The 114,806-nt window shown below is 64.3% G+C and carries 98 protein-coding genes (1 of these 98 running past the window's edge); 39 read left to right on the top strand and 59 right to left on the bottom strand.

All coding sequences use genetic code 11. From position 1 onward, the window contains the following. From AB4Z51_RS02475 to AB4Z51_RS02465, 3 genes are all read left to right on the top strand, one after another. On the top strand, nt 1-434 hold the 3' portion of the coding sequence (locus tag AB4Z51_RS02475) for a response regulator transcription factor (protein WP_441496984.1). Its footprint begins 247 nt before the window's first position; the window shows 434 of its 681 coding nt (coding positions 248-681); the start codon falls outside the window, past its left edge; its stop codon occupies nt 432-434. Further along, on the top strand, nt 431-1,795 hold the full coding sequence (locus tag AB4Z51_RS02470) for a sensor histidine kinase (RefSeq protein ID WP_135214560.1): 1,365 nt from the start codon (nt 431-433) through the stop codon (nt 1,793-1,795). Before AB4Z51_RS02475 ends, AB4Z51_RS02470 begins: the two co-directional genes overlap by 4 nt. A 192-nt stretch (nt 1,796-1,987) precedes the next feature. Further along, nucleotides 1,988-2,257, top strand: coding sequence for a hypothetical protein (locus AB4Z51_RS02465; protein ID WP_244623136.1), 270 nt, complete (start codon nt 1,988-1,990; stop codon nt 2,255-2,257). A gap of 48 nt (nt 2,258-2,305) precedes the next feature. Here the strand turns inward: AB4Z51_RS02465 and AB4Z51_RS02460 are convergent, their stop codons facing one another. Then, the gene (locus AB4Z51_RS02460) at nt 2,306-3,427 is read right to left on the bottom strand and encodes an L-dopachrome tautomerase-related protein (protein WP_441496983.1); all 1,122 of its coding nucleotides are present in this window, start codon (nt 3,425-3,427) and stop codon (nt 2,306-2,308) included. A 230-nt stretch (nt 3,428-3,657) separates the two neighbouring features. Here AB4Z51_RS02460 and AB4Z51_RS02455 point away from each other — a divergent pair, with 230 nt between their 5' ends. Both AB4Z51_RS02455 and AB4Z51_RS02450 read left to right on the top strand, forming a co-directional pair. Then, complete coding sequence (locus tag AB4Z51_RS02455) at nt 3,658-4,074, top strand: winged helix-turn-helix transcriptional regulator (protein WP_135214558.1); 417 nt, start codon at nt 3,658-3,660, stop codon at nt 4,072-4,074. 267 nt (nt 4,075-4,341) lie between these two features. Then, nucleotides 4,342-6,606, top strand: coding sequence for a TonB-dependent siderophore receptor (locus AB4Z51_RS02450; protein WP_441496982.1), 2,265 nt, complete (start codon nt 4,342-4,344; stop codon nt 6,604-6,606). 9 nt (nt 6,607-6,615) lie between these two features. Here the strand turns inward: AB4Z51_RS02450 and AB4Z51_RS02445 are convergent, their stop codons facing one another. Beyond that, a complete protein-coding gene (locus AB4Z51_RS02445) occupies nt 6,616-6,972 on the bottom strand; it encodes a hypothetical protein (protein WP_028158285.1) in 357 nt (118 codons plus the stop codon). Nucleotides 6,973-7,371: 399 nt separating this feature from the next. Here AB4Z51_RS02445 and AB4Z51_RS02440 point away from each other — a divergent pair, with 399 nt between their 5' ends. After that, nucleotides 7,372-8,472, top strand: a complete 1,101-nt coding sequence (locus tag AB4Z51_RS02440; RefSeq protein ID WP_441496981.1) for a hypothetical protein — start codon at nt 7,372-7,374, stop codon at nt 8,470-8,472. 115 nt (nt 8,473-8,587) lie between these two features. On the opposite strand, the gene AB4Z51_RS02435 is transcribed toward AB4Z51_RS02440, so the two are convergent. Together AB4Z51_RS02435 and AB4Z51_RS02430 are read right to left on the bottom strand one after the other, a co-directional pair. Further along, nucleotides 8,588-9,199, bottom strand: coding sequence for a DUF2147 domain-containing protein (locus AB4Z51_RS02435; protein ID WP_063982234.1), 612 nt, complete (start codon nt 9,197-9,199; stop codon nt 8,588-8,590). A gap of 107 nt (nt 9,200-9,306) precedes the next feature. Then, nucleotides 9,307-10,335, bottom strand: coding sequence for an NAD(P)/FAD-dependent oxidoreductase (locus AB4Z51_RS02430; RefSeq protein ID WP_085405872.1), 1,029 nt, complete (start codon nt 10,333-10,335; stop codon nt 9,307-9,309). A gap of 181 nt (nt 10,336-10,516) precedes the next feature. Here AB4Z51_RS02430 and AB4Z51_RS02425 point away from each other — a divergent pair, with 181 nt between their 5' ends. Next, nucleotides 10,517-10,984, top strand: coding sequence for an acyl-CoA thioesterase (locus AB4Z51_RS02425; protein ID WP_071912132.1), 468 nt, complete (start codon nt 10,517-10,519; stop codon nt 10,982-10,984). Nucleotides 10,985-11,006: 22 nt separating this feature from the next. Here AB4Z51_RS02425 and AB4Z51_RS02420 read toward each other — a convergent pair whose 3' ends face one another. Then, nucleotides 11,007-11,327, bottom strand: coding sequence for a 2Fe-2S iron-sulfur cluster-binding protein (locus tag AB4Z51_RS02420; protein ID WP_014493954.1), 321 nt, complete (start codon nt 11,325-11,327; stop codon nt 11,007-11,009). A 166-nt stretch (nt 11,328-11,493) separates the two neighbouring features. After that, nucleotides 11,494-11,868, bottom strand: a complete 375-nt coding sequence (locus AB4Z51_RS02415; RefSeq protein WP_135214554.1) for an Hpt domain-containing protein — start codon at nt 11,866-11,868, stop codon at nt 11,494-11,496. A 395-nt stretch (nt 11,869-12,263) separates the two neighbouring features. Between AB4Z51_RS02415 and AB4Z51_RS02410 the strand changes: the two genes are divergently transcribed. After that, nucleotides 12,264-17,972, top strand: coding sequence for a negative regulator of septation ring formation (locus AB4Z51_RS02410; protein ID WP_441496980.1), 5,709 nt, complete (start codon nt 12,264-12,266; stop codon nt 17,970-17,972). 171 nt (nt 17,973-18,143) lie between these two features. On the opposite strand, the gene AB4Z51_RS02405 is transcribed toward AB4Z51_RS02410, so the two are convergent. Genes AB4Z51_RS02405 through AB4Z51_RS02395 form a run of 3 tightly spaced genes read right to left on the bottom strand, consistent with a single transcriptional unit; the run spans nt 18,144 to nt 20,954 of the window. Beyond that, nucleotides 18,144-19,019: an MlaD family protein gene (locus AB4Z51_RS02405; RefSeq protein WP_135214552.1), complete on the bottom strand. Its 876-nt coding sequence runs from the start codon at nt 19,017-19,019 to the stop codon at nt 18,144-18,146. Between the two features lie 16 nt (nt 19,020-19,035). Continuing rightward, nucleotides 19,036-19,818 (bottom strand): ABC transporter ATP-binding protein, encoded by a 783-nt coding sequence (locus tag AB4Z51_RS02400; RefSeq protein ID WP_441496979.1) that lies wholly within the window; start codon nt 19,816-19,818, stop codon nt 19,036-19,038. 2 nt (nt 19,819-19,820) lie between these two features. Continuing rightward, on the bottom strand, nt 19,821-20,954 hold the full coding sequence (locus AB4Z51_RS02395; protein WP_063982228.1) for an MlaE family ABC transporter permease: 1,134 nt from the start codon (nt 20,952-20,954) through the stop codon (nt 19,821-19,823). Between the two features lie 143 nt (nt 20,955-21,097). Between AB4Z51_RS02395 and dgcA the strand changes: the two genes are divergently transcribed. Next, nucleotides 21,098-22,093, top strand: coding sequence for an N-acetyl-D-Glu racemase DgcA (dgcA, locus tag AB4Z51_RS02390; protein ID WP_441496978.1), 996 nt, complete (start codon nt 21,098-21,100; stop codon nt 22,091-22,093). Here the strand turns inward: dgcA and AB4Z51_RS02385 are convergent. Then, on the bottom strand, nt 22,063-23,259 hold the full coding sequence (locus AB4Z51_RS02385; protein ID WP_441496977.1) for an MFS transporter: 1,197 nt from the start codon (nt 23,257-23,259) through the stop codon (nt 22,063-22,065). The two genes, dgcA and AB4Z51_RS02385, sit on opposite strands and share 31 nt — an antisense overlap. Before the next feature lie 75 nt (nt 23,260-23,334). Here AB4Z51_RS02385 and AB4Z51_RS02380 point away from each other — a divergent pair, with 75 nt between their 5' ends. Next, on the top strand, nt 23,335-24,699 hold the full coding sequence (locus AB4Z51_RS02380) for a hypothetical protein (protein ID WP_441496976.1): 1,365 nt from the start codon (nt 23,335-23,337) through the stop codon (nt 24,697-24,699). Between the two features lie 219 nt (nt 24,700-24,918). Here the strand turns inward: AB4Z51_RS02380 and AB4Z51_RS02375 are convergent, their stop codons facing one another. Together AB4Z51_RS02375 and AB4Z51_RS02370 are read right to left on the bottom strand one after the other, a co-directional pair. Next, entirely contained in the window at nt 24,919-25,671 is a 753-nt protein-coding gene (locus AB4Z51_RS02375; RefSeq protein ID WP_244623134.1) for an SDR family NAD(P)-dependent oxidoreductase, read from the bottom strand. 139 nt (nt 25,672-25,810) lie between these two features. Further along, entirely contained in the window at nt 25,811-26,170 is a 360-nt protein-coding gene (locus AB4Z51_RS02370; RefSeq protein WP_441496975.1) for a hypothetical protein, read from the bottom strand. 147 nt (nt 26,171-26,317) lie between these two features. On the opposite strand from AB4Z51_RS02370, the gene AB4Z51_RS02365 reads away from it, so the two are divergent. Together AB4Z51_RS02365 and AB4Z51_RS02360 are read left to right on the top strand one after the other, a co-directional pair. After that, the gene (locus AB4Z51_RS02365) at nt 26,318-26,701 is read left to right on the top strand and encodes a VOC family protein (protein WP_135214546.1); all 384 of its coding nucleotides are present in this window, start codon (nt 26,318-26,320) and stop codon (nt 26,699-26,701) included. A gap of 121 nt (nt 26,702-26,822) precedes the next feature. Next, entirely contained in the window at nt 26,823-28,505 is a 1,683-nt protein-coding gene (locus AB4Z51_RS02360) for a Na/Pi cotransporter family protein (RefSeq protein ID WP_441496974.1), read from the top strand. 49 nt (nt 28,506-28,554) lie between these two features. Here AB4Z51_RS02360 and AB4Z51_RS02355 read toward each other — a convergent pair whose 3' ends face one another. After that, nucleotides 28,555-28,818, bottom strand: a complete 264-nt coding sequence (locus AB4Z51_RS02355; protein WP_441496973.1) for an RbsD/FucU domain-containing protein — start codon at nt 28,816-28,818, stop codon at nt 28,555-28,557. A gap of 205 nt (nt 28,819-29,023) precedes the next feature. Here AB4Z51_RS02355 and AB4Z51_RS02350 point away from each other — a divergent pair, with 205 nt between their 5' ends. Further along, entirely contained in the window at nt 29,024-30,856 is a 1,833-nt protein-coding gene (locus tag AB4Z51_RS02350; RefSeq protein ID WP_441496972.1) for a caspase family protein, read from the top strand. A 73-nt stretch (nt 30,857-30,929) separates the two neighbouring features. On the opposite strand, the gene AB4Z51_RS02345 is transcribed toward AB4Z51_RS02350, so the two are convergent. The 4 genes from AB4Z51_RS02345 to thiD all read right to left on the bottom strand — a co-directional run bounded on the left by AB4Z51_RS02345 (nt 30,930) and on the right by thiD (nt 34,862). Then, a complete protein-coding gene (locus tag AB4Z51_RS02345; protein WP_441496971.1) occupies nt 30,930-31,913 on the bottom strand; it encodes a threonine/serine dehydratase in 984 nt (327 codons plus the stop codon). 64 nt (nt 31,914-31,977) lie between these two features. Further along, nucleotides 31,978-33,021: a glycosyltransferase family 4 protein gene (locus AB4Z51_RS02340; RefSeq protein ID WP_441496970.1), complete on the bottom strand. Its 1,044-nt coding sequence runs from the start codon at nt 33,019-33,021 to the stop codon at nt 31,978-31,980. After that, the gene (locus AB4Z51_RS02335; RefSeq protein ID WP_135214541.1) at nt 33,021-33,833 is read right to left on the bottom strand and encodes a UDP-2,3-diacylglucosamine diphosphatase; all 813 of its coding nucleotides are present in this window, start codon (nt 33,831-33,833) and stop codon (nt 33,021-33,023) included. The genes AB4Z51_RS02340 and AB4Z51_RS02335 overlap by 1 nt, the downstream gene beginning before the upstream one ends. Nucleotides 33,834-34,061: 228 nt before the next feature. After that, entirely contained in the window at nt 34,062-34,862 is an 801-nt protein-coding gene (gene thiD, locus AB4Z51_RS02330) for a bifunctional hydroxymethylpyrimidine kinase/phosphomethylpyrimidine kinase (RefSeq protein ID WP_441496969.1), read from the bottom strand. A 129-nt stretch (nt 34,863-34,991) separates the two neighbouring features. Between thiD and AB4Z51_RS02325 the strand changes: the two genes are divergently transcribed. The 3 genes from AB4Z51_RS02325 (at nt 34,992) to AB4Z51_RS02315 (ending at nt 38,363) form a co-directional block, all read left to right on the top strand. Next, nucleotides 34,992-35,237 (top strand): Lrp/AsnC ligand binding domain-containing protein, encoded by a 246-nt coding sequence (locus tag AB4Z51_RS02325; RefSeq protein ID WP_014493934.1) that lies wholly within the window; start codon nt 34,992-34,994, stop codon nt 35,235-35,237. Nucleotides 35,238-35,613: 376 nt separating this feature from the next. Beyond that, entirely contained in the window at nt 35,614-36,648 is a 1,035-nt protein-coding gene (gene ypfJ, locus AB4Z51_RS02320) for a KPN_02809 family neutral zinc metallopeptidase (RefSeq protein WP_441496968.1), read from the top strand. Further along, nucleotides 36,645-38,363 carry an alpha/beta hydrolase gene (locus AB4Z51_RS02315; RefSeq protein WP_441496967.1) on the top strand — a complete coding sequence of 573 codons (1,719 nt, stop codon included), beginning with the start codon at nt 36,645-36,647 and terminating at the stop codon, nt 38,361-38,363. The genes ypfJ and AB4Z51_RS02315 overlap by 4 nt, the downstream gene beginning before the upstream one ends. A 1-nt stretch (nt 38,364) precedes the next feature. Here AB4Z51_RS02315 and AB4Z51_RS02310 read toward each other — a convergent pair whose 3' ends face one another. Next, nucleotides 38,365-39,294 carry a c-type cytochrome gene (locus AB4Z51_RS02310; RefSeq protein WP_441496966.1) on the bottom strand — a complete coding sequence of 310 codons (930 nt, stop codon included), beginning with the start codon at nt 39,292-39,294 and terminating at the stop codon, nt 38,365-38,367. 153 nt (nt 39,295-39,447) lie between these two features. On the opposite strand from AB4Z51_RS02310, the gene AB4Z51_RS02305 reads away from it, so the two are divergent. Beyond that, entirely contained in the window at nt 39,448-39,864 is a 417-nt protein-coding gene (locus AB4Z51_RS02305; RefSeq protein WP_014493929.1) for a CHRD domain-containing protein, read from the top strand. Between the two features lie 89 nt (nt 39,865-39,953). Here the strand turns inward: AB4Z51_RS02305 and AB4Z51_RS02300 are convergent, their stop codons facing one another. Then, the gene (locus AB4Z51_RS02300) at nt 39,954-41,345 is read right to left on the bottom strand and encodes a winged helix-turn-helix domain-containing tetratricopeptide repeat protein (protein WP_441496965.1); all 1,392 of its coding nucleotides are present in this window, start codon (nt 41,343-41,345) and stop codon (nt 39,954-39,956) included. After that, the gene (locus AB4Z51_RS02295; protein WP_441496964.1) at nt 41,327-41,524 is read right to left on the bottom strand and encodes a winged helix-turn-helix domain-containing protein; all 198 of its coding nucleotides are present in this window, start codon (nt 41,522-41,524) and stop codon (nt 41,327-41,329) included. The genes AB4Z51_RS02300 and AB4Z51_RS02295 overlap by 19 nt, the downstream gene beginning before the upstream one ends. A 171-nt stretch (nt 41,525-41,695) precedes the next feature. On the opposite strand from AB4Z51_RS02295, the gene AB4Z51_RS02290 reads away from it, so the two are divergent. Beyond that, the gene (locus AB4Z51_RS02290; protein WP_085405857.1) at nt 41,696-41,947 is read left to right on the top strand and encodes a DUF1127 domain-containing protein; all 252 of its coding nucleotides are present in this window, start codon (nt 41,696-41,698) and stop codon (nt 41,945-41,947) included. Between the two features lie 127 nt (nt 41,948-42,074). Here the strand turns inward: AB4Z51_RS02290 and AB4Z51_RS02285 are convergent, their stop codons facing one another. Then, the gene (locus tag AB4Z51_RS02285; protein ID WP_441496963.1) at nt 42,075-43,358 is read right to left on the bottom strand and encodes a cystathionine gamma-synthase family protein; all 1,284 of its coding nucleotides are present in this window, start codon (nt 43,356-43,358) and stop codon (nt 42,075-42,077) included. 369 nt (nt 43,359-43,727) lie between these two features. On the opposite strand from AB4Z51_RS02285, the gene AB4Z51_RS02280 reads away from it, so the two are divergent. Beyond that, complete coding sequence (locus AB4Z51_RS02280; protein WP_441496962.1) at nt 43,728-44,006, top strand: hypothetical protein; 279 nt, start codon at nt 43,728-43,730, stop codon at nt 44,004-44,006. Between the two features lie 135 nt (nt 44,007-44,141). Here AB4Z51_RS02280 and AB4Z51_RS02275 read toward each other — a convergent pair whose 3' ends face one another. From AB4Z51_RS02275 to AB4Z51_RS02225, 11 genes are all read right to left on the bottom strand, one after another. Then, nucleotides 44,142-44,588: a c-type cytochrome gene (locus AB4Z51_RS02275; protein ID WP_028153044.1), complete on the bottom strand. Its 447-nt coding sequence runs from the start codon at nt 44,586-44,588 to the stop codon at nt 44,142-44,144. A 131-nt stretch (nt 44,589-44,719) separates the two neighbouring features. Beyond that, nucleotides 44,720-47,029 carry a xanthine dehydrogenase family protein molybdopterin-binding subunit gene (locus AB4Z51_RS02270; RefSeq protein ID WP_441496961.1) on the bottom strand — a complete coding sequence of 770 codons (2,310 nt, stop codon included), beginning with the start codon at nt 47,027-47,029 and terminating at the stop codon, nt 44,720-44,722. A 283-nt stretch (nt 47,030-47,312) separates the two neighbouring features. Beyond that, nucleotides 47,313-47,588, bottom strand: coding sequence for a DUF1127 domain-containing protein (locus tag AB4Z51_RS02265; protein ID WP_441496960.1), 276 nt, complete (start codon nt 47,586-47,588; stop codon nt 47,313-47,315). Between the two features lie 430 nt (nt 47,589-48,018). Next, nucleotides 48,019-48,936 carry an NADP-dependent oxidoreductase gene (locus AB4Z51_RS02260; protein ID WP_441496959.1) on the bottom strand — a complete coding sequence of 306 codons (918 nt, stop codon included), beginning with the start codon at nt 48,934-48,936 and terminating at the stop codon, nt 48,019-48,021. Nucleotides 48,937-49,380: 444 nt separating this feature from the next. Beyond that, nucleotides 49,381-50,367 (bottom strand): alpha/beta hydrolase, encoded by a 987-nt coding sequence (locus tag AB4Z51_RS02255; protein ID WP_259256765.1) that lies wholly within the window; start codon nt 50,365-50,367, stop codon nt 49,381-49,383. Nucleotides 50,368-50,513: 146 nt separating this feature from the next. Beyond that, entirely contained in the window at nt 50,514-53,252 is a 2,739-nt protein-coding gene (locus AB4Z51_RS02250) for a helix-turn-helix transcriptional regulator (protein ID WP_441496958.1), read from the bottom strand. A 238-nt stretch (nt 53,253-53,490) separates the two neighbouring features. Beyond that, complete coding sequence (gene murJ, locus AB4Z51_RS02245) at nt 53,491-55,017, bottom strand: murein biosynthesis integral membrane protein MurJ (protein ID WP_441496957.1); 1,527 nt, start codon at nt 55,015-55,017, stop codon at nt 53,491-53,493. A 321-nt stretch (nt 55,018-55,338) separates the two neighbouring features. After that, nucleotides 55,339-56,490: a DegT/DnrJ/EryC1/StrS family aminotransferase gene (locus AB4Z51_RS02240; RefSeq protein WP_441497016.1), complete on the bottom strand. Its 1,152-nt coding sequence runs from the start codon at nt 56,488-56,490 to the stop codon at nt 55,339-55,341. A gap of 40 nt (nt 56,491-56,530) precedes the next feature. Beyond that, entirely contained in the window at nt 56,531-57,535 is a 1,005-nt protein-coding gene (locus tag AB4Z51_RS02235) for a Gfo/Idh/MocA family protein (RefSeq protein ID WP_028153038.1), read from the bottom strand. A 181-nt stretch (nt 57,536-57,716) separates the two neighbouring features. Next, nucleotides 57,717-59,129 (bottom strand): mannose-1-phosphate guanylyltransferase/mannose-6-phosphate isomerase, encoded by a 1,413-nt coding sequence (locus tag AB4Z51_RS02230; RefSeq protein WP_071917338.1) that lies wholly within the window; start codon nt 59,127-59,129, stop codon nt 57,717-57,719. 7 nt (nt 59,130-59,136) lie between these two features. Further along, complete coding sequence (locus AB4Z51_RS02225) at nt 59,137-60,126, bottom strand: SDR family NAD(P)-dependent oxidoreductase (protein ID WP_441496956.1); 990 nt, start codon at nt 60,124-60,126, stop codon at nt 59,137-59,139. Nucleotides 60,127-60,347: 221 nt separating this feature from the next. On the opposite strand from AB4Z51_RS02225, the gene AB4Z51_RS02220 reads away from it, so the two are divergent. Then, entirely contained in the window at nt 60,348-61,307 is a 960-nt protein-coding gene (locus AB4Z51_RS02220) for a lysylphosphatidylglycerol synthase transmembrane domain-containing protein (RefSeq protein ID WP_441496955.1), read from the top strand. Further along, nucleotides 61,304-62,323, top strand: coding sequence for an MraY family glycosyltransferase (locus AB4Z51_RS02215; protein WP_441496954.1), 1,020 nt, complete (start codon nt 61,304-61,306; stop codon nt 62,321-62,323). Before AB4Z51_RS02220 ends, AB4Z51_RS02215 begins: the two co-directional genes overlap by 4 nt. Here the strand turns inward: AB4Z51_RS02215 and AB4Z51_RS02210 are convergent. The 6 genes from AB4Z51_RS02210 to rfaD all read right to left on the bottom strand — a co-directional run bounded on the left by AB4Z51_RS02210 (nt 62,311) and on the right by rfaD (nt 70,264). Continuing rightward, a complete protein-coding gene (locus AB4Z51_RS02210; RefSeq protein WP_441496953.1) occupies nt 62,311-63,258 on the bottom strand; it encodes an NAD-dependent epimerase/dehydratase family protein in 948 nt (315 codons plus the stop codon). The two genes, AB4Z51_RS02215 and AB4Z51_RS02210, sit on opposite strands and share 13 nt — an antisense overlap. Beyond that, nucleotides 63,255-64,475, bottom strand: coding sequence for a glycosyltransferase family 4 protein (locus AB4Z51_RS02205; protein WP_441497015.1), 1,221 nt, complete (start codon nt 64,473-64,475; stop codon nt 63,255-63,257). The genes AB4Z51_RS02210 and AB4Z51_RS02205 overlap by 4 nt, the downstream gene beginning before the upstream one ends. 2 nt (nt 64,476-64,477) lie before the next feature. Further along, the gene (locus AB4Z51_RS02200) at nt 64,478-66,391 is read right to left on the bottom strand and encodes an SDR family NAD(P)-dependent oxidoreductase (protein WP_441496952.1); all 1,914 of its coding nucleotides are present in this window, start codon (nt 66,389-66,391) and stop codon (nt 64,478-64,480) included. A gap of 99 nt (nt 66,392-66,490) precedes the next feature. After that, on the bottom strand, nt 66,491-67,744 hold the full coding sequence (locus AB4Z51_RS02195) for an O-antigen ligase family protein (protein WP_441497014.1): 1,254 nt from the start codon (nt 67,742-67,744) through the stop codon (nt 66,491-66,493). A gap of 41 nt (nt 67,745-67,785) precedes the next feature. Next, a complete protein-coding gene (gene rfaE1, locus AB4Z51_RS02190) occupies nt 67,786-69,270 on the bottom strand; it encodes a D-glycero-beta-D-manno-heptose-7-phosphate kinase (RefSeq protein WP_441496951.1) in 1,485 nt (494 codons plus the stop codon). Between the two features lie 13 nt (nt 69,271-69,283). Further along, nucleotides 69,284-70,264 carry an ADP-glyceromanno-heptose 6-epimerase gene (gene rfaD / locus AB4Z51_RS02185; protein WP_441496950.1) on the bottom strand — a complete coding sequence of 327 codons (981 nt, stop codon included), beginning with the start codon at nt 70,262-70,264 and terminating at the stop codon, nt 69,284-69,286. A gap of 174 nt (nt 70,265-70,438) precedes the next feature. On the opposite strand from rfaD, the gene waaF reads away from it, so the two are divergent. Both waaF and AB4Z51_RS02175 read left to right on the top strand, forming a co-directional pair. Continuing rightward, nucleotides 70,439-71,488 (top strand): lipopolysaccharide heptosyltransferase II, encoded by a 1,050-nt coding sequence (gene waaF / locus AB4Z51_RS02180; protein ID WP_135214516.1) that lies wholly within the window; start codon nt 70,439-70,441, stop codon nt 71,486-71,488. Between the two features lie 204 nt (nt 71,489-71,692). Next, a complete protein-coding gene (locus AB4Z51_RS02175) occupies nt 71,693-72,091 on the top strand; it encodes a hypothetical protein (protein WP_135214515.1) in 399 nt (132 codons plus the stop codon). A gap of 218 nt (nt 72,092-72,309) precedes the next feature. Here the strand turns inward: AB4Z51_RS02175 and AB4Z51_RS02170 are convergent, their stop codons facing one another. Further along, on the bottom strand, nt 72,310-73,347 hold the full coding sequence (locus AB4Z51_RS02170; RefSeq protein ID WP_441496949.1) for a glycosyltransferase family 4 protein: 1,038 nt from the start codon (nt 73,345-73,347) through the stop codon (nt 72,310-72,312). A 126-nt stretch (nt 73,348-73,473) separates the two neighbouring features. On the opposite strand from AB4Z51_RS02170, the gene galE reads away from it, so the two are divergent. The 3 genes from galE to AB4Z51_RS02155 all read left to right on the top strand — a co-directional run bounded on the left by galE (nt 73,474) and on the right by AB4Z51_RS02155 (nt 77,148). Beyond that, nucleotides 73,474-74,487, top strand: coding sequence for a UDP-glucose 4-epimerase GalE (gene galE, locus AB4Z51_RS02165; protein WP_028153516.1), 1,014 nt, complete (start codon nt 73,474-73,476; stop codon nt 74,485-74,487). A gap of 118 nt (nt 74,488-74,605) precedes the next feature. Further along, nucleotides 74,606-76,408 carry an ABC transporter ATP-binding protein gene (locus AB4Z51_RS02160; RefSeq protein WP_441496948.1) on the top strand — a complete coding sequence of 601 codons (1,803 nt, stop codon included), beginning with the start codon at nt 74,606-74,608 and terminating at the stop codon, nt 76,406-76,408. A 38-nt stretch (nt 76,409-76,446) separates the two neighbouring features. Further along, on the top strand, nt 76,447-77,148 hold the full coding sequence (locus tag AB4Z51_RS02155) for a fumarylacetoacetate hydrolase family protein (protein ID WP_441496947.1): 702 nt from the start codon (nt 76,447-76,449) through the stop codon (nt 77,146-77,148). A 58-nt stretch (nt 77,149-77,206) separates the two neighbouring features. On the opposite strand, the gene AB4Z51_RS02150 is transcribed toward AB4Z51_RS02155, so the two are convergent. Further along, entirely contained in the window at nt 77,207-77,665 is a 459-nt protein-coding gene (locus tag AB4Z51_RS02150; protein ID WP_135214512.1) for a YybH family protein, read from the bottom strand. A 131-nt stretch (nt 77,666-77,796) separates the two neighbouring features. On the opposite strand from AB4Z51_RS02150, the gene AB4Z51_RS02145 reads away from it, so the two are divergent. The 6 genes from AB4Z51_RS02145 to AB4Z51_RS02120 all read left to right on the top strand — a co-directional run bounded on the left by AB4Z51_RS02145 (nt 77,797) and on the right by AB4Z51_RS02120 (nt 84,255). After that, on the top strand, nt 77,797-78,609 hold the full coding sequence (locus tag AB4Z51_RS02145; protein ID WP_441496946.1) for an amino acid kinase family protein: 813 nt from the start codon (nt 77,797-77,799) through the stop codon (nt 78,607-78,609). A 13-nt stretch (nt 78,610-78,622) separates the two neighbouring features. Beyond that, complete coding sequence (locus tag AB4Z51_RS02140) at nt 78,623-79,450, top strand: amino acid kinase family protein (protein WP_441496945.1); 828 nt, start codon at nt 78,623-78,625, stop codon at nt 79,448-79,450. A gap of 427 nt (nt 79,451-79,877) precedes the next feature. After that, nucleotides 79,878-81,905 carry a hypothetical protein gene (locus AB4Z51_RS02135; protein ID WP_441496944.1) on the top strand — a complete coding sequence of 676 codons (2,028 nt, stop codon included), beginning with the start codon at nt 79,878-79,880 and terminating at the stop codon, nt 81,903-81,905. A 66-nt stretch (nt 81,906-81,971) separates the two neighbouring features. Then, nucleotides 81,972-83,021 (top strand): TAXI family TRAP transporter solute-binding subunit, encoded by a 1,050-nt coding sequence (locus AB4Z51_RS02130; RefSeq protein ID WP_441496943.1) that lies wholly within the window; start codon nt 81,972-81,974, stop codon nt 83,019-83,021. Next, nucleotides 83,018-83,647 carry a hypothetical protein gene (locus tag AB4Z51_RS02125; protein ID WP_135214508.1) on the top strand — a complete coding sequence of 210 codons (630 nt, stop codon included), beginning with the start codon at nt 83,018-83,020 and terminating at the stop codon, nt 83,645-83,647. The genes AB4Z51_RS02130 and AB4Z51_RS02125 overlap by 4 nt, the downstream gene beginning before the upstream one ends. A 26-nt stretch (nt 83,648-83,673) precedes the next feature. Then, nucleotides 83,674-84,255 carry a DsrE family protein gene (locus AB4Z51_RS02120; protein ID WP_441496942.1) on the top strand — a complete coding sequence of 194 codons (582 nt, stop codon included), beginning with the start codon at nt 83,674-83,676 and terminating at the stop codon, nt 84,253-84,255. A 156-nt stretch (nt 84,256-84,411) separates the two neighbouring features. Here the strand turns inward: AB4Z51_RS02120 and AB4Z51_RS02115 are convergent, their stop codons facing one another. The 3 genes from AB4Z51_RS02115 to AB4Z51_RS02105 all read right to left on the bottom strand — a co-directional run bounded on the left by AB4Z51_RS02115 (nt 84,412) and on the right by AB4Z51_RS02105 (nt 87,096). Next, nucleotides 84,412-85,341, bottom strand: coding sequence for an aspartyl/asparaginyl beta-hydroxylase domain-containing protein (locus tag AB4Z51_RS02115; protein WP_441496941.1), 930 nt, complete (start codon nt 85,339-85,341; stop codon nt 84,412-84,414). A 522-nt stretch (nt 85,342-85,863) separates the two neighbouring features. Then, nucleotides 85,864-86,019 carry a hypothetical protein gene (locus AB4Z51_RS02110; protein WP_167768006.1) on the bottom strand — a complete coding sequence of 52 codons (156 nt, stop codon included), beginning with the start codon at nt 86,017-86,019 and terminating at the stop codon, nt 85,864-85,866. 153 nt (nt 86,020-86,172) lie between these two features. After that, nucleotides 86,173-87,096: a LysR family transcriptional regulator gene (locus AB4Z51_RS02105; RefSeq protein ID WP_441496940.1), complete on the bottom strand. Its 924-nt coding sequence runs from the start codon at nt 87,094-87,096 to the stop codon at nt 86,173-86,175. A 213-nt stretch (nt 87,097-87,309) separates the two neighbouring features. Between AB4Z51_RS02105 and AB4Z51_RS02100 the strand changes: the two genes are divergently transcribed. Genes AB4Z51_RS02100 through AB4Z51_RS02090 form a run of 3 tightly spaced genes read left to right on the top strand, consistent with a single transcriptional unit; the run spans nt 87,310 to nt 89,546 of the window. Beyond that, nucleotides 87,310-88,020, top strand: a complete 711-nt coding sequence (locus tag AB4Z51_RS02100; RefSeq protein ID WP_441496939.1) for an SDR family NAD(P)-dependent oxidoreductase — start codon at nt 87,310-87,312, stop codon at nt 88,018-88,020. A 15-nt stretch (nt 88,021-88,035) separates the two neighbouring features. Continuing rightward, nucleotides 88,036-88,272 carry a tautomerase family protein gene (locus AB4Z51_RS02095; RefSeq protein WP_441496938.1) on the top strand — a complete coding sequence of 79 codons (237 nt, stop codon included), beginning with the start codon at nt 88,036-88,038 and terminating at the stop codon, nt 88,270-88,272. A 32-nt stretch (nt 88,273-88,304) separates the two neighbouring features. Next, nucleotides 88,305-89,546, top strand: a complete 1,242-nt coding sequence (locus AB4Z51_RS02090; RefSeq protein WP_441496937.1) for a YbfB/YjiJ family MFS transporter — start codon at nt 88,305-88,307, stop codon at nt 89,544-89,546. A 17-nt stretch (nt 89,547-89,563) separates the two neighbouring features. Here AB4Z51_RS02090 and AB4Z51_RS02085 read toward each other — a convergent pair whose 3' ends face one another. The 5 genes from AB4Z51_RS02085 to AB4Z51_RS02065 form a co-directional block, all read right to left on the bottom strand. Next, the gene (locus AB4Z51_RS02085; protein ID WP_441496936.1) at nt 89,564-91,030 is read right to left on the bottom strand and encodes a flavin-containing monooxygenase; all 1,467 of its coding nucleotides are present in this window, start codon (nt 91,028-91,030) and stop codon (nt 89,564-89,566) included. Between the two features lie 49 nt (nt 91,031-91,079). Further along, on the bottom strand, nt 91,080-91,499 hold the full coding sequence (locus AB4Z51_RS02080) for a nuclear transport factor 2 family protein (RefSeq protein WP_441496935.1): 420 nt from the start codon (nt 91,497-91,499) through the stop codon (nt 91,080-91,082). Between the two features lie 163 nt (nt 91,500-91,662). Continuing rightward, complete coding sequence (gene ahcY / locus AB4Z51_RS02075) at nt 91,663-93,084, bottom strand: adenosylhomocysteinase (protein ID WP_441496934.1); 1,422 nt, start codon at nt 93,082-93,084, stop codon at nt 91,663-91,665. 125 nt (nt 93,085-93,209) lie between these two features. Further along, nucleotides 93,210-94,406 carry a methionine adenosyltransferase gene (gene metK, locus AB4Z51_RS02070; RefSeq protein WP_441496933.1) on the bottom strand — a complete coding sequence of 399 codons (1,197 nt, stop codon included), beginning with the start codon at nt 94,404-94,406 and terminating at the stop codon, nt 93,210-93,212. A 62-nt stretch (nt 94,407-94,468) separates the two neighbouring features. Beyond that, nucleotides 94,469-95,824: a hypothetical protein gene (locus AB4Z51_RS02065; RefSeq protein ID WP_441496932.1), complete on the bottom strand. Its 1,356-nt coding sequence runs from the start codon at nt 95,822-95,824 to the stop codon at nt 94,469-94,471. A gap of 166 nt (nt 95,825-95,990) precedes the next feature. Here AB4Z51_RS02065 and AB4Z51_RS02060 point away from each other — a divergent pair, with 166 nt between their 5' ends. Continuing rightward, entirely contained in the window at nt 95,991-97,697 is a 1,707-nt protein-coding gene (locus AB4Z51_RS02060; RefSeq protein ID WP_441496931.1) for a caspase family protein, read from the top strand. 209 nt (nt 97,698-97,906) lie between these two features. On the opposite strand, the gene AB4Z51_RS02055 is transcribed toward AB4Z51_RS02060, so the two are convergent. The 6 genes from AB4Z51_RS02055 to AB4Z51_RS02030 form a co-directional block, all read right to left on the bottom strand. Beyond that, the gene (locus AB4Z51_RS02055; protein WP_441496930.1) at nt 97,907-99,025 is read right to left on the bottom strand and encodes a cobalamin-independent methionine synthase II family protein; all 1,119 of its coding nucleotides are present in this window, start codon (nt 99,023-99,025) and stop codon (nt 97,907-97,909) included. Nucleotides 99,026-99,044: 19 nt separating this feature from the next. After that, nucleotides 99,045-99,761 (bottom strand): ABC transporter ATP-binding protein, encoded by a 717-nt coding sequence (locus AB4Z51_RS02050; RefSeq protein WP_071912048.1) that lies wholly within the window; start codon nt 99,759-99,761, stop codon nt 99,045-99,047. Further along, nucleotides 99,754-100,509, bottom strand: a complete 756-nt coding sequence (locus AB4Z51_RS02045) for an ABC transporter ATP-binding protein (RefSeq protein WP_135214497.1) — start codon at nt 100,507-100,509, stop codon at nt 99,754-99,756. Before AB4Z51_RS02045 ends, AB4Z51_RS02050 begins: the two co-directional genes overlap by 8 nt. Then, on the bottom strand, nt 100,506-101,534 hold the full coding sequence (locus tag AB4Z51_RS02040) for a branched-chain amino acid ABC transporter permease (RefSeq protein WP_135214496.1): 1,029 nt from the start codon (nt 101,532-101,534) through the stop codon (nt 100,506-100,508). The genes AB4Z51_RS02045 and AB4Z51_RS02040 overlap by 4 nt, the downstream gene beginning before the upstream one ends. 8 nt (nt 101,535-101,542) lie before the next feature. Next, the gene (locus AB4Z51_RS02035; RefSeq protein WP_283017111.1) at nt 101,543-102,412 is read right to left on the bottom strand and encodes a branched-chain amino acid ABC transporter permease; all 870 of its coding nucleotides are present in this window, start codon (nt 102,410-102,412) and stop codon (nt 101,543-101,545) included. 167 nt (nt 102,413-102,579) lie between these two features. Continuing rightward, nucleotides 102,580-103,770, bottom strand: a complete 1,191-nt coding sequence (locus AB4Z51_RS02030; RefSeq protein ID WP_441496929.1) for an ABC transporter substrate-binding protein — start codon at nt 103,768-103,770, stop codon at nt 102,580-102,582. 522 nt (nt 103,771-104,292) lie between these two features. Here AB4Z51_RS02030 and AB4Z51_RS02025 point away from each other — a divergent pair. Then, nucleotides 104,293-104,577, top strand: a complete 285-nt coding sequence (locus AB4Z51_RS02025; protein ID WP_441496928.1) for a hypothetical protein — start codon at nt 104,293-104,295, stop codon at nt 104,575-104,577. A gap of 125 nt (nt 104,578-104,702) precedes the next feature. Here the strand turns inward: AB4Z51_RS02025 and purU are convergent, their stop codons facing one another. Beyond that, complete coding sequence (gene purU, locus AB4Z51_RS02020; protein WP_441496927.1) at nt 104,703-105,566, bottom strand: formyltetrahydrofolate deformylase; 864 nt, start codon at nt 105,564-105,566, stop codon at nt 104,703-104,705. 173 nt (nt 105,567-105,739) lie between these two features. Between purU and AB4Z51_RS02015 the strand changes: the two genes are divergently transcribed. Beyond that, on the top strand, nt 105,740-106,582 hold the full coding sequence (locus AB4Z51_RS02015; RefSeq protein ID WP_441496926.1) for a uroporphyrinogen-III synthase: 843 nt from the start codon (nt 105,740-105,742) through the stop codon (nt 106,580-106,582). 33 nt (nt 106,583-106,615) lie between these two features. Here the strand turns inward: AB4Z51_RS02015 and AB4Z51_RS02010 are convergent, their stop codons facing one another. The 3 genes from AB4Z51_RS02010 to AB4Z51_RS02000 form a co-directional block, all read right to left on the bottom strand. Next, on the bottom strand, nt 106,616-108,061 hold the full coding sequence (locus tag AB4Z51_RS02010; protein ID WP_441496925.1) for a DUF5939 domain-containing protein: 1,446 nt from the start codon (nt 108,059-108,061) through the stop codon (nt 106,616-106,618). Between the two features lie 169 nt (nt 108,062-108,230). Then, nucleotides 108,231-108,911: a redoxin family protein gene (locus AB4Z51_RS02005; protein WP_441496924.1), complete on the bottom strand. Its 681-nt coding sequence runs from the start codon at nt 108,909-108,911 to the stop codon at nt 108,231-108,233. A gap of 21 nt (nt 108,912-108,932) precedes the next feature. Beyond that, nucleotides 108,933-112,253, bottom strand: a complete 3,321-nt coding sequence (locus tag AB4Z51_RS02000; protein ID WP_441496923.1) for an adenylate/guanylate cyclase domain-containing protein — start codon at nt 112,251-112,253, stop codon at nt 108,933-108,935. Between the two features lie 290 nt (nt 112,254-112,543). Here AB4Z51_RS02000 and AB4Z51_RS01995 point away from each other — a divergent pair, with 290 nt between their 5' ends. Then, on the top strand, nt 112,544-113,794 hold the full coding sequence (locus AB4Z51_RS01995; RefSeq protein WP_441496922.1) for an MFS transporter: 1,251 nt from the start codon (nt 112,544-112,546) through the stop codon (nt 113,792-113,794). Here AB4Z51_RS01995 and AB4Z51_RS01990 read toward each other — a convergent pair. Further along, entirely contained in the window at nt 113,791-114,465 is a 675-nt protein-coding gene (locus AB4Z51_RS01990; RefSeq protein ID WP_028160237.1) for a Crp/Fnr family transcriptional regulator, read from the bottom strand. The two genes, AB4Z51_RS01995 and AB4Z51_RS01990, sit on opposite strands and share 4 nt — an antisense overlap. Between the last annotated feature and the right edge of the window lie 341 nt (nt 114,466-114,806).

Raw genomic sequence — 114,806 nt, 5'->3', positions numbered from 1 at the left:
CCAAGGAGGATGTCGTCGAAGGTCTCAATGGCGGCGCCGACGACTATCTCGGCAAGCCGTTCGAGCCGCAGGAGCTCATTGCGCGGGTGCGCGCCGTGTTGCGGCGGCCCCGGCAGCTCGCGCCCTCGGTGCTGTCGCTCGGCAATGTCGAGCTGCATCTCGGCAGCAACGAAGCGGTGGTCGCCGACACGAAAATCCTGCTGCGCCGGCGCGAGGCGCTGATCCTCGGAGCGCTCCTGATGCGCCGCGACCGCGTCATCACCCGCGCCGCCCTGATCGAGGAGATCTACGGCTTCGACGACGAGATCGAATCCAACACGCTCGAAGCGCAGGTCTCGCGCTTGCGGAAGAAACTGACCGAGCTCGGCGGCGATGTCGAGATCCGCAGCATGCGGGGCATCGGCTACATCCTGCGGCTGGCAACACCGCGATGACGTCGATTGCCCGAACGTTTGCGCTGTCGCTTGGCATCGCCGCGACGACGATCTTCCTGATCATGCTCGGTGTCTTCATCTGGCGCTACCCGATGGAGGAACGCGAGTTCAGGGCTTGCCGCGTTGTGGTCGCCGTTCTCGATCGCGCCACAGTGATCGAAGGGCAGAACCTGACGGTACGTCCGACTCCCGCCCTCGAGGAGCTCAGGACGGACAGCCCGAACCTCTGGTACGTCGTGTCCGCTGGCGATCTGGTCAGCGAATACGGAAGCGAACGCCGGCCCGCCCTCCCCTTCGCGTTTCCCTATCACGGGCCGATCGGCTCGTCCGTCTTCAGCACGCTCGACCAGAAGAGCACCTTCTGTCTCGCCGTCGCGCAACGGGGCCCGTTGCAGCTTACGATGATGGTCGGCGCCCCCCAGGTCCGCTTCGGCCGGATTGCCAGGAACTTCCTTGCCCGCAGCATTTTCGGGATCATCACGCTGGCGCTGGCCTTTGCGGCGACGGTTGCCATCGGCTCGATGCTGGCCGCACGTTTCGTCTCGCGCGGCATCGAACGGGTGGCGCATCGCGCGCTCGCGATCGACCCATCGGCCCCGCAGGGCCTGATATCCCTGTCCGAAGTCCCCACCGAGCTGAAGCCGCTGGTCGCAGCACTGAACCGCGCCTTCGGCGAGATCGACGCCTACATCAGGATGCAACGCCGCTTTCTCGGCAACGCCGCCCATCAGCTACGCACGCCGCTCACGCTGCTGCGCGCGAAAATCGAGGACGTGCCCGAGCCGGCGCTGAGGGCGGAATTGGTGCGCGACGTCCGCCGCCTGACGTCGCTGGTCTCCGCCATGCTCGACCTGGCGCGATTGCAAAATCATGCGATCGAGAAGCGACCGATTGATCTTGCCGAGATCACGCTGGACGTGCTCGCCGATTTCAGCCCCTCGGCGCTAGACGCCGGCATAGAGCTTGCGCTGGAACACGCCGAAGAAGGTCCGTTCCTGGTGCAAGGCGTCGACGCCGCGGTACGCAGTGCGCTTGCCAATCTCGTCGGCAACGCGCTCATCCACGCCCATGGTGCGCGGCGCATCGTTGCGACGGTTAGCCGCGGCGACATCTCGATCGACGATGACGGCGCGGGCCTGCCCGACGGTGCGGAGCACAGGCTGCTCGAGCCATTTCAGACCGGCAACAGCGCGCGCGACGGCGCCGGCCTCGGCCTGTCGATCGTCCGCGAGATCATGGCCGCGCACGGCGGAGAGCTGGTCATCTCCTCCGCGCCGGGCCGCGGCACGACGATGAGCTTGCGCTTTCCCGAGGCCACCGCGACGACCAGATCGCCGCACCTCGATCTGCAAACGGGCTGACGAGCCGCTTCTAGCCCTTTGGCGAAACCGTCCGGAAACATTGGCGCGGAAAACTTCTTCCGCGTTTCGTCCTGTCGCATCACGATATCAAATAGATCCGCCGGCGGCGGTCGAATGTTCGCACACAAGCGAACCTGGCGCGGTATCGCCGCGACCAAACCTCCGATTGCCATCTTCCACGGAGATTTTCCAATGCGCGTTCTTTCGATGATTGCCGTTGCCGGCGCCATGATTGTGAGCTCGGCCGGTGCATTTGCCAGCGAGCTTCCCTCTTACGAAGTGAAGTCGTTTCCGATTTCGACGACGCAAGTGCAGGTTCTCGGCGGCGCCGGAGTCGAGGAGCAGTCGGCTGCGCCCGCGATGATCGTCGCCGGCATGCCCGCCTCGCCCGCGCAGATGTCGGTGCTGTCGCCGCGCGTCAAGCGGCTGGCGAGCGCCAACGCCACGAGCGAAGAGCGCTGAGACAGTTTTCGACCCCGGCTGCCCTTGCCGGGGTCGTCGCTCCCGCCGTCAGCGTGAGATATAGCCTGCCGCGATCGGCTTGAACCGATAGATCAGATACGGCGTCTTGTTTTCGGCCTTGCCGCCATGGAACATGGCGGCTGCGGAGACCTGAGACGCGGACACGTACATGTACCCGTCGGGAGAGGCAGTAATCCCGTCCGGCCACACCATGTCCGGATCGTTCAAATAAGTGCGAAACTTCCGGTCGGCTCCTATGACTCCAATCGATTTGGTCTCGACCGCAGTCAGGTAGATGTTGCCCGCATAGTCGATCGACAGGCCRCCATTGTTCGGTTTGTCCGAGTAGCGTTCCACCCGCGCGCTCAGCTCTTCGGCGGGCAGCTTCTCGTTGCCGAGGTCGGTGGCCTTGATGCGGTACAGCGACCGGCCGCTGAGTGGCGCGAAATAGACCCATTCGGACCTGGCATCCATCGTGATGCCGTCGCAGCCGACCTTAATGAGCGAAGGCTTGCCGTCCTTGCCAGGCACGGTCAGATCATTGCCATCCACGGTGATCGGCACATTTTCAGGGACGGTGGATCGATCGCCGTCCAGCACGCGCCGGGCGGCACCCGTATCCATGTCGATGACGATGATCGCAGCGTGAGAGCCATCGCCGCCGGGCCCGATGTTTTCGTCGGCGATGTAGAATTTCCGGTTCTTCTGGTCGATCACGATGTCCTGCGGCTGCGAGCCTTTCACGGTCACGGGCTCGGGCATGTAGTGGATGCGCTCCAGCCTGTTCGTGCGCGTGTTCCAGCCGACCAGCTTCGGCGTGATCTGCGTACGGAATCCCATGTCGATGATCCACACGACACCGCTTTCGTCGGAACGAAGACCCAGGACGTTATCGAGGTACTGATCGGTGCCTTTTCGTGGCGTATTCCATTCCGCATTTGGAAACGGCTCGAACGTCGTCGGCGATGTCAGCCGCGCCACACGAACGTCGGGACTGAAGAATGGATGGTGACTGAAGATCAGCTGATTGTCCGGCGTAAACGCAATGTTGCCGACCGACTGAGGGAGCTTCGCAAAGACTTCCGCGTTGCCGCCTCCGTTCTCCGCACAGGCCGCGCCCGTGACGATTGCCGCCGACAGAAAAATGACAAGTCGAATTCCTCTCCTCACGCTTCGCACCGCTCCCTCCCTTTGTTTTCCACGGTTATTCCGGCGCGCGTGCGCCCGGTCCGCGCCGGCAACCGCCGCAGGATTTCAATGCAGAGACCCAATGCGAGCCGAAGCGGTCGCTCGTTCACCGCCGCCGCGCCGATATCGATCTTTGCGAGAGCCACGATGCGCGCTAATTTGGGGACTGACAATTACGCACAGGCCAGTCCTCTAGTATCACGGAGTGAACCATGCAGAAGCTCGGCGGCAAGACGTATGATTGTGCCGTGGGATGCCCCGTGGAGGCCACCCTCGATCTGATCGACGGCAAGTGGAAGGGCGTGATTCTCTATCACCTGCTCGACGATACGATTCGCTTCAACGAGCTCAAGCGGCGCCTGTCCCGGATCACGCAACGCATGCTGACGCGCCAGCTCCGCGAGCTCGAGGCGGACGGCCTCATTCATCGCGAGATCTATGCGGAGGTCCCGCCGCGGGTCGAGTATTCCCTGACGGCGCTTGGGCGCTCGCTCGAACCGGTCGTTCGCATGCTCTGGACATGGGGCAATCAGTATCTCGCGACGGAAGCGGCCCGTGCCGGTGCGGTCAACGGCGCCGTTTCGCTCTCGCCGCGGGTCAGACGGAGCCTGCCGGTAGGCCGCGCGTAGGCGGGCCCCTGCGTATCCACGATGCCTTGCGGCGACTGCAAGTAAATCGCACACGTCGATCAAGACGGCGTGGGCCTACGCCGCGACGAGACACGATTCTCCATCCTCACATGAGGCCATCCGCGCGCCGCCATCAAGCGGCGCGCGCTCTACTTATATAAATACTAATTCCAAATCTGATGATTGAGGGACCATTGCGCCCCTCCCGCACTTCAAGCCATCGACTGCGCTTGTTAGTCGTCCGCCCCGCAAATGATGGGGTCGCGAATGACTACATATCTCAGAACGACGGCAGGATTGATCGGYGGCGCGCTGCCGCTGTTGGCAGGCCTGATGGATGCGGCGCCGGCCGAGGCGCAATCATCGTCGCAGGAATTGCCCGCCGTCGTGGTCGAGCAATCGTCGCGGCCGGCAGCGCGCACACGTCCGTCTCCCTCCCGTCAGGCCGCACAGGCGGCAAGCCGCCGTCGCCAGGCCGAGCGCGCACCATCGAACGCCGATACACAGGCGGCCGGCGCGAGCACGGGCGCGGAGACCGCGACAGGCCCCGTCCGCGGCTACGTCGCGACCCGCAGCGGCACCGGCACGAAGACCGATACGCCGCTGCGTGAGACACCGCAGTCGATCACCGTGGTCACCGCCGACCGCATCATCGACCAGGGCGCGACCACCGTTCAGGAGGCGCTGCGCTATGTCCCCGGCGTGTTCGCCGACGCCTACGGCGCGGACTCGCGCGGCGACTATCCGCGCATCCGCGGCCAGGACCCAAATATCTATCTCGACGGCACCCGCATGGTGAACACCAACAACTTCAACGAATGGCGGCCGGAGCCGTACACCCTGGAGCGCATCGAGGTCTTGCGCGGCCCCTCTTCCGTGCTCTACGGCGACACCTCGACCGCCGGCCTGTTGAACCTGATCTCGAAGCGCCCGCAGGCCGAATCCGCCAACGAGATCGGCGTGCAATATGGCAGCTTCAACCGTAAGCAGGTGCAGCTCGACTCCACGGGAAAGCTGACCAAGGACGGCGAGTGGCTCTATCGCTTCATCGGCGTATACCGCGACAGCAACACGCAGACCGATTACGTCAAGGACGGCCGCATCGTGCTCGCGCCATCACTGACCTGGCGGCCGACCAACAACACCAGCTGGACGGTGCTCGGCACCTATCAGAAGGACACCACGGGGTCCTCCACGGCCTTCCTGCCGCATGAGGGCACATTGTTTGCCGGCCCCAACGGCTACATTCCGATGCGGCGCTTCGCCGGCGAGCCCGGCTTCGACCAGTACCAGACCGAGACCGGCGCGATCAGCAGCCTGTTCGAGCACAGCTTCAGCGACAGTCTGAAGATCCGGCAAAACCTGCGTTACGCCCATGTCGAGGGCATTTACCGGTCGACGTGGCCGGACCTGAACTTCGTCGATCCAAGCGATCCGAACTATCCATTTCTCGACGCCAGCCGACGCTCCGTGGCGCGCAGCGTATGGAGCCGCGAGACGGTCAAGGACAACCTGACCTCGGACAGCAATGCCGAGCTGAAATTGCACACCGGACCGGTCGCACACAAAGTGTTGTTCGGCACCGACTACCGCGAGTTCAGGGAGCACGCGCAATCAGGCTTCACCACAGACCCGACGCCGTTCGATCTCTACGCGCCGGTCTACCGCGGCGTACCCGCGCCGACGATGTCTCCCGAACCGGATCTGCGCCAGACCCAGCTCGGTATTTACGCTCAGGACCAGTTGCGCCTCGGACCGTGGCTCGCCGTGCTTGGGCTGCGCCACGACTACGTCACCAGTAACACGCAGGCCTCGCCGGTCGAAAACTACCAGGCGACCACCGGCCGCGCCGCGCTGATGTACGAGCTGCCATTCGGCGTCACGCCTTACGTGACCTATGCGCAGTCGTTCAACCCGGTGTTCGGCAGCGGCGTCTGCGCCACGGTGTGCGCGCCGCAGCGCGGCGAGATGGTGGAGCTCGGCTTCAAGTACAATCCGACACCGGGCAATGCGATCAACGGCGCGATCTTCGACACCACCGAACGGAATCGGCTGGCCAGCGACCCCGATGATGACCGCTTCTCGATCCAGACCGGGAAGGTGCGCATCCGCGGCGCCGAGCTCGAGGTGCTGGCGCGCGTCACGCCGGAGCTCGACCTGATCGGCGCCTATACCTATCTCGATGCCCGCGTGGAAAGCGGCGACAATTCCGGCAAGCATGTCGAGACCGTGCCGGATCACCAGGCCTCGCTCTGGGCGAAGTACCGTCTGTCCCTGCTCGGCCTGCCCGGCGTCACGCTCGGCGGCGGCGTGCGCTACATCGGCACCTCCTGGGACGGCACCGACACCCTCCGCACACCCGACTATACGCTGTTCGACGCCATGGTTCGTTACGAGACCGGTTCCTGGCGGCTTCAGGTCAATGCCAGCAATCTCTTCGACAAGCGTCACCTCACCACGTGCCTGGCGCGCGGCGACTGCTTTCTCGGTATCGGCCGCACGGTGCTCGGCAGCGTGACGTACAAATTCTAGCCACGACCGCTACGTCATGCTGCCGGGCATGAAGCAGCGCACGCGCGGATGGCCGTCGACATAGTGCTTCCACACCATGGTTCGACCGATCTTGTTCGGCTCGGTGATCACGGCACCGTCGGGCACGACGACCCATTCGTCGTCGATGCGCACGCGGTAGTGGCCGCGATCGGATTCCCAGTCGACGTCGGCTATGACGTAGCCGTCGGCATCCGAGCAGCATTGCCCGTATTGGCTGTGCAGGCTCTCGAACCAGGGTTTTAGCGGCGAGTTGGCATAGCGGCCGTCGTCGCGCGCCAGCGCTGAGGTCGCAAGCAGCGCCATCGGCCCCAGCAGCGCCGCCGCACATAGTCTGGCAAGTCGCATATCGTCTCCGCGGATCGCAATCAGCGCCGCGAGGGACAGACACCGCCGTCCGCCTTCCGCACGGTCGCGGCAGGCGTGGAGACGGCGACTCGCTCCCCAGCGGCTTTGCGACAGCTATGCAAATCCGGCGCCAGCGCGCATTCCGGGGAACTACGGCCGCACGGCGTTGCCCCGGCCGGCGCGCACGTCCTGCATGTCCAACGCGTCGGCAATTTGCCGCAGCTGTTTTGGAGGCTTTCCTTGTTCCGCGAGGACGTGTACGAAACGGCCGCGGACGCGGGCCGCATCTTTTAATCAACTGTTTCAATTAGAGAAATCAGGTGTTGGCGTGACTGGCATTGGACCGTCAGCGCTATGAGTTCGAGAGAGTTGCTTCCTGGCCAGCAGGATTCGACCGACTTGCCCGCAAGCGAAGTGCAGTTTGCGCTCGTGATTTCGCGGATGCTCGAGACGGTGAAGGACGACGCGGAAGCCAGGCGGCAGATGGTCTACGACCTTGCCCGCTACAAGCTCCAGGAGCAGTTCACCTACGCCGACGCCCGGAACATCGACCAGATGAAGCGGGCGCTCGAGGTCGCGATCGAGGAGGTCGAAAAATTCTCGCGCGACCAGGCGCCGCTGGAGCGCTTGCCGTCACAACAGCTCACGTCGTCAAAGGCGACCGAGACAGGCGGTCTTCTGGTGTCCGGCCACGCGACCGTTTTGCGATCGAGGATCGAGATATCCCGCAGCAAGCTGCCTGCGATCTCGGGCCCGCTTCTACCGGTGATCAAGCGTACGGTGGCCATCCTGCTTGCCGTTGGCGCAGTCATCCTGATCGTCTCGCAGCGAGACAACATCGCCGCGCTGCGCCGGCAGATTTCGTCCCAGGCCCAGGAGATCGCGCAGGTATCGCCCAAGCCGGAGACGACAATCACGGTCGCCAAGCCGGAAATGATCACCCCTGGCCCGCCTCCCCCGACGCGCGTATTGCCAACCGACTACGGCATCTACGCATTGATCGACGACAAATCGCTGGCGGAGTTGAATGCGACCGGCGTGATGGCGCCGGACATGCGCATCGCGATTTCACCGGAGTTCAAGAAGCCCGATCGCCCGCATCTGCCGAACGGCCGCGTCAAATTCATCGTGTTTCGGCGGGACGCCGCGAACGTGATCCCCGAGCGCGTCGAGGTTCGGGTCGTCGCGAAGATCGCCAGGGAGTTTTCGACCGACGCTGCAGGCAAAAATCTAGGCGGCGGAGAAGATGTCGGGGTGATCCGAAACTTCTCCTATCCGTTCCGGGTGTCGCCGATCCCGGGGAAGCCCGAGATGTACGAGCTTCACACTGGCGATTCAGGGCTCGAGCTTGCGCCGGGACATTACGTCCTGAGCCTGGGACCGCAGGCCTATTATTTCCAGGTCGACGGCGAGATCACCGATCCCCGGCAATGCCTCGAGCGGGTCGTCGCCGGCAACGGCACGTTCTACGCGCCTTGCAAGAAGGCACGGACGTATTGACGGTCGTCAAGACCGTCGCTGCTGAGGCAGGCCCGAGCCACACACTCAACTGTCATCGCCCGACTTGATCGGGCGATCCAGTATTCCAGAGACAGTGCGAGGATACGGAGGGGCCCTACTGCTTCGGCGCCGGCGCCATCATCGCGCCGCCCTTCTTCGCCGCGGGCGCGGGCGCCGGCTTCGTCGTCGCGGCGGTCGCCTGTGCCGGAAGATATTTGGCGACGATGGCAGGATCGACCTGGGCGATGTAGGCGTCGGGAAGACGCGTCCAGGTCTCGTCCTTGCCGAACAGGGAAATGCCGAGGAAGCCGCGCATGGTCAGCGTCTGCCCGTCCGGGCTGACCGACATCTTGGCCTTCCAGATGTTGCCGTCGCGCGGATTGACCACGTTGCCGCCGTCATACTTCAAGCCGTCGCGCTTCATGTCGCGGATGAAGGAGAGCCCGAGCACCGGGGCGTTTTTGCGATCATCCGTGCATTTCGCACAGACCTCATTCGGGTCGTCGCCGGGGCGCGGAAAGGTTTTTGCGATCACGCCTTCGAAGATGCCGTTGTGGTCGACGAAGAGAAACCATCCCACCGTCTTGCCGTCCTCGGTCTTCTGCCAAAGACCCGCGGCGGTTGGCTGCTGCGCCTGTGCGGCTACCGGCCCAACCGCGCCAAGCGTCAGCGCAACAGCGAGCGCGAGGGGCGAGAGCAGTCGAAAGCTGGAAAAGAGAGTCCGCATTATGATCACCTTGCTAAGCCGCCACTGCAATGGCCGCAGACTACGGCGATTTCGCGAACGGTTCCAGCACCAGAAACATGGGGCATTGCCTGCCGAACCCGGTGCCGTCAGTTGACACCGAGCTTCTTTTGCAGACTGGAGGACGAGGTCGTGTACTGGAACACGAGCCGCTTCTCCGGATAGACGTAGCGATGGGCTTTTTGCGCCATCAGTGCGCCCTCGTGGAAGCCGCACAGGATCAGCTTGAGCTTGCCCGGATAGGTGTTGATGTCGCCGATGGCGAAGATGCCGGATACGTTGGTCTCGAACGCGGACGTCTCGACCGGCACCAGATTGTTCTCCAGCGCGATGCCCCAGTTCGCGACCGGACCGAGCTTCATGGTCAGCCCGAAGAACGGCAGCATGGTGTCGCAGGAAATTTCGCTCACGCTGTTGTCGTTGCCCTTGACGGTGGCGCCGGTCAGCTTGCCCTCGGTGCCGGACAGCGCGGTGACCTGCCCGAGCCGCAGATCCATCTTTCCGTCGGCCACCAGCGCGCGCATCTGCTCGACGCTGTGGGGCGCGGCGCGAAAATCGTCGCGCCGGTGCAGCAGCGTGACGCGCTTGGCGAGCGGATGCAGATTGAGCGTCCAGTCGAGCGCGGAATCGCCGCCGCCGACGATCAGAACGCTCTTGTCGCGGAACGTCTCCATCTTGCGCACGGCGTAGTGCACCGAGGTGCCCTCATAGGCCTCGATGCCCGGCACCGGCGGGCGCTTGGGCTGGAACGAGCCGCCGCCGGCCGCGATCACCACCACCTTGCATTCGAACACCTTGCCCGCGTCGGTGGTGCAGCGAAACAAGGGATCGCCGATCTTCTCCACCGTCTCCACCATCTCGCCGAGATGGAAGGTCGGATGGAACGGCTTGATCTGCTCCATCAGCGCGTCGGTGAGGCCCTGCCCCGAAACGTGCGGAATGCCGGGAATGTCGTAGATCGGCTTTTCCGGATAGAGCTCGGCGCACTGGCCGCCGACCTTGTCGAGGATGTCGATGAAATGCGCCTTCATGTCGAGAAGGCCAAGCTCGAAGGCGGCGAACAGACCACAGGGGCCGGCGCCAATAATCAGCACATCGGTTTTGATCACGTCGCTCATGTCGTCTCTTTATCGATCGTTATCGGTTGGACGCCGCCCGGGGGCAGAAGTGACCCTGCCTGTCTAGCCAACGGGGATGGATCAGGGAAGGCATAAAAGCGGGATCGCCCCGCAGCCGCGCCCACTTGCCGGGTCAGTATAACTGGGCTGTAACGGGATGCGATATGACGGAGATCAATCGGTGAACGCACCAAGCCGCCTCGATACGACGCCGCGCCTGGAGGACTATCCCTATCGTCTCGGCGACAATGTCCGCTTCGGCGATCTCGATCCGAACCAGCACGTCAACAACGCGGTCTACGCCACTTATTTCGAGACCGGCCGCGTCACGCTGATGAAGAGCCCGGAATACGGGCTGACGCCGCCGGGCCTCGCCTGGATCATGGTGCGGCTCGACATCCATTTCCGCGCCGAGCTGCACTGGCCGAACAAGATCGAGCTCGGCCTCGGCGTGGTCAAGCTGGGACGGACGTCGGTGACCTTCGAACAGGTGGTGTTTTCGGAAGGAAAGTGCATCGCATCGGCGATGTCGGTCGGCGTCATGCTCGACGAGGCGACGCGGCGGCCCGCACCGCTCACCGCTGAGATCATCGAGAAGCTCAGACCCTGGCACAAGCGCGGTATTGAGGTCGCGCCGCCGAGCGCCTAGTTTCTAGTATAGTGAGGGACGATCAGGCCTGCCGTTCCGGCGTCGCCACGACGAGCCCGTCGAGCTCGTCGGAGACCTTGATCTGGCAGGACAGCCGCGAGTTCGGGCGCACGTCGAAACCGAAATCGAGCATGTCCTCTTCCATCGGCGTCGGGCTGCCGACCTTCTCGCGCCAGGCTTCGTCGACATAGACATGACAGGTTGCGCAGGCACAGGCGCCGCCGCATTCGGCCTCGATGCCGGGAATGCTGTTGCGGATGGCGGCTTCCATCACGGTCGCGCCGTTCTCGACTTCCACCGTACGGGTTTCGCCCTTGTGGTCGACAAAGTTAATCTTGGCCATGTGTGCTCGTGCTGCCGCGATGTTGCGAATGAAGGAGGGTCCGGGCTGTCCTATAACGGGTCGATCCGCCCGGCGCCATAGGGTTTTGAAGCGACGCGAATCCCGCTTCGCGGGAAGAAAACGCGTCAAAACAAAAGACTAGAGCGCGGTTTCTCGCCCTGTCGCCCTAGGGCTTCAGGATCGCCTCGATGGCGGCGCGAGCCTCGGTCACCGCCTCTTTCAACGCGGCGAAGGCGTGGGGCTGGCCATGGCCGGTCCGGACCGCGGTCTCCAGGCTGGCCGCGGCATCGGCCACCGCAAAGGCGCCGATTCCGCGCGCGGAGCCCTCGAGCTTGTGGGCGAGTGCGCCGGCCTCGGCCGGCAGTGCTGCCATCGCCGCGATCAGGCGGACCGCCTGCTCGGCGAACATCGCGAGCACTTCCTGTTCCAGTTCGGTGTCCCCGAGCGTCATGCGCGCGAGGTGATCGAGGTCGAGCGGGCCGTCGATGGGTGCAAGCGGGGGCGAAGGCATCCAGTCCATCCGTTGCAGTTCAGGCGTCATGGCGCAGGCCCCGGCATCGCGCGATGTCCGCCGATCCGGCGGTCAAGTTCCCCCCACCGAAGCATGGAAATGGTTAACGAAGTGTTTGGGCCGTTTTACGCAAATCCGCCCGTTTATTGACGAAAAGTTGCCGCAATCCGGCGAGTCCGGTGGAGAATTCCATTTATTGCTAAGGCGTTACGGCGCTATCCTGTTAACGATGATTAAGATTGTCTTAATCCCGGGCATTTCATTCGCGACGCTCTGCCAATAGGATGTTGCGGAAATTGGCGGACAAGCCGTCCGGGTGGGGACGGCTGGGAATCCGCGTAAGCGGCATGATCCGGTCTGTGGGCTTGCGTAGCGCGCTGGGCTCGCGGGGGGACGCGTACAAGTAACGAGGGCTCGGACTGAACATGGCGAACACTCCGAAAAAGGTCAAAGACCCCACAGAAGTTGCGCTTTCTGCGATCCAGGAAGCCCTGAACATCAGCGACACGGCCGCGGACACCAGCCGCAACGCCTCGATGCGCAACGAAACGTCGGCTCCGGTGGGGCCGCCGGCTCCCCCGATCTTCGACGAGCCGACCTTCGAGCCGCGTCCTGCCGCCAACGAGCGCACCACCGTGTTCGATACGATCGAGGAGCCGCGCACCTCGCGCCGCGCCGCCAACGATGACCGCGAGACCATCGGTCAGTTGCTCCAGGCGCTTCAGAAAGGCCGCCCTGCCCGCAGCGTCTACACCTTCGCCACCATCTTCGCCGGCGTCTGGCTCGCAGCCTGCGCCGCGCTCACCGTCGGCTTCCTGCCCTCGATCCAGGCCGCCATGGGCCAGAGCGGCGGCGTGCTCGTCATCGCCGGCCTGATCGCGATGTTCTTCGCGCCGATCATGCTGTTCTACTTCCTGGCGAGCCTGGTCTGGCGCGGCCAGGAAATGCGCATGATCGCGCAGGCGATGGCGCAGGTCGCGATCCGCTTCTCCGAGCCCGAGGGCTCGGCGTCCGATTCCATGGTCACCGTCGGCCAGGCCATCCGCCGCGAGGTCGCGGCGATGGGCGACGGCATCGAACGCGCCATCGCGCGAGCCGGCGAGCTCGAGACGCTGGTCGCCAACGAGGTTGCGGCGCTCGAACGCGCCTATTCCGACAACGAAGTGCGCATCCGCTCCCTGCTCCAGGACATCGCGCACCAGCGCGACAATCTGGTCGGCCAGGCCGAGCAGGTCCGCAGCGCCATCTCCGGCGTGCAGATCGATCTGCGCCACGACATCGCGCTGATCTCGGACGCGATCGCCTCGCGCGTCGACGAGGTCGCCAAGAGCATCACCGGCGCGCTGGAAGAGCGCGGCGCCCACATCACCGGCGCACTGAGCAACGCCGGCGACAACATGATCCTCGCGCTCGGCGAGCGCGGCGGCGACCTGCTCGACCGCCTCGAGGAGGCCAGCAACGAGACCACGCGCGCCGTGCTCGACGCCAGCGAGCGGCTGACCACCAGCCTCAACTTCAAGACCGGCCACGTCCACGACGAGTTCGTCGACCTCGCCGACCGCGTCCACGAGATGCTGAACGAGCGTATCGACCGCATCACCGGCGAGTTCGAGCAGCGCTCCGCCGCCATCGTCGACGGCATCTCCGAGCGCACCGAGCAGGTGCACGACAGCCTGAAGAATTCGTCGGACTCGCTGCTGCTCGAGCTCGAGCTGCGCTCCAACGACCTCTCCGCCAAGATCGACGATGCCGGCAACCGGCTCGCCGGCCACATCATGACCTCCGGCGACAAGGCAAGCGAGGCGCTCGACGCCACCGTCAACACCCTCGTCGCCAAGGTCGTCAGCCAGACCGAGACCGCGCACGACTCGCTGTCGCTGCAGATGAGCGCGTTCGACGAGCTGGTGAAGAACCAGGGCACCGAGCTGGTCGAGAGGTTCGCCCGCGACTCCGGCACGCTCGGCGCGCTGATCACCCGCCACATCTCCGAGTTCGACCGCACCGTGAAGACGTTCGGCGGTGATATCGTCGATCGCATGGGCCAGCGCACCCAGGACATCGCCGAGAGCCTGAAGACCTATGTCGACAATTTCGATACCCGCTTCACCTCGAACGGCGGGGCGATCACGGCCGTGCTCGACCAGCGCCTGGTGCAGTTCGAGACCACGGTCGGCGAACGTGTCACCAACCTCGACGCCTCGCTGAACGACAAGATCGTCAGCCTTGACGGCACGATCGAAGGCCACATCAAGACTTTCGACGACCAGCTCGTCGGCCGCGTCGCCGCGCTCGAGCAGTCGTTCGACACCCGCGCCAAGTCGGTGACCGAAACCATCGACGGACGCCTCAACACCCTCGCCTCGTCGCTGACCGACGGTGCCGCGCAGGCGATCCAGTCGATCGACTCCCGCCTCACCCACCTCACGACGTCGCTCACTGACGGCGCATCGCAGGCCATCGAGACGATCGATACGCGCCTCAACTATCTCGCGACCTCGCTCACCGATGGCGCATCGCAGACCATCCAGTCGATCGATACGCGGCTGACGCACCTCACGACGACGCTCTCGGGCGGCGCCTCGCAGGCGCTCGAATCCATCGACACGCGCCTCACCTACCTGACGACTGCGGTGACGAACGGCGCCTCGCAGGCCGTGCAGTCGATCGACACGCGCCTCACCCTCCTGACCTCGACGCTCACCGACGGCACCGCGCAGGCGATCGAGGCGGTCGACCGCCGCATCACCGGCGTCGCCGAGATGATCGACGGCCGCAGCACGCACCTGACCGACACGGTCACGGCGCGCTTCCAGGACATCCACCAGGCCATCGAGACCAAGGTCGGCTCGGTCGCCAACGACATCGACGTGCGCGTGGCGCAGTTCGAGGACCTGCTCGGCTCGCGTGTCGAAGCCGTCGCCGGCCGCATCGAAAGCAGTGGCCGTCAGGCCAGCGAGGACATGATGTCCCGCGCCGAGATGATCTCGACCGCGATCCGCTCGCATGTCGAGGACGCCGAGCGCTCGCTCACCAACCTGGTCGTCAACACCAGCGAAACGATCCAGACCGGTGCGCGCACCGCCCAGCAGTCGCTGATGACGGTCTCCTCCGACGTCAACGCCCAGCTCAAGATGACCTCCACCGAGGTTGAGCGCGCGCTGACCGCGGTCGGCACCGGTGCTGCGAACTCGATCCTGAGCAGCGCCCGCGAGGCTCAGTCGACCCTGGTCGCGGCCTCGGGCGATGCCTCCAACCAGATCAAGGGGCTCGCGGTCGACGTCGAACGCACGCTGTCGGCGGCCGGTTCTGCCACCGCGGCCTCGATCCTGGCCGGCGCCCGCGAGGTGCAGACCACGCTCGTCACGGCGTCTTCGGACGCCGCCAACCACGTCAAGACCCTCACCGCCGACGTGCAGCGTTCGCTGTCGCTGGCCGGCGCCACCACGGCGGAATCGATCACCGCCGGCGCCCGCGATGCGCAGAGCGCGCTGATTGCGGCCTCGACCGAGACCGCCAACCAGATCAAGGCGCTGTCCTCGGACGTGCAGCGCTCGCTCTCGATGGCCGGCACCTCGACGGCCGAGACCATCATGACCGGCGCCCGCGAAGCCCAGACCACGCTCGTCAACGCGTCCTCGGATGCGGCGACCCAGGTCAAGTCGCTCGCGGTCGAAGTGCATCGGTCGCTCTCGCAGGTCGGCCAGTCGACCGCCGAGACGATCACGACCAGCGCCCGCGACGCCCAGAGCACCCTGCTCTCCGTCTCGGCCGAACAGACCAGCCAGGTCCGTTCGCTGGCGGCCGAGATGCAGCGCGCGCTGGCGACCGCCGGCGGCGCCACCATCGAGGCGCTCACCAGCGGCGTGCGCGAGGCCCAGGGCACGCTGATCACCGCCTCGACGGATGCGGCAAGCCAGATCAAGTCGCTGACCACGGACATCGAGCGCACGCTGACCTCGGTTGGCGCCGACACCGCCTCGACCATCCTCAACAGCGCGCGTGAGGCGCAGACCTCGCTGACTTCGACGTCGGCGGATGCTGCAAGCCAGATCCGCACGATCTCGACCGAGATCGAGCGCGCATTGAGCACGGCCACGACCAACGCCACCAACGACATCCAGACCAGCGCGCTCAACGCCCAGAACGCGCTGATCAGCGCCTCCAACGAGGCAAGCTCGCGCGTCAAGTCGAGCTCGGCCGACGTCGAGCGTTCGGTGCTCGCCGCCAGCAGCAGCTTCGGCCAGGCCATGACCGGCAAGACCGACGAGATCGTCACCTACGTGCAGCAGCAGGCCGACCGTCTGTCGAACATGATCGACGCCAAGCGCGGCGCGCTCGTCGATGCGATCGGCTCGAAGACCAGCCAGCTCACGCTCGACATCGACCGCGTCACCTCGGATGCGCTGAAGTCGATCGAGACGCGCGGCCATGCGTTCTCGCAGACGATGATGGGCAACGGCTCCGAAGTCGCCCGCACCATCAACGCGGCGAGCGAGATGGCCACCGGCGCGGTCGGCAAGTCGCTCAAGGACCTCGAGCAGGCCTCCCGCTCGGCGATCGACCAGTCGCGCCAGGTCTCGATCGCGGCCGTCACCGAGATGCAGGAGACCAGCAAGATCCTGCGTACCGACACGGTGGCCCTGTTCGAGCGTCTGCGCGAAGGCAACATCCTGCTCCAGGAGGTGCTGACCGGTGCGCACGACAACCTCAACTCGCTCGAGCGGGCACTGGTGACGCGCGTCGCCGACTTCGTCTCGGCGATGAACGACGTCACCTCGCGCAACGGCGCTGCGACGCAGAACCTGGAAGACCAGCTCAACGTCTTCAACACGAAGACCACGCGGGCCCTGCAGGACCTCGGCGAGCTGTCGACCCAGTTCGACGCGCACGGCAAGGCGCTGGTCGAAGCCGCGCAGGTCGTCGAGGTGAGCAACAAGAACACCACCGCCTCCCTCGCCGAACGCAAGCAGGCGCTGGAATCGCTCGTCACGACCATCGACCTGCGCACGGCCGATCTCGACCAGCGTCTGTCGCGCTTCACCGGCCTGCTCGATGAATCGCTGGCCGCCGCCGAAGAGCGTGCCCGCGACATCGCCCGCGTCGTCGCGGAGACCGCCGGCGCAGGCTCCGCCGCGATCACCCGCCAGTTCGAGGCGGTGCGCGTGGCGTCCGAGGAGGAGCACCGCCAGACCATCGAGGCCATGCACGACATTTACCGCCAGACCACGGACGAGGCGGATACGATGTTCAAGCAGTCGACCGAGAAGTTCACCAACCTCGTCTCCAGCATGAAGCAGATGGCGTTCGAGATGCACAACGAGCTCGAAGCCACCCGCAACGAGCTGCGCCGCGGCGTGCTCGAGATGCCGCAGGAGGCCGCCGAGAGCACTGCGCAGATGCGCAAGGTGATCGTCGACCAGATCGAGGCCCTCGCCGAGCTCAACCGCATCGTGGCCCAGCATGGCCGTGGCCTCGACGTCTCCACGACGGGCCGCGCCAGCGCGCAGCGCCAGGAAGAGCCGTTGCTGGCAGCCGTCGCAACGCGCAACACCGAGACCCGCGGCCGCGACACCGGCAGCGCCTCGACGCTGCCGCCGCCGGACCTCGGCATGCCCGCCGCCTCGCGCCGCACCGAAGCGCCGCCGGTCGCGCCCGCGAACAACGACCAGGGCCGCGACGGCTGGCTGTCGGACCTCCTGAACCGCACGGACGCCAACCAGGGTGCTCCGAACGGACGTGAGGCCCCGCGTGGCCGTGCGGCACCCGCGCCGCAGCCGCAGGCGCCGCAGGGTGGCAGCAATCCGCTGGAGTCGCTGTCGCTCGACATCGGCCGCCTGATGGACCGCAACCTCGCCGCCGAGATGTGGGACCGCTACCAGCGCGGCGAGAACAAGGCCTTCACCAAGCGCCTCTACACGCCTGCAGGCCAGAAGGCCTTTGACGAGGTCGCCCGCAAGTACCGCGCCGACCGCAACTTCAAGGGCACGGTCGACCGCTACGTCGCCGAGTTCGAGCGCCTGCTCGACGAAGTCGCCCGCGACGGCCGTGGTCCGCAGGAGCTGCGCAGCCACCTGACCTCGGAGACGGGTCTGGTCTACACCCTGCTCGCGCATGCGGCGGGCCGGCTGGGGTGAGACGCAATCGCGGTGAATCGAAAACGGAGGCCTCACGGCCTCCGTTTTTGTTTGGGCCTGTCATTGCGAGGAGCTCTTGCGACGAAGCAGTCCAGACTGCTTCCGCGGAAACAGTCTGGATTGCTTCGCTACGCTCGCAATGACGAGGTGAGCTCCGTGTACTATAAACGCCTACTGCCGCCTGCCGCTCGCGGCGGGCGCCTGCCTCGGCGGCTCGGGCGCCGGAGCCGGTTGCGCGCTGTTGCTGGCGCCGAACAGCACGCGGGTCGGATTGCGGTCGAAATTGTTCACGGCGCGGCTGATGTCGCCGAGGGTGCGGCGGCCGTCGGTCATCAATGCGCCGGAGCGCTTGTCGAAATCCTCGGCCAGTTCGCGGATCGACTTCACCGCCTGGAACAGTTCGCCGCCGTCCTTGCCGCCGGCGAGCGTGTTGAGGCCGAGCATGAGGCTGTCGGCCTTGTGCATGACGCCGTCGACCTTGGCCATCACGCCGTCGATCTTCTCGGAGTTGCGCGCGAGCGAGTTGGTGAAGGTCTCGAGGTTCTTCAGCGAGTTCTTCACCGACTCCTGATTGTCGGCGACGATCTTGTTGATGTTCTGGAGCGTGCCGCGGATCGCTTCGGTGACGTCCTGGAGCTTGTTGGGATCGGCCGTCAGCGACGGGATGCCGTCCTCGTCGAGCGGCGGCGGAGGGGCCGCCTCCTCGCCGCCCTTGAGCGAGATCGCGGCGACGCCGGTCAGGCCCTGGAATTCGAGGCCGACCAGGGTGTCCTTGCGCAGTGGGGTGTTGTTCTCGACCATGGCGAGTGCGACAACCCGCCGCGGGTTGTCGAGCTTCACGGAGACTACCTCACCTACCCGGATACCGTTGAAATTGACGCTACCGCCGTTGCGCAGGCCCGCCGCCGGGCCCTCGAACACGACGCGCAGGGGGCTGCGCTGCTTGGTGGTGTGCAGCGACTGGAACCACAGCACGAAGCCGATCGCCGCGGCGATCACCGCCAGCGTGAACGATCCGATCAGTACGTAATTGGCCCGCGTTTCCATCAGCTACTCCGGCACCTCAGCCCATCACCGCACGGGCGCGCTTGCCGTGGAAATATTGTCTCAGCCAGGGATGCTGCGAGGCCTGCATGTCGGCGATCGACCCTGCCGCAATGATCTTACCGTTCCCTAAAACGGCGATGCGGTCGCAGGCTGTGTAAAGGCTGTCGAGGTCGTGCGTTACCATGAAAACGGTCAGGCCCAAAGTACGCTGGAGCGTCCTCACCAGCTCGTCGAAATCGCCGGCGCCGATCGGATCGAGGCCCGAGGTCGGCTCGTCGAGGAACACGAGATCGGGATCGAGCGACAACGCGCGCGCCAGCGCCACGCGCTTGATCATGCCGCCCGACAGTTCCGAGGGAAAGCGATCCGCGACTTCCGGCTTGAGCCCGACCATGGTGAGCTTGGCCAGGGTGATCTCGTCCATCAACCGCTGCGAGACCCGGAGATACTCGCGCATCGGAAACTGGATGTTCTGCCGCACGGTCAACGAGGAGAACAGCGCGCCCTGCTGAAACAGCACGCCCCAGCGACGCTCGACGCTGCGGCGCTGCGCGATGCTGGAGGAATCGAGGTCGACGCCGAACACCTCGATGGAGCCCGCGACCTTCGGCACGAGACCGATGATGGTGCGCGTCAGCACCGACTTGCCGGCACCGGATGGGCCGACGAAGCCGAGGATTTCGCCGCGCTTGACGTCGAGGTTGAGGCCATCGAGCACGCGCGTCGCGCCGAACTGCACGGTGATATCGCGAACGCGGATGATCGGATCTTGAATCGCGTTTTGAGTTTCTTGCGCCATCGTCACATCCCGATCGAGGCGAAGAAGATGGCGAACACGCCGTCCATGACGATGACGAAGAAGATGCCCTTCACCACGGAGGCCGTGGTGTGCTGTCCGAGCGATTCCGCGCTGCCCTGCACGGCGAGACCCTCGACGCAGGCGACGATGCCGATCACGGCGGCCATCACCGGTGCTTTGACGATGCCGACGATGAAATGGTCGATCGAGATGGCATCGCGCAGACGCAGCAGGAAGGCTTCGGGATCGACGCCGCCATAGAGCCAGGCGACGAGGCCGCCGCCATAAAGCGCGGCCATGGCGCCGAGGAAGGCGAGGATCGGCAGCGCCAGCACCAGCGCCAGCATGCGCGGCAGCACCAGGACCTCGATCGGGTCGAAACCCATCGTGCGCAGCGCGTCGATCTCCTCGCGCATCTTCATCGAGCCGAGCTCGGCCGTGTAGGCGCTGCCCGAGCGACCCGCGACCATGATCGCGACCAGGAGGACGCCGATCTCGCGCAGCACCAGCACGCCGAGCATGTCGACGACGAAGATATCGGCGCCGAACCTGCGGAAATGAAAAATGCCCTGCTGGGCGATGATGCAGCCGATCAGGAACGTGATCAGCACGATGATCGGCACCGCGCGCCAGCAGACCTGCTCCATGTGGTGCACGGTCGAGGTCAGGCGGAACGAGCGCGGATGGATCAGGACGCGAAAACCCGCCGCGAGCACCGCGCCGAGCATGTCGACGAGGCCCGCAACCGTGCCGGCGACCCCGGCCACGGCCCGGCCGATCTGCTCCAGCATACCGGTGATGGTGACCGCGCTGCTGTCGACGACCGGCGTCGCCCCGACCCGCCGCACCTCGTCCACGAGGCTCGAATAATTGGCGGAAAGCCCCGCGATCTGCGCCTCGACGGCGCCCTGGGTCAGGCTGCGGCGCAGCCGTTCGATCAGCCAGGCGCCGAAGGTGTCGAGCTTGGCGACCTCGGAGACGTCGATGAAGATGCTTTGCGAGCCGCCGGCGAGCTTTTCGGCGTCAGCCACCATCCGCTCCAGGACCGGCGCGAAGCTCGCGGTCCAGGTTCCGGTGGCGCAGAGTGCCAGCGCGTTGCCCTTGGCAATCCGTTCCAGCTTCGGATCGCCGCTCAATGTGTCCGCTCCCGTGCCGGGGCGCGAGAAACGGGTAGAATCAGATGGTTGCGCACACGCCCTTACCCGGAGAAGGTATCCCCAACTGGTTAATGTTAGTTGCTAGAGGTAACTAGCAGGTTCAGATTTCGCCAGAGTTCAAAATGACTTCCAGCAAAGTTCCGATCCTCGCGGCGCGAATCGAGCGATTTCCCATCGCCGGCAGTTTCACCATCAGCCGGGGCGCCAAGACCGAGGCCGTGACCGTCGTGGCCGAAGTGAGCCGCAACGGCCTCACCGGCCGCGGCGAATGCGTCCCCTATCCCCGCTATGGCGAGACCCCCGAGGCAACCCTTGCCGCCATCGAGGCCATGCAGGCGGCCCTCGCGGGCGGCCTCTCGCGGGAGGCCCTGCAAGCCGCCATGCCGCCCGGAGCGGCCCGCAACGCGCTGGATTGCGCCCTGATCGACCTCGAGGCCAAGGCGACCGGCCTGCGGGCCTGGAACCTGCTGGACCGCCCGGTGCCGGGCGAGCGCACCACCGCCTTCACGATTTCGTTGGGCACCCCCGAGGCGATGGCGGCGGCGACCGCCAAGGCGGCGCACCGGCCCCTGCTCAAGATCAAGCTCGGCGGCGACGGCGATCCGGAGCGGATCGCGGCGGTTCGCAAGGCCGCCCCCGAATCCGAGCTGATCGTGGATGCCAACGAGGCCTGGACCGAGGCCAATCTGGAGCAGAATCTCGCCGCCTGCGACGCCGTCGGCGTCACCCTGGTCGAGCAGCCGCTGCCGGCCGGGAGGGATGGCGCGCTGGCGCGGATCAAGCGGCCGCTCGCGGTTTGCGCCGACGAGAGCGTGCATGACCGCAAATCGCTGGCGCCGCTCCGCGAGCGCTACGACGCCGTGAACATCAAGCTCGACAAGACCGGCGGGCTCACCGAGGCGCTCGCGATGGCTGATGCGGCGCAGGCGCTCGGCTTCGAGATCATGATCGGCTGCATGGTCGCGACCTCGCTGTCGATCGCCCCCGCAATGCTGGTAACGCCGCAGGCGCGCTTCGTCGATCTCGACGGCCCGCTACTGCTCGCGCGCGACCGCGAGCACGGGCTGCGCTACGACGACAGTCTGGTTTATCCGCCCGCCTCCTCGCTCTGGGGATGAGCCTTGAGGCGATGCCGCGCCGACCAGATCACCAGCGCGCCGGCTGCGGCCATCGCGGCCATCACGTAATACAGGCTGTCGCCGATGCGGGCGTAGATCGCACCTGACGCCATCGAAGTCGTCGCACCCAGCAGGCCGTTGCACGCGGCGTAATAGCCCTGCCCCCGCGCGATCTGATGCGATGGCACGCGCTGCACCAGCAGATTCATGGTGCCGACGATGGTCATGCCGAAGGTGAGGCCGTGGCCGAGCTGCACGATCACGAGCAGCGCCAGCGGCGGCTCCTGCGCGGTGACGATCCAGCGCACCACGGCGCTCACGCCGCCGATCGTGATCAGCGTGGACGGATACAGCGAGAACCGCGGCGACAGCGCGAAGACGACGATCTCGGCGATCACACCCAGCGTCCAGAGGCCCGCGATCGTCAGTCCGCCGAAGCCGTGGAGCTGCCAGTTGATGGCCGAGAACGTGTAGTAGGCGACGTGGCTGCCCTGGATCAGGGCGGCCGACGCGATGACGGCCCAGAAGCCGCCATCGCGCAGCAAGGCCTTGCCGGCATGCGTCTCCGTCGTCCTCCGCCTGACATCGTCGAGYGGCTGCAGCAGCAGGCTGGCGGCGACCGCAACGACGGCCCACGCGACGATGATCCAGATCAGATCGCGCGCCGCGATGTGGTCGACGAGAAAGCCGCAGGCGAGCGAGCCCGCGGCGAAGGCCGCCGAACCCCACAGTCGCAACGGTCCGTAATCGAGCCCGTAGCGGGCGACGCCGCGCAGCGCATAGGCATCGGTCAGCGGGGTCGTCGGCGTCCACATCATGCAGGTCAGCGCATAGATCAGGAACAGCGCCAGCGGCTGCTGCTGCAGGCCGACCGCCGTGAACCCGATCGCGGTTGCCAGCACCGACACCATCATGCCGGCGCGAATGGCATGTCGCCTTTCGGCAAGGGCGGTGATCTGCGGCAGCGTGGTGAAGCGCGTGATCGCCGGCAGCGCGTTGATGAGGCCGATCCAGCTTGCGTCGATGCCGATCGCCTTCAGCCAGAGCGGAAAGAACGGCAGATGCGTGCCCGACACCGCGAAGACCGCCGAATAGAACAGCGCGAGACTCACGGCGAATCGCCGCTTCACGGCAGCTTGCGCGGGGATTTGTGATTCGCCTGCCATCAAACCAATTGCGATTCGGTCGATATCGTGGTGATCGTTACAGTAACGCGTAGTGATTTGCGCGACGAGATTGTCATGGCCAACGAAGCATTCGCCCTCTCGCCTATGTCTGCCCGTGCGGCCGAGCCGAACGAGCAGGATTACGACGCGATCCGCGAAGCCTTTATGGAGACCGCGCGCGGCCGCTGGTTCCTCGGCGAATACGCCAAGCGCAACCGCAATGCGGATACCCGCATGGTGCTCGATGCGGTCGCGAAAATCGAAGAAACCCTTGCGGCACAGCGACAACCGGTCGTCGAGGATCGCCTGCCCGATGCGCTGGTCGAGATCCGCCGCGCCATCCGCGAAGCCGAGACCATCGCGATCGCCGCCTTCGATCCCGCGGCGATCGATGCCAGCCTCGCGCCGATTCCGCGCGGCGTGCGCATCATCAAGGAGATCTCCTGGCGCTGGCGCGAGATCGGCGCCGACGGGCGAATCTGCGATCTCATTGATTCGCAGCTCGCCTCCATCGAGGCCGCTTGCGGGCAGCTATCGACCGTCGACCCCCGCGTCGAGCTCAAGGCCGCATTCGATCTGCTCAGGGATCGGGTCGAGCAGCTCGATGGTGACGGCGACACAGCGCCGCAAGCGGCGGCGCATTCCGCACCTGCGCCGGTGCAGGAAGCGCCCGTCGCAGAGGCTGCGCCTGCCGCGATGGCCACCGAAGCACCCGTGGCTCTTACGGAGGCGCCGCAGGACATCGCTGCGACTCCCGCGCCCGAGGCAGCGGTCGAAGCGGCCGGCGCCGCCGAAGCACGCGCCGTTGGCGAGGACGCGATCGACGTCGCCATCGAGCCGGAGTTCATCGCCGGCAATCACGTCGGCCCCGAAGCGGAGGTCGCAGAGGCCGCCGCTTTCACTGAGGTGACTGACGGGGTCTCGCTCGACGCCGCCGCGGAAGCCGAGGACGAAGCCATACTCGATGCCATCGCGCTGGAAATGGCCGCACCCGATCCGGAGTTCGACGAGATCACCGAACCGGTCGAGCTGGAAGCGGCCATTCCGGAGCCGATGGCTGCGGAGGTCGCAGCGCCCATTGCCGCAGAGCTTCCCGAGCCGGTCGCAGCCGAGCCGGCAGCCACCGCCGCGGAGGAGCCCGCCGAAGACGCGCCGATCGCGATGGACTCGCTTGCGCGCCTCACCGACGCCATTGCGGAGGCCGCCGCCGAAGTGATGGAGCAGCCGGCCCCGGCCATGGCGGCCGCGGCGACATTCGGTGCGGCGCCGACCGCGACGCTTCCGATGCCCTCGCCCTTGTCTGCCTCCTTGCCCGAGCCCTCGCTCGGGGCCACCATCCTCGCCAGCGGCATCCTGCAAAAGCCCCGCGCGGCGGCCAACGACCCCATGGCGCCAATCCGCCGCATGACCCAGGCCGAGAAGATCGCGTTCTTCTCGTAAGGGGCGCGCGCTCTCCAAATCGTCATTGCGAGCGCAGCGAAGCAATCCAGAGTCTTTCCGCGGAGAGATTCTGGATTGCTTCGCTGCGCTCGCAATGACGGAGCAAGGTGAATCACCGCACCCTCTCTCGTGTTCCGGACAAGCTGCAACGCGTGGGCAGTTGCGGCGCAGAGCCGGGACCCAGGCTGCTGCACGGGTGCTCTCGCAAACCTAGCCGCGCTACGCGAAGGGGGCCTGCCCGGTTGATGCGTCGACGCCGCCGTCGACTGGAAGGTTCACCCCATTCACGAAGCTGGCGTCGTCGCTTGCGAGAAATGCGATGACGCTCGCGACTTCCTCGGACCGGGCTCCGCGCCCCAGGGGGATACGTTCCACCAGCTTCACGAACAATTCCGGATATTGCTCCATGATCGGCCTCGTCAGGTCGGTGAGGGTCAATGATGGGCACACCGCATTGATGCGCACGCCTCTCGGGCCAAATTCGAGCGCCAGGCTGCGTGTAAGATTGCTGACGGCACCCTTCGTGGCGTTGTAGAAGCTCACGCCCCGGTCACCGCCAAGCCCGCTGAGAGACGACACGTTGACGATCGAGCCGCCGCTTTCGATCAGGTGCGGAAGCGCCGCACGCGTCATGTAGAGGACACCGTCGACATTGACCGCGAAGACGTCTCGCCACAGCTGGATCGGCGAGCCCAGGAAACCGATCAGTTGACGAGGATGTCGATCCTCCCGAAGCGCTGCACCACGTTGGCGACCCAGACTCTCGACGTCTTCGGCGATCGAGACGTCGCCGGATCGGATCATGCAGCGATCGGTGCCTAGCTCTGCACCGACTTCGGCCAATTTGAACTCGCGCCGTCCGTTGAGCACGACAATGGCGCCTTCGCCGTGAAGGCGCCTTGCGGCTGCGGCGCCGATGCCGCTGCCGGCGCCCGTAACGATGACGACTTTGTCCTTGAACCGATCATTCATGCCAATAACTCCATCCGAACCCGCAAGGTCCGGACAAGAGCTAGGACACCGGAAAGACGGCTTGGTTTCAGCCGAACCGGATTCGGTTACGATTTGAAATCTGTCGCGCGAAGCGTTCCGCGAATCGATGTGAGGCCGCTCACCCGCAGTTCCAGACCGCGCCGATCGGGGTCCGCGTCCAGCACGGCCCGAAGCTGCCGCCATTGTAGCGGCCGCCGCCGAAGCCGGGCCGGCCGAAATAGCGCCATTCGCCGTCCCAGCCGTAATATTGGGGAACCGGGTCGATATACCAATGGCGGCGATCGCTCCGCGACATGCGGCGCATCGCCTCCTTCTGCTTGTAGAGCGGAATGCTGTTGCTCAGCGGCTGGCGATAGCCCGGCAGGAAGCCGTAGCCATGCCAAGCCTGCTTAGGACGCTTTTGAACGGGCTCAGCGGGCGCGGCGGCCGGCAGCAGAGACAGGATGACAGCAACGAATAGACACATAAGGCGAGACATGAACCGACCATAGACAGTCGGGAGCTGACAGGCCACTCAAATTCGAGTGCGGGACTTTTCGCCGCTTCGATTCACCGTGCTCTCCCGATAAGCTGGAAAAAGCAGCATGAGAGCTGCGCGGACAACCGCTTATTCCGGAGCGAGCGAGTGCCTCAAACCCCGCCCGTCGGCGCCTTCGCCATCATTCCGAGCAACGATGTTGCCGCTGCTATACCGTTCTGGGAGCGTCTTGGCTTCACGCGCGCGGGCGGTGACGCCGGCTACGTGATCATGAGGGGGTGGGGCTGCGAGGTGCATCTCACGCAAGCCGGCGATGGCCCGTGGCGCGTGCCCGAGCACAATCCCTTCGGCGTCTTCATTCACACGCCCGACGTCGAGGCCATTGCCGCACGCGTGGACGATCTGATCATCCGGCCGGGCGGCGTGCTGCGCCACCGCGAATGGGGGATGTATGAGGTCGGCATCAACGGACCTGACGGCCTTCTCGTCCGGATCGGCTGGCCTTCCGATCTGATGACCTCCCGCGGCTGACGATGCCCCTCCCGAGTGGGGTGATGGCAGACGATCGCGTAACGATTGATCCGACCCATCGGGGCTTTGTTGCTGTACTGTCTGCTTCGCTATTCGTGGTGCATTGTCGCGAGGAGCATGCATGTCCACGGCGATCTCGACGCTCGGCGGGGTAGGTCTCTTCCTGCTCGGCATGACCGTGATGACGGAGGGCCTGAAGACGCTGGCCGGCTCCGCGCTGCGCGGGGTGCTCGGCAAGGCGGCATCGACGCCGCTGCTTGGCTCATTTTGGGGAGCCATCGTCACGCTGCTGGTGCAGTCCTCCAGCGCAACGACGATGACGACGATCGGTCTTGTCAGCGCCGGCCAGCTGACGTTCCAGCAAGGGTTGAGCCTGGTCTTCGGCGCGAATATCGGCACCACGGGGACCGGCTGGCTGGTCGCGCTGATCGGCGTCCGTGTCTCGCTAACGGCCGCGGCGTTGCCGATGATCTTCGTCGGCGCGTTGACCAAGCTTCTCGGCCGAGGGCGAGTTTCCGGCGCCGGTGCCGCGCTCGCGGGATTTGGACTCGTGCTGTTCGGGCTGACGACCCTGCAGCAGGGCATGGGCGGGCTGGCGGAACGTTTGCACCCGGCGGACCTGCCCGCGGTCCTCGGCAGTCCCGGGACGTCATGGTGGTCGGGCCTGCTCGGCGTGCTGGCGCTGGTGGTGATCGGATTGGTCATGACCGCGCTGATGCAATCGTCGACGGCCGCCATCGCAGTGACCTTGTCCGGCTATTTCGCAGGCGCAATCGGGTTGGACCAGGCCTGCGCGTTGATCATCGGCCAGAACATCGGAACGGCGACGAGTTCCGCGCTCGCCGCGATCGGCGCGAGCGCCACCGCGAAGCGGTTGGCCATCGCCTACGTTCTTTTCAAGCTGATCGCCGCGCTCATCGCGCTGGTAGCTTTTCCCGTCGTAACGCCCTTGCTGCTGCGCGCCTCGGACACGATCGACGGCGTCACGCTGCTGGCCGGGTACCACACAGCCTTCAACGTCGTCGGCGTCGCGGTCCTGCTCCCGCTGATCAACCCGTTTACGCGGCTGGTCGAACGGATCCTGCCCGAGCGCGGCTCGCCGCTGACGCGATGTCTCGATCCTTCGGCGCTTGAGACCCCGATCGTGGCCGTCGAGGCGGTACGGCGCACGATCGCGCGCGTGCTCTTGACGGTGTGCAGTTCGGTCGAGGCGAAACTGGCGGCCCGCGCTGCACCGATACGGCTGGGAAAGGACACCGTCTCCGTGCAGGAAGCGGCCGATGCCGTGAGCCAGGCGCAAATATTCCTGTCGGATGTGGCCGGGCCACCCGACACCGACGACGAGCAACGGCGTCTCACGAGCACGCTGCACGCACTCGACCACGCATCTCGACTGACGGACCTCGCAAGTGGAGGAAACAATTTCGGCTCGGTGGCAGGCGGGCCGGAGGACATCCGCGCCGGAGAGCTATGTGCCGAGGTCATGCGGAGCGCCGCCGCGATTGCGCGCGGCGTCGCGGCGCCGCCCCGCGGATCGACGCACTTCGCGCCCGCCTCGCATGCCGGCGACATCTTGGCTGGTCCCCGCGCCGACCCGCCCGACGAGGCCATCGCCGAGTTCGAGCGTTGTACGACACAACTCCGTGAAATGCTGCGCATCCACCGCAGCGCGACGCTTGGTGCGGTGGCCAATGGAACACTGACCGCAGACTCTGCCCTCCTTCGCGTCGAGGCGGTTCGCAACCTCGAGGCGTTGTCGCAGCACGCCTGGCGTTCGGCGATCCATCTCATCGGTCGCGGCTAGCGCGTTTTCAAGCGAAGAAGTGGATACCGGTTCGCGTCAAGAAAACGCGTCAAACAAGAATCTGGAGCCCCGTTCCGATCCCATCGGAAGGGGCTCTATAGATCACGCCCTTGCGGATCAGGAAGCAGCCATAGCCCCTGCTGTCGCCGACCTGCACGACACCGAACCCCGCCGACGCCGCGCGATAGAATTCCGAGCGCGAGAGCTTGCCGGGGCTGACGGCGCCGCCGGCCGCGCGTTCGATCTCCGCCAGCACCGCGCGCTGCACGTCGGGGACGCAATCGGGATCGTCGACCGGCGCCATCACGCGCACCGGATCGGGATCGAAATCGTAGAGCGGGTCTTTCGCGGGCCGAACCGGCGCGGCCGGTCATCGGCCGTTCACCATAGCAGGTTCCAAGCGTGATTCAGATCACGCAGCTCATCATGGTGATTGCGATCACGGACCACGGGCTCGAACGCGGCCAAGCTTCCTCGCAACCAATCTCGCATCGAGATGAGTGCCAAAGGAGCACGCCATGTTCCGCCTAAAGCCTTTCCTGATGACGGCTAGCCTCGTGGGAAGCCTGTTCGGCTTTGCCTGCGGCCCTGGTTCCGCGCAGGTCGCCCCGGTCCAGCCTGCCCCGACCGCGCTGCAAGGCCCGGAACAGCGCGTGGCGCTGGTGATCGGCAATTCCAACTACAAGAACGCGCCGCAGCTCCAAAACCCCGACAATGACGCAGAGTCGATGGCGCAGTTCCTGAACTCCGCCGGCTTCGAGGTGGTTGCCGCGACCGACCTGACCCAGAACGACATGCTCCGCGTCGTCCAGGACTTTTCCGCCAAGGTTTCCGCGCGGGGTCCGAACACTGTCGCCATGGTCTACTACGCCGGTCACGGCGTGCAGCTCGCCGGCGAGAACTATCTCGTCCCCGTCGATGCGAAAGTTTCGAACCCCACCGAGCTCGTGAGCAACTCGGTGCGCCTCGTCGACGTGATGTCGACGCTGGAGACGATCCCGAGCCGCATGCGCATCGTCATCCTCGATGCCTGCCGCAACAATCCGTTCCCTGATGTCAACGACGCCGGCCGCGGCCTCGCCATCGTCGATGCGCCGAACGGCTCGATCGTGGGCTACTCGACCGCGCCGGGTGCGGAAGCACAGGACGGCACCAACGGCCACAGCCCCTACACTCAGGCCTTCCTCAACGTCGCGCGCGAACCCAACGTGCCGATCGAGCAGCTGTTCAAGCGCGTGCGTCTGGAAGTGAACCAGACCACCAGCGGCGCGCAGATCCCGTGGGAAAGCTCGTCGCTGACCTCGGACTTCACCTTCTTCGGCGACACCGCTGTTGCCGCCACCCGCGCCCCGGTGAATGCGCCTGTCGTGGAGATGGCCTCCAACCTGCCGGGCCGTTCGACGCGCCAGGCCTATGACTACGTCGTGTCCGAGGGACGGCCGGAGTACTATCAGGAGTTCATCCAGATGTACCCGCATGACCCGCTGTGCGACCACATCCGCTGGCTGCTCTCGAACCTGCTGATCACGCAGGCCTGGCACAAGGCGGTGCTCGCGAACTCCCCGCTCGGCTACAAGAGCTTCTATGACAGCTACGGCAACAGCCCCTATGCGCAATCCGCGCTGAAGCTCCAGACCCAGCCGAAGCTGATCCCCCTGATGCAGGCGACCAAGTTCCTGGCGCCGCAGAACATTGCTCCGACGTTCAAGGTCGGCAATCTCGGCCAGCCCAAATACATGCCGCTGATGCAGCAGGGCAATGGCGGTGGGCAGATGAATGGCAATCTGCCGGTCGTGCAGAAGCCGATCGACAGCAACGTCATCGGCAAGCTCGGCAATGGCGGCCAGATCGTCAACCTGCCGGCCGGCAACAATCAGCCGAACCAGCCGAACGGCACGCCGTCGCAGACCCCGGGCAAGATCGTCACCCTGCCTGCGCCGACCAACGCGACCAACAATGGCGGCATTGGCAAGATCGTCACCCTGCCCGCGACCAACAATACGCAGAACGGCCGCAGCAACAATACCGGCACTGCCAACGGCACGACCAACGGCACGCCTGGCAAGATCGTGAGTATGCCGGTGAATGTCGGCAAGGGTGGCTCGACTGTCGATACGAAGCCCGTCGTTCAGACGCAGAACAACCCGATCCGCGTCAACAACGGCGTGAAGCTCAACAACAACCCGGTGAACAAAGTGCAGGTCCAGAACAACCAGCAGAACAACCGCCCGCAATTAAATACGACCAACCGTATGGTCAACAACGGCGGCAACAACTTCCGCCAGTCGATGAACCAGGCGCCGAGCACGAATAATGGCGGCAACAATCGCCGCGGCGGCTTCATGCACTGATCGCCACAAGCGAAACGAAGAAGGGGCAGAGCGGCAACGCCCTGCTCCTTCGTCGTGTCAAAATCTCAGAAGATCAGGCCACCAGCTCGGCAAACAGATCCGCATCGACATTGCCGCCGGAGAGCACGATGACGACGATCTTCCCGGCGACGTCGAGACGTCCCGCCAGCAACGCGGCAAGGCCCACCGCACCTCCCGGCTCGACCACGAGCTTCAGCTCGCGATAGGCAAACGCCACCGCCGCGCCGACTTCCTTGTCAGATGCAGTCACGCCGCGCGCCAAGAGCTTGCTGTTGATCGCAAAGGTCATCTCGCCGGGGATCAGGGCCATCAGCGCATCGCAGATGGTGCGGCCCGCAGGCCCATGCGGCTCGCGGTGGCCGGCGGTCAGCGAAATGCCGTGATCGTCGAACKCCTCGGGCTCGGCCACCACGATCTCGGCGAGCGGATAGCGCGCCTTGACGGCCGTGGCGACGCCCGCGATCAGGCCGCCGCCGGAGGCCGGTGCCACCACGATGTCGGGACTGAGGGCGAGCGCAGCCATGTCCTCGGCGATCTCACGACCTGCGGTGCCCTGCCCCGCGATCACGAACGGATCGTCATAGGGCCTGACCAATGTCGCGCCGCGCTTCTCGGCGATGCCGCGCGAGATCGCCTCGCGGTCGTCGCGGTCGCGATCATACAGCACGACCTCGGCGCCATAGGATTTGGTGCGCTCGCGCTTCGACAGCGGCGCATCCGCGGGCATCACGATGGTCGCATGCATGTCGAGGATCTTTGCAGCCGCCGCGACGCCCTGGGCGTGGTTGCCGGACGAGAACGCGACGACGCCGCCGGCGCGCTTGTCCTGCGGGATCGAGGCGACCTTGTTGAAGGCGCCGCGGAACTTGAAGGAGCCGGTGCGCTGGAGCATCTCCGGCTTCAGGAAGACCTTTGCGCCGACGCGCTCGTTGAGCACGGGAAAGGACAACAGCGGGGTGCGGATGGCGAAGGGCGCGATCACGCGTGCTGCTGCTTCGATATCGGCAGGGCCGATTGGGAGGAGATGTTCGGTCATGCCTGATGTTATCGCGCCGGACGAGGCGCGGGGCAAGACACCTGCGCGCGATGAACCTTGGTTTTCAGGCTACGAAACTAACCGGCTCCGCCCCATTCCTGCCAGGAAGCACCGCGCCAACCGCCTTGATGCTGTCCACAAACGCCCTCGCCGAGGCCTCCCAGGTGTAATTGGCGGCGAATTCGACGCAGTCCTGCCGGGACACGTCGAGCGCCGCGAAGCAGGCGTTGCGCAGATCATGATCGAGGGCGCCGACCGGTGCATCGCCGATCACGTCGCGAGGGCCCTTCACCGGGAAGGCCGCGACCGGCAGGCCGCTGGCGAGCGCTTCCAGCAGGACCAGGCCGAACGTGTCGGTCTTGCTGGGGAACACGAACACGTCGGCCGCAGCATAGATTGCCGGCGGCGCCTCGCCGTGCTTCTCGCCCAGGAAGATCGCATCCGGATAGGCTTCTTCCAGCGCGACCCGCGCCGGGCCGTCGCCGACGATCACCTTGGTGCCGGGCAGATCGAGATCGAGAAACGCCTCGAGATTCTTCTCCACCGCGATYCGGCCGACCGAGAGAAACACCGGCGCCGGCAGGCAGAGGTCGATCCCACGGGGGTGGAACAGGCTGGTGTCGACGCCGCGCGGCCACAGCACGACGTTGTCGAAGTCACGTTCACCAAGCTCGCGGGCGAGCGCAGGCGTCGCCGCCATCACGGCGCGGCTGGGCGCGTGAAATCGGCGCAGCGCCCGCCAGATCAGGGATTCCGGAACCGGCACGCGGGCGCGGACATATTCGGGAAAGCGGGTGTGGAAGCTGGACGTGAACGGCAGCTTGCGCTGGCGGCAGTAGCGGCGGACCATCAGGCCGATCGGCCCCTCCGTCGCGATGTGGATGCTGTCGGGGCGCGCCTCCTCGATCAGCTTCGCGATTCGCGCCGGCCGCGGCATGGCGAGCCGCACGTCGCGGTAGCTCGGCATTGCGAAGGTGCGGAACGATTGCGGCGTCAGGAACGTGAACTCGACGCCGAACCCCTTGGCTGCGTCTGCGAGCTTGGTCAGCGTCCGAACCACACCGTTGACTTGCGGGTGCCAGGCGTCGGTCGCGACCAGGATGCGCATCAAGCGGCCCTTGCTGCGACCTGCGGGACCGGTGCCGGCTTCCGCGCCTGATCCGCCCAGGTGATGATCTCGAAATGACCGTCGTCATGCTCGACCAGCGCCGTGCAGCTCTCAACCCAGTCGCCGCAGTTCATGTAGCGGATGCCGGCCTCGTCGCGGATCACGGCATAGTGGATGTGGCCGCAGATCACGCCGTCGGCGTCGTGACGCCGCGCTTCGGCGGCGAGCGCCTGCTCGAACGCGCCGATATAGTTGACGGCGTTCTTGACCTTCTGCTTGGCCCATTGCGACAGCGACCAATAGGGCACCTTGAACATGCGCCGGAAGAAGTTGACGAAGCGATTCATCTGGATCGCGAAGTCGTAGGCCTTGTCGCCGAGATGGGCGAGCCAGCGCGCGTTCTGCACCACGAGATCGAAGATGTCGCCGTGGATGACGAGGTAGCGCTTGCCGTCCACGCCGGTGTGGACGGTGTTCTCGACGACGTCGATGCCGCCGAAATGCGTGCCGTAATAGTTGCGCAGGAATTCGTCGTGATTGCCGGGAATGTAGATGACCTTGGCGCCCTTGCGCGCCTTGCGCAGCAGCTTCTGGACCAGGTCGTTATGCGACTGCGGCCAGTGCCAGCTCGATTTCAGCGCCCAGCCGTCGACGATGTCTCCGACGAGATAGATCGTGTCGGCATCGTGGTAGCGCAGGAAGTCGAGCAACAGGTCGGCTTGAGAACCGCGGGCTCCGAGATGAACGTCGGAGATGAACAACGTGCGAAAGCGCCTTTCAGGGCTCTCGTCACTCACATCGTAACTTCCCATGCGCCAGCCTGTAACCAATGTCCCGTGACAGGGGGATGACAGATTGAACCCTTGAGGCACCCTCAGATACGAATCAGACCTTGCCTCGCCCTCCCCGCGAATATCAGTCGCATGCGACAATCAGGCGACATGACGCCGTAGCCGCCTCCGCAAGACCCCGGAACCGATGGCCGAACAGGTTAACGGCAGCGGTCGCGCGCGCCGCGGGCGGTGCGCTCGCGGCCCGGATCAGTAAAATTTGTGGAAATGATGGATCGGCCCGTGGCCGTGGCCGACGCTGAAGCGGTCGGCGGCCGCGATCGCTGCGCTGATCCAGGCCTTGGCGTTCCGCACGGCGCGCTCCAGATCCTCACCCCTGGCAAGCCCGGACGCGACGGCCGAGGACAGCGAGCACCCCGTACCGTGGGTGTTGCGGGTGGCGACCCGCGGCGCCGCAAGCGCGATCGTGCTCTCGGCATCGACGAGATAGTCGATGCTTTCGGCGCCCTCGCCGTGCCCGCCCTTGATCAGGACCGCGCGGCAGCCCAGCGCCAGCAGCCGGCGCCCCTGGCTCTCGATCTCGGCCTCGCTTGCAGCGACGGGCTCGTCGAGCAGAGCCGCAGCCTCAGGCAGGTTCGGCGTGATCACCGACGCCAGCGGCATCAGTTTCTTGCGCAGTGCTTCCACCGCCTCCGCGGCGAGCAGGCGATCGCCCGAGGTTGCGACCATCACGGGATCGAGCACGATATGCCCCGGCATCCAGCGCGACAGCGCCGCTGCGATCGCATCGATGCTGGCGGCCTGCGCCACCATGCCGATCTTCACCGCGCCGACCTCGAGATCGGAAAACACGGCATCGATCTGCGCGGTGACGAAGTCGGCGGGCACCGCGTGGATGCCGGTGACGCCTTTTGTGTTCTGCGCCGTCAGCGCCGTGATGGCGGAGGCGCCATAGACGCCGAACGCGGTAAAGGTCTTCAGGTCGGCCTGGATGCCGGCGCCGCCGCTCGAATCGGAGCCGGCGATGGTGAGCGCCACAGGCGTCGTCATGGGGCGATTTTCCGCGTTTTTGAGGCCATCGCCCCGTCCTAGCGCGCACCCCGGTCGCCCGCAAGTTCGCTTGCTAAATCCGGCCGGTTTTGGCCTATTAGCCGCCAGATATGCTTCGGAGTGACTGCAATGGTTCCTTTTTTCGTCCAGATCAAATGCAAGCTCGGCCAGTCCTACACGGTCGCCAACGCGCTTGCCGAAGCCGAGATCGCCTCCGAGATCTACTCCACGGCCGGCCATTACGATTTGCTGGTGAAGTTCTACGTCGACAAGGACACCGACATCGGCCACTTCATCAACGAGAAGGTGCAGGTGCTGCCGGGCATCCAGGACACCCTCACCATCATCACCTTCAAGGCGTTTGGCGCAAGCTAGGGTTTGCACTCACAGAGGGCCGGATGGAAAGTCCGCTTCCGAGACAGCGCAGCGGACCAATTGTGCTCAAAGTGAGTTCTTCGGATTTTAACCATCGCGCACATCATCCAGCGCTGACACCCTCTTGCGCTGGCAAGGCTCAACGCGCTTCATCGATGACGGCCGCGTCGACATCGCGCCAATGTCCGGTCAAAAAACGGATAGTCTCCAAGCGGTTGGGGCCTTTGCATCGTAGCCCACGCGCTTAGGTCCGCGGAGGAACAATTCGGCGCCCGACCGCGTGCACTTATGCCGCGCGCAAAGTGTGAAACATTTCATTGAACATACAACCCTGGAATGCTCTTTTCGCACGGATCGTGAGCGCCGGGGGCCGGCAATGCCCAAAGGACCGCTTGTTTCGATAGCTGTTGCTGTCTGGGCGCTTTGCACAGGCGGCTTAGCCTGGGCAGTTCGCCCAGCACCGATAGACCCCGCTGCCATCCTCCGTAACCAAGTCGACAAGATTGGTCCGGGTTCAGTTGTATTTACTCCTCCGACGGAAATGACGGTCGGCTATCACGAGCCAATAACCGTCCAGCCGCTCCAACGTCATGGCGTGGCTCAAACTGAAGAGATCGAGGTTGGCAGCTTCATGCGGGCTCGCCTATTCGGTGAAGGATTCACGGCAACAACGAGTAGCGATGACGCGCAAGCCGAGTGGCTTTATGCTGAGCTTCCAGCGAAGTCGGGCGACCAGACCGGTGCACCGCGCGACAAGATGTATCTCTTCGTTTCGCGAGTTCTGGGCAGCACGGAGGAGGTCTGGCAGGCAATCTTCGCATCCGATCGCCTAACTTATCGGCCACCCCGTCTCGTTCTGTACACAAGCGCCACCTACGCAGCCTGCGGATTAGCCGAGAAAATCATGGGACCATTCTATTGTCCTGATGATCAGAAGGTCTACCTCGACCTATCGTTCTTCCAAGAGATGCAGACTGAACTTCATGCCTGCGATTCGAGCGGCGCCGACTGTCAACTTCCTCAGGCCTATGTGATAGCCCACGAAATCGGACATCACGTTCAGAACTTGCTGGGAATTATGCCAAAAGTGCGCCAGCTCCAAGAGAGCATGGAAACGGAGGCGGAGAGAAACCGGTTACAAGTTCTTCTCGAGTTGCAGGCCGATTGTCTCGCCGGCATTTGGGCGCGTAAAATTAAAGAGAAAGCGAAGATCAACGCGAGCGACATAGCAGCGGCAATTCGAACGACAGAAGCACTGGGCAATGACACCCTGCAGAAGAGTGCCTTGGGGTACGTAGTGCCTGACTCGTTCACTCATGGCAGCGCCGCGCAGCGCCATCATTGGTTCGATGTCGGTTACACAACTGGATTGGTGAAGAGCTGCAACACCTTTGCTGGAGCGCGGCAATGAGGCCCGACCTTCCCAACTCTCAACAGCCGAAGTCCGACAACGACTGCATACTACCGAGCGGGGCCGCTCGGGAGCCCCCACTGGACGAAGAGAAACTCCGCGACGAACGCCTGCTCGGTCTCTTGCATTTTCATTTTGAGGGGTGTGCCGTGCCCCAGCATTGGTTAAAATACTTGGCTGTTTGGTCAATTGCTTTCGCAACGAGCTTCGGGAGCAGCTACGCGCAACCGATCGTCGCCGAGCGAGACGTCCTTCAAATTTGCGAAGCGTTTTCGCGGAAGGCCCCAGAGCGAATGCCGGCAATTGTTCAGCCGGAAGCTGCCAAAAATTTCGTTGGGAGATACGCTCGCTTTTCGGACCGGCTACGAGGCTGCCTATCGGCATCGGAGCGCGAGCGCGAGCCAAATAGCGTGACTTTTTTGATTCAGAATACACAGTATGAGAGTTACTGGAAGTTCCTCACTGATTCCAACTCAGTTCAATGGATTTCTATCGAGAGGTTTAGGCCCGTCACGCTGGCAGATGATGAGCCATGGCGCGCGCCTTTTGATGTGATAGCAGCCCCGATCAGGCCAACGATTAAACCCGGCGGCACAAAAATAGACCCGGATACCCAAGGCGGCGCAATTCAAGACTCCAGAATCGACACACGTATCGTTGAGTTTTTCTATGCAACGAACCGCAAACAGTCGGACGCTCCCCCCGATGTCGAAGGCCATCCCCAGCCCGCATTCACAAGCGATGGACCTCCTGTCTACAGCTTAAACGGCTGGACTGCTGTCAGCGGCTACACAGGCGAGCGCAACCCTGATCTGAGTGTCGGGATCGTTCGCGTCCGGGTGCCTGAAGGACACCACATCGGAAACATAGAATTGCCCCCGAGCCTTAAGCTCTTCGGATTTGAATTGAGAAGAGACACACTTGACCCAACGAAGCATTTTACTATTCGCAGCATCGAGAAAACAGACGAAGCGAAATGGATAAGAACGCTAGCGTCAACGAAAAAGAAGAAGGCTCTCGTGTTTGTCCATGGCTTCAATACCAAATTCCGCGACGCCGTCTTCCGGGCAGCGCAGATAACTTGGGATCTTCAGTTCAGAGGCACCACAGTCTTATTCTCATGGCCGTCTCGCGGGGATATCGCGGACTATCTCTATGACAAAGAAAGCGCGTTGGCTTCGCGCACGGCCTTTCTTCGCGTGATCGACGATCTTTACAAAGCCGGATATGACAACATCGATGTGATAGCTCACAGTATGGGGAACTTGATCGCAGTTGAGGCCCTATCAAATAGCGCAGCGACACGATCACCCACGGCTATCGCGCAGTTGATTATGGTCGCCCCCGATGTGGACCGAGACATGTTTGTTCAAGACATTTCCGGCGTTGCAAAGGTCACTAAGGGGCTTACACTTTACGCATCCAAGAACGACAAGGCCTTGCAGCTATCGAAGCGTATTGCCGGAGGTATCCCGCGCGCAGGAGATGTACCTGATGCCGGGCCAGTTGTTTTGCCCGGACTTTGGACGATTGATGTCAGTCTAATTGGAGATGAACTGTTCGGACTAAATCATAACACGTTCGCCACAACACGAAATGTGCTTAACGATCTTGCGATACTACTTATGGAAGGCAAGCCTCCACCACGGCTAGTTGAAATCCGGGGCTTCCCTGAGCCTCCCCAAAAAGCCGCATACTTCCGCTACATACCCTAGACTAGCTGCCTTCCTTGCGTTTCGGCCGCGGAGGCCCGTCGACCGGCGGCAGCGATTTGATGTACTCCGCCATCGCCGCGAGATCCTCGTCCGGCAATTGCGAGGTGTTCTTGATCACGCGCGTCATCGCGCCGCCGACGCTGTCGCCGTCGGGCAATTCGCCGGTCTTGAGGAAATAGGCAATATCCTTCGCGCTCCACTCGCCGAGACGCTTCTGTGTGATGTTGGGCACCCACCCCTCGCCTTCCGGATTGGGGCCGCCGGCAAAGCGTTCTCCGGAAATGATGCCGCCGAGCGCATTGCGCGGGCTGTGGCATTCGGCGCAATGGCCGAAACTGTTGACGAGATAGGCGCCGCGATTCCATTGCGGCGACTTCGTGCCGTCGGCGACGAAGGGCTTTCCGTCCATAAACAGGAATTTCCAGATGCCGATGTTGCGCCGGATGTCGAACGGAAAGCGCACGTCGTGGTCACGCACCTTGCCTGCGACGGGCGACAGCGTTTTCAGATAGGCGAAGAGGTCGAGCACGTCCTCGCGCCTGGCGTGCTGATAGGACGTGTAGGGAAACGCCGGGAAATAATGCTGTCCGTCCGGCGAGACCCCGTGCATGACCGCGTTGACGAAATCGGCGTCGGTCCATTTGCCGATGCCGTAGGTCGGATCGGAGGAGATGTTCGGCGCATAGAACGTTCCGAACGGCGACTTGATCGCGACGCCGCCGCCGAGCCTGGTGCGATCGGGCTGGTCGGGGACGGCATGGCAGGACGCGCATCCGCCGGCGTTGAACATCACCTCGCCATTGGCGAGATTGGGGACATGGGCAGGCGTGGCAGCGGCACCGGCCGCCACCACCGGCGCGCTGAGCCACCAATAGACGCCCGCAGCAGCGACCGCGGCAAGCAGCGCCACGACAATTGTTCGTTGCAACATGCAGATCCATTCATTGCTTGCCGCGAACTTATGACCGATGTCCACGCGGCTCCAGCCACGAAGAATTTAGCCCGCCCCGGCCGGAAACGGGAATAAACTGAAACGGCCAATGTTGGAAGGTTGGCAGGCCAACGAGGTCTCAGGGAGAATGTTATGAACAAGACCGTCATCGCCATGGTCGCGCTGGGCGCCGCAGCTTTTGCAGCCCCCGCCGGCGCCGAAAAGTTGAAAGCAACGCTCGACGGCAAGTCCGAGGTGCCCGCGACCACCACCAGCGGCACCGGAACCGCCGATCTGGACTATGATGCCGCCAGCAAGAAGCTGTCCTGGAAGGTCACCTATTCCGGTCTGTCCGGCCCGGCAACAGCCGCCCACTTCCACGGGCCGGCCGAGGCCGGCAAGAACGCTGGCGTCGCGGTCGCGATCCCGAACGCGACCTCCAGCCCGGTCGAGGGCTCGGCAACGCTGACCGATGCGCAGGCCGCCGATCTGCTCGCCGGCAAGCTCTACGTCAACATCCACACCGCGGCCAATCCGGGCGGCGAGATCCGCGGCCAGGTGACGAAGTAACCTCAAGGCTGCTTCGTACGCGAAGGCCGGGCGCCGGAGGGAGCGTCCGGCCTTTTCGATTCCGCACGCCGCGAGGTGGCCGCGCACGCTCATTCCGGCATGCCGGCAACCCGGAGCGCTTGCGTCAGCTTTTCGACATCTTCCCGTCGGCGGTATCGCCGTGTGTACGCATCGATACGCTTATTGGGACATAGTTGCATCGCACGGTCGCAAATCCGCCGGGCTTCCCCAATCCGGTCTGACGCCGCATGGCATGCCGCCAGAATGAATTGCGCAGGCGGAAAGATCGGTATCAGCCTGATGGCGGCTGCCGCGCAAGCCAAGGCGTCATCATGACGGTCAGCAAGAAAATGAGCGTAAGCCAAGCCCGTCTGGGCATTGGCGCCCCCATGCGGATGAAGCGGGTTCAAACGCAATGCGGTGTTGAATTGCTCGATTGCGGCGTCACCGCGACCAAGCCAGAGTTGGCTCCAACCGTTCCAATGTCGTGCGATGACGAGGTTTGGGTCCAGCTTGATCGCGCGCACGAGAAGAGCATCGCCTTCCTCGACCTCGCCTGCCACCTGGGAGAGCGCGTGTCCGGCCATCGCAAGCACCGACGGATCGTTCGGGTCAAGCTCGACCGCCCGCCTCGCCAGCCGCGCGGCTTCACTGTGTTCATGGGCTTCATCAGTGATCCAGTCGAAAACATTCCTCAGGACATAGCAACGGGCGCCGAGCGCGTATGCACGCGCGAATTCGGGATCGATCTCGCGGGCAGTTCTTGCGAGCTCGATAGCCTCGATGCTTGCTTCCTCGGTAAATTTGAAGAACGAGGCAAATGCCCGAAGATAATAGTCATAAGCCTGAAGGTTGTCGGTCGGCTTGCGTTGGGCGCGCTCGATTTCGGCGCGCTCCAGTCGCGGGGAGATTGCGCCGATGACACTGCTCGTCAGCCGATCCTGCAGGTCGAAAAGATCTTCGATCTCACTGTCAAACCGGTCCGTCCAGAGATTCAGGCCGGTCGCCGCGTCGATCAACTGACCGGCGATTCGGACTCGATTGCCGGCCTTGCGCACACTGCCTTCGAGCACGTAGCGAACGCCCAGCTCCTGACCGATCTGCTTGACGTCGATCGCCCTGCCCTTGTAGGCCAGAGTCGAATGTCGCGCGATGACGAAAAGAGACTTCGAACGCGACAGTCCCGAAATGATGTCCTCGACCATACCGTCGGCAAAATAGTCCTGCTCCGGATCCGGGCACAGGTTGGCGAATGGAAGGACCGCGATCGAGGGTTTGTCGGGGAGCGAGAGCGCAGGTTTCGGCGTCTCGGCTCCGCCGTCGGCGGCCGCTGCGCCCTCGGCGGCAAGCGCTTCCCGGACCTGACCCACGAAGCGGAAGCCTCTGCGTGGCAGTGTTCTTATCAGCCGCTGCTCTTCGCCAGAATCCCCGATCGCGCATCGCGCACTGTTGAGGCGGGTCGTCAGCGCAGCATCGGACACGCACAGCGCCCCTGCCAAATGGCATCGATGAGTTCATCCTTGCCTACGACGCGCTCCCGGTTGCGGATCAGGTAATCGAGGAGATCGAACACCAGTGGCGTAACTGAGATCCGATCCGCTCCGCGATGCAGCTCTCGCCGACCGGCGTCGAATGCATACTCCTCAAAGAGATAGCGCACGGTGCGAATCCCTTGGGTGAGCCCTCCGGGTCGACCGGGTTGGGCTTTTTTGGCCCGCTGGACGTCGCAAGAATAAGCTGCCGGTAGGAAAAATGTAAGCTGCCGGTCAAGCACGCGCGTCGGTCTTCGGGCACCTTCTCAGGGTGAAAAACACCCTCCGAAGGCACCGCAATGACCCTGATCCAAGGTACAATGTGGCCGGAACGGGCGTCCATATCGTCCCGGCATGTCCGCAGCCTGATCCGGAAGTACTGGGATGTCTTTCAGGCACGTCGCGATCGCCAAAGATTGCGCGGCACGTTGTCCGGCTTGAGTGACCGGGAGTTGATGGACATCGGCACGACGCGCGGCGAGATAGACTACGTTGCCTCCAGCCGCGATATCGACCCGCGAGACATCGTGAGCCATTCGCGCGGGGCGTAAGTCGGGAGCCATTCGACCTGCCGGGAGATACCAGCCTGACCAACGGCTTGGCACCTTGGCTCGCGCGAGCGGCGGCATGGCCGACCTCATTGCGTTGCTTGGGTTCGGCAATGTCGGGGCTACGCCCTCAAGCCGCGTTCAGCGCCTGCGCGAGATCGGCGATCAGGTCCGACGGGTTTTCGATTCCGATCGACAGCCGGATCGTGGAATCGAGCACGCCGATTTTGATGCGGATGTCGGCGGGAACGCCGGAATGGGTCATGGTTGCAGGCAGGCTCGCAAGCGACTCCGTTCCACCAAGACTCACTGCCAGCTTGAGGATTTGCAGCGCGTTGAGAAATCTCACCGCCGCGTCCTTGCCGCCGACGATGTCGAACGAGAAGGTGGAGCCCGCCCCCAGGCATTGCCGCGCGAACACCATTCCGGCCGGCGAAGCCTGTTCGAGATGGCCGAGATAGTGGACCTTGGCCACCTTGGGGTGATCGCGCAAATAATCCGCCACGAGGCGCGCGTTGCTGTCGGCCTTTTCCATGCGCAGGCTCAGCGTCTCGAGCGAGCGGTTGATCATCCAGCAGGAATGCGGATCGAGCTGGGTGCCGATCGCGCCCCGGAGCGCTTTGATGCCTTTCACGATCGCCTTCGCGCCGAGCGCGGCACCCGCGATCAGGTCCGAATGACCGCCGACATATTTCGTAAGCGAGTACAGGGAAATGTCCGCACCATGCTCGATCGGCCGCTGAAACACCGGACCGAGCAGCGTATTGTCGCAGGCGATGATCGGAATGTGTCCCTGGGTCTTTCCGATGGCTTCGGCGACGCGGCGCATCATCGCGACGTCGACCAGCCCGTTGGTCGGGTTGGCCGGAGTCTCGATCAGAATCATCGAGACCCGGCCCTTGCGCATGGCCTCCTCCGCGGCCTGGCTGACCGCCGCTTCATCAACTCCATCGGCGAAGCTGACGGCGCCGATCGACAGACGCGCAAGCGTGTTCGTCAGCAGGGTTTCCGTCCCGCCGTAGAGCGGCTGGGAATGCAGAATGACGTCACCGGGACGGACGAATGCCAGGATCGTGGTTGCGATGGCCGCCATGCCGGATGAGAACAGCGCACAGCTCTCGGTGCGCTCGTAGATCGCGAGCCTGTCCTCGACGATTTCGCTGTTGGGATGGTTGAAGCGCGAATAGACCAGCCCCGCGCCCATCCCTTCCGGCGGCTCGCGCCGGCCGGCGACGAAATCGAAGAAGTCCTGCCCGTCGTCGGCCGTCTTGAACACGAAGGTGGAGGTCAGGAACACCGGCGGCTTGATGGCGCCTTCCGACAATTGCGGATCATAGCCATAGGTCAGCATCAGCGTTTCAGGATGCAGCATATGGTTGCCGATGTGCGTCTTCGACGGGAACGGTTTGACCATGGCCTGCCTCGCTGTTTTGATTCAGTTCTCGCCGCGTATTGGAACTCTGCGATCGAAGCGCAGGACTCGGATACGCCTGCATCCAACAGCCCTCGTCAACGTCGCAGCGGCTGCGGTTGAAGATAAGCTCATACGTGGCGCCCCGACAGCGATCAGCCAGGCCTCGCCAACAAATTTTGCCTTTGGTGTGGTTCGACGAATCGATGCCTCGGCAACCGAGGCACCTCAACGCAATGGTCCGAGCCTCCCCCGCCGCGGCCCTACCTTTGACGGGCCGCCCGCAAACATCCCCGATTCCGTCCATCCATTTTCGTGTTGCCGCCACAAACAGCACTCACGAAGGCGTGACCCGCGTATGGGGAGAAGAAAGTGCGCGCAAGAAGACCATGGAAAGTCGTGGGGGCCAAACATCACCACTCCAATGTCGAGCAACTTCAGCTCGATCTGGCGGCGATCAACCGGTGCATACACGTGCTGGAAAAGGCTGACGTCGATCCTCAGGACATTGAGGTACTGACCGTTCACGCGCTGACGCTCGCCGAAAAGATCGATGAGGTGCGCTGGTTGAACCCAGCCAAGGCTTTGGGGTGGTTACTCAAAAAAGAGACTCGCAAGCCTGCCGCTCGAAAAGCTTCGGGAGCCGGCTGAGCAATTGCACTCGCCTTCGATCCGCCCAGATGCGCGTCCGACCTAAAACGCGTACGAGTCAACCGAGGCGCCCGCACACAACGCAAAAAGGGCGGATGCCGTGCGCATCCGCCCTCACTTTTTGCCGGCTCCGCGTCAGCTGTTCTTCACACGAAAGGTCTCGTGGCAGCCGCCGCATTCCTTGCCGACCGCGGGAAAAGTCGCCTTGAGCGAATCCAGGTCCTTGATCTTGCCCTTGGCCTCGCCGACGACCTTGGCGAAGCTTGCGATCTTGGCGTCGAAGCCGGCCTTGTCCTCCCAGATCTTCGGCGAGGCGCTGTAGTCGCCCTCGGGCTTCTGGCCCTTTGCGCTCGCCGGGAACAGGTTCGGCAGCTTCTTGGCAGTATCCGCGAACTGCGCCAGCGCGCTGTCTACCGTGGCCTGGTCGTAAGGCTTCTCGCCCTTGACGATCGCCGCGACCGCGCCGGCGTTCTTGCCGTTGCCCTTCATGAGGGTCTGGACCTCCTTGACGGAGTCCTGCTGGGCCCAAACCGCGCCCATGCCGAGCAGCAGCGCGCCGCCAACAACCAACACTCGCTTCATTCGCAAAATCCCTTTCCCTGAGACAGGATCGTGCTGACCCCACATTGGGCCAACACCGTTTGGCAGAGTTCATTCCATCCAACGCGCGGCGATAGATCGTCGCACTTTGGATTATTTGGTCGAGTTCGAGATTAAAGGCTGTGGCGGCGGTGGTGCTCGTTGATGGCGATCCACACCCGCTCCGGGGTGGCCGGCATGTCGATGTGGTCGATCTTGTATTCGCGCCAGAGCCCGTCGACGATGGCGTTGACGACGGCCGGACAGGAGCCGATCGCTCCGGCCTCGCCCGCGCCCTTCACGCCCAGCGGATTGGTCGTGCAGGGAACGTTGCTGGTCTCGAACACGAAGTCCGGACCATCAGCCGCGCGCGGCAGCGCATAGTCCATGAAGGTCGCGGTGATGAGCTGCCCATCAGTGGCGCCGTAGACCACCTGCTCCATCAGCGCCTGGCCGATGCCCTGCATGGCGCCGCCATGCACCTGGCCCGCCAAAAGCAGCGGATTGAGCGTCTTGCCGAAATCGTCGACGATCACGTAGTTGACGATCTTGATGATGCCGGTGGCCGGATCGATCTCGACTTCCGCCAGATGCGTGCCGTTCGGATAGGTGCCGTCGGCGCTGGCAAAGGTCGCGCTGCCGTTAAGCTTCGATGGATCGGCGCTCCCGCGCTTGGCGAGATCGGCGAACGACATCGAACGGTCGGTGCCGGCAATCCGCACCACGCCTTCGGAGAGCTCGAGGTCGCCGGCACTGGCTTCCAGCGCCTGCGCCGCGATCTCCTTCAGCTTTTGCCCGAGCTCACGCGTGGCGCGCTCGACGCTGACGCCGCCTGACGGGATCGAGGCCGAGCCACCGGTGCCGAGCCCCGTGGCGATCTCGTCGGTGTCGCCCTGGCGCACGTGCACGCGCTCCGGCGGCAGGCCGAACTGCTCGGCGACGATCTGCGCATAAGCCGTCTGGTGGCCCTGCCCGCTCGACTGTGTGCCGATCAGGACGGTGACGTCGCCGCTGGGATCGAGCCGCACATTGGCGGTCTCCTCGCCCATCACGCCGCAGATCTCGACATAGCTCGCAAGGCCAATGCCGCGGATCAGGCCATTCTTCTTGGCCGCCTTGGCGCGCTTGGGAAACTCCTTCCACTCGCCGATCTCCATCGCGCGCTTGAGATGCGCGGCGAAGTCGCCGGAATCGTAGACCTTGCCCGTTGCGGTCTTGTACGGCAGCGCCTTCGGCTGAATGAAATTCTTGCGGCGGATGGCGTCGGGCGTCATGTCGAGTTTTCGCGCGCACGCGTCCACCAGACGCTCGATCACATAGGCCGCCTCGGGACGGCCCGCGCCGCGATAGGCATCGACCGGCACGCTGTTGGTGAAGATGGTGCGCACCCGGCAGTGGAAGGCCTGGATGTCATAGAGGCCCGGCAGCATGCCGGCGCCGCCATGCGGAATGTAGGGGCCGAAGGTCGACAGATACGCGCCCATGTCGCCCATCAGGTCGCAATCCATCGCGAGGAATTTGCCGTCCTCGGCCAGCGCCATCTTAGCGGTGGTGACATTGTCGCGGCCCTGCGCGTCGCCCATGAAATGCTCGGTGCGGTCGGCCGCCCATTTCACCGCCTTCTTGAGCTGCCGCGCGGCAACCGCCATCAAGGCGTATTCTCGGTACGGAAACAGCTTGGTGCCGAACCCGCCGCCGACGTCGGGGCAGATCACCCGCATCTTTTCGCTGGGGATGTTGAGCACGTTCTGGCAGAGGATGTCGCGCAGGCGATGGCTGCCCTGGCTGCCGACCGTCAGCGTCAGATGATCGCGCTTGGCGTCGTATTCGCAAACGGCCGCGCGCGCCTCCATGAAGCTCGCGACCACGCGCGGATTGACGATGGAGATCTCGGCCACCGCATGCGCTTTGGCAAAGGCAGCCTCGGTCGCGGCCTTGTCGCCGATCGAGACGTCGAACAGCACGTTGCCGGCCTTGTCCGGCCAGACCTGCGGCGCGCCCTTCTTGACGGCGTTGACGACGCCGGTCACCGCCGGCAGCGGGCTCCATTTGACCTCGATCGCCTCGATCGCGTCGCGCGCCTGGTCGATGGTCTCGGCGACCACGAAGGCGATGGAATCGCCGACATGGCGCACCTCGTCCTTGGCGAGGATCGGGTAAGGCGGGCCGGTGAAGGGATCGGTCTCAAGATTGAACAGGCAGGGCAGATTGCCGAGGTCTTTGACGTCATCGGCGGTGAGGATCAGCGCAACGCCCGGCAGCGTACGGGCCCGGCTCGCATCGATGGTGTACTTGGCATGCGCGTGCGGCGAGCGCAGCATCAGGCAGCGAAGCGCGGCCTGCGGCGCATAATCGTCGGTATAGCGCCCCTTGCCGCGGATGAGCGCGTCATCCTCCTTGCGCAGCACGCTTTGGCCAACGCCGAACTTGATGGGAGCCGCCATTTTCTTATCCCGTCCTCATGGTTGTTTTGCGGGCATATTGCCGTGGAAAAAGTGGCAAGGCAAACGGCTTTAGGCGTGCACAGGCCGCGGAGACTCGCCCGGCGCCTCGCCTGTCAGAGCGGGATGCGACGAAAACGCCGCAGCCCGGTCATTTCCCTGTGAGGAACGGTCCGGTTGATGGCACGATAGTTGCCGAACTCGTCCCGCGGTGCACTCCTAAGAAGTAGTCGTGCTGACTGCCGCTTGTTCGCAAAGCGTATCTCCGCTTCCGACGGTCGATCACCTATATCACGCCCCGCCTCCATAGATCCGTGGCGCGATCTCTCAGCGTATCGATAGCGCGTTCAGGCGTGATGTAGTCGATCTCGGCACGCGTCAAGCCGATATCCATCAGCTCCCTGTCACTCAGGTCCTGCAGTGCGACCTGCGGGCGCGGCCGCCGCTCCTGAAACGCATACCAATATCGCCTGAGCAGGCTCAAGACGATGGAGAGGTCGAGGCGAAGCCTCGCGGCATCGCGCTCAATCTCGGATGAGATGTTCGTCTGTTGAGGTGGCATCGGATGCTCCTGCTGTTGTGCCGGCAGGGAGCGTGGCCAAACAAAAGGCCCCGTCCGATGCCGGCGGGGCCTGGTGGAAAAGATGTCGTCGTCGAATTCCTAGCGCGCGACTCCTTCCACGGCCCAGCCGAAGCGGGTCATGTGGTTGCGGTTGAAGTGGCGCGACGATTTGATCATGCGGCGCCAATACCACGGCAATCGTGCAAAATCAAGGGATGCGCGGAGGTCACTTGCACCTTGAGGGCGAGTCCCTCGCTCCGACGAATTCGCTCATTCGACGCGACGGTTCATGCCCCCTACGCGAGGGGCATTCCGAAGCGGACGTTTGCGCGCCGCTCCGAGAGGGCGGCTGGTGACCGCGGGGACATTCTCAACAGCCGGCCGACCTGGACGAGCCGGCCGGCTGCGCGCATCAACGGACGTGCGTCGCTCAGGGACGAACGCGGATAACCGTATTCCCCTTGCGTCGCTCGGTCGAATTTAAGGCGGCGACGGCATCGTCGAGGGTCGAGACGTTGCCGATGTTAGTCCGCAGTCGTCCGTCCCGCACCCRCTGGACGATCTCACTCAGTTGGGCACGATCAGCCTCGACGACGAAGTCGATCGCCAGCCCGTTGGAAGGCTGCGCCTCCGCCGGCCCGACGATGGACACCAGTGTTCCCCCGGCTCGAATGAGTCCTGTGGACCGCTTCTGGATCTCACCACCGATGACATCGAACACCAGATCGACTTCGCCGATGTCCTCCAGTGCGTCGTTGTCGAGGTCGACGAACTCCTTCGCGCCGAGGTCGAGCACTGTCTGACGATCGGCGGCACGTCCGGAGCCGATGACATAAGCTCCGGCCGCTCGTGCGAGTTGCGTCACCATGGACCCGACTGCGCCTGCCGCCCCGTGTGCCAGCACGCTCTGCCCCGCCTGAAGGCGACCGTGCTGGAACAGCCCTTGCCACGCGGTGAGGCCCGAGATCGGCAGGCTCGCGCCCACGGTAAAGTCGACGTCGCCCGGCAGCGGCGCAAGGTTGCGCGCCTCGATTGCCACGTACTCGGCCAGCGTGCCGTCGCGATACCAGTCCGCGAGGCCGAACACCCGTTGTCCCACCGACAGCCCCGTCGTTCCATATCCAAGGGCAGAGACCACTCCGGCCAGCTCGTGCCCAGGGATCGATGGCGTTCGGTCGCGATCAAGGCGATCGGCCCAGCTCGAGGGCCACGCAAGCTCAGTCGGGATGAATCTCGACGCATGAACCTGGACGACGACATCGTTTATCGCTGCCTGCGGCTCGGGCCGGTGCACCAGCTTCATACCGGCCGTTCCCGMGGCTTGCTCCGTTACAACGATCGCCTTCATGAGATTTTCTCCTGGTCATTGTCTCTTCGGTGGAAATGTGAGGGAGCGCGCACGCGCCGGCTTTCCACAAAATGCCAGGCAGTGTGGAACTCCTGTCTCTGTGTCGGCGATTGAGTTGTCTGCACCGATCGGAACTCCCGCCAAGCCCGATGGATCGGGCTCGCTCCGATCCACGGTCGTAGCGAGTAGATGCGTTGCGCCTGGCTATAAAAAAGTACCAAGATTGACGATTCTGGCTGTACCAACCGATGCCATGATGTCGGCCTTGAGACTGTGAGCCGACTAGAATCGCAAAACTGGGCTTGGCAAGTCGCTGCAGACGCCACCCGACTGGACTTATTCAGTCACCGGGGCATTGCGCGAGAACGTCGCAATCATAAGTTCGGGATCAATCAAAACGTAGCAAGCGGCGACGGTGTCGCCGCCTGCTCTTCAAAGGCTAGATCAAGGCGCGAGATGTGCCTTGATCTCCGCCGACATCTGCCGAATCGCGGCCTTGGGCTCGGGGTCGCTCTGGATGCCGTTCAGCAGGACGAAGTCGTGGATCATCCCGTTGTAGCGGGTCGCGATCACGGACACTCCGGCCTCCTTGAGCTTGCGCGCGTAAGCCTCGCCTTCGTCGCGCAGCGGATCGTTCTCTGCGGTGATGACAAGAGCCGGGGGAAGCCCCTTCAATTGCTGCAGGCTGGCGCGCAGCGGCGAGACGTAGGGGTTGTTGCGCGTCGCTGCGTCCGGCGCGTACAGATCCCAGCCGTATTTCATGAAGGCGCGGGCGAGAAATCGTCCCGTGCCATATTCGTGGTAGGATGCGGTGTCGACGCTGGCGTCGGTCGCCGGGATCATCATGACCTGATAGCTGATCTTGGGTCCGCTGCGGTCTTTGGCCATCAGCGACAATGCCGCGGTCATGTTGCCGCCAACCGAATTGCCGGCCACTGCGATCCGGCTACCGTCCGCGCCGAACTCTTCGGCGTGGCTCGCCACCCATTTCAGCACCGCATAGGACTGGTCGAGCTGCGTGGGGAAGCGCGCCTTCGGCAGGGACGTGTACTCAACGAAAACACCGATCTGGCCGGAGCCGACCACCAGGTCGCGCAACAGACGCTGATGGTTCTGGAAATTGCCGACGATCCAGACACCGCCGTGAATGAACAGCAGTACGCCGGGCTTTCCGGTCACGTGCTCGGGCTTCATGATGTAGATTTTCACGGACTGACCATCCTGGGTGATGGTCTGCTCGGTCGTGTTCACCCCCGACATGTCGACTGGCGTCTTGTTCTGAAGCTCCGTCAGGATGTCCTGCGGCTTGGGCTGGGGCAGCTCCCAGAACGGGCTCGGATCCTTGTTGATCTCGCGCAGGAAGGCGCGAACCTGGGGATCGATCCGGGGGTCGGTCCCGGCGTCTGGGGCCGCATCGGCGGCTTGGGTCATGAGGATTGCTCCGAGGCTGAGGATTGCGAGTGAGGAGAACAGTTTCATGGTCAACTTTTGCTTGGGGGTAGACGCACTCGCACAGCTAGCCCGCGCGGAGGGGCTGCCGCTTCTGTCAAATGACCAGTCCGATGACGGGACGACGATCAGTCCGCGGGGCGGCTGATGCTTGCGAGAACGGGGCGTAGCCCGGACCGCGAGGTGATTCCGGCCTTCGAAAAGATCCGGTGCAGGTGGTACCCGACAGTTCTGTGGGACAGATACAGTCTGGCGCCGATCTCCTTGTTCGAGAGACCTTCGGCGGCGAGTTGCGCGATGTGAAGCTCCTGCGGGGTCAGCGTGTCCCACACCTGTTCGGTTCGCCGGCGGCTGGTTTCGCCCGACGCGCGCAGTTCCTCGCGGGCCCGATCGCTCCAGGGCGAAGCGCCGAGCGCATCGAACATGTCGCGTGCCTCGCGCAACGGAGCCCTCGCATTGGCGGATCTGCGCTGGCGGCGCAGCCATCCGCCATAGGCCAGGAGAAAACGGGCTCGCAGGAACGGCCATTTCTTCGCGGCCGGCCCAGGAGCTTGCAGTCCAGGACCTTGCAGTCCAAGACCTTGCAGGAAGAACGGCTCGGCGTCTTCCGGCGCAGCGAGGAACGCCTTGCCATATTGCAGCATCGTCCCGACCCACGGCACCGGCGTCGGAGCCGAGGCGCGCTCGATCTCATCAAGCACGCGGCTCGCCTCGTCCGCATTGCCGGACGACACGGCGGCCTCCACGAAATCCGCAAGGCCAAAGAACTGAAGGCCGAAATTGAAAGCGGGATCGGCCGGCGTGAACAGGCGTCGCAGATGCTCAAAGGCCTCCCAATGACGGCCCGCGCCGATTGCGGATACGCCTCGTGCGATCTGCAACATGGCCAGCAGGAAACTCGCGCCGATGGACAGGGCCAGGGCTTCCGCCTGCGCCGCATACGCTTCGGATTGCTCCAGATTGCCTTGCATTCCTGCGAGCCTGGCTTTCAGGATCGTGGCTGCGGCAATCCACGGAAGCCCGCCGGTCTCTTCGGCAAGCCGGGCGGATTCCTCGGCCTCCCTCATAGCGCCCCGCCAGTCACCCACTTCCATTTCCGCCCACCCTTGGGCGAAAAGCACCCGGGCGAGATCGCTGAGCCGTCCCTGCATGCGCAGCACGGCACTGGACTCGGCGAGAAAGTTCACGCCGATGTCGAAGGTCCCGATGACATTGGCGGTGCTACCGAGGATGCTCGCAACGGTGGGGTCGCTGTGCGCCGTTCCCGCAAGCCCCTGAAGCTTGAGGTACAAGTCCGCCCCCCGCCGCAGCGGCTCGACGTAAGCGGATATCGCGATCAGGCGGGGGTCCCCGTCAGGCAATTCCAGCCGCGCAGCCGCATCGTGAACCCTTGCGCAGAGTTCATCGCTTGCGCTGCTCCACCAGCAACGTTGCGCGGCTCGCCAAAGAAGATTGGCGGCCAGATCGATCGCGCCGGCGGCGTGGGCTTTCGCGGCGAACCCAGTCAATGCGAGAATCTTCGCGGGATCGTTGACCGCCGGGGGCTGGCTGATCTCACGGCACCAGGCGATCCGGACCAGCGCCAACTGGTTCGTCTCGTCGATGTCGGCCTGCCGCAGCAGGCGCTCCATGAGCTCCGGCTGCCCCAGATCGGCGGCGAGTTCGGCCGCTCGCAACAGCCGGTCGCCTCTCGCCTTCGCCGTGCTGCTCAGCCGTGCCGCGCTTTCCAGAACCTCGATCGCCATCGCCACGGCGCCGCGCCGCAACGCGCGCGCCGCCATCAGGTCGTATTCGCCAGCGAGCTCGTCGTCAGGTCCGATCGTTGCTGCGGCACGATGCCACAATTGGCGGTCGAGCTGATCGTGAATCACGGCAGCAAGCGCGGCGTGGATCCTTTGGCGGGTCGCCGGGTCGGCGGCCTGGTGCATGGCGGAGCGAACGAGCGGATGCCGAAACCTCACCTCCGTCCCGTTGATCTCGATGAGCTTCGCGGCGACCGCGGGCGCGATGGCATCGATACCCACGCGCTCGCCCAACACGGCTTCGGCGGCGGAAAGGATTTCGTGGAGCGATGTCCCGTCGTTCTCCGCCGTCACGAACAACAGCAATTGCGCGATGTGCGGGAGGTCGGACAAGCGACTGGAGAAGGCGCGCTCGAGCCGGTCGGTCAGCGGAAGCCACGGCGCATCTCCAGCGGCTCGTTCTCCGCGGGGCAGCTCCACAAGGGCCAGCGGATTGCCCGAAGCCTCCCGAAGGAAGCGGCTGCGCAGCTCCGCCAGAAGGCCCGGCGCGTTGGCGTCCAGCAAGCGCTCGGCGTCGGCTTGATCGAGCCCTGAAAGGCGCAGCCTCAGGGTGGAGGCGTCGCCAAGCGAACTCTTGAAGTCGTCGCGCATGGCGACCACGAGAACGATCGGGTCCGAGCTCAGTCTGCGCGAGACGAAGGCCAGCACCTCAAAGGTCGCCTGATCCAGCCATTGGGCATCGTCGGCAACAAGCAGCAGAGGCTCGCGCGTCGCCCTTTCGCTCAGAAGAGACAGCGTCGCGAGCGCAACCAGGAAGATATCGGGCGGCCCCGCGTCGTCATGCATGCCAAAAGCGGCCAGCAAGGCCGATCGCTGGCGAGGGACAAGGCCCTCGGCCCCTTTCATCAGCGGACGCAAGGCCTGTTCAAGTGCTGCAAACGGCAAATGGACTTCGGCGAGGACGCCGGTCATGCTCAAGACGGAGAAGCCGCGTTCACTGGCTCTGTGCCTGGCAACATCGAGGAGCGCAGATTTTCCGATGCCGGGCTCACCGCTGATAACAAGCGTGGATCCACCTTGGTCGATCCGTTCGATCAGGTGATCGATCAGCGCAATGTCCTGCACGCGACCCCGCAAACTGGGGGACGCAAGGGTAGCACCAACCCGCCCTTTCCGCGGCGAGGTCGCCTTTTTCGCCCGTCTGGTCATCGCATAACCGTTGGTGAGACCGCACCCTTTCGAACTCGACCGAGGTTAAACGTTACCATGTACCGGGAACCAGAGGAGAGCCATATACGCGATGGCTGCTTCCGGCGTGTCTCGCCTGCTGCAGCAGGCTTTGGCCCGTCGGATTGATACAGGCCTAGCCACGCACCAGCGAGACCAACCAGCTGCGGCCGAACAGGATGAGGATCGCGAGCGCGTAGACGATGGTGCCTCCGACGGCCAGCAGCACCAGCATCAGCTCATCGCGGAAGTGCATCGAGCCCAGCATAGAACCGCTGAAGCGCGCGATCAGCCAGAACGTGGCGGCGAGGATCAGTCCGGTCAGCAGGAATTTGGCGAGCGACAACAGCCAGGCGCGGTCCAGCACGAGAAAGCCGCGCCGCACGGCGAAGAACAGCACCAGCAGCAGATTGGTCCAGACACCGACGGCGGTTGCGAGCGCCAGGCCGATCTGGGCGAGCGATCCCATCAAGGCCACCTTCAGGGCGACGTTGACCGCGATGCCGGTCAGCGAGGCGCGCACTGGCGTGACGGTGTCCTTGCGGGCATAGAAAGTCGCGACCGCGCTGCGGATCAGCACGAAGGGGATCAGGCCGATGGCATAGGCCGCGAGCGTGGCGCCGGCGGCGGCGGCATCGGCCTTCGAGAACGCGCCACGGGCGAACAGCGCACGCATGATCGCGTCGGGCACGGTGATGAAGGCCGCCACGAACGGGATCGAGAACAGCAGCGTGAAATCGAAGGCGCGGCGCTGCGCCTTCATCGCACCGTCATGATCGTTGGCGGTGATCCGCCGCGACATCTCCGGCAGCAGAACCGTGCCGATCGCGATGCCGATCACGCCGATCGGTAGCTGGTTGAGGCGGTCGGCATAATAGAGCGCCGACAGCGCGCCTGCGGGCAGGAAGGTCGCGATGATGGTGTCGGCGAACAGCGCGACCTGTGTGCCCATCGAGCCCAGCGTCGCAGGTCCCAGTGCCTTGAAGAAGCTGCGGACGTCTTCGTCGAGCTTGAGCGGCGCAAAGCGCGGCAGGCCGCCATGGCGCGCGAGATCGCCCGCGAGCAGGAAATATTGCAGGAAGCCGGAAATCAAGACGCCCCAGGCGGCGGCGTGGCCTGCGCTGGGAAACCATGCGGCGAGCGCCAGCGTCATCATCATGGAGATGTTGAGGAAGATCGATGCCGCCGCGGCGCTGGCAAAGCGCTGCATCACGTTGAGCATGCCGCCGTAGAGTGTCACCAGCGTGATCAGCAGCAGATAGGGAAAGGTGATCCGGGTCAGCTCGATCGCGAGCTTGCGCTGCTCGGCATCCTCGGAAAAGCCCGGCGCCAGAATGCTCATGGCCTGCGGCATGAACAGCCAGGCGGCGATCAGCAGCACCACCTGCGAGGCCAGCAGCAGCGTGAAGATGCGGTCGGCGAACAGTCTTGCCGCCCCCTCCCCGCGCTCGCCATGGACGTGCGCATAGGCCGGCACCCAGGCGGCGTTGAAGGCGCCCTCGGCAAAGATCGCGCGGAAATGATTGGGCAGCCGCAGCGCCACGAAAAAGGCGTCGGCCACGGGGCCGGCGCCCAGGATCGCCGCAAGCATGATGTCGCGGGCGAATCCCGTCAGCCGCGAGAGCAGCGTGTAACCACCAACCGTGAAGATGCGTCCGAGCATGCGTCTGTTTTAGAGACTTATCAGCCCAACGATAAGGCTTTGAAGTTTGACGTGATCAAAAAAGACGGGCGTTCGGCTTGCGATGTGCATTGCTGTGCCCTCTCCCCTTGTGGGAGAGGGCAGCGCCGCAGGTAGATACAAACTCAATCGGGTGAGGGGTCTCTCTCCCAGCTTTCCGTGCGGAGAGAGACCCCTCACCCGTCTCGCCGCTATCGCCATAGCCGATGCAAAGCATCGGCGTTCTTAAGGGACGGCGGCCGAAGGCCGCCTATGCCACCCTCTCCCACAGGGGGAGAGGGAAAGAAGGGCAAAACAGCGAAATCAGCCCGCGATCGCGCCGCGCACTGCGGCGATGATTCGCTCCTGGTCGGCTTCGGTCAGGTAGGCGTGCATCGGCAGGCTGATGACGTCCTGCGACAGGCTCTCGCAGCCCGGCAGGCCGCCGTCGGCGACCGGATACTGCTTGTAGGCGGTCTGCTGGTGCATCGACTTGCCGTAATAGATCGCGGTCGGCACGCCCTGGGCCTTCAGCGCGGCGGCGAAGCCGTCGCGGTCGGTGCCCTCAGGGAGACGGATCGTGTACTGCGCCCAGACCGAGGTGTTGCCCGGCGCAAACCGCGGCACGGTGACGACGTTGGACAGGCCACGCGCGTAACGCTCCGCAACCTTGTTGCGGGCGGCGATCTCGTCGTCAAAAATCTTCAGCTTCTCGATCAGGATCGCGGCCTGCATCGTGTCGAGCCGGCCGGTCAGGCCGAGGCGGACGTTGTCGTATTTGTCCACGCCCTGCCCGTGCACGCGGATGCTGCGCAGCGTCGCGGCGAGTTCGTCGTCATCGGTGAAGATCGCGCCGCCGTCGCCGAAGCAGCCGAGCGGTTTGGCCGGGAAGAAGCTGGTCGCGGTGGCGAGCCCGAAGGTGCCGAGCTTGCGGCCCTTGTAGCTCGCACCAAACCCTTGGGCGGCGTCGTCGAGCACGAACAGGCCTTCGGCCCTGGCGATCTCGGCGATGGCATCGTGATCGGCGGGCTGGCCGAACAAATCGACCGGAATCACCGCGACCGGCTTCAGGCCGGCCCTGCGCGCGGTCGCGATGCCGCGCTTCAGCGACTCCGGGCTCATGTTGAAGGTGGCTTCATCGACATCGACGTAAACAGGCGTCGCGCCGGTCCGCGCCACCGGCGACGCGGTTGCGATGAAGGTGAAGGACGGGCAGAGCACGGCATCGCCGGGGCCGACATTCTTCGCCATCATGACCATCAGGATCGCATCGGTGCCGCTGGCGCAGCCGATCACGTGCTTGGCGCCGCTATAGGCCGCAAGCTGCTTCTCGAGCTCGGCGACTTCAGGACCATTGACGAACTGGCAATGGTCGAGGACGCGCTTGACGGCGGCATCGAGCGAGGCGCCGAGCCGGCGGCGCTGCGAGGCGACGTCGACGAAGGGAATGGGTTCGGAACGCAGATGCTGGTTCATGGCGCCTTGCGGGTTTTGAGCGGTCGACATGGAGAAGAGATCAGCCCGCGACGCGGCGCGGACCCTTGCGGGCGGACGACGTGGCTGCGGGCCGGGACGGTGTTTCCAGGCACTGCGTGGCGATCTCGAGACTGGCGACGCCCTCGTCGCCGGTGACCGCCGGCGTCTCGCCGTTGCGGACGGCCTTCAGGAACGCGATCAACTCGGCGCGGAGCGGCTCGTCGTGGCCGACCGGCAGATGCCGCATCGAATAGCTGCCGTCCGGCTTGAAGCCGAAGCACTCGGTGACCTGGCGCGTCAACAGATCGCCCATCACGTATTTGCCGCGGGTCGCGACCGTGACGCTGCGCGCCTTGAACGGCGTCAGCCAGTTGGTGTTGATGTGCGCGAGCACGCCGTTGGCGGTGCGGAACTGCAAGAGCGCGATGTCCTCGCGCTCGGCGACCGCGCTCGACAATTGCGGCTGCACCTCGACGATGTCGGATTCGGTGAACCAGCGGATCAGATCGATGTCGTGCACTGCAAGGTCGATGACGACGCCGACATTGGACATGCGCGGCGGGAACGGGCCGACGCGGGTGATCGCGATGGAGAGAATGTCCTCGCCCGCGATCGCCTGCTTGACGGCGGCGACCGCCGGATTGAAGCGCTCGACATGGCCGATCATCAGCGTGACGCCGGCCTTTTGCGCGGCGGCGACGATCTCGCGGCCTTCCGCGACCGTGGAGGCGATCGGCTTCTCGACCAGCACGTGGACGTTCCTGGCGATGCAGGCGAGCGCGACCTCGTGATGCAGATGGGTCGGCGCGGCGATGGTGACGGCGTCGACGCCTTCGGCGAGGAGCTGGTCGAGCGTCTCGAAACCTTGGCAGCTGGCAAGCTCGGTGGTGCGCGTCAGATGCGCTGGCGACGGATCGACCACACCGACGAGGCTGACGCCTGGAAGGCCCGCGAGCACGCGCGCATGGTTGCTGCCCATCACGCCCGCGCCAACGACGCCAACGCGCAAGCCGGCCTTTGCCGGTGCAAACCCTTTGGAACTCATCTGAGCAAACCCCGATTCAACGCAAATCCCCGGGCCGCTTCTAGCACGGGCGCCACATTTGTGGCGAACGTCAGCCGAATTGACCGGACACGATTTGATTCAAAAAGTTACACGTTCCCCGGGCCTTAGCGCCAAAAGCTTGCGCCTTCCGGCCCGGGTCGCGTGATTCGGAGCTTGCTGGTTACGACCTTTGATAGTCGTCTTCAATCCGGATGATGTCGTCTTCCCCGAGATAGCTGCCGGTCTGGACCTCGATGAGTTCCAGCATAATCTTGCCCGGGTTCTCCATCCGGTGCACCGCGCCCATCGGGATGTAGATGGACTCGTTCTCGTGCACCGTCTTGACGGTCTCGTTGACGGTCACCCGGGCGGCGCCGCGGACGACGATCCAGTGCTCGGCGCGATGATGATGCTTCTGCAGCGACAGCCGCCCGCCCGGCTTGACCACGATGCGCTTGACCTGGTGGCGCTCGCCATTGTCGACGGACTGGTAGCTGCCCCAGGGCCGGTGCACCTTGAGATGCTCCTCGGTGACCTTCGGCGCGACCGCCTTCAGCTTCGTCACGAGGCGTTTCAGGCCGTTGGCATCCTTCTGGCGCGAGACCAGCACCGCATCCGCGGTGGCGACCACAACGAGATCGTCGACGCCTTCGAGCGCGACCAGCGCTGCATCTGTGGTGACGTTGCAGTTGCGGGAGTCTTCGAACACCGCACTGCCATGCGAAGCATTGCCTTGCGCGTCCTTCTCCGACAACTCCCACACCGCGTGCCAGGAGCCGACGTCGGACCAGCCGCAGGACACGGGCACGACCGCTGCGCGCGAGGTCTTCTCCATCACCGCATAGTCGATCGAGATCGCCTTCGCCGCGCCGAACGCCTCGGGCTCCAGCGTCACGAAGCCGAGATCGCGGCCGGCATTGCTCACCGCGTTGGAGATCGCCTCGACGCTCGCCGCGTCGACCCTGCGGTATTCGTCGAGCAGGACAGTGGCCGGGAACATGAAGTTGCCGCTGTTCCAGAGATAGCCCGAACTGACGTAGTCGGCCGCCTTCACGGCATCAGGCTTTTCGACGAAGCGCGCGACGGCGTGCACCTCACCGGAGATCACCTCGCCCGGACTGATATAGCCGTACTCGGTCGCCGGCCGCTCCGGCTTGACGCCAAAGGTGACGATGCGCCCGGCGCTCGCGGCGGTGAGGCCTTCACGGCACGCCGCGACGAACGCTGCGTTGTCCTGCACCACGTGGTCGGCGGCGAGCGCGAGCACGATCGCGTCACTGGCGCGGTTCTGCGCGAACACCGCGCCCGCGGCGATCGCGGGGCCGGAATCGCGCCGCATCGGCTCGAGGATCACGTCGGCCTCGATGCCGATCTCGGCGAGCTGCTCCAGCACCATGAAGCGATAGGACGCATTGGTGATGACGATCGGACGATCGAACAGCGAGGCATCCGACACGCGCAGCAGCGTGTCCTGGAAGGTCGAGCGCGTGCCGAACAGCGGCAGGAACTGTTTTGGGCGCACCTCGCGCGAAGCCGGCCACAGCCGCGTGCCGGCGCCGCCGCACATGATCAGGGGGATAATGCGTTTGTCCATCGTCATTTCAAACCTTGAAGTAGTCCCGATACCAGGTGACAAAATTACGGACCCCGAGCGCGATCGGCGTTGACGGTGCAAAGCCGGTGTCGCGCGTCAGATCCTCGACATCTGCGAACGTTTCCAAGACGTCTCCCGGCTGCATCGGCAGCAATTCTTTGATTGCCGTCCGACCCAGCTCCTGCTCCAGAAGCCCGACGACATGCATCAGCTCTTCCGGATGGTGGTTGCCGACATTGTAGACCTTAGACGGCGCATTTGCGGCAGCCGGGTCATCCGCGGGCACCCGATCGATGAGCTTGGATACTACACGGGTGACGTCGTCAATATAGGTGAAGTCGCGACGCATTTTGCCATGGTTAAAGAGCCGGATCGGACGATCCGTCATGATGGCGTTCACGAACAGAAACAGGGCCATATCGGGCCGGCCCCACGGGCCGTAGATGGTGAAGAAGCGCAGGCCCGTGACCGGCAGCCGGTAGAGATGGCTGTAGGACTGCGCCATCAATTCGTTCGCCTTCTTGGTCGCGGCATAGAAGCTCACGGGATGGTCGGTCCGGTCGTGCACGGCAAATGGCAGTTTAGTGTTGGCGCCATAAACGGAGGATGACGAGGCGTAGACGAGATGACGACAAGAGTTGTTGCGGCAGCCCTCCAGCACGTTGAGAAAGCCTTGGAGGTTGGAATCGGCGTAAGTGTGCGGATGGTCGATCGAGTAGCGCACGCCGGCCTGGGCCGCGAGATGCACGACTTTGTCAAATCGATGTCGCGCAAACAGCGCCGCGATGGTCTCGCGGTCGGCGAGATCGGCCTCGACGAAGGCGAAGCGGGAATCGCTCCGAAGCAGCGCCAGGCGCGCCTGTTTCAGCGCCGGATCGTAATAGCTGTTGAGATTGTCGAGCCCGACCACGGGCCGCCCCTCGGCCAGAAGCTGCCGGGCGACGTGAAAGCCGATGAACCCGGCGGCTCCCGTGACCAAAATCGCCTGATCCGTCATCCTGTTCCCAAGCGATCTGTTGCCACGCGATCCCCAAGCCGGCCCCGCGGCGCCTCTTTAGCCGCGGTATCGAGGCCGTCGCAATAGCCTCGCCGCTATTCGTCACCGCTCCAGATAAGCGCTATTGCAAGATCGGCGCCAAAACCATACCAAAGCGGCCGAATTCGACGCCTCGCGTCGGGTTGCCTCAAATCTTCGCAAACCCTGATCAAGCGGGCGAGATGCGCCGAATCCTGCTGTCGACGGCCAAAATCCTGATTTCCGGAGCGCTGCTCTACCTGGCGCTGCGCAAGGTCGATCTGTCCGAACTGTTTTCGCGCCTGACCGCGACCAGCCTGCTCTGGATCGCCATGGCGATCGCGGTCACGTTCCTGCAAATCTTCATCGGCGTGGTCCGCTGGCGCGAGATCAGCGCCGAATGCGGCGCGCCGCTCGAGCTCGGCCGCGCGATGCGCTACAACGTGATCGGCGCGTTCTTCAACCAGACGCTACCCTCCGCGATCGGCGGCGATGCGGTCCGGCTGTGGCTGGTCGCGCGCGCCGGCGCCGGATGGCGCGCGGCCACCTACTCGATCTTCGTCGACCGCGCGATCGGCCTCGTCGCGCTGGCGATCGTCGTCGTCGCGAGCCTGCCCTGGAGCTACGAGCTCATCACCGATCCGCACGGACGCTCGGCGCTGCTGCTCGTCGATTTCGCCGCGCTCGCGGGCGGCGTCGGTTTCCTGATCTTCGGCGCGCTGAAATGGTCGTGGCTGAAGACCTGGTGGGCCACCCATCACATCCACGCCTGCGCCGTGATTGCCAACCGCGTGATCTTCAACGCCAAGCGTGGACCGATCGTCGCAATTCTGTCGCTTCTCGTTCACGTGCTCGCCGTCGTCATTGCGTGGTGCGTGGTGCAGTCGATCGCCGCACCCGTCAGCTTCGGCCAGACATTTCTCCTCATTCCACCGATCATGCTGATCACCCTGATGCCGATCTCGATCGCCGGCTGGGGCGTGCGCGAGGCGACGATGGGCCTGGCCTTCGGTTTCGCCGGGCTTTCCGCCAACGAAGGCGTCAACGTCTCGCTGCTGTTCGGCGCCGTGCTCTTCATCGTCGGCGCGATCGGCGGTCTGGTCTGGATCCTCAGCGCGGAGAAGGCCGCGAAGGGGTCGGCGCCGCTCGGAGTGCCGGAGTGAGCCCAGCCATCGACGCTGTTGCCGCCATGTCCTCGCTGCTTGCCGTCGCGGTCGCCGCGCTGATGTCGGCGATCATCACCTGGACCAGCCGTCCCCTGCTCCAGCGCTATGCCCTGGCGCGACCGAATGCCCGTTCCTCGCATCGCATTCCGACCCCGCAGGGCGCCGGCATCGCGGTGATCACCGCCACGCTGCTGGTCGCATCGGCCTGGGCCGCCTGGGCGAACGTTGCGATCCCGCCGGCGCTGGTCATTGCAACGATTGTGATCGCCCTGGTCGGATTCGCCGACGACATCGTGTCGCTGCCGGTGTTGGCACGGCTCGCGCTGCAAGCAGCCTGCGTCGGCGCGGTCGTGTTCACCGCGCCCGAGACCGCGCGCATCGTGCCGGCACTGCCGCTTCCGCTCGAGCGCGGCCTCATCCTGCTCGCTGGCGTCTGGTTCGTGAACCTCGTCAATTTCATGGACGGGCTGGACCTGATGACGGTCGCGGAAGTTGTGCCCGTCACCGCAGCGCTGCTGCTGCTGGGACTACTCGGTGATCTCTCGTGGCCCGCCGCGCTGATCGCCACGGCGCTCTGCGGCGCCATGATCGGCTTTGCGCCGTTCAACCGTCCGGTCGCAAAAGTGTTCCTGGGCGATGTCGGCAGCCTGCCGATCGGCCTTTTGCTCGGCTGGTGCCTGCTGGAGCTCTCCTGGCACGGGCAGCCCGCCGCGGCGCTGCTGCTGCCGGCCTATTACCTCGTGGATTCCACCATCACGCTGTTTCGGCGCATCGCGCGGCGCGAGCAATTCTGGTCGGCGCACCGCTCGCACTTCTACCAGCGCGCGACCGACAACGGCTTCACGGTCCGCCGCGTGATCGGCGACGTGTTCGCGCTCAATCTATTGCTGGCGGTGCTTGCCGTCGTCACGGTTCGCGCGAACTCGACCTCGGTCACATGGCTCGCGTTGGTCGCGGGCGCGATCGCGATCGGATTCGTGCTGCGCCRTTTCTCCCGACCTCAGGCGTCCTGAGCCGACAGCGCGAGCCGCAGGCCCTCGTCGAGGGAGACCTGCGGCTGCCAGCCGGTCGCGATTGCCTTGGCGAGGTTGAGCTCGAGCGAGCCGATCAGGCTGTCATGGGTATCCTGCCGGCCCATCACGCTGAGCAGCGTTGAGAGCAGGTCCGGCGGCATGCCGAACAGCCGCGAGGTCTTGCCGGCTGCCTTCGCCAGCCGCTCGATGAATTCGGGCGTCGAGACCTGTTCCGTGTCGGCGACCAGGAAGATCTCGAAATTGCTCGTGGGATCGGGGTGAGCCAGCCGGCGCAGGATGAACGACGACAGATTCTGCACGGCCAGGAACGCGCGCTGATTGCGGACCGCGCCAAAGGGCAGCGGCAGTCCAAGATTCACCGCGCGCTTCAGCAGCGCGAAATTGCCCTTGGCGCCCGCGCCATAGACCAGCGGCGGCCTGATCACCGAGATCTTCATGTCGCTGTCGCGCGCCAGCGTCCTCAAGCCCGCCTCGGCGGCGGCCTTGGACATGCCGTAGAGGCCGCGTGGCGTGAGGATGTCCTCCTCGCTGAACGGCGCGCGGCCTTCATTGCTGCGCCCGTGCACGAGAACGGTGCTGACGAAGATGAACTGGCGCACGCCCGCCGTCGCCGCGGAGCGCGCCAGGTGCAGCGTGCCGGCGATGTTGACGTTGCGGTAGAGCTGGACCGCGTGCTCCTCGTGCTTGTGATGCACGCGCGCGGCGAGATGGACCACGGCATCGACGCCTTCGAGCGCCGCCTGCCAATCGGTATCGGGGCCGATCGATTCGATCACGACCTCGTCGTCGATCCCCTCCGGGCTGCGCACCGCGCGGCGGACCGACCATCCGGCGCGCGAGAGCTCAGGCGCGACATGGCAGCCGACGAAGCCGCTCGCCCCTGTCACCAGCACGACCGGTTTTCGCTCGCTCATCGTTGCTCCGCCAGATCGGGGTTGCGCAACAATTCGTCGATCAGCCCGGCATAGGCGTTCATCGCGGTCGTCCGGTCGAATCTCGCCGCCGCCTTCACCGCGCGTTCGGCCATGGCGGCGGCGTCGCAACGGGATGCCGCGCGGATTGCGTCGGCGAGCTGATCCGCGCGGCCCGGCGTCACGACCCAGCCGAGCCCGTTCTCCACCACCGTCAACGCAGCCTCGGCCTCCGGCTCGGAGACCAGCGCCACGGGACGGCCGACCGCCAGCAGATTGTAGAACCGGCTCGGCACCGACACCCCCGCCACGTCCTTCCGGTACGGAATGATCCAGAGATTGGCAGCCGCCAGGAACGCCTCGAGCTCGGCATCCGCGACCCGCGCCACGAAGGACACATTGGGCAAGTTCGCTTCGGCCTGCAACTGCTTCAGCCGCTCGAAGCCGATGCCCCAGCCGGACAGCAGGAAGTGGATGTCCGGCTCGTCCTTCAAAAGGCGTGCCGCCTCGAACACGATCTCCGGATCATGGGTGAAGCCGAGATTGCCCGACAGGCCGACAATGAATTGGGCGGAAAGCGCTTTGCGGAACGGATTGTCCTGCGACAGGGGACGCGCCGCGGGTACGAGCGTCGCCCAGTTCGGGATGAAGCGGATCTTGTTCCGCGTCATGCCGGAATAGCTCAAGAGCGGGCGCTCAGCATCGCGGCCGATGGTGATGACGGCATTGAGCGCGCGGAACATCAGGCTGTTGGCCGCGCGCATCGTCCGCGTCACAAACGAGCCGGGTTTCAGGATTTCCGCCATCACGAGAACATCGGGGAAGAGGTCGTGCATGATCAGCGCCGAGCGCGCGCCCTTGCACCTTGCCGCGGCTGCGACCGCGTAAGGCAGCATGAACGGCGCGGTGACGGTGACCACGACGTCACCCGACTTAAGCTCCCAGATCAGCGCGAAGAATGCGCGCGCCGCGAACAGCAGCTCGGACAATCCACGCCGCACCAGCGCGGCCTTTCCCGCCATCCGGTTCTTGATGGCAATTACGCGCGGCTTGCCCGGGCCGGTTTGCGAGGCCGGCAATTCGCCGGGCGAGCCCGACAGCACGATGACCTCATGGTCGACGGCGACGCGGCAGGCGATCTCCGCCATGATCGCGGCGGTCGTGCTCGGATCAGGCGGATAGTGCTGGCTCGCGACGACGATCTTGCCTTGAGACTGCATGGTCAAGCCGCAGTCGACCCGAATTCCGGAACCGCGTCCTTCAGGATCGTCTTGATCGTGGCCCGATCGTCCCGCGCGATCGCCTGCTCCAGCGCCGCGATCCATTTGCGCAGCGTCTGCATCGGCGGCTCGTTCGGCTGCGCGGCCATGATGCCGGCGACACCGATCTCACGGGTCGGCTCCTCGGAGGCGAACAGGATCTCGTGCAGGCGCTCGCCCGGCCGCATGCCGGTGAACACAATCTCGATGTCGTAGCCGGGCTGGAGGCCCGAGAGGCGGATCATGCGCTCGGCGAGATCGACGATCTTCACCGGCTGGCCCATGTTGAGCACGTAGACCGAGACGTCGGGACGCTGCGTTCCGAGCGCATGCGTTGCCGCCGTGATGACGAGATCGCAGGCCTCGCGGATGGTCATGAAGTAGCGGACCATGTCGGGATGCGTCACCGTTACGGGGCCGCCGGCCTCGATCTGGGCCTTGAACTTCGGCACCACCGAGCCGTTCGACGCCAGCACGTTGCCGAACCGGACCGAGATCAACCGCATCGGCGGCCTGGCACTGCCGCTAGCTGCGGCAAGATCGTGGTCGAGCGCCTGGCAGTACATCTCGGCGAAGCGCTTGGTGAGGCCGAGCATCGACACCGGCTCGATCGCCTTGTCGGTCGAGATCATCACCATGGCTTCGGCGCCGGCGGYGTGCGCCGCATCGGCAACGTTGATCGAACCGAAGATGTTGGTCTTGACGCCCTCGCTCCAGTCGCGCTCCAGGATCGGCACGTGCTTGAGCGCGGCGGCATGGAACACGATGTCCGGCTTGAACTCCGCCATCAGGCGGATGATGCGCTCGCGGTCGCGGATGTCGGCGATCCGCCCCTCGATCGCGGCCGTCGTGCCGTGCGCGGCGAGCGCTTCCGTGACCGCATAGAGCGCCGGCTCGGAATTTTCCACGATCAGGAGGCGTGCGGCGCCGAAAACGACGACCCGCTCGCAGATCTCGGACCCGATCGATCCGCCGCCGCCGGTGACGATGACAGCCTTGCCCTTGATCAGCGCTTCGAGCCGCTCATAGTCGATCTTTTCGCTCGGCCGCAGCAGGAGGTCCTCGACCGCGACGGCCGTGAGGCGCGGCGCGTCGCCGCTCTCTAGCGAGGGCATGCGGTTGACGATCACGCCCAGCTTGCGCGCCCGCATCAGGATCGATTCCGGATGAGCGTCCGGCTCGAACGCGGACGGCGTCATCACCAGGCGTGCGATCGGCTTGTCGCGTTTGGCGAAGTCGCCGACGACGTCCTCGATGTCGTCGAAGTCGCCCAGCACCGGCACGTTGCGGATGAACTGGCCGCGATCGGATCTCGACGGCGACAGCACGCCCACCGGCCAGATGCGCTTGATCGCGCCGCTCTCGATGCCGCGCAGCAGCACCTCGGCATCCGCGGCGCGGCCGATCAGCAGCGTCGGCGCGGCATCCTCGCCCCTCGCATGCCGCCGCACCCGCGTATAGCGGAAATAGCGATAGGCCATGCGCAACGCGCTGAGGAAGGCGATCTCGAGGAACCAGTAGAGGACGATCGTCACCTTGCCGAGGAAGAAGGCGCCGCGGACGTTGGGGGCGACGAAGATGTAGTCGAGCGCCAGGAGGGCAACCGTCAGCACGGTCGCGACCCGGATGATGTTCAGCGCATCAGGCAGCGAGATGAAGCGCCATTTCGTCGTGGTCAGGTTGAAGAGGAAGAACACGACCACGCTGAAGGCGAGGAAATAGGGCAGGATCTGGAACAGCAGCGGCAGGCGGTCGAAGAAGCCGTCGCCGCCCTCGAAACGCAGGTAGAAGGCTGCGAACAGCGCCGCCGTGGTCGCCAGCAGGTCGTGGAGCGCGATCAGGAAATTGCGCAAGGTGAGATGCGAAAGACGCGTCATCCGCCGACCGATGAAATCCCAGTTAGATGCAACCTGACCGCGCTGATAGCCCATCTCGACAAGACTTGCCAGTACAAGGCTTGCCAGCCGCGCGGCCGTTCAGGAACCGGCTTCCCCCACCTTCGCCTCGGCGTGTCGGGCCCGGATCACCATGCCGCCGGCAACGCCGACGCCGATGACATACATCCAGCCCTCGTGGAAGTCGAACAGATGGGAGTTGAACAGCGAGGTGAAGACGTTCTGCACCACGACCAGCAGGCCAATCCAATGGGCCAGCCCGTCGCCGCGGAACAGCAGGAGATGCAGGATCCAGATCGCGTAGAGAACGACGATGCCGATGACGCCCCATTGCACGGCGACATTCAGCGTCTGGTTATGCGGATTCCCGATCACCTCGGCAGAGGCCTGGTAGTGGCCGCTGGGCGTCGCGACCGCTTCGAACAATCCGCGCGTCGAGCCGGTGCCGTGCCCCTTGATCGGCGCCTCCGCGAAGAAGCCGAGCGATTTCCGCCAGAATTCGAGCCGCAAGCCCAGCGAGGTCGGCTCGCCCTTTTCGACATAGCGCGTGTAGTCGCTAGCGAAGGTGTCCGCGGTCTTGCGCAAGTGCGGCGATGCCTGCCAGGCGAGAGCCGCGCCGGCGAGCAGCGCGACGGAGATGAGCGCGATGCTGCGCCATCTCAAATGCAACAGCGCGAACACGCCGAACATGACCGGAATCGTGACGAGCGCGGTGCGCGATACCACCACGAAGGCCATGTTGACGAAGAAGCTCAGCGCCAGCGCCGTCAAAAGTCCGGCGAGCCAGTATCGCCTCTCACGCAGCAGCATCACGATCGGATAAGCGAGCGCCACCGCGCACAGGGTGAATTCCTGGCTCTGGTTGATGTAGTTCTTGACGAAGATGCCGCGCTCGAGGTGGTCGGACTTGAGAGTCAGGTCGGGATAGAAAGCGACCAGCCACGACATCACCGACAGCAGCGCGCAGGACACCAGGAAGGCGATGAACATCCAGTGGCCGCGCGGCGAGCGCTCGAAATGATAGAGGAAGACCGGCAGCACGAGCAGCTTGACGGTCGGACTGAGCGCATAGATGCGCGCGCCCCAGGCCGCATCCGACCACAGCGTGCCCACCAGCGCGAGCAGGACGAGCGCGATCGGCGCCGCTGCGATCGGGCGCTTCATCGATTGCAGGAATGCGCGGACGTCGAGAAACGGCACCATGCAGAGCAGGAACGCAACGTTGAAGATCGCCGCGAGCGAGGTCGACCAAGGCAGTGACGCCACAGTCAAGATGGCAAACAGGTCGACCGCCTCGCACCACGCCGCCGGGCTGCGAAAGCGCCGCCGCAGCATCTGGCCGGTCGTCTCCCGGGCGAGCGTCGTCGCTTGGTCCGTCACTTGCCCCCTCCCCGCGCGCGATGGACCAGCGCGGTCGTGCTGAAGCCCTGGAGGATGTCGACCAGCACGACGGTTCCGCCGGCGGCTTCGACGACCTCATGGCCGACCACCTGCTCGCGGGTGTAGTCGCCGCCCTTCACCAGCGCGCTCGGCTTGATCCGGGTGATCAAATCGATCGGCGTATCCTCCTCGAAAATGACGACGAGATCGACGGCTTCGAGCGCCGCGAGCACTTCCGCACGCGCCCGCTCGTCCTGAACCGGACGATCGGCGCCCTTCAGCCGCCGCACCGAGGCATCGCTGTTGAGGCCGACGATCAGACGATCGCAGGCCGCGCGCGCCGCGGTCAGCACCTTGACGTGGCCGGGATGCAGGATGTCGAAGCAGCCATTGGTGAAGCCGACGCGCAGGTCCTGCCGGCGCCATTCCGCGAGCTGCGCGTCGAGCGTATCAGGCTCGAGCACGATCTTCTCCTCGGCCGCGAGATAAGCATGCGGCAGGATCTTCCGCCGCAGCTCGGCCGCGCTCACGCTGGCCGTGCCTTGCTTGCCGACGGCAACGGCAGCGGCCGCATTGGCCATCCGCAGCGCCGTGTCCCAGTCCGCGCCCGCCGCGAGCGACACCGCAAGCGCGGCGGCGACGGTGTCACCAGCGCCGGAGACGTCGCGCACCTTCACGGGGACAGCCGGGACGTGAACGGCTTCACCATTGCGCGGCACCAGCGTCATGCCGTGCTCGCCTTGCGTGACCAGGATCGCCTCGCAATCGGCGAGCCGCATCACGTCCTCGCTGGCATTGACGATGCTTTGCGGCGTGTCGGCGCGGCTGCGGGTCGCCTCCGAAAATTCCTTGCGATTGGGCGTGAGCAGCGTGGCGCCGCGATAGATCGCCCAGTTCAGGCTCTTGGGATCGACGATCACGGGCTTGCCGAGCGTTCGCGCGGCGTCGATCGTGTGGCGGATCACGCGCGCGGTCAGCACGCCCTTGGCGTAGTCGGAGAGCAGCACGATGTCGGCGCGCGCGATCTGCGGCAGGATTGCGTCGATCAGCCTGGTCTCGATGTCGTCGGAGGCAGGCACCGCCTGCTCCCAATCCGCGCGCAGCATATGCGTGGAAAAATGCTCGGAGACGAAGCGGACTTTTCGCGTGGTGGGCCGCGACGGATCGCACACCAGCGCGCTTTCGATGCCGGCATGCTCCGCAAGTGCCGCTTCGAGCCGCTTGCCCGCATCGTCCTGGCCGACGAGGCCGATGAAGATGCAGCGCGCCCCGAGGGACGCGATATTGCGCGCGACGTTTCCGGCGCCGCCGATATGGATCTCGCTGCGCTGGGCGGCGATGACAGGCGCCGGCGCTTCCGGCGAGATCCGCGAGACCTCGCCATAGACGAATTCGTCCAGCATGATGTCGCCGATGCACAGCACCGTACGGCCTGAGATGGCTTGCGCGAGAGCGTCGAAATCGAGAATGGGCGTCGGCATGGTCCTTGAAGCCTCAGCGGAAGCGGTCTGGCCGGTCGAGATAATCGCCGACATAGGCTTTCACCGCATCCTCGAGTGTCGTGAAGCCGCCGTTATAGCCGGCGCGGTGCAGGCGATCGACCTCGCTCTGGGTGAAGTATTGATAGCTGCCGCGAATCTGCTCGGGCATGTCGACATATTCGATGTTGGGCCTGGTGCCGAGCGCGGCATAGGCAGCGAGCATCAGGTCCCTGAAGCTGCGCGCCTTGCCGGTACCGACGTTGAAGAGACCGGACACCGACGGCGTCGCCAGCAGCCACATGACGACGCGCACGACGTCGTCGACATAGATGAAATCGCGGCGCTGATCGCCGTCGGCGATGCCCTCGCGGTGTGACTTGAACAATTGCACGACACGGCCCGCCCTCACATCGTCGAAGCGGCGCGCCAGCACGCTCATCATCGAACCTTTGTGGTATTCGTTGGGGCCGAACACGTTGAAGAATTTCAGTCCAGCCCATTGCGGCGGCAGCTTCTCGCCGCGCGCGACGCGCTCGGCGACGGYGAGATCGAACAGGTGCTTGCTCCAGCCGTAGAGATTCATCGGCCGCAGTTTCTTCAGTGCGGGCAGTGAGGCGTCGTCGCCAAAGCCGTCGGCACCATCGCCATAGGTCGCGGCCGAGGAGGCGTAGATCAACGGCACCGCAGCCGCCGTGCACCAGTCCAGCAGGCGCATCGACAGGCGCAAATTGGTCTCGATCACGAGGTCGCCGTCGGTCGCGGTGGTCTCGGAAATCGCCCCGAGATGGATCACGGCGTCGAGCTTGCGGCCCTTCAGCCAGTCGAGCAGCTCGGCCGGCGGGACGATATCCACAAGCTGGCGCTTGGCGAGGTTTCGCCACTTGCCCTCGGTCCCGAGGAGATCGCAGACGACGACATCGCTGCGACCGGCCTCGTTCAGCGCAGCGACGACATTCGATCCGATAAAACCGGCCCCACCGGTCACCAGCAACATTCCACCTACCCTGCCAGGTTTTGCCCTGCCCGATTTTCACGGCCCGGTCCTGCCCTAGCGCATGATCCACCAAAGTGTAAGCGGTTTTGGGGTCGGCGCTGTCCCGGCTTTACCTGCAGGTCCGGAGCGGGTAACCGAACCGCCACAACAGCGCGTTCCCGGTGCTATTAACGAATGAACCAAGATTCGCAATTTAGCCGAGATGCAGATCGGAGCGACACAAGCCCGATCCTGATCATCCCCTATATGTGGATCGGCGATTTCGTCCGGAATCACACCGTTGTCCGGGTCCTGAACGAACGCTGGCCCAACCGGCCGGTCGATCTCCTCACCACCTCCCTCTGCGCCCCCCTGGTCGATTACATGCCCGGCGTGCGCGATGGCATCGTGTGGGACCTGCCGCGCAGCCGGCTCGCCGTTGGCCGCCAGTTCGGCCTGGCGAAGCTCCTGCGCGAGCGGAATTACGGGACAGCCCTGGTGCTGCCCCGGACCTGGAAGGCGGCCATCGCGCCCGCGCTGGCCGGCATCCCCGAGCGGGTCGGCTTCGTCGGCGAATTCCGGTTCGGCCTGCTCAATCGCTGGCGCTGGGGCGAGAAGAAGCTGCCCCGCTTCATCGACAAGAACGCCGCCCTGGCCCAGCCCGATGGCGCCCCCCTGCCCCCGGAATGGCCGGTGCCGCAATTGCGGGTCTCGGCCGAGGACATCGTCCGCTGGCGGCAGGCCAATGGCCTCAGCGCCGGGGCGGCGGTCGCGCTCGCCCCCGGCTCAGTCGGCGTCTCAAAGCGCTGGACCTACTATCCGGAAGCTGCCCGCCTGCTGGCCGAGCGCGGCCTGGAGGTCTGGGTGGTCGGCGGCCCCGCGGAAAAAGGGCTGGCCCAGGAGATCGCCGCCGCGGGCGGTCCGGGCGTGCGGGACCTCACCGGCAACGATCTGCGCAACGGCGTGCTGGCGATGGCCGCGGCCGGCGTCGCCATCTCCAATGATTCCGGCCTGATGCACATCGCAGCCGCCTTAGGCACGCCCACCATGGGCATCTTCGGCCCGACCAGCCCCTATCTCTGGGCCCCCCTCAACGGCCTCGCCGCGACCGTGGTCCAGGACAAGAGCGTGCTCTCATGCCAGCCCTGCCAGAGCACGATCTGCAAGATGAACGACCACCGTTGCATGCGGGATATCGCGGCTTCCGAGGTGGTGGCGATCGCGCAGCGGGTGCTCGGACTGTGAACTCATTGACGCCATGAGTACGCGCCTTAGTCGGGTCCTCGGGCAGACGAGTGCTCTACAGACCCTGTTGATTTAGATCAACTAAGCGTTCGCCAGTTCGCCGCACCCAAATGCTGCTCGAAACCGATACGAAGGGTCGCGTCTTGCTGCGCCCCCATCGAAGAGGCTGATCTAGCGGTATTGACCATTTAGTCGGAGAGTTTCATGAGGACCTTCAATCCTTTGGCGACGTTGGTACTTCTCGTCATGCAAACGGCCTCGATTCAGGCCGCGGATTTGAACGGAGCTTGGACAATCGACGCCTCGGCCTGTGGCCAAATGTTCTCCAAAGAGAACAACAGGATTGTCTTCAAGAAAGATGCTGATCTCCACGCGGGCGGTTTAATCGTCCAGGGAAGGCAAGTAACCGGCACATTTGAAAAATGCACCGTCAAATCGTTGCGCGATGACGGGCCGAATATGCGAATAATCGCCTCGTGCTCGGACGGCGTCTCGATTTCAGAGATGGCATTCGACCTGACGTTCTCCGGAGAGAATGAGATCACACTCAGCTCCAAGGAGCCGGTGCCAGTGCAAATGCCGTATGTGCGCTGCCCAATGTGAAGTCGACCGCGACGGTTTGAAGGAACCTGGATGGATGATCCGGGTATCGCAACTGCGGCCGATGATGACATCGTGCCGCTGTTTTGCCCGACGTGTCAAACGGATTCGTAAAATCCGCAAGCGCCGCACCGTCCGTCAACCCGTTGATTCCGCTGGCGCCGGCTACTTTGCATGGGGTTGTTTTCGCGATTTTTGTTTGCGGTCGCAAAAACGACAGTTCAGAGCAGCGGACGATAAACGTCGCCGATCCGCGCCGCTTCGGCATCGAGGCTGAACTTCGCCAGCACCCGTGCCCGCCCCCGCGCGCCCATGGCGAGCGCGGCGTCCGGGTCGCGCATCAGGGGTTCGAGCGCGGCGGCCAACGCATCAGCGTCACCAGTCGGGATCAGCACACCTGTCGAGCCGTCCTCGACCACGAGCGCGGCCGCACCGGCGCGCGCGGCGACGAGTGCGCTGCCGGCCGCCATCGCCTCGATCAGCGTCAAACCAAAACCTTCGTTGCGCGAGGTGAAGGCGTAGATCGTCAGCCGCTGATACCAGCGCTGCACCGCTTCGATCGGCAGTTCGCCGGTGATGACGATGCGCGACTGCAGGCCGGCGGCCTCGATCCGCTTCTTCAGATCGTTCGCAAAGGGAGTCTGCTCCGGCGTGACTTGGCCGACGATGATTGCGGTGAAATCCGGATAGCGCGGCAGCAGGCGACACATCGCGTCGACGAACACATCGGTGCCCTTCTGCGCGCGCACCCGGCCGAAGCAGCCGATCGCGTAGCGGCCCGGCAGCTCGGCTTCCGCAAACGCCGCGGCGCGATCGTCCGGCGGCGCGTAAACGTCGGTGTCGACGCCATGGGGGATCACCGTCGCCTTCACTTTCAGGAACGAGGCCGAGATGTCCGAAGTCGCGATGATCGCGTCCGTGCGCCGGATCAGCCAGCGCGTGATCCAGCTGTGATGCCGCTGTGCAGCCGACGTGAACACGAGTTTGAGCGGCCAGCCGAGCGCGCGCAGGAGCACGCCTGCGATCATCTCGTTGTTGCGCCGCGCATGCCAGATCAATGGTGCCTTGCGGCCCCATAGCTTGAGGAAATCGGCAGCGCTCAAGCGCGAAATCCCCTCCGGCCCATCCGAGCCGAACCACGCCGCGCGATAGAGCTTTGCCAGCCGCGGCGCCACCATCCGGTTGGTCGCGGTGACCCCGGAATAGCGTTTGTGCAGATTTGGCACGATCACTTCGAGATCGCCCGGGGAATTCGCCACGTCATGCTCCGTTACGGAAGCCCCCTATACGCAACATTAAGCATAGTGACCAGTTCAGGGCTGCCGAAACCCCCTCTTCACCGCGCAAACGTTAACTTGGCGCGTTGATCGAAGACGGGTGAGATCATGACTGTGCTAGTCACCGGCGGCGCCGGCTATATCGGAAGTCACACGGTCCTGGCGCTGGCGGAAGCCGGCGAGGACGTCGTCGTGATCGACGATCTCTCCACCGGTTTCTCGGCCTATCTGCCCGAGGGCGTGCCGCTGTTCATCGGCGACGCGGGCGACGAGAACCTGGTCGAGGGCGTGATCGCCCAGCACAACATCGAGAGCATCATCCATTTCGCGGGCTCCGTCGTCGTGCCGGAGTCGATGCGCGATCCGCTCGGCTACTACCGCAACAACTTCATGACCGCGCGCAATTTGCTCAACGTCGCGGTCAAGCGCGGCATCAGCCGTTTCATCTTCTCCTCGACCGCGGCCGTCTACGGCAATCCGGACCTGGTACCGGTGCCGGAGCACGCGCCGACGCGGCCGCTGTCGCCCTACGGCTCGTCGAAGCTGATGACCGAGATCATGCTGCACGACGTCGCCGCCGCCTACGGCATGCAATACGTGACCTTGCGCTATTTCAACGTTGCGGGTGCCGATCCGCAGGCGCGCATTGGGCTGGCCACCGTCGGCGCCACGCATCTGCTCAAGATCGCGGTCGAGGCCGCGACCGGCCAGCGCGCCAAGATCGACGTGTTCGGCACCGACTACCCGACCCAGGACGGCAGCTGCATCCGCGACTTCATCCACGTCTCGGACCTTTCGCAGGCGCACCGCTCGGCACTCGCTTACCTGCGCAATGGCGGCGCCTCGACGACGCTCAATTGCGGCTATGGCCGCGGCTATTCGGTGCTGGAGACGATCGACGCCGTGCGCCGGGTTTCGGGCCGCAGCTTCGCCGTGCAATACGCCCCACGCCGGCCTGGCGACATCATGACCATGGTTGCCGACACCAGCCGCATCCGCGGCCTGCTCGACTGGAAGCCGCAATACGACGACCTCGAGACCATCGCGGCCCACGCGCTGGCCTGGGAGGACAAGCTGTTCCGCGAGCGCCATGGCGAACTCCGCCACGCCGTCTCGGCCTAGATTCCATCCCAGCGCAAGCCCTTAATTGGGCTTGAAAAGCGCGGCTTTAGCGGGCACAGAGGCCCTTCGATCCCTGACGCGCGGGCAGGCTTTTCCTTGCCCCGTCAATGGACACCGGATGGCCCAGTTTCCAAAGAAAATCACCGACGATCCCTATACGGCGGCAATCCTGATTCGCCGCCTGGTCACGGAACAGGGGATCATCTACTGGCGGCGTTACCTCGTCGCCTTCGCGCTGATGGCGCTTGCCGCCGGATCGACCGCGGGCGCGACCTACGTGCTCGGCCAGGTCATCAACCAGGCCTATGTCGACAAGAACATCCCGGGCATCGCGATGTTCTCGGGCATCACGGTGATCCTGCTGTTCATCAAGGGCGTGGCGACCTACGGCCACATGGTGATCCTGACCAAGATCTCCAACGCGATCCTCGCCACCAACCAGCGCCAGCTGTTCGCCAAGCTGATGCGCGAGAGCGTCGGCTTCTTCTCCGAACGGCATTCGTCTGAATTCCTGGCGCGGCTGACCGCCGGCGCCAAATCCATCACCGACGTGCTCAACATGCTGGTCAACGCCGTCGGGCGCGACTTGTTGATGCTGCTCGCCATGATCGGCGTGATGGTGTGGCAAGACCCGGTGATGTCGTTCATCGGCCTCGTCGTGGTGCCGCCGGCGATGCTGGTGCTGCGCAAGCTGGTCAAGCGCATCAAGGGCCTCGCCTTCAACCAGTTCACCGGCACCGCAGACATCTTGGAGACGATGCAGGAATCGCTCCAGGGCATCCGCACGGTGAAGGCATTCACGCTCGAAGACACCATGCAGAAGCGCATCGACGAGAACATCGCGATCGTCGAGCGCAATGCCAACAAGATGGCCCGCGTCGCCAACCGTTCCAACCCGCTGATGGAGATGCTCGGGGGCTTCGCGGTCGCCGGCTGCCTGCTCTACGGCGGCTACAGCGTGGTCGCGCTCAACGCCACGCCCGGCGCGTTCTTCTCCTTTATGACCGCGTTCCTGATGGCGACCGAGCCGGCCAAGCGGCTGGCGCGGCTCAACATCGATCTCAACAGCCAACTCGTCGGCGCGCGCATGCTGCTCGAGGTCGTCGACAGCCCGGCGAGCGAGCATTCCGACGACGACAAGCCGGCGCTGAAGCTGTCCGAAGCGAAGATCGAGCTGCGCGACGTCAGCTTCTCCTACCGGACTGGCGAGACCGTCCTCAACCGCATGTCCTTCGTTGCCGAGCCCGGCAAGGTCACCGCGCTGGTCGGCCCCTCCGGCGGCGGCAAGTCGACCGTGCTGGGGCTGCTGCTGCGTTTCTACGAGGTGGCGCAAGGCGACATCGTGATCGACTGCCAGTCGATCGCCGCGGTCTCGCGCAAATCGCTGCGCGCGCAGACCGCCTATGTCGGCCAGGACGTCTATCTGTTCCGCGACACCATCCGCAGCAACATCGCCTTCGGCAAGCCCGGCGCGAGCGAAGAGCAAATCGTTGATGCTGCGAAAGCCGCCTGCGCGCATGATTTCATCATGAGCTTCCCGCTCGGCTACGACACGCCGGTCGGCGAGCACGGCACGCAGCTTTCCGGTGGCCAGCGCCAGCGCATCGCGGTGGCGCGCGCGCTGATCAAGAACGCGCCGATCATCCTGCTCGATGAAGCCACCGCCGCGCTCGATTCCGAGTCCGAGCGGCAGGTACAGGAGGCGATCGAGCATCTCTGCCAGAACCGCACCACCATCGTGATCGCGCACCGCCTGCACACCATCATGCACGCCGACGCGATCCTGGTGGTCGAGGGCGGCGAGATCGTCGAGCAGGGCCGGCATGACGAGCTGCTCCGCCGCTCGGGTCGCTACGCCTCGTTCTTCCGCCTGCAGCATCACTCCGCCGGCGCTCTGGCGCCGATCAGCGCAACCGCATAGAGTTTCCTTCACCCCACCAAGAGCAGCGAGACCGCTCCATGAACGCCGCCTCCTACGTCATTCCGCTTCCGCCCCAGGCTTCGCTTCCCGTCGTCGGAGAGAGCGGCCGCTACCCGGTGCGCCGCATCTGGTGCGTCGGCCGCAACTATCTCGAGCACATCCGCGAGATGGGTAACGACGAGCGCGCGCCGCCGTTCTTCTTCGCAAAGCATGCCGACATGCTGGTGCCCGACGGCGCCACCATTCCCTATCCGCCGCTGACCAAGGATTTGCATCACGAGGTCGAGCTGATCGTCGCGATGAAGAGCGGCGGCCTCAACATCCCCGCCGACAAGGCGCTCGACCATATCTACGGCTATGCCGTCGGCATCGACCTGACCCGCCGCGACCTCCAGATCGCCTCGCGCAAGAAGGAGCGCCCGTGGGAGATCGGCAAGTCGTTCGACGGCTCGGCCCCCTGCTCCGCAGTGCAGCCGGCCTCGAAGATCGGCCATCCCGCGAAGGGCAAGATCTGGCTGACGGTCAATGGCAAGGAAGGCCAGAAGGGCGATCTCACCGAGCTGATCTGGAACGTGCCCGAGATCATCTGGCAGCTCTCGCAGCAGGTGAAGCTCGCCGCCGGCGACATCATCATGACGGGCACGCCGGCCGGCGTGTCGCAGCTCCAGCCCGGCGACAAGCTCGAATGCGGCGTCGACGGCGTCGGCACGCTGAAGGTGAGCATCGGCCAGCCGGAATAGGCTGAACGACATCTGGAAATCGAAAAGGCCCCGGACATCTTCGGGGCCTTTTGCATTTCTACCAGGCCTTCACCGGCCGATTGGCGTGGCTCGCCTGCGGCACACCGCGATTGAGCGACATGTGGGAATGCACGCACAGCCAGCCATCGCCATTTTTTGAAAACACCATCGTCGCGCGGCCGGGGCGCGGAAACGCGCTGCCATCGGGATGGTAGCCCGTGCTCGTCCACGGCGCGACCACCGTCGCCATCGTGCCGTCGGGGGATGCCAGGATCGAGGTTTGGTCAAGGACGAAGCGGAAGTCGGACGTCTTCGGCCAGACATTGTCCCATTGCGTCGCGACCCATTGATCGAGGCCCGGGATGACATCATTATGCGTGCCGAAGGCCAGCACGTCCGGATGAAAGAGCGGCCGCGCCGAAGCGTAATCGACCTCGCGGACATAGCCAGCGAAGGCTTCCAGCCACGCACGAAAGAATTGCACGATCTCGGTGTTCGCAACTGGCAACGGGGCCATTGCCTGCTCCATGTTTGGCCGCTAAATCGCGGCGACCTTGTTGCCATGGACTGAAGTGTGCGGCAAGATTCGCGGTCGAGGCCGAAGGGTCCGCCGCAGAGACTGCATCAGAAAACGAGAGGATATCTCGGATGTCGAACACGATCACGGAGCTCGAAGGGCTGATGATGCAGCGCTCGCTCACCGACCCGCAGCTTGTGGCCGCAGCAGAGAAAGCGGCGGACTTCCGCATCCTGCCGGACGCAACCGTCATCAAGATCGGCGGCCAGAGCATGATCGATCGCGGCCGGGCCGCGGTCTATCCGGTCGTCGAGGAGATCGTCGCCGCTCGCAAACCCCACAAGCTCCTGATCGGAACCGGCGCCGGCACCCGTGCGCGGCATCTGTATTCGATCGCAGCCGGACTTCGCCTGCCGGCCGGCGTGCTGTCGCAGCTCGGCGCTTCCGTTGCCGATCAAAATGCCGCGATGCTCGGACAGCTGCTTGCCAAGCACGGCATCTCCGCTGTCGCCAGCGCCGGGCTGTCGTCCGTGCCACTGTTCCTCGCCGAGGTGAATGCGGTGATCTTCAGCGGCATGCCGCCCTATAGCCTGTGGATGCGGCCCGCGGCGGAGGGCGTGATCCCGCCCTATCGCACCGATGCCGGATGCTTCCTCGTCGCCGAGCAGTTCGGCTGCAAGGCGATGATCTATGTGAAGGACGAGAACGGCCTCTACACCGCGAACCCGAAGACGTCGAAGAACGCCACCTTCATCCCGAAGATCTCTGTCGCGGAGATGAAGGCCAAGGGCCTGCAGGACTCCATTCTCGAATTTCCGGTGCTCGATCTCCTCACCTCGGCGCGCCATGTCCGGCAGGTGCAGATCATCAACGGCCTCGTCCCTGGCAATCTCACCCGCGCGCTTGCGGGCGAGCATGTCGGCACCATCATCACCGCGAGCTGAAGAGAGCACCGTCATGGCTGATACCAACCAGATCAAGCACGTCGCCTCGCCGCTCGCGCGCCAGACCCTGCTCGACAGCGATCTCACCCGCCCCGTTGCCGGCAACCGCCCGATCAAGCTGCTGCCCTGGCTGCAGGTCATCAAGATCGGCGGCCGCATCATGGATCGTGGACATGAAGCGATCCTGCCGCTCGTCGACGAGCTGCGCGCGCTGCTGCCGGAGCATCGGCTGCTCATCCTGACCGGCGCCGGCATCCGCGCCCGCCATCTCTACAGCGTCGGCCTCGACCTCGGCCTGCCGGTCGGATCGCTCGCGCCGCTCGCCGCCAGCGAGGCCGGCCAGAACGGCCACATCCTGGCGAGCCTGCTCGCGCCGGAAGGTGTCTCCTATGTCGAGCATCCGACCATTGCGAGTCAGCTCGCGATCCACCTCACCGCCGCGCGGGCAGTCGTCGGCAGCGCCTTCCCACCTTACCACCATCATGAATTCCCGACCTCGCGCATCCCGCTGCATCGGGCCGACACCGGCGCCTTCCTGCTCGCCGACGCGCTGGGAGCCGCGGGCCTCACGATCGTGGAGGACGTTGACGGCGTCTACACCACTGATCCCAACGGCGTCGACGGCAAGAAGGCGGAGCTGCTGAAGGAGACGAGCTTTGCCGAGCTTGCGAAGCTCAAGGGCACGCTGCCGTTTGATCCGGCACTGCTGGAGGTGATGGCCAACGCGCGGCACATCGCGCACGTGCAGATCGTGAACGGCCTCGTGCCGGGCCGCATCGCGGCGGCGCTGCGCGGCCAACATGTGGGGTCAATCATCCACACGGGTGCCCGGCCGGCGTGACGTCCCGGCCAGGTCCACACGATCTATATCTGTGGCGTTCGGTGAAATACGCCGAAACCAATAGAACCCATTGCAACAAGCGCTCTTCGATCACCCTGATCCGGGTTATTTCGACGCGCTTCTCCAAATCCAGAGCCCGGCTGTCGATCCGATAGAATTCTTTGCGGGTCGACCGAAACTCGGGATCGAGGTTCCATCTGCTCTTGGTGAGCGGACCCGGCACACAATACGGGTCGGTCGCACTCGAAGGCCTCACGCTATCGTTTAGAGCTGGAATATCACCATTTAATTTCGCTTTAATATTAATTTAAAATATATTATTGTCCAATTAACATAATTTTAATGATTTGCTGCGGCGCCGCGTAAGCCTAACGGCGGACTCATTCCGATCAAGTGTGATCCGATTTAGTTATTTTGAGGCGGTCGAATGCGTTTGGAAAAATGGTTGACTGCTTGTCTGATGGTTTCAGTCGTCGTTGCGGCAACACAGTTCGGTGTGTTCGACCGATTCAGCGAACACGAGGCTTCAAAATCGACCGACAATTTAAAGCCAGTCGCCTCGCAAAGGCCCATTCAGCGCGAGACGACTGCGGTCTTCGCGCAGGACACCGGAGCCTCGGCACAGGCATTGTCGGCGGGCATAATACAGGGCCGCCAAGTGCTCGAAGAGCAAGCCTCGGACATCGACGCACAGGGGGGCAAGTTGACGACGCCGCCCGCTGAATTACGGCGATCTCTGGACCAAGAGCGAGAAATCTCCGCCGCATTGACGATTGAACTTACCAAACTGCGCAGCCACTTAGAAACGACATTGGCCCTGTCGAGCAAGTCCCAAGACGATGCGGCACGGCAAAGAAAGGCAGCGGAAGATACAGCGGAAGTTCTCCGGCAGTCCTTACAACAAGAACAGGCCAAGACGGACGAGGCGGCCGCGCGGCAGAGACAGGCGGCGGAACGCGAGGTCGCGGAACTGAGGAAATCTCTGCAGCAGGAGCAGGAAAAGGCCGCCGCCCTCGTTAAGATGAACAACGACGTGAAGGCAGCAACGGCCAGCGACCAGCAACAGGGTCGCGCGCTCGAAGAAGCAAAAGTTCGCGTCGCGTCACTCGCGAGCGAACTTGCCGCAGCGGGCAAGGCCGCCGCGCAGCAGAAACAGGCGGCGGAACACGAGATCGCGGAACTGCGGCAATCTCTGCAGCAGGAGCAGGAAAAGTCTGCCGTCCTCGTCAAGGTGAACAACGAGGTGAAGGCTGCGACGGCCAGCGCTCAGCAACAGAGCCGCGCGCTTGAAGAGGCACAAGCTCGCGTCGCGTCGCTCGCGAGCGAACTTGCTGCAGCGGGCAAGGCCGACGAAACCGCCGCGCAGCAGAAGCAGGCGGCGGAACACGAGATCGCGGAATTGCGGCAATCTCTGCAGCAGGAGCAGGAAAAGTCGGCTGCCCTCGTCAAGGTGAACAACGAGGTGGAGGCTGCGACGGCCAGTGCCCAGCAACAGAGTCGCGCGCTTGAGGAGGCAAAGGCCCGTACAGCATCGTTTGCGAGCGAACTTGCCGCTGCACGCAAGGCCGACGAGGCCGCCGCGCAGCAGAAACAGGCCGCGGAACGCGAGATCGCGGAACTGAGGAAATCTCTGCAGCAAGAGCAGGAGGCTGCGACGGCCAGCGCTCAACAACAGGATCGCGCGCTTGAGGAGGCAAAGGCCCGTACAGCATCGCTTGCGAGCGAACTTGCCGCTACGCGCAAGGCCGACGAGGCCGCCGCGCAGCAGAAACAGGCGGCGGAACGCGAGATCGCAGAATTGCGACAATCTCTGCAGCAGGAGCAGGAAAAGTCTGCCGCCCTCATTAAAATAAACAACGAGGCGAAGGCTGCAACGGCCGGCGCTCAGCAACAGGGTCGCGCGCTTGAAGAGGCACAAGCTCGCGTCGCGTCGCTCGCAAGCGAACTTGCCGCTACGCGCAACCCCCAAGAGGAGGCGGCGCACCAGAAACAGGCCGCGGGGCGCGAAATACTTTTGCAGCAGGGGCCGAGCAGGATGGATGGCATGGCGCGTGACCCCGCATCTGCGCAACGCCCCATTGGCGAGCCCGTGACAGCGAAGCGCGCAATTGAAGTCCCGATCGTGCCGATGACACCGACCGCGGCAGCGGCAGCGGAACGGCCGGTAACCGCAGACCAGGACAAGGCAGAAGCGGCCCGACTAATCGCACGCGCGAGTGCTTTGCTCGGCCAGGGCAATATCGGGGCCGCGAGGATCGTGCTTGAGCGTGCCGCGGAGAACGACAATGCGCGGGCACGTTTTATGCTCGCGGAGACGTATGATCCCGTCGTTTTATCGGCCTGGGGCACCTATGGAACGCGGGGCGAAGCGGCTAAGGCGCGAGAGCTCTACGCGAAAGCACAGAGCGGCGGTATTCGCGAGGCCAAGGATCGGCTCGAAGCGTTGGGTCGTTGAAAGACCTGCGTTCACCCGCTGTGAGCGCTGAAGAGGCCTGCAACTGGCAATCAAGAAGGGGCTGACATGAAAACGCTACCAAGGCCATGCTTGTTGCTGCTGCTCGCCGCGCTAGTCTTGGCGACCATGGCAGTTTCGCCATCCGGTCTGGGAGCACAGACAGCGCGCCCCACCAAGGGTAATGGACCAGCTGCTCGAGGGCCCCTACCCCAGCCCCAGCAGACCGAAAAAGATCGAATGAACGCCTGGACTGTTGGATTGGCTGGCGGCTTGCTGGAGGGAGCGCCAATTCGCCTTGCCGCGGAAATGGCCCGCGTCGTCGATGACGGAGCGAATCTGCATTTGATACCAATCGTCACCCGAGGAGCCACGGAAAATCTGAACTCACTGCTTTATCTGCGCGGCGTCGATACGGCGATTATCAATTCCGATGCGCTCGAAGAGTATAAGATTCAAGTGCCGGGGATCCGAAGCCACATAACGTACCTTCTCAATCTCTTCCCGTCCGAGCTGCATATTTTCGTAAGACCGGAGATTACAAACCTGCAGGATCTCGCCGGAAAAATAGTGAACTTCAACACACAGGGCACCGCAGCCGCCTATTCGGGGCCGCTGATCTTCAGCCGCCTTGGCATCCAGGTCGAGCAGACGTTCATTCCGCATCAGGTCGCGCTGGAACAACTGCGTAAAGGCGAAACGGCGGCCGTGGTGTTCATCACGTCAAAACCTGTCGACGCTTTCGTGCGCGGCCGCTGGGACGCGGGATTTAAATTTCTCCCGGTCAACTACGACAGCAGATTTGAGGACTACTACCTGCCTGCGACGTTGGAGGCAAATGAATATCCCAACCTCATCAAGCAGGGCGAGCGGGTGTCAACCATCGCGGTGCCAACCGCGCTTGTCTCATTCAATTGGACACCGCAGTCGAACCGTTATCAACGCGTTGCGCGCCTGGTCGACTACCTGTTTTCCAGGATAGATCGCCTGCAGGCGCCAGGCTTTGACCAGAAATGGAAGTCCATCAATCTCGCAGCGACCGTTCCCGGACTAACCCGCTTCCAACCCGCGCAAGAATGGTTGGATCGCAAGGCGCGCAGCGCACAGGCGCCACCATGAAGTCCGCGGTATTTCCTCTAGCCGTTACGCTCAATTTCGCCTGCGGCATCGCCTATGCGCAGAGTGCGAACGATCCGATGGACAATCTTCGGACTTGTTCAATGGTGGAAGAACCCGCCCGACTGAAATGCCTAGAGATTCAATCACGGAAAATTGCCTCGCCTGCCAAGTCGGGACCTTACGACAACTGGCTGCTCAGCGAGACCACGTCCCCCGTTGACTATTCGCCGATCGTAACTGCCACCACACGCTCGCGCGGCGACGCGGATGACGCCGCAATGCAGCTCGTTATCCATTGCCGCCGAGGCCGCTCTGAACTCGTGCTCACGGGAGCAACGATGCCGCGCAGCGCCGAAGCATACGCCATCTCCTATCGCGTCAATGCGGATCCGCCGGTGCAGCTTGCCGCCGCCGCGTCGCCATTAGGGTACGGCGCCGTCTTCCGGGGCGACGTCGTCGGCTTACTGCAATCGTTACCTGAGGAGGGCAGCATCGTTGTCCGTCTTTCCACTCGCGCCGGCTCGACTCGGGAGGGGCATTTTCTGCTCGACGGATTAAAGGTCGTGCGAGAAAAACTCGCGACGGCGTGCAAGTGGCCACATCCCGTCAGCAGCCCAAGGCACTGATAGTCATGGAATGAAGGAAAAACAATATGATCAGAATTGGACGTTTGGCGACAGCAACCATCGCAGGTTTGGTTATGGCGCTCGTGATCGAACCGACCGCGCAAGCGAAGATGGACGATCAGGCGAGCGCACAATCGAATAAGCCGAGCCAGGTTAGCAAGAGGCAATATAAATATAACAGGCAGAATCAGGCAATCGAGCACCGAGACCCGGCAACAAAGCCGGCGGAGCCCGCCGGGAAGCCGCATCGACTGATCTTGCAGGTCAATTCTAACGACCCTGCGACGATGAATCTCGCACTTAACAATGCAACAAACGTCACGCAATATTATCGCGATCTCGGTGAAAGAGTGGAGATCGAAGTCGTCGCATTTGGCCCCGGGCTTCACATGTTGCGCGATGACACCTCCCCCGTAAAGGCGCGCATCGAGGTACTCGCGTTGAGCAATCCGGAAATCTCCTTCAAGGCCTGCGGTAACACTCAAGACAATATGCGTAAGTCCGAGAACAAAGATATCAACCTAATTTCCCAGGCAACGATCGTGAAATCCGGTGTCATCCGCGTCATGGAACGGCAGGAGCAGGGTTGGAGCTACGTCAAACCGTGAGATGCGGACCGGAACCTGCATTACGCGTGAGTGAGAAGAACACCTGGGTGGGTCGCTTCTTCCGGTCTTCGCGTGATGTGGGGCATCGAGTTGATGCCTGGCTTTTTTGTCGCGTTCCGGAGCTCAGCTCCGGGGCTTTTCATCGCGGCGCGACGATCACCGCAACGCCGACATCACGATCAGGCCCAGGACCAACGCGGTCAGCGAATATTTCAGCGTGTAGTAGACGTTGCGGTTCCACTCCTTGACCTTGCGGCTGCCAAGGTGGATCTCGTAGAGCTTGCCGAAGACCTTGTTGAGCACGCCGACACTCTCGCCATCCACGTTCTGGGTCGCCGATGCCTTGACGATGTGATGGCTGACCCACCGGTTGATCGCGGTCATGAAGCCGTACTTCATCGGGCGCTCGACGTCGCAGAATAGGATGATGCGGTTGACGTCGGTCGCATTCTCGGCGCTGTGGATGAAGGTCTCGTCGAACATGAAAGCCTCGCCGTCGCGCCAGACGCATTCGACGCCGTCGACCAGGATGCGGCACTTGTTCGAGTTCGGCGTGACGAGCCCAAGGTGGTAGCGCAGCGAGCCCGCGAAGGGATCGCGGTGCGCTCCGAGCTTGCCGCCCGGCGGCAGCATCGCAAACATCGCGCCGTGCACGCTCGGGATCGCGTTGAGCAACTCCACCGTCTTCGGGCACAACGTGCGCGCCGATGGCAGGAAGTCGTCGTACCATTTCAGGTAAAACCGCTTCCAGCCGCTCTTGAAGAACGAGTAGAAGCCCCAGTCGTTGTTCTTCGCCGCTGCGCGAATGAAACCTTCGTCGAACAGGCGTACCGCCTCGTCGCGAATGGTCTCCCAATTCTCGCTGAGCGGCTTCAGCTCGGGAAACTGCTCGACCGGGATCACCGGCTTGTTCGGCACGGCCGAGCCCGCATACATCAGCACATTGTAGGGCGCGAGATAGGTCGAGTGATCGCCGAGCTGGCGCGCGAAGCGCAGTCGCTGCTTGCCGCGGAAGTGAACGTAGATCGTCGATGCCGCAAGCGCATAGAGAACGACAAGTTGCGGCGCAAAAAGCTGTTTCAGCATTTCCCCAAATCCCGAGTGACCCAGCCGGGAACGTGATCTACTCCGACCCGGCCCGAGCTGCAAGATATTGGCGTGCATCCTGAGGCTGTTCCGCGGGTTGTGATTGGGACGTCCCCAGCCGTGCTGCGCACAATTTGGCTGACGCGCCACCAATCCCCGCGTTGCGGTCGGTCAGCGGCATGCTATCCTGGTTCCAGGGTTGGAAAGTCAGGGTGCGTCTTGGGGATATGGCGCTCGTTGGCGGACTCCGCGCTCGCGTTGTTTCTGCTTGGAATATCCGCATCCCTAAACGGCCAAGGCACTTCGCCGCAACCACCAAGCGGTAAACCTCCGGATCCGGGGCGGCCAGTGGCTGCGGGTCGGGCAGACATTTGCCTGCGAGGTCGAAGCCGGTAAGCGCATCACCCCGCCCGATCCGGACATACTCAGCTTTGCATGCCAGCGCATGGGCGCGCTTGGGGCCGGCATCTCGGAGGCCTCACTCCGACCGGGGCAAAGTAGGTTCGATTGGGCGCGTGCCAGTCACACCCGCGACAGCGCCTGGAGCCCCTTGAAGGTGAGGCGCTTGGGGTCGGTGACACCGGCGAGATAGAGCCGGCGGATGAAGGCGATGACGGCGTCGCGGTCGCAATCGGTCAGCGCGACGACGGCGTCGACCGCAATCTTCTGGGCTTCCATTGGGCTCACCTCGGCCTTGCGAGTAACCCCGGCCGAGACAGGCTAGAACTCATCCGTTAAATCGGCGTTAACCGTTCTGGAACCATCGCCGATTCAGCCCGGCGGCCGTATACGCAAAACAACGCATTGGCAGTCGCCGCGCGGCCGCAATGACTAGCGTGCACCGAGGCTCTTCTTGAGCTGCGCAAAGTGCTTCTTCAGCCGGGGCACGGCGAAGTCGGTGAAGGCCCGTACCTTGGGCACCGCGAGCCGGCCCTGCGGGCAGATCAAATGCGCGGGCATCTCTGGATCCTCATCGCCGGCCAGCACGATCTCGAGCTCGCCGCGCCCGACCTGCTCGGCCACCTGATACGAATACATCCGCGCCACGCCGCGCCCGGCGACCGCGGACGCCACCGCCGCATAGGTGCTGTTGACGACGAGCCGCGGCGTGAACTGGACTGTCCTGGCTGCCGATGAGCCGGCCGGTGGCGCAAAGGTCCAGGAATTGGGCAGGTGCGCCATCGCCACGATCTGGTGCTTAGCGAGATCGCCGGGTTCAGCGATGCGCGGGTGCTGCTTCAGATAGCGCGGCGCTGCGACGACGACGCGGCTGATCTCGCCGACCCGCATCGCCACCATCGCCGAATCCGCGAGAGGTCCGATGCGAAGCGCGATGTCGACGCCCTCCTCGATCAGATTGACCGAACGATCGAACAGCAGGAGCTTTGCCGACACCGTCGGATAGGCATCGAGAAATGCGTCGAGGATCGGCCGCAGCACCATCTCGCCCGACACCACGGGGGCAGTTATCGTAACCAGGCCGCGGGGCGCCGTGCGCGGTCCGGCCGCGATGTCGTCGGCCTCCTCCAATTCGGTGAGCACGCGACGGCAGATCGCAACATAGCGCTCGCCCTCCTCGCTCAGCTTGATCGATCGCGTCGTCCGGTGCAGCAGCTCGGCGCCGACCCGCTCCTCCAGGAAGGCGATGGCGCGGCTGACCGCCGCCGGCGAGCGGCCGAGCTTGCGCCCTGCAGCGGCCAAGCTGCCCTCGTCCACCGCAAGGACGAACACCTTCATCGCATCCAGACGATCCATGCCTACCCGTCGCCCCATCAAATTCCAGTGACAAGCTAAGCGTTCGCCCCCGCCGCGACAACCGCCGCCAAAGGCCGGTCCGGCATTCGTTCGCGCCACGTAACAGTGTCTGCCGGACAACGTGTATTCGCAGCCGGGCCGCCGCGGCGTACCTCATTACGCAAGCCAGCCGCTGCTGGCGCAGGTTCTGAAAGCCAACAACAGGAGTCCGTCATGGGTATCGAGCAGAAGGTCGCCATCATCACCGGTGCATCGCAGGGTATCGGCGCCGCCCTGGTCCAGGGCTTTCGCGATCGCAACTATCGCGTCGTCGCAACGGCGCGCTCCATCAAGCCGTCGGGAGACGATGACATCCTCGCCGTTCCCGGCGACATCGCGGACCGCGCCACCGCCGAACGCGTGGTCTCGCAGGCAGTCGCGCGCTTTGGCCGGGTCGACACGCTGGTCAACAATGCCGGCATCTTCGTCGCAAAGCCGTTCACGCAGTACACGGCCGAGGACTATGCGGCGGTGATGGGCACCAACGTCGCAGGCTTCTTCCACATCACGCAGCTCGCCCTTGCGGAGATGGAGAAGCAGGGTTCGGGTCACGTCGTTCAGATCACGACCACGCTGGCCGATCAGGCCAATTCGAACGTGCCGTCGGTGCTGGCCTCGCTGAGCAAGGGCGGACTGAATGCAGCGACCAAGTCGCTTGCGATCGAATACGCCAAGCGTGGCATCCGCGTGAACGCGGTCGCGCCCGGCATCATCAAGTCGCCGATGCATACCGTTGCGACGCATGCCCAGCTCGGCGCGCTGCATCCGGTCGGCCACATGGGCGAGATGTCCGACATCGTTGGCGCCGTGCTCTATCTCGAGAGTGCCTCCTTCGTCACCGGCGAGATCCTGCACGTCGACGGCGGCCAGAGCGCCGGCCACTGAGCGCGGAGAAAGACCATGCCGATCGTCACCATTCAAGTGACCCGCGAACGAACGACGCCGGGAGCGGCGTCGCTCACAGCGGAGCAGAAGGCCGCGCTGATCAAGGGATCGAGCCAGTTGCTGCTCAACGTGCTCGGCAAGCCGCTCGAGTCCACCTTCGTCGTGATCGAGGAAGTCGACACCGACAATTGGGGCTGGGGTGGCCTGCCCGTGCAGGACTTCCGGCGCCGCCGCGCCGCAAAGACTGGATGATCCGCGCGCCATTGTGTGCGCAGGAGGATGACATGACCGAACTCAATGCAAACACTGGGCACCACGCCCGGCCACATCAGCGGCCGGGATCGGAATCGCAATCGACTTCGCGGCAGGCTTGGCGGTACGCCGTGGCGGGATTGTCCGCATCACTGGTCGGGCTTGGCCTCGCCCGCTTTTCCTATACGCCGCTGATCCCGGCGCTGATCGCCGCAAAGTGGTTCAGCGCATCCGACGTCGTTTATCTCGGCGCTGCCAACCTCGCCGGTTACCTCGCCGGCGCGCTCGCCGCACGCGCCTTGGCCACCCGCATCGGCGCCGTCCGCGCGCTGCGGGCGATGATGCTGCTTGCCACCCTCTCCTTCTTCGCGAGCTCTACCCCGGTGTCCTTCACCTGGTTTTTCGCCTGGCGCTTTCTGTCGGGCCTCACCGGGGGAATCATCATGGTGCTGGCGGCCTCCGTCATTCTGCCGCACGTATCGGCCGCGAGGCGCGGCATCGTCGGCGGCGTGATCTTTGCCGGCGTCGGCCTTGGCGTCGCGGCATCGGGCACGCTGGTGCCGCTGCTCTTGCAACAGGGCTTGCAGCAGAGCTGGTATGGCGTCGGCGTGCTCTCCGCCGTGCTCACGCTCGCGAGCTGGTGGAACTGGCCTGCGGAGGCCAGGAGCGATGCCGCGCCTTCGCATCACGCGAAGTCCCATCAGGCCTCGCCCGCCGTCCGCGCGCTTCTGGTCCAGTATGGCCTCAACGCGGTGGCCCTGGTGCCGCACATGGTCTTCATCGTCGACTTCGTGGCGCGTGGCCTCGGCCAGGGCATTGCCGCGGGCTCGCGCTACTGGGTGCTGTACGGTCTCGGCGCCATCGTCGGCCCGCTCGTCACCGGCCATCTCGGTGACCGCTCGGGATTTGGACCGGCCTTGCGCGCGGCCTTCCTGATCGAGGCGGTCGCCGTGCTGCTGCCCACCGTCAGCACCGCGCCGGTTTCGCTGATCGAGTCGAGCGTCGTGGTCGGCGGCTTCACACCCGGTATCGTACCGCTAGTGCTCGGGCGCATTCATGAGCTCGTGCCGCACTCGACCGAGCAGCAGCGCGCGACATGGAGCCACGCCACCACCAGCTTTGCGATGTTCCAGGCGGCGGCAGCCTACGGCCTCTCCTGGATCTACGCGCAGACCGGCGGCGACTATCTGGTCCTGTTCGGACTTGGCGGCGCCGCCGTGGTGCTCGCGCTTGCGATCGATCTTGGGCTCGCGCTCACCACGCGCAAGGCATAAAGCGGGCGGCTGCGTGATCAGGAATACTGCATCACGCCGTCGTCGATCTTGCCGAAGCGCAAGGAGACGATGTCGAGCGCGTAGTTCTGGTACAGCCGCCACGGCTGCTTCGAGCCCTGCTTCGGCATCTTCGCGACCGAGCGCTGCACATAGCCCGAGGTGAAATCGAGCGACGGCTGCGCGGTGATTTCAGGGTCGTCATTGTGCGGCATGCACTGACGGAAATTGTGCCGGTCCATGTAGTTGATGAGACGGCAGACATATTCGCAGGTGAGATCGCACTTCAGCGTCCAGGACGCGTTGGTGTAGCCGAAGGCCGACGCCATGTTCGGCACGTCGGCATACATCATGCCCTTGTAGGTCAGCGTGTTGGCGAAATCGACGGCGCGGCCGTCGACACTTACCTCGAGACCGCCGACGACCTGAAGCACCAGCCCCGTCGCGGTGACAATGATGTCGGCCGCAAGCTCGCTGCCGTCCTTCAGGCGAATGCCGTCGCGCGTAAAGGTGTCGATCTCGTTGGTGACGACGGCGGCGCGCTGCTCGCGGATCGCCTTGAACAGATCGCCGTCGGGCACGAGGCAGAGCCGCTGGTCCCAGGGATTGTAGCGCGGCGTGAAATGGGTCGCGACGTCGTAGTCGGGGCCGAGCGCCATCTGCACGCCCTTGAGCACCAGCTCCTTCACCTTGGCAGGCCGGCGCCGGCTGAGCTGGAAGAAGAACATCCCCCACATCACGTTGCGCCAGCGGATGACATGATAGGCAAGCCGCGTCGGCAGATTGCGGCGCAATTTGTTGGCGACGGGGTCCTGCGCAGGACGCGACACCACATAGGTCGGCGAGCGCTGGAGCATGGTGACCTGCGCCGCATTCTTGGCGAGCTCAGGCACCAGTGTCACCGCGGTCGCACCCGAGCCGATCACGACGACGCGTTTTCCCGCGTAGTCGATGTCCTCGGTCCATTTCTGCGGATGCACGATGCGGCCGGCGAAATCCGCCACGCCCGCGAACTCCGGCGTATAGCCCGCCTCGTATTTGTAATAGCCCGAGCACATGAACAGGAAATTGCAGGTGAAGCGCACGAGCTCGGTTGCGCCCTCGCCCGTGATGCGCTCGACCTCGACGGTCCAGCGCGCCTCCTGCGTCGACCACGCCGCGCGCTTGACGCGATGGCGGAAGCGGATGTGCTTCTCGATGCCGTTCTCGGCTGCTGTCTCGCGCACGTAATTCAAGATCTGCGGCCCGTCGGCGATCGCCTTCGGATCGGTCCACGGCTTGAAGGAATAGCCGAGCGTGAACATGTCGCTGTCGGAGCGGACGCCGGGATAGCGGAACAGGTCCCAGGTGCCGCCGATACAGTCGCGGCCTTCGAGGATGACGTAGCTCTTGTCCGGGCACTTGCTCTGAAGATGATAGCCCGCGCCAATGCCGGACAGGCCGGCACCGACGATGAGCACGTCGAAATGTTCTGCAGCTTTAGCCATGGCGTTCTCCCCGGCACAGGATGGGCGACGCCGTGCCGAATTGCAACCGTCAGGCGGTGGCAGCGCCGTAGACAAGGGCTGTGTCGAAATACTCGTAGAATTCCACTGCCTTGCCATCCTTGAAACGCCAGAAATCGACCTTCGGGGTCTCAGCGATCTTCCCGGTCCTCTTGTTGGTCCAGGCACATGAGCCGCGCGCGAAAACAACGTCGCCCTGCGCGACGTATTCATTCATCGTGTAGTACTGCATGCTCCAGTCAGCCAGCAGACCGTCGAAATAGCCACGCAGCTGCGCGCGGTCGTCATAACACTTGGCAAAGGGCACGGCCGGAGCCCCCTGCGGAAGCGAGTCGAATTTGATCTGCGGGCCGATGACGCTGTCGAACCAATAGTCGACGCTGCCGCCCTTGCTGTCGTTCCACCGACGATAGGCTTCTTTGAGCAATTGAACGTTGGCTTCGCTGGACATCGCATTCCCTCCATATGCATTTGACAATGAACGTGGGAAACGCGGCCACCCGCTTCAGAAGTGGCGGGCTTGTTCTGGCTCTACCTCCGAGCGTAGCACAATGAGTCTACAAAAAAAGGCCCCGGATCGCTCCGGGGCCTTCGTGTCGCAGCTGGATGCGATCTCAGTAGCGGTAGTGGTCCGACTTGTACGGACCTTCCTGCTTCACGCCGATGTAGTCGGCCTGGTCCTTGCGCAGCTCGGTGAGCTTGACGCCGATCTTGGCGAGGTGCAGGCGCGCGACCTTCTCGTCCAGCGACTTCGGCAGCACGTAGACTTCCTTCTTGTACTTGCCGTCCTTGTTGTTGGCGAACAGCTCGATCTGCGCCAGCGTCTGGTTGGTGAAGGAGGCCGACATCACGAAGGACGGATGGCCCATCGCGTTGCCGAGGTTCACGAGGCGGCCTTCCGACAGCATGATGATGCGGTGCTTGTCGGGGAATTCGATCTCGTCGACCTGCGGCTTGATGTTGGTCCACTTCAGGTTACGCAGACCCGCGATCTGGATCTCGTTGTCGAAGTGGCCGATGTTGCAGACGATGGCGCGATCCTTCATCGCACGCATGTGCTCGATCGTGATGATGTCCTTGTTGCCGGTCGCGGTGACGAAGATGTCGGCGCGGGGCGCGGCGTCTTCCATGGTCACGACCTCGTAGCCTTCCATCGCGGCCTGGAGCGCGCAGATCGGATCGACTTCCGACACCATCACGCGGCAGCCGGCCTGGCGCAGTGACGCGGCCGAACCCTTGCCGACGTCGCCGAAGCCCGCGACCATCGCGACCTTGCCCGACATCATCACGTCGGTGCCGCGACGGATGCCGTCGACCAGCGATTCACGGCAGCCATAGAGGTTGTCGAACTTCGACTTGGTGACGCTGTCGTTGACGTTGATCGCCGGCCACAGCAGCGTGCCGGCCTTCTGCATGTCATAGAGACGATGCACGCCCGTGGTGGTCTCTTCGGAAACACCCTTGATGCTCTTGGCGATCTCGGCGAAGTAGCCCTTCGGCTTTTCCTTGAGCTGCTTCTTCAGGAGCGCGAAGAAGACTTCCTCTTCCTCGGAGCCGGGCTTGTCGAGAAAGGCGGTGTCGCCGTTCTCGGCGCGCAGACCGAGATGGACGTACATGGTGGCGTCGCCGCCGTCATCGAGGATCATGTTCGGGTGACCGCCGYCGTGCCAGTCGAACAGTTTTGCGGTGTAGTCCCAGTATTCGGCCAGCGTCTCGCCCTTGACCGCGAAGACGGGAATGCCGGCGGCCGCGATCGCCGCGGCGGCGTGGTCCTGCGTCGAATAGATGTTGCAGGAGACCCAGCGAATGTCGGCGCCGAGGGCTGCCAGCGTCTCGATCAACACGCCAGTCTGGATCGTCATGTGCAGCGAGCCGGCGATGCGCGCGCCCTTCAGCGGCTGCTTCGGGCCGAACTCCTCGCGGGTGGCCATCAGGCCGGGCATCTCGGTCTCGGCCAGCGAGAGTTCCTTGCGGCCGAAGTCGGCCAGCGAAATGTCCTTGACGATGTAGTCGGTGAAGCCGGGCTTCGCATTCATAGCGGAGGTCCTGTTGTTGAATTGGTCGTTCTGGGTCGCCCTGGAGGGGCGACCCTGCATCTCGACATGATGGATAAGGATCCCGGGTTCGCCGCTGTCGCGGCGCCCCGGAATGACGTTGGTACTTAGACTGCGCGCTTGAGCGCTTCGACCAGGTCGGTCTTCTCCCAGGAGAAGCCGCCCTCGTTGTCGGGCGTGCGGCCAAAATGGCCGTAGGCCGAGGTGCGCGCGTAGATCGGGCGGTTGAGGTCGAGATGGCTGCGGATGCCGCGCGGGGTGAGATCCATCGCCTTGGCGGCGGCCTTCTCAAGCTGGTCCTCCGACACCTTACCGGTGCCGTGGGTATCGATGTAGATCGACAGCGGACGCGCGACGCCGATGGCGTAGGCGAGCTGGAGGGTGCAGCGATCGGCGAGACCGGCCGCGACGATGTTCTTGGCGACGTAGCGCGCCGCGTAAGCCGCCGAACGATCGACCTTGGTCGGATCCTTGCCGGAGAACGCACCGCCGCCATGCGGGGCCGCGCCACCATAGGTGTCGACGATGATCTTGCGGCCGGTCAGGCCGGAATCGCCGTCCGGACCGCCGATGTAGAACTTGCCGGTCGGGTTGATGTGCCAGATGGTCTTCGGCGTGATCCAGTCCTTCGGCAGCGCCTCGCGGACATAGGGCTCGACGATGTCGCGGATCTGCTTCGACGAGATGTCCTCGACCAGATGCTGGTGCGACACGACGATCTCGCGCACGCCGACCGGCTTGCCGTTCTCGTACTGCACGGTGACCTGGCTCTTGGAGTCCGGACCCAGCACCTTCTCGCGGCCGGAGTGACGTGCTTCCGAGATGAGGCGCAGGATCTTGTGGGCGTAGAAGATCGGCGCCGGCATCAGATCAGGCGTCTCGTTGGTGGCGTAACCGAACATGATGCCCTGGTCGCCCGCGCCCTCTTCCTTGAGTTCGCCCGGCTGCAGCGCATCGACGCCCTGCGCGATGTCGGCCGACTGCGGGTGCAGCAGGATCTCGATGTCGGCCTTCTCCCAGTGGAAGCCGTCCTGCTCGTAGCCGATGTCCTTGATCGCGGCGCGCACGACGCCTTCGATCTGCTCGTTGGTGACGGATGCGGGACCACGGGTCTCGCCGGCGATCACCACCTTGTTGGTGGTCGCAAGCGTCTCGCAGGCCGCGCGGATCTGCCACGGATCGATGCCGGCTTTCGGCCCTTCGCGGTAGAACAGATCGACGATTTCATCGGAGATCCGGTCACAGACCTTGTCGGGATGGCCCTCGGACACGGACTCGCTGGTGAAGAGATAGGACGCGCGCATCAGTAACCCCTTGTTCCGCCGTTAACCTGGCGGGCGTTTGCGATGTTTAACCTTGGATTATGTCAATCACGCCGTCGCGAGATGACGTAGGACTCGTCGAGAAACCAGAGCCCGTTGTACTTCCGCAGCACGTCCCGGGCGGCATCAAGAGTGCGGCCGTTTTGAGTCATTTCTGTCAATCGGTCGTCCTCGATCTGCGCCACATACACCGCCGCATTCCATGCTGCAAAGGCCGTCGAGGTTCCGATGGTACCCGTCACCTCGTTGGGCAGCGCTTCCATATCATACCTGAAGATCGAACGGTTGTCCGCATAAGCATTAAAATTTAGGTCGCGGCCCAACGATCCAAGCTCGTACTTCACCGCGCGCAATAGCTCATGACGGCTGACCGAGAAAGGATTTTCTCCAGGCCAGATCGCCTGGATCATTTCCATGCCGGGATCGTGACCGTGGGAGTGAATACCGATCAGCCGCCCGCCCGGCCGAAGCGCCCGCGCCAGCGGTGCAATGATCCGCTTTGCCCGGAAATTGACCGAGGACAGGGCACGGTAGGGCTGGGACGCAATGACCAGGTCGAAATTGGCCTCGGTCTGGCCCGGGCGCGGAATGGTCGCATCCAGCAGGAACCTGTGGTCCTCGCGGTACAGCACCAGGACGACGGGCCGTTCGTAGAGCGGCATGGCCGTGCGTGGGCTGATGGCGGCGCGCCAGTTCTGCTCCAGGAACGGCCTCAACTCGGCGATCTGCTGCTCGAACTCGCCTGATGAGGCGCCCCGTAGCGGAACCTCGTGCCAGACGGTGGCCGCCGCCGCCGCAGGAGATGCCGGCGTGAGCCAGGGCGCCTCGGAGTAGAACATGTTGGTGAACACGAACACCGACGCCGGATGCTCGAAAATGCGGTCCGGAACCCTCTCCAGCGTCAGCCGCAGGTCCTCGAGGCTGAGCTCCTTGCCGGCCACGTAGAACGGCATGTGCGGGTAGCGCTGGTGCGTTGCCCGCAGCACCCGGGCCAGCACCGTGCCGTCGCCAACGCCTGCGTCGAAGATGCGCAGCGCCGGCGGGCGCGGATGGATGCTGGCGAGCTCCAGCGCCACACGCTCGGCGACCACCCGCTTCTCGCTGCAGGTATGGACGAACAGCAGGTATTTTTGCCGGTTCTCGAAGAAACGGAAATTGCCGCGCGGATCGCGTTTTTCCGGGGGCACCTGGAGCCCCCGCGGCGGCGGCAGGCCGCCTGTCGTCGATGCGGCGATATAGGCCTGGATCCGATCCAGCGTGTCGATCGTGATGCGCTTTCCCTCGCGCAGGCGATGGACCAGCTTCCCATCGTTCACCGCGCGCCGGCCAAATGTCGATTCCGCCATGTCCGCCTTGCGGCAGAACTCGGTGATTTGGCTAAGGATTTCGTCGTTCTTCATGAGTGGGAAAGCGGTGGGCAGAGATGTTGGGACCAGCGTCGTAGCAAAATCTGCCCACTGAGGGAATACCCTCTCTTGGCTTTACCCCACGTCCAATGACGAGCGCGTGAACCCCGGCGCACCGCCGGGCAACAAACAAGCGCTTCTGCTTCAAGGGACCACCGCCATGCGTCGCCTGCTCGTCGCGCTCTGTCTGCTCACGGCAACCCTGTGGGCCGCGCCCGCCTTCGCGCAGGCGCGCAACCAGCTCGGGCCACTCTGCACCACCGACACCACGCCGCCGGACCAGATGATCGACGCCTGCAACAAGATCGTCGCGCTGAAGGTGTTCAAAGGCGAGCAGCTCGCGACGATCTATTTCTGGCGCGCGGTGGGCTGGAACAAGAAGGGCGACTATTCGAAGGTGATCGCCGACACCACTGAGGCGATCCGGCTCCAGCCGAGCCAGGCGGTCTACAATCTCAGGGGATCGGCCTATTACGACAAGGGCGACTACGACATCGCGATCGCCGATTTCGACGATGCGCTGAAGCTCGGACCGCCTGATGGCACCATCTTCCACAATCGTGGCAACGCCTGGCGCGGCAAGGGCGACTACGCCAAGGCGATCGCCGACTACGATGCCACGATCAAGCTGCAGCCCAAATCGACGTTCTCGTTCCAGAATCGCGGCATTGCGAAGGAGGCGCTCGGCGATCTCGACGGCGCGCTTGCCGACATCAACCAGGCGATCCGGCTCGACCCGACACTGCCGCAGCCGCTGATCAACCGCACCGCGATCTGGCGCGTGCGGGGCGATCTCGATCGCGCCATCGCCGATGGCAGCGATGCGATCCGGCTTGCGAAAGAAAAACCGCCCGTCAACATCATGACGCCGCCGAACAGCGTGCTGATCTCCGGCTATATCCACCGCGCGCTGGCCTATGAGGCGAAGGGCGACTACGCCCATGCGCGCGACGACTACAAGGCGACGCTGGCGATCGTGGCTTCCGATGCCGGCAGCAAGGCCAACCAGGCGACCGCAAAGGTGCGGCTGTCGCTGGTGACGGATGCGCTCACACCCATCCCGCGCGATGCGCCGTCACCGGTGACGCAGCCGGCCCCGCAGCAAACGGGCGCGGCACCTGCGCCCTCGCCTGCCCCGGCGACGCCTGGCAAGCGCCTGGCACTGGTGATCGGCAACGGCGCCTATGCGCATGTCAAGGCGCTGCCCAATCCGGCCAACGATGCGCGCGCCGTCGCCAGGAGCCTGCGCGACATCGGTTTCACCGTGTCCGAGGGCATCGATCTCGACCGCGCAGCGATGCAGAAAGTGACGCGCGACTTCCTGCGCGAGGCGGCGCGGGCGCAGGTCGCGTTGGTCTACTATGCCGGCCACGGCGTGCAGGTCGACGGCCGCAACTATCTCATTCCCGTCGACGTCGAGCTCAAGCCGGGCGCGGGCATGACGGAGGCGATGATCGACATGGACACGATCATGGCCGGCCTCGACGACCAGGTCCGCACCAACATTCTGATCTTCGATGCCTGCCGCAACAATCCGATGGCGCAGCAGGTCGCAGCCGCCGGCACCAACCGAGGCATCGAGGGCGCTTCGGGCCTCGCAGCGCCAACGAGCCTGGGCGCCGGTGCAACGCTAGGCGCGGGCACGCTGATCGCGTTCGCCACCGCGCCGGGCCAGGTCGCGCTCGACGGCGAAGGCGCCAACTCGCCGTTCTCCGCCGCCCTCTCCCGCCATCTCGGCACGCCGGGGCTGGAGGTGCAGCAGATGCTCACGCGGGTGCGGGCGGAAGTGGTCTCGAGCACGAAGAACAAGCAGGTGCCGTGGTCGAACTCGTCGCTGCTGGGCGAGGTTTATCTTGCGGAGAAGTGAGAGCGGGTGAGCGCACTGGTTTTCAAGGGTGCGACGCTGCCCGCCACTCACTCGGTGTCATCGCCCGGCTCGACCGGGCGATCCAGTACGCCGAGACGTCCGTGATTCACCGAAAAGCCGCGGCGTACTGGATTCCCCGCTTTCGCGGGGAATGACAGTGAGTGTGTGGTGAGGCCTCGCCGTCCCTCACGTGACGGACTGCGCAGCGCTCAGTTGCCCCACACTTCCTTGGCGATCTCGACCGCGAGGCCGAGCTTGGCCCACTGCTCCTCCTCGGAGAGGATGTTGCCTTCCTCGGTCGAGGCAAAGCCGCACTGCGGCGACAGCGCGAGCTGCTCCAGTGGCGCGAATTTGGCGGCCTCTTCGAGGCGACGCTTGATGTCATCCTTTTTCTCGAGCTCGCCGAACTTCGAGGTGATGACGCCGACCACGACGACCTTGTTGCCCTTGGGCAGGAAGCGCAGCGGCTCGAAGCCGCCGGCGCGGTCGCTGTCATACTCGAGGAAGTAGCCATCGTAATTGGTGCCGGCCAGCATGGTCTCGGCGACCGGCTCGTAGCCGCCCGAGGAGATCCAGGTCGAGCGGAAATTGCCGCGGCAGACATGCGTCGTCACCACCATGTCGGCCGGCTTCTCGGCCAGCGCGTAATTAATGACGCGCGCATAGATCTGCTGGAGACCCTCGGGATTGTCGCCGCGCTCGCTCGCCTTCTTCAATTCGTCTTGCGAACAGAGATAGGCCCACACGGTGTCGTCGAACTGGAGATAGCGGCAGCCGGCATCGTAAAACGCCTTCACGGCCTTGCGGTAGGTCTTGCCGAGGTCTTCGTAGAACGCGTCGAGATCAGGATAGACGTCCTTGGAGATTGCCTTGCGGCCGCCGCGGAAGTGCAGCACGGCCGGCGAGGGAATCGTCATCTTGGCGGTGACGTGGGCCTGGTCGGCGGACTTCTTCAGGAAGCGGAAGTGATCCAGCATCGGATGGTCGTCGGGGAAATCGAGCTTGCCGATCACGCGGACCGCATCATGCCGTGTCTCGACACCCGCGAACTGGATGCCCGTGTCCGGGTGAAACATTTCGCAGCCAGTGAGCTCGGCCAGGAAGTCAAAGTGCCACCAGGAGCGGCGGAATTCGCCGTCGGTCGCGAGCTTCAAGCCGATCGAGGCCTGCTTGTGCACGACCTTCTCGATCTCCATGTCCTCGATCTTGCGCAGATCGTCGACCGAGATCTCGCCCTTCTCGAGCCTGGCGCGGGCTTCCTTGATCTTCGCGGGACGCAAGAGGCTGCCGACCTCGTCGGCGCGGAAGGGGGCTTTGGTTCGCTGCATTTTCTACTCCCGGGATATTTTAGTGGGCCGCCGCCCCTGCGACGCCGAGGTGGCGCTCGAGGACCGACGGGTCGGCCTTCAGCGCGGCGCTCGGGGCGTCGTGGACGATCGTTCCGCGCTCCAATATCACAACACGGTCGGCGAGCCCCAGAATCTTTTGCGCGTTCTGCTCGACGATGATCGAGCAGATGCCGCCCGCCCGGGTGATGGCGCCGATCGCCTTCAGAAGCTCCTCGACGATGATGGGGGCGAGGCCCTCGGTCGGCTCGTCCAGCAGCAGAACCTTCGGGTTGAGGGTCAGCGCCCGGCCGATCGCCAGCATCTGCTGCTCGCCGCCGGAGAGCTGGTTGCCAAAATTGCTCCGCCGCTCCTTCAGCCGCGGGAACATCTCGTAGACCCTCTCGACCGTCCAGGGGCCGGGCTGCGCCACCGCGGTCATGTTCTCTTCCACCGTCAGCGAGCGGAAGATGTTGCGCTCCTGCGGCACCCAGCCAATGCCGGCCCGCGCCCGCTGATCGGGCCGCAAGCTCGTGACATCGGTGCCGGCCAGCGCGACAGAACCGGAGAAACGGCGGGTGACACCGACGATGGAGTTGATCAGCGTGGTCTTGCCGGTGCCGTTGCGGCCCAGCAACGCGAGCACCTGCCCCTCGGCGAGGCGCAGGGACATGTTGGGCAGCACCACCGCCTCGCCATAGCCGGCGCGAAGTGCGTCGATTGCGAGCAGGTCAGACATTGACCGCCTCCTCGCCGAGATAGACGGCCTTGACCTGCGGGTCGCGCGCGACCACGTCGGGCGGACCTTCGGTGAGCAGCGCGCCCGAGACCAATACCGAGATGCGGTCGGCGAAGGAAAAGACGAGGTCCATGTCGTGCTCGATCAGCAGCACGGTGACGTCGCGCGGCAGGCTGCCTACGACGGCGAGAATGTCGTGGCGTTCGCTCTCGGGCACGCCGGCGGCGGGCTCGTCGAGCAGCAGCACGCGCGGCTTGGCGGCGATCGCGACCGCGATCTCGAGCAGGCGTTGCTTGCCGTAAGGCAGCGTCACGGTCTCTTCGTTCATGACGTCGAGCAGATGGAAGCGCCTCAGGAGATCGGCGATCTCGCCGTTGACGTCGCCCCGCGTGCCCATCCGCCGCCACCAGTCGCCGCCATGGCCGAGGCGCTCGGAGACGGCGAGGCCGATGGTCTCGAGCGGGGTCAGGTCGGGATAGAGCTGGTTGATCTGGAAGGTGCGCGACAGGCCGCGCAGCACGCGCTTGTGCACCGGCAAATCCGTGATGTCCTGGCCTTCGAGCAGGATCCGGCCCGAGTTCGGCTTGAGCACGCCGGTGAGCTGGTTGATCACAGTGGTCTTGCCGGCGCCGTTCGGGCCGATCAGCGCGTGGCGGGCGCCCTGCTCGATCTTGAGCGACAGGTCCCGCGTCACGCGCAGACCGCCGAACTGCTTTTCGAGATTTTGGGTTTCGAGCGCGATGGTCATGCGTCGCTCTCCGGCACGGCAACGACGGCCTTGCGTCCGGCAACCTGCTTGATGACCAGGTTCGGCACGTACAGCACCCAGCGATGCAGGCGCTGGCGGCCGACCAGCACGATCACGACCAGCACGAGACCGATCCAGAACTGCCAATATTGCGGGGTGATGGTGGAGAACAATTCCTGGAGCATACGGAACACCACCGCACCGACCAGCCCGCCATAGAGATATCCGGTTCCGCCAATCACGAGCACCAGCATCAAATCGGCCGAACGCTCGAAGGCGAACACGTCGAGGGAGGCGATCGCCGTGGTCTGGGTGAACAGCGCGCCCGCGATGCCGGCATAGAACGCCGCGAGCGTGTAGATCGCGATCAGGCGGCGGTTGACGGGGATGCCGATGGCGGCGGCGCGCAGCGGATTGTTCTTGATCGCGCGCAGCGACAGGCCGAACGGCGAATGCACGACGCGGCGGGCGAACAGGAACAACAGGAACAGCACCGCCAGCGAGTAGAAAAAGCCGGTCTTGCCGAACATGTCGAACGCAATCTCGCCGAAGATCGGCTGCATCTCGATGCCCTGAAGGCCGTCGGTGCCGCCGGTGATGTTAGAGAAGCGCTCGGCGAGCGCTTCAAGCAGCAGCGCGATGCCGAGCGTGACCATCAGCCGGGTCAGATCGACGCCGCGGATCACCAGGAAGCTGGTGGCGAAACCCAGCACCATCGCGGCAAGGCCGGCGACGATCAGCGCGAGCACGGGCTCGTTGATGATGCCATGCAAGGCGAGAAGCCCCGCGGCGTAGGCGCCGACGCCGAAGAAGGCGGCGTGGCCGAGCGAGACGATGCCGGCATAACCAAGGATGAGATCCAGCGACATCGCAAACAGCGCCAGCCGCAGGATGTCGGTCATGATCAGATAGCGCGTGGGAAATGCGAAGCCGCAGGCCAGCACGACCAGCCAGAAGGCGACTTCGCCATAGTGCCAGCGCGCCTGGCGCTGGGCGTGATAACCGACGTCGGAGGAAGCGCTCATCGGCGGCCTCAACGCGCGGCCGTGCGGCCGAACAGGCCGTTCGGGCGCCAGATCAGGATCACGATCATCATGGTGTAGATCACGAAGGGGCCCATCTTCGGCACGTAATATTTGCCGGCGACGTCGCCGATGCCGAGCAGGAGCGAGGCCAGGAACGGCCCGGTGATCGAGGACGAGCCGCCGACGGTGACCACGATCAGGAAGTAGATCATGAACTTCAGCGGGAAATACGGATCGAGGCCGAGGATCTCGGCGCTCAGCGCGCCGCCGAGGCCGGCGAGCCCGCAACCGAAAGCGAAGGTGAAGGCGAACACCTGCGGCACGTTGATGCCGAGGCCGCTCGCGGCACGGGGATCATCGACCGCGGCGCGCAGCCGGCTGCCGAACCGGGTCTTGGCCAGTACCATCTGGAGAGCAATGGTGAGCAGGCCGCAGATCACGATGATCATCAACCGGTAGCGGCCGATGCCGACGCCGAACACGTCGAACTGGCCCTGGAGCGCAGCCGGCAAGTTGATGAAGACGCGCGACGACCCCTGGATGTAGTCGACGGCCGCGACCGACATGAACGTGAGACCGATCGTGAACAGCACCTGGTCGAGATGGCTGCGCGCATAGAGATGGCGGTAGAGCGTTCGCTCCAGCACGATGCCGATCGCAGCCGACGAGACGAAGGCGAGCGGCAGCGCGGCGAAGAACGGCCAGCCCATCCGATTGACCAGGACCATGCAGACATAGCCGCCGGCCATGGCGAAGGCGCCGTGGGCGAGGTTGACGAAGTTCATCAGGCCGAGCGTGACCGCAAGCCCGCAAGCGAGCACGAACAGCAGCATGCCGTAGGCAACGCCATCGAACAGGTTGGTGAGGATAGAGGTCATCGTCTCAGCTTGGAGTTATCGTCATGGCCGGGCTTGTCCCGGCCATCCACGTTCTTGTCCGGGCTTTGCGTGGACGCCCGGGACAAGCCCGGGCATGACGCAGAGTGTAGCTCACGAGATCCCGGGTTCGCGCTAATGCGCGCCCCGGGATGCCCCGCTTTCGCGGGTCACTTCTTGGTCTTGCCGAGATCCTTGACGGCTTCGAAGGTCGCGAACTCGACATTGTAGAGCTCGCCGTCGACCTTCTCGACTTTGCGGATGTAGATGTTCTGCACGATGTCGCGGGTCTCGGGGTCGATCGAGATCGGGCCGCGCGGGCTTTCCCACTTCTGGCCCTTCATGGCTTCGACCAGCTTGGTGCCATCGGTGTCGCCGTTGGTCTTCTTCAGCGCCTCGTAGATGAGGTGGATGCCGTCATAGCCGCTCACGGCCATGAAGCCCGGGCGGTTGCCGAAGGCCTTCTTGTAGGCCGCGACGAAATCCTTGTTCATCTGCGAGGGATGCGCCGCGGAATACAAATGCGCGGTGACCGTGCCGAGCACGGCGTCGCCCATGTTGTTGAGCAGGTCGTCGTCGGTGACGTCGCCCGGTCCGATCACCCTGATGCCGGCCTTGTCGAGGCCACGCTCGGAATACTGCTTCATGAAGTTGCCGCCCTGGCCGGCCGGCACGAACACGAAGATCGCGTCGGGCTTGGCGTCCTTCATGCGCTGGAGGAACGGCGCGAAATCGGGATTTGCGAGCGGCGTCTTCACCTCTTCGACCACCTCACCGCCGCCGGCGGTGAAATTCTGCTTGAAGAAGTTCAGCGCGTCGTTGCCCGGCGCGTAGTCGGAGGTGAGCGTCGCCACCTTCTTGATGCCGTTCTTCACTGCCCAGTCGGCGATGATGGTCGACGACTGCGCCAGCGTGAAGCTGGTGCGCACGATGTAGGGCGAGCGCTCGGTGATGATGGAGGTGCCGGCCGCCATCACGACTTCCGGGATCTTGGCCTGGGTTGCGAGCGGCGCGGCCGCGAGCGCGGCCGGCGTCACGCCGAAGCCGGCGATGAAATTGACCTTGTCGTTGACGATCAGCTCCTGCGCGGCCGTCTTGGTCTTGTCCGGAATCGCGGCGTCGTCCTTGAGGATGATCTCGATCTTCTTGCCGGCGACGGTGTCGCCCTTCTGCTGCATGTAGAGCTTGATCGCGTTGTCGATCTGCTTGCCGGTCGAGGCCTGGCCGCCGGTCATCGGCAGGATCAGGCCGACCTTGACGGTGTCCTCGGCCTTGGCCGGCACGATGGCCGCGAGGCCGGCGATGGCGGCCGCTGCTGCGGTCCAAGAGACCTTGTAAGAAAACGTCTTCCGTTCGAACATCAGATGTCCCTCCCCTTCATTCCTGACCTCTTGTGCGCCGGACCGAGTGCCCGGTCCTTGGCTCAACCTTGGCTCACGCACGCGCGATGTCGCGCCACATGGCGTCTTTCGCGCCCTTATTGTCAATCGGACGTTTGGCGACCATTCGGCGCAAGCCGCGCGTCCCGATTGCCGACGACAGGAGCGATGCCGTGGTTACGTCGGGGTAACCCGAGCATCGCCATCCTGGTCACTCCTATTTGTACGATTGTACAAATAAAATGGACCTGTCAACGAAAAAGCCCCGCCGACGACCAAGCCAGTTAGTCGCGCGCCCCTTGGCACAGTCTAGAAAGCGGCCGGCCGCGTGGATGGAGGATTTCGTCTTTCTTTTGCAGAATTCGGACACCGGCGAGTCTTCGGTTCAGCGCAAATCGGTAGCTAATTACCTACCTCGAATAAGTCTATTTTACCTTGTTGAAGACTACTCCTCCCGCGCCAGCCTAACCCGGCGTCCAACCTGACTGAATTCGCGCGCGCACAATGCTCAAGCCCTTCCGCTCCGTCCTTACCCTCTTTGCGCTCGCCGCGGGGCTGTCCGGCTGCGGCACCGTCAACGAAAAGCTCACCACCGGCATGGGCGATTACGTCCCGCAATGGGCCGGCGGCCTACCGGCCGACGCACCGCCGCGGCCCGGCACGCCGCAATACGACGCCTACATGAAAGAGCGCGAACGCAAGCGGCTGCTGCCGGCGGCGGATCGCGAGAAGGAAGAGCAGGCGCAGAAGGGTGCGACGGGGTCCACGTCGGGCGGCGCGGTGCGCTGAGGCACAACAATGATCTCGCTGTCATTCCGGGACGCCTCGCAGAGGCGAACTATGGTGCGCAATTGCGCACCCGAGAATCTCGAGGTTCCGGATTCGCGCGTCGCGCGCTCCGGAACGACGGGCAATCAATCCATGAACACCACGGTCTTGCGGCCATTGAGGATGACGCGGTCGTCGAGGTGGTAGCGGATCGCGCGGGCCAGCACGCGTCGCTCGATATCGCGGCCCTTACGGACGAGATCCTCCGGGGTGTCGCGGTGGCTGATGCGCTCGACGTCCTGATCGACGATCGGACCTTCGTCGAGGTCGCGCGTGACGTAATGGGCGGTGGCGCCGATCAGCTTGACGCCGCGCTCATGGGCCTGGTGATAGGGCTTTGCGCCCTTGAAGCCCGGCAGGAACGAGTGGTGGATGTTGATGCAGCGGCCGGAAAGCTTGGCAGAAAGATCATCCGACAGGATCTGCATGTAGCGCGCGAGCACGACGAGATCGGTTCGTGTCTCGGCGACGAGATCGAGGATCTGCGCCTCCTGCACGCGCTTGGTCTCCTTGGTGACGGGCAGATGGTGGAACGGGATTCCGCCGAAGTCGAGCCCGGCATAGACCTCGCGCGGATGGTTGGAGACGATCGCGGTCGGGACCATCGGCAGCTCGCCGGTGCGCCAGCGATAGAGGATGTCGACCAGGCAATGGTCGGATTTCGACACCAGCAGCATCACCTTGCGATGCGCGGCACGGTCGCGCATCTGCCATTCCATCCCGAAACGCTCCGCGATCGCGGCAAAGCCGGTCTGGAGCGCCGACAACTCCACGGCGAGATCGGCCGCGGTGAACACCACGCGCATGAAGAACTTTTTAGTCTCGACGTCGTCGAACTGCTGGGCATCGAGAATGTTCTGTCCGTTGTGGGCCAGGAAGGTCGACACCGCCGAGACGATGCCGGGACGATCCGGACAGGACAGGGTCAGGACATATTGATGATTGGGCATGGCTCTTGATGAAGGTTTGGGCAACGACTGCGGAACGACCCGCGATTTGCGCCCTGCTCTATCACCGACCTCGCCCTTGCGCCAATCCCAAGAGTTGATCCCAAGACTTGCTTCTACACAAAGCGCGGAGTCAGGATGAACGGACCATTGCAATTTACCGCCGGAGCACACCCATGGCCGACCGCTTGAACGGCTACCGCATCCTGATCCTGGAGACGCGCGAGGAGGCGCAGTTTTCAAAGCTTCTGGCTGAGCAAGGTGCCGATGTCGTGCAGTGCCCGATGTTCACCATTCACGACGCGCCCGATCCCGCCCCGGTCGAGGCCTGGATCCACCGCGCCATCGACCAGCCCTTTGACGACCTCGTGCTGATGACGGGCGAAGGCCTGCGGCGGATCATGAAGCTCGCGCGGACCCGTGGTCTGGACCAGGCTCTGGTCGCTGCCCTCGCCAAATCGCGAAAATTCACCCGCGGCCCGAAGCCCGGCAAGGCGTTGCGCGAGATCTCCCTCGATGCGCAGCAGACCACGGAGAAGCCGACCACCGAGGGCGTGATCGAAATGTTGGGCAGGCTCGATCTGAAGGGGCGACGCGTCGGCCTTCAGCTTTATCCGGACAAGGACCACAGCATACTGACCGGCGCACTTGCCGCGCAAGGCGCCGATGTCGATACAGTGCTGCCTTATGCCTACGATTCCAAGGCAGCGGATGGCAACATCGTCGCCGCCATCGACGACATGGCCGAGGGGCGGATCGATTCCATCGCGCTGACCAATCTTGGCCAGGTCCGCCGCCTCGTGGAGACCGCGAAGGCACATGGCAGCGAGGCGAAGTTGCGCGCAGGGTTGGAGCGGACGCTGATCGCGTCGGTGGGCCCTGCGGTGTCGGGGGAGCTCGCCGCGCATGGCCTACGCACGGACATCGCACCGGCGGAAGACCACTATTTCATGCGCCCGTTGATCTCGGCGATAGCCGTGGCGCTGGAGGAGAAGAAGCCGAAAGTGCCGGTGAAGTGAAGATCTTCGGCAGAGTCATGCCGGAGCAGGATTCTATCTACGCACGACACGATACACGCATGCATTTCCTTCGACGCCGCGGAGAGGTGCATCAAACTCAGCGACGGCGTGACCGACGAGGAGACCGCTGACGCCTGGCGCGGAATAAAGCGCTTCCGAGAGACAGATTTCGCCGGCATCGGCCAACGATTGCACGCGCGCCGCAACATTCACGGTCTGCCCAAAGTAGTCTAGATTCTCGTTGAGGGTCACGGCAATCGACGGACCACAATGTGCTCCAATCTTCAGGATGATGCTCGGCTCACCATGCTCGCCATTGTAGCGTTCTGTTTCCCGGAGCATATGCAACGCCGCGGAGACCGCGTCGGTCGGGCGGGAGAAGACTGCCATCACGGCGTCCCCGATCGTCTTGACGATGGCGCCGGAATGCTCCTGGACGGTCGCTCCCAGCAAGGCAAAATGCTCGCGGACCAGGGCATAGGCATTCAGATCGCCGAGACGCTCGTACATCGCGGTCGACCCCTTGAGATCCGTGAACAGCAAGGTCACCTGCCGGATGCCGAGCCCTTCCCGCTCATCGACGCGTTCCGAGCGGAACAGGCGGCGGAAGGTTTGCCGCGCGAGTAACATGCCGCCGGACATATACGGTTCGAACTCGAGCGCAGGCTTGGTCGACTGAGCCAGAATCTCGGGCGGCCAATTGATCAGGAGTAATGACCCACGCACTGCGCCGAAGTTCTCCACGTCGATCACAATGGGGCCAGGCGGAACGGCGGACAGCGACGGCGAAAAGCGCCGTCCATCATATCCAACTCGCAAGACGGTCGGCGCGGTTACGGGTTCGCCTGTGACCGAGACCGCGAACGCAGCCTGCGTTTGAATGTTGACGCCAGCTAGAGCACCGGGACCGAGATCGGCGCGAAGAGTGGTGGTCGAACCCGGTGGCAAGAACGCAAGTCCGCGAACCAATCCATGCAGGAAATCGAGAAATCGGATCGGCTGGCCGGGCATGCGCGCGTCGCCCGAGAAACGAAGTTTCCAGTGGAAATCCTCGACCGAGAGGAAATGAGGATCATGAAATGGAAGCCGCCGGAGCTGCGGCGAGACCGTAAACGTAACCTCAATGAAATCGTCGAGGTCGGTTTCGCCGCTGACGTCGCACAGACCGCACACGTAATGGGTCTTCAGGGTGCGCAGAGCGCCAAAGCTGTCGAGCACCATGCCGGATTGGGGACAAACAACGTCCCAGCTCATCTCGAACAACCCGTTTCTTGTGGCATGCAAAAACAGATCGATGCTATCCGCCTCGGCAATGCCGCGATCACGCGCGAACGTCAGGGGATTGATCCGGTAGAGGGACAGATCGTCACCGCTCCTGATGAGCGTCTCAAATTTCGAGATCACGCGTGGGCTCCAGGATCGGGCCTGCTCAATCTCGGTCATCTTACTTTCCAGGAGCCGCTCCTGGATGTTGGTCATTGTGCGCCTCCGTCATTGCAACGTCATGAACAGGAATGGCTGCGCCTCAGACTGATGCGCAGTTCACGCGGCCATCGATATCCGCAACGGCGACAACGCCCGCGGAGAGGAAGCCGCGGATTGCGGCACGTTGAGCGCAGCATTTGCAGCGCCAACCAGGCGACGATGCCTAGCTCGCCACCTGCGATGCGGCCGACATCAACTCCTGCGGGCTCGGAGCCCCGAACATGCGGTGGCCGCCTTCAGGAACCTCGGTAAAGGTCCAGCGCACGATCCCCTCGCGATCGAGCAGGAACTGGCCGAACAGCTGGCCCTGGCCCGTTGCCGCCATGCGCTGATCGGCCTCCATCATCTCGTAGCCGTCCTTGCTGTTGAGGTACTCAGCAGCCGCCAACCGATTCATCGACCCCGACGTTTCGCCGGGCACATCCACCTGCATGCTCTTGACGACGTTCATACCCACCTTGCGCGGCCACTCGGTTTCGTTCTCCGTAAACTCGATAGTGGGCAGGCCGAACGCGCGGTGCGAGACCCGCTCGGGGTCGGACGCGGCGAGCAGATTGGGCAAGGGATGATAGCGGAAGTAGAGCCGCGCGCGTTCGATGGGCGTATTCACGACCGTGAGACTTTCGACGCCCTTGTCGCGCAGGGCTGCGTCAAGTTGCGCTTGTGCAGCGATATGGCGCCGACAGAACGGGCAGTGCAGCCCGCGAAACAAGCCGATCAATATCGGGCTATGCCCGCGAAAATCCTGGAGCGCGATCGTTCCATCGCGTGTGATGGCGTCCAGCACGATGTTCGGCGCGCGATCGCCCGGCTGAAGCGGTCCGTCGACATGAAGTTCTGGCATGGTTGAACTCCTTCATATGACCTAGTCAAGAAATGGCAGTACGATCAGCCCGGCGGGATCAAGCCCATGGCGGGCGCAGACATCATGGGCCAGCGCGAAATATCGGTCGGCCTCGGGCATGTCGCCTCGATCAAGGCTCAGCGTGGCGAGACCATCATAGCATGGAAACAGCTGCTGCGGTTCGCCGGTTTCGTTCGCCACCTCGATTGCCTCATTGTAGCAGAGGGCGGCCAGATCGGGGCGGAAATGGCATTGATGGATTTGCCCGAGAACGATCAGGGGCACGGAGAGATGCTCGCGCTGATCGAGCGCACGGTCGATTTCGATCGCCTTTTCGGCGGCCGGCACCCCTTCCTCGGTACATCTGTCCGTGAAGGTGCAACAGGCAACGGCAAAATTGGCGAGAAGACGCGCCTGGAAGCCAAGATCCCCGATCCGACGCGCGACATCGAGTCCACGCCGGCAGACCTCCACGGCTTTCGCCGGGTCGACGATCGTGTAGAGCACACCGAGATTGGTGTAGCCGCGGCAGGCTACGTTGAGGAGGCCGGCGGTTTCGGCGGCTGCAACACTTTGCTCCACCTCGCGCACCGCCTCCTCGTGTCGTCCAAGCCGCGCCAGCGCAACGCCCTTGGTGTTGAGGGCCTCCGTAATGGCACGCGCCGCCTCGAGCCCGCCCTGCTCGTCCACGTCCGCGGGGACGGACCGTGCATAGCCGAGCGCCTCGTCTGCCCATCTTGCGGCGGCCACGTGATCGCCGGTCCGAAAGGCGAGACGGCCGCGCTCCTGCAGGAGATGCGCCCACTCGATAGGCGCGTCGGTCCCTCCAAGCAGGTTGGCCGCCTCGGCGTATTGCGTCTCTGCCTTGATCCGCTTGCCGGCGTCCCACAGCAATCGGCCAAGCCTGCGAAGAATTCGCGCTTCGCCGATCCGGTCCTGGATCGTGCGGTGCCCCTCCAAAGCGCTCTGATAGTGCTCCTCGGCCGTGTTCCGGCGGCCAGCCGCGGCACAGAGGTCCGCAATCCGCTCGTACAGGACCAGACGTTCCGGCTCCCGTTCGCCGCCGGTCAACAGCACGGCGAGGGCCTGTTGGTAGAGACGGATGGCATCGTCGTTGGCGTAGCTGGCGCGTGCGCGATCGCCGGCTGCGCGCAGATAGCGCGCGCCTTTCGGCTTGCTCGCGCTCAGACTGAAGTGATGTCCGAGCAGGATGAGATCTTCGAGGCGCTCGGGCTCATCGCCATAGAGCCTCTCGAGCGCCCCACCAATCCGCCCATGAAGCTCGATCCGACGCTGCAGAAGCAGGTTTTGATAGATCACGTCCTGAAGCATGGTTTGCGTGAAGCGGTAGGTCCGCAGCGAAATCGAGTTCGCGCCCGCGATCTCCTCGATGATCTCCGCGTCGCACAGAAGTTCGAGCCCTGCTTCAACCCTTGCCGGCTCGGTTGCCGCCGCACCGAGAGCAGCCGCATCAAACCGCGGGCCGATCACGGCGGCTTCCTGTGCCAGGCGGCGCACCTGATGCGGCAAGCGGTCGAGACGCGCCAGCAACAACGCCTGAATACTTGCCGGAATTTCGGCGGCCGCTTCATCCGATTTCATCCGCCACTGCGCGCCGTCGCGCTCCAGGGTGCCGGCTTCGATCAGGCCGCGTATGATCTCCTCGAGGAAAAGCGGATTGCCGCCGGCGCGATCGAGGATTCGACCGAACAGAACTCCCGGCGGTTCACGCCAACCGTGACTGAAATAGGCCGCGAGCAGCCTTTGTCCGTCGGCGTGGCCAAGCGGGGGCAGCCGAAGGGTTGTGTGACTGATCCTGCTCGAACCGAACTGGTCCAGTTCCAGCATCGGCCGATGCGTAAACAGCAGCATCAGCCGCGTCCGCTCCAGCCGGTCCATCAGGAACCGCAACGCTTCAAGCGACACCGCGTCGGCCCAATGCAGATCCTCGACGATGATCAGCAGCGGCGACAGTGCCAGGCGGCGTTCGAAGACGGTGCGAATCGCGAAGAATATCTGCCGGCGCAGCTGTTCGGGCTCGACATGCCTGAGCGCGGCGTTGGGGTCGCCGAGGCCGAGGACGTGCAGATAGAGGGGCATCAGGCGGTCGGCCTCGTCGGTCGCGAGGCCAAGCTCCGACAGCGCTTCGGCGACCTTTGCCTCCGCCTCTGCGGCGCCCGCCTTCTGCGCGATGCCATAGGCGCTGCGCAGCACGGCAGCGAGAGTGCCGTAGGATTGTTCGCCGAGCGGCGAGCACGCCGCGTGCCGGATCGCCACGCCGGCGAATCGATCCTGGTCGCGGATGCGCGCGACGAATTCGCTGACCAGGCGCGTTTTCCCGATGCCGGCTTCACCGACCAGCCGCACGAGTTGAGCCGCGCCGCCGCACGCGCGATCAAGGCTGCCGATCAGGCGCGCAAGCTCGGCGTCGCGCCCGATCAACGGCGCATTGAGCCCCAGCGTGTCGAGACCGCGCGCCGCACGGGGCGTGTCGAGCGGCTCCTTCAGACGGTGGACCAGCACGCTGCCCATCTTGCCCTTGAGCGAGACCTCGCCAAGCGAGTCATAGGAGAACGCATGCCGCGTCAGGCGGTGGGTCAACGGCCCGACCAGCACCTCGCTCGGAGCCGCCATCGATTGTAGCCGCTGGGCGGTATTCACCGTGTCGCCGGTCACCGAATAGGATTTGGAAACACCCGCACCGAGCCCGCCCGCGACGACGTGTCCGGTGTTGATGCCGACATGGAGCAGCAGCGGTGAACCGGCATACGCCTCCGCGCGTACGCTGAGGCGTGCCGTCCGGCCGATCATGTCGAGGGCAGCGCGCACCGCCCGCTCCGGGTCGTCCTCATGCGCCGCCGGCGCACCAAACAGAGCCAGCAGCGCATCGCCGATGAATTTGTCCACGAAGCCGCCAAAACTTTGCACCGCGGCCGTCAACTCCTCGAACAATTCGTTTTGAAGCGTCTGCATGACCTCGGGGTCGAGCCGCTCGCTCATCGCAGTGAAGCCGCTGAGGTCGGCAAACAGCACGGTGATGGTGCGGCGGTTCGCCTCGCTGTCGATCTTGTCCGACGGAGCTCGAAATGCGGCTTGAGCGTCCTCTGTCGGCACGAGCGGCGGCGAGGAGGACCGGATCGGGAGCGTCGTCGGGCTCGTCCGCGCCGATGCCTGCCCGCCTGTGGGGACCTCAGCGACGAAGGCGCCGCATTTCGGGCAATAGGCGAAATCCGGCGCGCATGGAAAGCCGCAGCCGGGGCACGCGTTCTGCTGCTTCGTGCCGCACTTCGGGCAGAAGGCAAAGCCGCTCTGGACCTCTAAACCACAGCAAGAGCAGTTCATGGGTCAGGACCTCGCGGAAGCCGCGATGGCGCGAGCTCCTGGACCTGCCGAATGGGCCCAGGAACCAGGCAAGCATGGGCTCGTCACACGGGAAGAGCAAGCGGCGGTTGATCACCCGCTCCGTATCGGCTAGGCGACGAAGCGATGCTGCGGGCGCACTGGCGCACCGCAAATCGTCGGCAAGCATGGCGGCATGCGGTAGCGCCAATTGACAGAGGCATGGCCGGGGCTACCCTGCCAACAGAAGAACAAGAATAAGGGGGAATCGCCGTGAAACCCGTCATCGCATCTTGAGCACATCCGCACTCGCGCCATTCCGCATCCGCAACTATCGCTTCCAGTGGCCGTCCGATCTGCTCACCTCGTGGGCGTTCGAAGTGGAGACGCTGGTGCTCGGCTGGTACATCATGGTCGAGACGGGCTCCGTGCTGCTGCTCACCGTGCTTGCGTCGCTGCAGTTCGTCGGGACCCTGGTCGCGCCGGTGCTCGGCATGATCGGCGACCGGATGGGTCACCGCGATCTCCTGTTCGTGATGCGCCTTGCCTATACGGCGCTCTCGTCGACCATCATGGTCCTGGCGCTGACCGGTCATTTGTCGCCGCTGAGCGTGATGATCATCGTCGCTCTCATGGGCCTGATCCGCCCCTCCGATCTCGGCGTTCGCGGCGCGCTGCTTGCCGAGATCATGCCGGCCGAGCAACTGGTGGGCGCCATCAGCGTTGCGCGCACGACCCAGGACAGCGCCCGCATCGCCGGAGCGCTGACGGGCGCAGGCCTGTTCGCCGTCCTCGGCATCGGCCTCGTTTATGTGGCGATCGCCTGTCTGTATCTCGCGGCCGCACTTCTCATGCTCTGCCTGACCCGGCCGAAAAGGACCGTCACGACGAGCGATCTTCCGGCGAACAGCCACGCGGTCTCGCGATTGCTCGGCGACCTCAAGGAAGGGATCGTCTATGCCTGGAACGGCCCGGGAATGCGCGCGGCGCTGTGCGTCGCCTTTCTGGCCAATCTCACCGCCTTTCCCTTCACCGGCGGACTATTGCCCTACATCGCGCGGGACATCTTTCATACCGACCAGACCGGCCTCGGCTATCTCTCGGCGAGCTTCGCCGTGGGCTCGCTGATCGGCTCCATCACGCTCAGCCTGGTCAGCGGACTGCGCATTGCCCGGCTTCTCATCGGCGCGACGCTGGCCTGGTACGCCATGCTGCTGGTGTTCGTCGAGATCAGGACCATGCCGGTGGCGATGGCCTGCCTCGTTCTCGCCGGCATCGCCCAGAGCATGTCGATGATATCAGCCGCCGTGATCCTGATGCGGACGGCGAGCGCACACCTGCGCGGCCGCGTGATGGGCGTGCGCATGATGGTGATCTACGGCCTGCCGCTCGGATTGCTCGCGGCCGGCAGCCTGATCGACATCATCGGCTATTCCGCGACGGGCTCGCTCTACGCCGCCGCGGGCTTCATCGCGATGCTGGCGATCGCGGTCCGCTGGCGCGCCGACCTCTGGCCGGTCCACGCCCCCGCAAACGCGCGCTAGTCCCCGTAGCCGCGTAGCCGCTCGACATCGAGAATGGTGACGCCGCCATATTCGAGCCGCAGCAGCCCTTCCTTCTCCAGACGGTTCAGGGCGCGGTTGGCGTTCTGCCGTGACATGCCCGAGAGCGCGCCGATCTCCTCCTGGGTGATTTCCAGATGCGCGGTCGACTCGGGATAGAGGATCGGATTGAACAGCGAGGCGATGCTGCGCGCGAGGCGTGCGGTGGCATCCAGCGTGCGATTGACCTCAAGCATGCCGATGAACTGGCCGAGCCGCTCGTTGAGCTGGCGCACCAGGAAGCGGTTGAAGCCGACGCTGTTCTCGAACAGCCACATGAAGGCGCTGCGTTCCATCAGCGCGACGCGGCTGTCGCGCAGCGCGACCACGTCGTAGCGACGCGGCTCGTTCTTGAGCACGCTGCCCTCGCCGAACCAGGCCCCGGCCGTCAGCCCCGCAAGGCTCGTTTCCTTGCCGTCGCGTGAGACCCCGCCCATCCGTGCCAGGCCGCTCACCATGCCCGCCCAATAGCCGAACGTATCGCCGCGCATGAACACGGTCTCACCGGTGCGGTAGGACCGTTCCGTGATTCCGGCGCGAGCGACCTCGATCTCCGCTTCCGTGAGCTCGCGCGACCAGGCGGCGACCCGCTTCAGTTGATCCTCAGAAATCATGATGCCGAAGCCAGCCGCACCGTTCGCCAACCAATCTCTCTGCTGCACTGCAACACGATCGCTTCGACCGCCATCCGACGAAAGATGAAGGCCACTCCCGCCTGAAAAAACTTTGTCGCAGAATTGTCAGGCGGGAGACATTTCAAAATAGCGCTTTCCCCTATTGAGGACCACCTTGGGCGATGCGGCTTTTGATCCCGACCGGGAGCAAGAGTGGCGCGGCGCCGGTCGAGACCAATAGCTGCATGGCCTCACCGGCACGGCCGTACTAGGATCGCCCGACAGGAACGGACGAAGAGCGCCGCTGAATGCGCCATCACCGGGAGGGATTTGTTTGGTGG

It is taken from the genome of Bradyrhizobium sp. 2TAF36 (assembly GCF_052114925.1).
In the GTDB taxonomy this organism is placed as follows: domain Bacteria; phylum Pseudomonadota; class Alphaproteobacteria; order Rhizobiales; family Xanthobacteraceae; genus Bradyrhizobium; species Bradyrhizobium barranii.
Note: the sequence above shows the minus strand (reverse complement) of the source record. Positions and strands in the feature narration are given on the sequence as shown.

Excerpts from the sequence above, each read along its gene's own strand:
- AB4Z51_RS02470 (WP_135214560.1), top strand. The coding sequence starts at position 431 with ATGACGTCGATTGCCCGAACGTTTGCGCTGTCGCTTGGCATCGCCGCG.
- AB4Z51_RS02465 (WP_244623136.1), top strand. The coding sequence starts at position 1,988 with ATGCGCGTTCTTTCGATGATTGCCGTTGCCGGCGCCATGATTGTGAGC.
- AB4Z51_RS02455 (WP_135214558.1), top strand. The coding sequence starts at position 3,658 with ATGCAGAAGCTCGGCGGCAAGACGTATGATTGTGCCGTGGGATGCCCC.
- AB4Z51_RS02445 (WP_028158285.1), bottom strand. The coding sequence starts at position 6,972 with ATGCGACTTGCCAGACTATGTGCGGCGGCGCTGCTGGGGCCGATGGCG.
- AB4Z51_RS02435 (WP_063982234.1), bottom strand. The coding sequence starts at position 9,199 with ATGCGGACTCTCTTTTCCAGCTTTCGACTGCTCTCGCCCCTCGCGCTC.
- AB4Z51_RS02430 (WP_085405872.1), bottom strand. The coding sequence starts at position 10,335 with ATGAGCGACGTGATCAAAACCGATGTGCTGATTATTGGCGCCGGCCCC.
- AB4Z51_RS02420 (WP_014493954.1), bottom strand. The coding sequence starts at position 11,327 with ATGGCCAAGATTAACTTTGTCGACCACAAGGGCGAAACCCGTACGGTG.
- AB4Z51_RS02415 (WP_135214554.1), bottom strand. The coding sequence starts at position 11,868 with ATGACGCCTGAACTGCAACGGATGGACTGGATGCCTTCGCCCCCGCTT.
- AB4Z51_RS02410 (WP_441496980.1), top strand. The coding sequence starts at position 12,264 with ATGGCGAACACTCCGAAAAAGGTCAAAGACCCCACAGAAGTTGCGCTT.
- AB4Z51_RS02405 (WP_135214552.1), bottom strand. The coding sequence starts at position 19,019 with ATGGAAACGCGGGCCAATTACGTACTGATCGGATCGTTCACGCTGGCG.
- AB4Z51_RS02400 (WP_441496979.1), bottom strand. The coding sequence starts at position 19,818 with ATGGCGCAAGAAACTCAAAACGCGATTCAAGATCCGATCATCCGCGTT.
- dgcA (WP_441496978.1), top strand. The coding sequence starts at position 21,098 with ATGACTTCCAGCAAAGTTCCGATCCTCGCGGCGCGAATCGAGCGATTT.
- AB4Z51_RS02380 (WP_441496976.1), top strand. The coding sequence starts at position 23,335 with ATGGCCAACGAAGCATTCGCCCTCTCGCCTATGTCTGCCCGTGCGGCC.
- AB4Z51_RS02375 (WP_244623134.1), bottom strand. The coding sequence starts at position 25,671 with ATGAATGATCGGTTCAAGGACAAAGTCGTCATCGTTACGGGCGCCGGC.
- AB4Z51_RS02370 (WP_441496975.1), bottom strand. The coding sequence starts at position 26,170 with ATGTCTCGCCTTATGTGTCTATTCGTTGCTGTCATCCTGTCTCTGCTG.
- AB4Z51_RS02360 (WP_441496974.1), top strand. The coding sequence starts at position 26,823 with ATGTCCACGGCGATCTCGACGCTCGGCGGGGTAGGTCTCTTCCTGCTC.
- AB4Z51_RS02350 (WP_441496972.1), top strand. The coding sequence starts at position 29,024 with ATGTTCCGCCTAAAGCCTTTCCTGATGACGGCTAGCCTCGTGGGAAGC.
- AB4Z51_RS02335 (WP_135214541.1), bottom strand. The coding sequence starts at position 33,833 with ATGGGAAGTTACGATGTGAGTGACGAGAGCCCTGAAAGGCGCTTTCGC.
- thiD (WP_441496969.1), bottom strand. The coding sequence starts at position 34,862 with ATGACGACGCCTGTGGCGCTCACCATCGCCGGCTCCGATTCGAGCGGC.
- AB4Z51_RS02325 (WP_014493934.1), top strand. The coding sequence starts at position 34,992 with ATGGTTCCTTTTTTCGTCCAGATCAAATGCAAGCTCGGCCAGTCCTAC.
- ypfJ (WP_441496968.1), top strand. The coding sequence starts at position 35,614 with ATGCCCAAAGGACCGCTTGTTTCGATAGCTGTTGCTGTCTGGGCGCTT.
- AB4Z51_RS02315 (WP_441496967.1), top strand. The coding sequence starts at position 36,645 with ATGAGGCCCGACCTTCCCAACTCTCAACAGCCGAAGTCCGACAACGAC.
- AB4Z51_RS02310 (WP_441496966.1), bottom strand. The coding sequence starts at position 39,294 with ATGTTGCAACGAACAATTGTCGTGGCGCTGCTTGCCGCGGTCGCTGCT.
- AB4Z51_RS02305 (WP_014493929.1), top strand. The coding sequence starts at position 39,448 with ATGAACAAGACCGTCATCGCCATGGTCGCGCTGGGCGCCGCAGCTTTT.
- AB4Z51_RS02290 (WP_085405857.1), top strand. The coding sequence starts at position 41,696 with ATGACCCTGATCCAAGGTACAATGTGGCCGGAACGGGCGTCCATATCG.
- AB4Z51_RS02285 (WP_441496963.1), bottom strand. The coding sequence starts at position 43,358 with ATGGTCAAACCGTTCCCGTCGAAGACGCACATCGGCAACCATATGCTG.
- AB4Z51_RS02275 (WP_028153044.1), bottom strand. The coding sequence starts at position 44,588 with ATGAAGCGAGTGTTGGTTGTTGGCGGCGCGCTGCTGCTCGGCATGGGC.
- AB4Z51_RS02270 (WP_441496961.1), bottom strand. The coding sequence starts at position 47,029 with ATGGCGGCTCCCATCAAGTTCGGCGTTGGCCAAAGCGTGCTGCGCAAG.
- AB4Z51_RS02265 (WP_441496960.1), bottom strand. The coding sequence starts at position 47,588 with ATGCCACCTCAACAGACGAACATCTCATCCGAGATTGAGCGCGATGCC.
- AB4Z51_RS02255 (WP_259256765.1), bottom strand. The coding sequence starts at position 50,367 with ATGACCCAAGCCGCCGATGCGGCCCCAGACGCCGGGACCGACCCCCGG.
- murJ (WP_441496957.1), bottom strand. The coding sequence starts at position 55,017 with ATGCTCGGACGCATCTTCACGGTTGGTGGTTACACGCTGCTCTCGCGG.
- AB4Z51_RS02240 (WP_441497016.1), bottom strand. The coding sequence starts at position 56,490 with ATGAACCAGCATCTGCGTTCCGAACCCATTCCCTTCGTCGACGTCGCC.
- AB4Z51_RS02235 (WP_028153038.1), bottom strand. The coding sequence starts at position 57,535 with ATGAGTTCCAAAGGGTTTGCACCGGCAAAGGCCGGCTTGCGCGTTGGC.
- AB4Z51_RS02230 (WP_071917338.1), bottom strand. The coding sequence starts at position 59,129 with ATGGACAAACGCATTATCCCCCTGATCATGTGCGGCGGCGCCGGCACG.
- AB4Z51_RS02225 (WP_441496956.1), bottom strand. The coding sequence starts at position 60,126 with ATGACGGATCAGGCGATTTTGGTCACGGGAGCCGCCGGGTTCATCGGC.
- AB4Z51_RS02220 (WP_441496955.1), top strand. The coding sequence starts at position 60,348 with ATGCGCCGAATCCTGCTGTCGACGGCCAAAATCCTGATTTCCGGAGCG.
- AB4Z51_RS02210 (WP_441496953.1), bottom strand. The coding sequence starts at position 63,258 with ATGAGCGAGCGAAAACCGGTCGTGCTGGTGACAGGGGCGAGCGGCTTC.
- AB4Z51_RS02205 (WP_441497015.1), bottom strand. The coding sequence starts at position 64,475 with ATGCAGTCTCAAGGCAAGATCGTCGTCGCGAGCCAGCACTATCCGCCT.
- AB4Z51_RS02195 (WP_441497014.1), bottom strand. The coding sequence starts at position 67,744 with ATGCTGCGGCGGCGCTTTCGCAGCCCGGCGGCGTGGTGCGAGGCGGTC.
- rfaE1 (WP_441496951.1), bottom strand. The coding sequence starts at position 69,270 with ATGCCGACGCCCATTCTCGATTTCGACGCTCTCGCGCAAGCCATCTCA.
- waaF (WP_135214516.1), top strand. The coding sequence starts at position 70,439 with ATGAACCAAGATTCGCAATTTAGCCGAGATGCAGATCGGAGCGACACA.
- AB4Z51_RS02175 (WP_135214515.1), top strand. The coding sequence starts at position 71,693 with ATGAGGACCTTCAATCCTTTGGCGACGTTGGTACTTCTCGTCATGCAA.
- galE (WP_028153516.1), top strand. The coding sequence starts at position 73,474 with ATGACTGTGCTAGTCACCGGCGGCGCCGGCTATATCGGAAGTCACACG.
- AB4Z51_RS02160 (WP_441496948.1), top strand. The coding sequence starts at position 74,606 with ATGGCCCAGTTTCCAAAGAAAATCACCGACGATCCCTATACGGCGGCA.
- AB4Z51_RS02155 (WP_441496947.1), top strand. The coding sequence starts at position 76,447 with ATGAACGCCGCCTCCTACGTCATTCCGCTTCCGCCCCAGGCTTCGCTT.
- AB4Z51_RS02150 (WP_135214512.1), bottom strand. The coding sequence starts at position 77,665 with ATGGCCCCGTTGCCAGTTGCGAACACCGAGATCGTGCAATTCTTTCGT.
- AB4Z51_RS02145 (WP_441496946.1), top strand. The coding sequence starts at position 77,797 with ATGTCGAACACGATCACGGAGCTCGAAGGGCTGATGATGCAGCGCTCG.
- AB4Z51_RS02140 (WP_441496945.1), top strand. The coding sequence starts at position 78,623 with ATGGCTGATACCAACCAGATCAAGCACGTCGCCTCGCCGCTCGCGCGC.
- AB4Z51_RS02135 (WP_441496944.1), top strand. The coding sequence starts at position 79,878 with ATGCGTTTGGAAAAATGGTTGACTGCTTGTCTGATGGTTTCAGTCGTC.
- AB4Z51_RS02130 (WP_441496943.1), top strand. The coding sequence starts at position 81,972 with ATGAAAACGCTACCAAGGCCATGCTTGTTGCTGCTGCTCGCCGCGCTA.
- AB4Z51_RS02125 (WP_135214508.1), top strand. The coding sequence starts at position 83,018 with ATGAAGTCCGCGGTATTTCCTCTAGCCGTTACGCTCAATTTCGCCTGC.
- AB4Z51_RS02120 (WP_441496942.1), top strand. The coding sequence starts at position 83,674 with ATGATCAGAATTGGACGTTTGGCGACAGCAACCATCGCAGGTTTGGTT.
- AB4Z51_RS02115 (WP_441496941.1), bottom strand. The coding sequence starts at position 85,341 with ATGCTGAAACAGCTTTTTGCGCCGCAACTTGTCGTTCTCTATGCGCTT.
- AB4Z51_RS02110 (WP_167768006.1), bottom strand. The coding sequence starts at position 86,019 with ATGGAAGCCCAGAAGATTGCGGTCGACGCCGTCGTCGCGCTGACCGAT.
- AB4Z51_RS02105 (WP_441496940.1), bottom strand. The coding sequence starts at position 87,096 with ATGGATCGTCTGGATGCGATGAAGGTGTTCGTCCTTGCGGTGGACGAG.
- AB4Z51_RS02100 (WP_441496939.1), top strand. The coding sequence starts at position 87,310 with ATGGGTATCGAGCAGAAGGTCGCCATCATCACCGGTGCATCGCAGGGT.
- AB4Z51_RS02095 (WP_441496938.1), top strand. The coding sequence starts at position 88,036 with ATGCCGATCGTCACCATTCAAGTGACCCGCGAACGAACGACGCCGGGA.
- AB4Z51_RS02090 (WP_441496937.1), top strand. The coding sequence starts at position 88,305 with ATGACCGAACTCAATGCAAACACTGGGCACCACGCCCGGCCACATCAG.
- AB4Z51_RS02085 (WP_441496936.1), bottom strand. The coding sequence starts at position 91,030 with ATGGCTAAAGCTGCAGAACATTTCGACGTGCTCATCGTCGGTGCCGGC.
- AB4Z51_RS02080 (WP_441496935.1), bottom strand. The coding sequence starts at position 91,499 with ATGTCCAGCGAAGCCAACGTTCAATTGCTCAAAGAAGCCTATCGTCGG.
- metK (WP_441496933.1), bottom strand. The coding sequence starts at position 94,406 with ATGCGCGCGTCCTATCTCTTCACCAGCGAGTCCGTGTCCGAGGGCCAT.
- AB4Z51_RS02065 (WP_441496932.1), bottom strand. The coding sequence starts at position 95,824 with ATGAAGAACGACGAAATCCTTAGCCAAATCACCGAGTTCTGCCGCAAG.
- AB4Z51_RS02060 (WP_441496931.1), top strand. The coding sequence starts at position 95,991 with ATGCGTCGCCTGCTCGTCGCGCTCTGTCTGCTCACGGCAACCCTGTGG.
- AB4Z51_RS02055 (WP_441496930.1), bottom strand. The coding sequence starts at position 99,025 with ATGCAGCGAACCAAAGCCCCCTTCCGCGCCGACGAGGTCGGCAGCCTC.
- AB4Z51_RS02050 (WP_071912048.1), bottom strand. The coding sequence starts at position 99,761 with ATGTCTGACCTGCTCGCAATCGACGCACTTCGCGCCGGCTATGGCGAG.
- AB4Z51_RS02045 (WP_135214497.1), bottom strand. The coding sequence starts at position 100,509 with ATGACCATCGCGCTCGAAACCCAAAATCTCGAAAAGCAGTTCGGCGGT.
- AB4Z51_RS02040 (WP_135214496.1), bottom strand. The coding sequence starts at position 101,534 with ATGAGCGCTTCCTCCGACGTCGGTTATCACGCCCAGCGCCAGGCGCGC.
- AB4Z51_RS02035 (WP_283017111.1), bottom strand. The coding sequence starts at position 102,412 with ATGACCTCTATCCTCACCAACCTGTTCGATGGCGTTGCCTACGGCATG.
- AB4Z51_RS02030 (WP_441496929.1), bottom strand. The coding sequence starts at position 103,770 with ATGTTCGAACGGAAGACGTTTTCTTACAAGGTCTCTTGGACCGCAGCA.
- AB4Z51_RS02025 (WP_441496928.1), top strand. The coding sequence starts at position 104,293 with ATGCTCAAGCCCTTCCGCTCCGTCCTTACCCTCTTTGCGCTCGCCGCG.
- purU (WP_441496927.1), bottom strand. The coding sequence starts at position 105,566 with ATGCCCAATCATCAATATGTCCTGACCCTGTCCTGTCCGGATCGTCCC.
- AB4Z51_RS02015 (WP_441496926.1), top strand. The coding sequence starts at position 105,740 with ATGGCCGACCGCTTGAACGGCTACCGCATCCTGATCCTGGAGACGCGC.
- AB4Z51_RS02010 (WP_441496925.1), bottom strand. The coding sequence starts at position 108,061 with ATGACCAACATCCAGGAGCGGCTCCTGGAAAGTAAGATGACCGAGATT.
- AB4Z51_RS02005 (WP_441496924.1), bottom strand. The coding sequence starts at position 108,911 with ATGCCAGAACTTCATGTCGACGGACCGCTTCAGCCGGGCGATCGCGCG.
- AB4Z51_RS02000 (WP_441496923.1), bottom strand. The coding sequence starts at position 112,253 with ATGAACTGCTCTTGCTGTGGTTTAGAGGTCCAGAGCGGCTTTGCCTTC.
- AB4Z51_RS01990 (WP_028160237.1), bottom strand. The coding sequence starts at position 114,465 with ATGATTTCTGAGGATCAACTGAAGCGGGTCGCCGCCTGGTCGCGCGAG.